The sequence below is a fragment of the Mesorhizobium humile genome, from assembly GCF_033977215.1.
Classification (GTDB): domain Bacteria; phylum Pseudomonadota; class Alphaproteobacteria; order Rhizobiales; family Rhizobiaceae; genus Mesorhizobium; species Mesorhizobium humile.
Genome location: NZ_JAVIIV010000002.1, coordinates 1 through 112,396, shown reverse-complemented (window position 1 = coordinate 112,396; position 112,396 = coordinate 1). Strand labels below are relative to the sequence as shown.

Here is a 112,396-nt window from a genome sequence, read left to right as displayed (position 1 = left end):
TGCTCGACCCGTCGGTGACGCCGGCCAAGCTCACCTCGTTCATCGACATCAACGACAAGGGCGAGCTCGGCCGCTTCGGCCTGCACAATGGCGCGCCGAACGACAAGAACAACCTCTCGGAGAAGTGGGAGGCGATGTCGCTGGTCTCCGTGCTCGATCCGAAGCTGCCCGACGACTATTTCCTGTTCGTCGCCAACGACAACGACTTCCTCACCCAGGGCGGCTTCCAGGTCGGCGCTTCGTACAAGGCCGAGGATGGCGCCGATGTCGACACCACCTTCCTCGTCTATCAGGTCACGCTGCCTGGACTGTCTGGGAACAGCCTCGCCGCGAACTAGTTCTGCTTCGGATCGTATGCCGAGCGGCATATGACCGAGCGCGGAAGGGATGCATCAGCATCAGGCCTGCGATAGCATCGCGGGCCTGATTCATTTTCGGTGCTGCCATGGATGACGAAAAGCCCACCCGCCGGCGGACCGCCGACCTGACCAGCGGCCCCATACCGCGCACGCTGCTTTTGTTCGCGCTGCCGGTGCTGGGCTCCAACGTGCTGCAGTCGCTCAACGGCTCGATTAACGCGGTCTGGGTTGGCCGTTTCCTCGGCGAGGCGGCGCTGACGGCGACCTCCAACGCCAATCTGGTGCTGTTCCTGATCCTCGGCACGGTGTTCGGCATCGGCATGGCGGCGACCATCCTGGTGGCGCAATCGGTCGGCGCCCGCGACCTGCCCGAGGCCAGGCGCATCGTCGGCACCAGCGCCACCTTCTTCTTCCTGGTTTCCGTGGTGTTCGCCGTCTGCGGCTGGGTCTGGGTCGACGCAATCCTCACCGGGCTCGGCACGCCGGCGGATGCCTTGCCGCTGGCGCGCGCCTACTTACGCATCATCTTCGTCGCCGTGCCGATGATGAACCTTTTGTCCTTCGTCATGACCGTGCTGCGCGGCGCCGGCGATTCGCGCACGCCGTTCGTCTTCATGGCGCTGGCGGTCGTGCTTGACGTCGTGCTCAACCCGCTGCTGATCCGCGGCATCGGCCCCTTCCCCGAGCTCGGCATCGCCGGCTCGGCAACGTCGACGCTTGTAGGACAGACGGTGAGCGTCATCGCCATCCTCATCGTGCTCTATGTGCGCAAACATCCGCTCAGGCTGGCGGGCAGCGATCTGGCCTTGCTTCGGCCGGACCCGGCGCTGCTGCGCATCGTCGTCTCCAAGGGCATTCCGATGGGCCTGCAGATGATCGTCATCTCGGCCGCGGCGCTGACCGTGATGGGCATCGTCAATTCCTATGGATCCCAGGTCGCCGCCGCTTACGGCATCGCAGCCCAACTCTGGACCTATATCCAGATGCCGGCCCTGGCGATCGGCGCCGCCGTCTCCTCGATGGCGGCACAGAATGTCGGCGCCGGGCGCTGGGACCGCATCGGCAAGGTCGCGGCATCCGGCGTCGGCTTCAACCTGGTGCTGACCGGCGCGCTGGTTGCGCTGCTTTTCGCCTTCGACCGCGCAGTCCTCAGCCTCTTCCTCAGCAATGACGGCGCGGCGATCGACATCGCCGCCCACATCAACAAGGTGGCATCCTGGTCGTTCATCCTGTTCGGCGTCACCATCGTGCTCTTCGCCACGGTGCGCGCCACCGGCGCCGTCATGCCGCCGCTGATCATCCTGATCATCTCGGTGTTGATCATCCGCACCGGCTTTGCCTATTCCATGCGCAGCGTCATCGGCCAGGAAGCGCTGTGGTGGAGCTTTCCGGCCGGCTCGATCGCCTCGCTCGTGCTCGCCGCTGCCTATTATCGCTTCGGGCGCTGGCGCACGATGCACATGATCGAGGACCGCCCGGCCGCCGGCGAGCCGCCCGACACCGGCCTCGGCGTGCCCCGCCAGCGTGCGCAACTCTTGCCGGAGACCGAATAGTTAAACCTACCGCGCGTATCTGGCGCCGAAGCCGAGCGCCACCAGCGAGAACACGATGATCATGCCGGCAAAGGCCAGGCTTGCCGCGGTGGCGCTCGCCATGCTGGACAGAATGCCGATGCCGATCACCGGCAGCGCGTTGCCGCAGAAGCAGCAGATGAAGAAGGCCGACACCACCTCGGCGCGACGGTCGGCGGGCGCGATCTGATTGACCACTTGCAAGCCCCCGCGATAGCCGAGAGCCGCCGCCACGCCACAGAGCGCCGTCCCGGCGATCATCGGCGCCATCGAAGCGTAGACCTGCGCCGCCACGACCAGCGCCACGGCGGGGATCATCAGCGCCAGCGCCGCGAGCATGGTGGCGCGGCTGGAGAGCCTGGCGGTGGCGAGGATGGTGACGGCCGCCACGATCGACAACTCGAAGAAAAGCCCGCCGGCTTCGGCATGACTGGTCACATGCAGCTGCTGCGCCAATATGCTCGGCGCCAGCGCCGCATAGAAGCCGACCAGCGCCATGGCACCGAACCCGGTCACCGCCGGCGCCACGAATTGCGCGCGGATATCGTCGGGCACCGAAAGCCGCGGCCGCAACGAGACGTCGGAGAATCGCCCGGGCTCGGAGACCGTCTCCTGCGTACGCCAGATCAGCAAGGTGACCAGCACGAGCAGGACGAGATAAACGGCGAATGTCAACCTGAGCGGCCAGGGCGCATATTGGGCGAGCAGCCCCGCCACGAGCGCGCCGACCCCGAGACCGACAAAGTTGGTGCTGGTGGCGATGACCGCGGCGCGTGACTTGTCCTTGCCTTCGATCAGTTCGGCCAACCAGGCAGTGCCGGCGCCTGCGCCGACACCGATGCCTAATCCGCTGAGGATGCGGGCGACGTCGAGCCAGGCGAGATTTTCAGCAAACAGGAAAGACAGCGCGCTGACCACCGCAACCGCCATCGCGGCGAGCGCGGCGGGGCGGCGGCCGACGGCATCCGACAGGCGGCCGAAAAACAGCAGCGCCGCCAGGTTGCCGACCACGTAGACGGCATAGACCAGCGTCAGCATGATCTGCGAGAAGCCGAAGGCCTGCTTGTAGATCACGTAAAGCGGCGTCAGCGCGGTGCTGCCGGCAAAGAGCGCGGCGATCATGGCGGCGACGGCGGCTTTCGCGGCGCCGCCGCCAAGCTCATTGTCACGCGTCATGGTTTGAGCGTAGCTGGTCATCGCGACCTCCGGAGGTTGCAAGCCCAACGCCCATATAATGGCGCTGTTCCACCCCGCGAACGCCCTCCTGACAATCCTGACAGTATGGTCTTGCGCAGAATCCTCCCGTAACGTCTGCCGGCCACTGAGGGGAGGAATCATGGGCAAGGGACGGGTCGAGGCATTCACCGATGGCGTCGTCGCCATCATCATCACCATCATGGTGCTGGAGCTGAAAGTGCCGCATGGCGAGGATTTTTCAGCACTTTTGCCGCTGTGGCCGGTCTTCTTCTGCTATGTGCTCTCCTTCATCAATGTCGGCATCTACTGGAACAATCTGCACAACATGTTCCATGCGGTGCAGCGCGTCGACGGGCGCGTCCTATGGGCCAATCTCAACCTTCTGTTCTGGCTGTCGCTGATGCCGGTGACCACGGCGTTCATGGGAGAGAACCACTTCGCGCCCGTGCCGGTCGCTGTCTACGGCATCGACCTGGTGCTTTGTGCCGTTGCCTATACCATTCTGGTCGTCAAGCTGCGCCATCTGCACGGCGCCGACACGACCTTTGCCAAGGCGGTGGGCCGCGACAACAAAGGCAAGATTTCCCTGGGACTCTACACCACCGCCGTCCTGCTCAGCTTCTTCAACCAGTGGATCAGCGTCGCGATCTACGTGCTTGTAGCGGCCATCTGGTTTGCGCCCGACAAGCGCTTCGAGAGGCTGATCGAAAAATAGAACCCTACTTCCGCATTGTTTTCAGCTTTTCCGCCGCCGAGGCGGCAAGGTCGGCATAGCGCTCCTCCAGCCGTTCGGCCGCCTTGATGATCGGAAAGTCATGGCCGAACTTCTCCAGCGCCAGTCGTAGCTTCTCGGCGAAATCCGCCTGCTTCTCCAGCGCCGCAAACAGCGTCTTCACCTGCGTCTCGCTGATGTCGGGATTGGCGAGCATCTTCGGCACCTCGCGGCCCATCTGGTCGCCGTTGACGGTCTGCTCCTTCAGGATTCCGATCCAATCGGTCAAATGCCGAGCTCCTTTTTCTGAACAGCATGCGCGGCAGGCGCAGCGATGGTCAACCCGTTGCGGCCATCGCCGTCAACCCATTGCGGTTATTGCCGTCAACCCGTTGCGGCCATCGCCGTCAACCCGTTGCGGTTATCGCCGTCAGTGTCGGGATTGGTTGGCCTTGCCTCGGCGGCGCCCGGCGTTAAGTTCGGCCCGACCCGAACAAGGATGGAAATCATGACCAGCGACACCCAGATCCAGACCGCCCTGCCCGCTTTCGCTTCCGGCAATGTCGCCGTCATCACCGGCAGCGCCAGCGGCATCGGCCTTGCCGCCGCAAAACGCTTCGCGGCGATGGGCATGAAGGTGGTGCTGGCCGATATCGGCGGCGTGCGCCTCGACCAGGCGAAGGAAGCTGTCGCGGCGATTGCCGGAGACGATGCCGTCCTGCCTATCCCGACAGACGTGTCCAAGGCCGACGAAGTCGACCAGCTGGCCGAACTCGCCAACGGCGCTTTCGGTGCGGTGTCGGTGCTGATGAACAATGCCGGCGTCGGCAACAATCCGGGCAAGCCCTGGGAGAACCGCGACGCCTGGAAGCGGTTGCTGGATATTAATTTCTGGGGCGTCGTGCATGGCGTCGAGGCCTTCGCGCCGCGCATGCTCGCGGCGGACAAGCCGGGCCTGATCATCAACACCGGGTCCAAGCAGGGCATCACCACGCCGCCCGGCAACCTCGCCTACAACGTATCCAAGGCCGGCGTGAAGACTTTTACCGAGGGGCTGGCGCACGCGCTGCGCAACGAGCCGGGAGCCAAGGTGTCGGCGCATCTGCTGATCCCCGGCTTCACCTATACCGGCCTCACCGAAGGCGCGACGGAAAAGCCAACCGGCGCATGGACCGGCGAACAGGTGATCGACTTCATGCTGGCATCGCTGAAGGACGGTGACTTCTATATCCTCTGCCCCGACAACGAGGTGGCGCGGCCGACGGATGAAAAGCGCATGGCCTGGGCGATCGGCGACATCATCGAGAACCGCCCTGCCTTGTCGCGCTGGCATCCCGATCACAAGGACGCGTTCGCGGCCTTCATGAACCGCTAAGCAATTCCAGGAAAAGTGCATAGCGTTTAGGCTCGGCGACTTCGCCGTAGCCTCCCGTCCAAAATTGCGCAAAAGCAAATACTTACATCGCCTCAGGCGGCCGCCTTCTTCCTGGAGCCGGTCTTGCCCGCCACGGCCTTCTTGGCCGCCATCTCGGCGATCTTGCGATCATGCCGCTTTGCGGCGCGCTCGCATTTGTCGCGGATTTCCTCGACCTCCGATTCAGTCAAGTGCTCGATGCCGATGAAATGATTGTGGGCGCGGCTGACCCTGATCAGCTCGTCCAGCTTGGCCTGGATCGCCGCGCCATCGCGATTCTGCGTGTTCTGGATCAGGAACACCATCAGGAAGGTGATGATGGTGGTGCCGGTATTGATGACCAGTTGCCAGGTGTCCGAGAACCCGAAGACCGGGCCGCTTGCCCCCCATGCGATCACGATCAGCACGCAGGCGGCAAAGGTCGGCGGCAGGCCCGCCATATGCGCGACCCGGTTGGCTATGCTGGTGAAGAGTCTTTCGATCATGCAATTCCCTCGGCAAGCCGCGCAAGCGCAGGATTCGCTATGAAACAAACTGCCGCCGCGTCCGGTTCCAAGGATTGAATTTTCGTGCATGCACGCGTCTCACAATCGGATACACGCAGAAAGCGCAGGCGTGTGAAGAAACACCTTATCCGTTGCTTGCCATAGTGCGGTTGCAGGCCGAAAGCCTGTTCCTTCCGCTTCACGGCGGTTTACCTCCAGCCCCTTCCGCTGCGCCACCCCCGCATGGCGGAAGGGGCAATTCCCCGAGAGCAAGGCAACATCTCGACAGCGCCGTCATGCATTTGGACGGCGTTCTGCCGGTGGTTCGCCTCAAAAGCTGTTTTCTTCCCAACGATCGAGGAAGGCCTCGATCGGCATGGCCTGCATGTCGGGGATTGCGCTTGCCAGTTTCTCGGGCGTCCAGTCCCACCAGGCGAGCGCCTCGATGCGCGCCGCGACGGTGGCGGAGAACCGCCGGCGTAGTGGCTTGGCCGGAACGCCGGCGACGATCATGTAAGGCGCAACGTCATGCGTCACCACGGCATTGGCGCCGATGACGGCGCCGTTGCCGATCGCGACGCCCGGCATGATGACCGCGCCGTGGCCGATCCAGACATCATGGCCGATGCTGACCGATTTTGCCTGCCGCCGTGCGCGGAATTCGGTGTCCACGCCCAGCCAGCGGAAATACTCGTTTGGCCGGTAGCTGACCTTGTGCTGCGTCAGCCGCTCGATCGGATGCTCGAGCGCGTTGATGCGGCTGTTGGCGGCAATCGAGCAGAACTTGCCGATCGTTGTGTAGATCGCCTCGCAATGGCGTTCGAAATAGGAAAAGTCGCCGACGCTCACTTCGCGCAGGATCACCCGCTCGCCGATGGAAGCATAGCGGCCGAGCTTGCAGCCTTTGAGCTCCGCGGTCGGATGGATGCGCGGCTCGGGGTCCTTGAGAACGAGGTTTTCAGGGCGGTCCATGAAGCGGCTTTACGCCGGCCGGGACAGTCCCGCAAGCGCGGCGGCCTGGCCTGTCGGGAAGCTATTGCGGCTTGCCCTTGGTCCACACCACGTTCTGGCCGTAAAGCGGCACGGTCGTGACCGACATCTTCGCCGAGCCGTTCTGCACCTGGCGCGAATGCGACAGATAGATCAACGTCTCGTTCTTCTTGTCGTAGATGCGGTTCACCACCTGCTTCTTCCAGATCAGGCTGAGGCCCTGCTTGAACACCTCCTCGCCGCCCTCGCCCATGTCGATGTCGCCGATGGTGATCGGCCCGGTCTGGCGGCAGGAGATCGAGGAATCGGAAGGATCCTCGAACCAGTTGCCCTTGTGCAGCCGGTCGATGATGCTGCGGTCGAAATAGGCGACATGGCAGGTGACGCCGTCGACCTTCGGGTCCTTGATGGCGTCGATCATGATGTCATTGCCGACCCAGTCGACACCGACCTTACCCACTTCGTCAGCCATGGCCGCGCCGGCGCTCAGGGCAAGACAGGCGGCGAACAAGCCGATCAGTTTTCGCAAGGAAGCCTCCTCGGTTCACGTTTGCCGGTGTCAGGTGGGACAGCACAATGACTTTTGCAAGCCGCCCGGCGTCGCTGAAGAGGCTATGCCTGCCGGAAGGCCAGCATCTGCCGCAACACATTCGACTTCAGCACAAAGTGCTGGACGAGTGCGCCGACGATGTGGAGCAGCACCACATAGAGCAGGATGTTCTTGCCAATGCCATGCACCAGGCCCGCGCCGGGCACCCGCAGGAACCATGCCGCCGCGCCGGAAAGCGGCACGATGAAGATGAGTGCGTAGAACGCCAGATGCGTCAGCCTGGCGAGCAATTGCAGCGCCGGATGTTCCATGCCCGACACCGGCGGGACGCCGCGTGTCGAGCGCAGCCACAGCCGCCAGGCGGCGAGCACCAGCACCGCGAGGCCGAGCACGACATGCATATAGGCCAGCGGCCAATCGCCGGCGGCGGCCTCCTGCCCGCGGCGCAGCGCGCGCCACACATGCTGCATGCCGTCATGGGCGACGAACTGGACCAGGATGAGCGCCGCGATGCTCCAATGCAGCCAGACCTGGGTCTTCGAATAGGACGATACTGGCGCGCCGGCCATCGGGGAGCTCCACCACGAAAGTCTCACGGAAGATAGTTGTGAGCCGAGACCGGTCAAATTAAGGATCGGTAATGGTCAGGCACGGGATCGGCCTGTCCGTCCGATTGCGGCAACGCGACATCTTTGCGTGCCCGGCGCCGACCCGCTAAGACTGTCGCCGAAACTTGGCTTCTAGCCAACGCAATGGGCATTCACTGATGATGCGTTCAATCCTGGTCGGCATTCTCGTCCTGATGGCGGCGGGCATCGGCTGGCTTACATTCGACTGGTACCGGGGCCATTATGGCGGCGAACCCTTCGGTGCGCCCTTCACCCTGGTCGACCAGAAAGGCGCGCCGATCACCGAGGCGGCCTTCAGGGGCCACCCGAGCGTCGTGTTCTTCGGCTTCACCCATTGCCCGGAAGTCTGCCCGACGACCCTGTTCGAGCTGGCCGGCTGGCTGAAGACGATGGGCGACAGCGGCAAGAACCTCAACGCCTATTTCGTCACCGTCGATCCGGAGCGCGACACGCCGGAGACGATGAACACCTATGTCAGCAACTTCTCCGACCGCATCACCGGCATCACCGGCGATCCGGACAAGGTGCATGCCATGGCCAAGGCCTTCGGCATCTACTGGAAGAAGGTCGATACCGGCGACGGCGACTACACGATGGACCATACGGCTTCGGTGCTGCTGCTCAATGCCAAGGGCGATTTCGCCGGCACCATCGCCTATGGCGAAAGCGCCGACACCGCCATCGCCAAGCTGAAACGGCTGGCTGGCGGTGGCCAAACATGATCCCGAACCGAAGGTCAGCGAACGCAAAAAGTGGGAACCGGTTTTCGGAAAAGATCATGTTCAAACAAGAGTCATTCTGATGGGCCAGACCAGGCTCCATCTCACCGCAGGCAAGATTGACGCCGACCGCATCTTCGCGGCCCTCGACGCCGCTTTCGAGGATGACGGCCTGCCGATCGCCGTGCTGGAGGTCGACGAGGAAAAAGACATCCACGAAGTGTCGCTCTATGCAGATGGCGACATCGATCCCGTCGAAGCGCGGGTCAGGGATATCCTCGCCGGTCTCGGCCTGCCGAAGCCCGTCGAGCGCGAGGTCCTTCCCGACGTCGACTGGGTGTCGCGCTCGCTGGAAGGCTTGAAGCCGGTGCGCGCCGGCCGCTTTTTCGTCCACGGCTCGCATGACCGGGCCAAACGCCACAGCGGCGACCTCGCCATCGAGATCGAGGCGGGCCTTGCCTTCGGCACCGGCCATCACGGCACCACCGCCGGCTGCCTCGAAGTGCTGGAGCAGGTGGTGCTGCGCGAGCGGCCGCGCAACGCGCTCGACCTCGGAACGGGAAGCGCGGTGCTTGCGATCGCGCTTGCCAAGCTCGCGCATATCCCGGTGCTGGCGACCGACATCGATCCGGTCGCCGTCCGCGTCGCCGCCGCCAACGCCCGCCTCAACCATGTCAAGGCGCTGGTCGAGACGGTGACCGCGCCGGGCTTCCATCACCCGATCTTCGCCAGGCGCGCGCCTTTCGACCTCATCGTCGCCAACATCCTGGCCCGGCCGCTGATGCGGCTGGCGCCCCAGATGGCCAACCATATCAGGCTCGGCGGTTCGCTGGTGCTCTCCGGTATCCTCGACCGGCAGCGCGACGCGGTGATCTCAGCCTATGTCGGCCAGAGTTTTCGTCACGTCCGCACCTTGCATCGCGAAGGCTGGGTGACCATTCATCTCAAGCGCTGAGGCGAACTTTATCCAGCCGATCTGGCCCTGCCGAAATCGATTCCGGTTTTCGAGATCATGCGCTACGGTCGCCGCAAGCCACTCGAGGGAGGTGCCAAAAATGTTCCAGACCTTTGATTCCGCTGGTGATCCGGCCGTCGGCAAACCGCGCGTGGCGCTGCTGCGGCAATGGCTGGCCGAGAACGGCCTGGATGGCTTCCTCGTCCCCCGCGCGGACGAGCATCAGGGCGAATATGTCGCCGACCGCTCGGCGCGGCTGAAATGGCTGACCGGCTTTTCCGGTTCGGCCGGCGTCGCCATCATCCTGCGCGACCGCGCCTTCATCTTCGTCGACGGACGCTATACGCTGCAGGTGCGCAATGAGGTCGACCTTTCGATCTTCACCGTCGAAAGCCTGATCGACAATCCTCCGGCCGCCTGGGTCAAGGACAATCTCGGCAAGGGCGCGAGGCTGGGCTTCGACCCCTGGCTGCACACGATCGGCGAGATCAAGGCGCTGAAGGCATCGGCCGAGCAATGCGGCGCGACTCTGGCGCCGCTCGACAGGAATCCCATCGACATCATCTGGAAGGACCAGCCGGAACCGCCGCGCGCGCCCGTCGAGATCCACCCGCAAAACCTTGCCGGCGAGCTTGCCAAGGACAAGCTTGCGCGGCTGGCGGGCGCGATCGAGAAGGACGGCGCCACTCATGCGGTGCTCACCGATCCCTCCTCGATTGCCTGGGCCTTTAACATCCGTGGCGGCGACGTTCCGCACACGCCGCTGGCGCTGGGCTTCGCCATCCTCGCCGCCGACGGCAAGCATCAGATCTTCATGGACCAGCGCAAATTCCCGCGCCAGGTCGCGGCCTATCTCACCCAGCTTGCCGATCTGCACGACCCAGGCGAATTCGAAGCCGCGGTCATCGAGCTCGCCAAGGATGGAGCGAAAATCGCGCTCGATCCGGTGCTGGCGGCGGACAAGCTGAGGATGCTGGTCGAGGACAATGGCGGCGCCGTCGTGCTGGCCGCCGATCCGGCGCGTATTCCCCGCGCGACCAAGAACCAGGCCGAGATCGCCGGCAGCCGCGCCGCGCATCGCCGCGACGGCGCCGCGGTCGCGAAACTGCTTTGCTGGCTGGATCGCCAGAAGCCTGGCTCGCTGGACGAAATCGCCGTCGTCACCAAGCTGGAGGAAGTGCGCCGCCAGACTGGCGAGGAAACGCAGATGCCGCTGCGCGACGTCTCCTTCGACACGATCTCCGGCGCCGGCCCGAATGGCGCCATCATGCATTACCGCGTCTCGCGCGCCACCAGCCGCAAGCTTGAGAGCGGCGAGCTGTTCCTGCTCGATTCCGGCGGTCAGTATCAGGACGGCACCACCGACATCACCCGCACCGTGCCTATCGGCCAGCCGAGCGAGGAGATGCGCGAGCGTTTTACTTTGGTGCTGAAAGGCATGATCGGCATCTCGACGCTGCGCTTCCCCGCCGGCACGCGCGGCTCCGAGATCGACGCCGTCGCCCGCATGGCGCTGTGGAAGCATGGCTGCGACTTCGCTCATGGCACCGGCCACGGTGTCGGCTCCTACCTTGCCGTGCATGAAGGGCCACAGCGCATCGCCCGCACCGGCACGGAAAAACTGCTTGCCGGCATGATGCTGTCCAACGAGCCCGGCTACTACAAGGAAGGCGCCTACGGCATCCGCATCGAGAACCTGATCCTGGTCACGCCCGCCGAGCAGATCGACGGCGGCGACATCGCCATGCACGGCTTCGAGACGCTGACGCTGGCGCCGATCGACAAGCGGCTGATCCGCAGCGACCTGCTGCACCGCGACGAGCTGCAATGGCTCGACCGCTATCACGCCTGGGTGCTGGCCGAGATCGGCCCGATGGTCGACGGCGAAACGCTGGCCTGGCTGGAAAAAGCCACCGCGCCGCTGCCCCACGACGCGAAGATTTGAGATGAGCTACTTTCTCCCCGTTCTACGGGGAGAAACGCCCGGCAGGGCAATGAGGGGCAGCGCCTACGATCCGAACGATCGCGCCGGCAGAGTTCCTACCCGACGAACTGGCGCGCCAGGATCAGCACCGCTGCGCCAGCCAAAAACATCGCCATCAGGCCGCCGCGCAGCGATACCAGCACAGTGGCGATCAGCGCTGCCCATTCCGCCGGTCCGGCATGCAAGAGCTCCGGCGCGACAAGTGTCGTCAGCACGGCGGCCGGCACGGCGTTCAAGCCCGCCTCGACGCGTGGATGGATGGTGTCGAAGCGCGAAATGACGAGGTGGCCGCCGACCCGGGTCAGATAGGTGGCGACGGCGCCGGCGAGGATGATCCAGAACGTCGTGCTCACGGCCGCTCACCTATTCCGCTGTGATGCGGCGGCAGGATCACCGCCAGCAGCACGCCGGCGATCGCGCCGATCGAGACATGCCAGGGCGAGCCGACGGTTCTGTAGGCGATGATCGAGGCGACGGCGCTGGCGGCAACGACAGGCGCCCAGAGCGGCCGCTTGCGGAAGCCGAGCACTAGGCCGAGGAAATAGATCGGCAGCAGGAAATCGATGCCCAGCGCATGGGTGTCCGGGATCATTTTGCCGAACACGGCGCCCAGGCCGCTTTCGATCGTCCAGAACACATAGACCGGCAGGCCGAGCCCCAGATACCAGACGAAACCGACCGGACGGCCGGACTCGGCCCTCGCCTCGGCGATGGCGAATTGCGGGTCGGTCAGGATGAAATAGCCGAGCGCCTGCTGCAAAACGGGCCAATGCGCGATGCGTCGGCCGATGCCGGCCGAATAAAGCACATGGCGGAAATTCACCGCGAAGATGGAGAACGATCAGCCATGGCGCGACGTGCTGGCCGAACAGCTCGATGCCGACCATCTGGCTGGCGCCGCCATAGATCGTGGCGCTCATCAGGAAAGCTTCGAGCACCGAGAAACCATTGTCGACGGCGATCGCGCCGAACAGGATCGCGAATGGCGCCGAGGCGACGACCACCGGCATCGACAATCGCACGCCGTCCCAGAAATCGCCGCCTGCCGTGCTCTCAGAGATTGCTTCCGCTGTCATCAAGCCGCTCCTAATGCATGTCGCCCAGAACTGGGCAGCGGTTCTGGGACAACGACATGCATCAAAACAAAGACTTAAAGCGCGTCGCCTGAATCCGTTCAACGCGACGCGCTTTAAGTGCGGCCTCATTTAGGGAGCGTCGCCTTCAATGTCACACCAATTCGCTTGACCCAGCGATCAGCGGAACTGATCGCCGGGTTGTGAAGCGCCGAAGCTTTGTCGGCTCAACTGACGAAATAGCGCTGCCACTCGAAGTCGGTGATGTGCGAGGCCTGCCAGGCGTCGAAGGCCGCCTGCTCGGCGCGGCGGCTCTCGGCGTAATTGTCGCGGAAGGCTTCGCCGAAAGCCTCGGCGCAGAAATCGGACGCGGCGAAAGCTTCGATGGATGCGTTCAGCGTGCGCGGCAGCTTCGGCTTGTCGAGATTGGCAAGGTTGGTCGTCACCGGCGGCTCGAGCGGCAGGTCCTTCTCGATGCCTTCGCAGCCCGCCGCTAGGATCGCGGCGATCGACAGATAGGGATTGACGTCGGCGCCGGGCGCTCGGTGCTCGAACCGGCAGGCGGCGTCGTTCGGCGTGGTGATGGCGCGGATCGGCGCCGTGCGGTTCTCGAACCCCCAGGCGACGTCTTCCGGCGACCACGCGCCGCGGTCGAAGCGGCGGTATGAATTGACCGTCGGCCGGAAGAAGATGTGCGTCTCCTGCATGCGGTTGAGCACGCCGGCGAGGAATTTTTCGGCAACCGGCGTCAGGCGGTTCGGTCCGGCCGCGAAGGCAGGCTTGCCGTCCCGCCACAGGCTGACATGGTGATGCGCACCACAGGCGCTTTCCTTGCCCGGCGGCTGGAAGCGCGTCATGAAGGTGGCGACCAGCCCGCGCTCGGCGCACAGCTCGCGCAGATGCAGCTTGGCCCGCATCGCCGCGTCCGCGGCGGCCAGCGCGCTCTTCGGCGTCAGCGCGTACTCATACATGCCGTAGCCATATTCGGTGACGAGCGAGGCGACGCCGATATCGATGCTCTTCATGCGCGTGATGAACTCGGCAGCGAAGTCCTGGTATTCGCCACTGCGCACCAGGTCGTAGTTGATCAGCGAATGCCCCCAGGGTTTGAGCTCGCGATAGCGGCCGGCGCGCATCAGATCATGGTCGGCGTGGAAAATACCGAACTCGTATTCGAGCGCGAATTTCGGCTCGTAGCCGAGCGCCCTGGCACGCTCCTCAACTCGGGCGAGGACGTTGCGCGGATCGTACGGGCAGACCGCGCCGTCGAGCATGTAGGAGCGCGTGATGGCGGAAGCGAATTTAGGCTTCCAGCCATGCTGCACCACAGTGTCGGGATCGATGATGCCCTTGATGTTGGGAAAGCCGTTCTCCTCATTGGCGCTCGGCGAGGCGAAGGCGACGTCGCCCATCGGCTGGCCGTCGCCATGCGTGACGCAATAGAGGATGGCGTTGATCGATTCGCCATGGGTGGAAAGCTTCAGCGGCGCGATCTTGGAGCGCACCACGCCCGACGTGTCGACCGTATGCACCTCGACGAACTCGACGCCGCGCGATGCAAGCTCGGCCTGCAGCGCTTCGAGCTTCGGCGCATACGCCGCCACCCTCTCCTCAAATTCCACGTTCAACCCTCCACCAGGAAATGACTGAGCTATTTGGCGTTGCGCCGCAACAGAAGCGACAGGAGCTCATCGAGCTCATGCCGGCCGCTGATGCCGCTAGGCCGGAACGCCATGCAAAGCACGATGACCACGCCGAGCGCCACGCCCGACAGGCCGAGCAGCTGCGGCAGTTGGATGCCGGCGATCGTCACGCCGGACTCGATGCTGCGGATGAATTCCAGCCCGATCGAAAGCACGATGACGCCGGTCACGGCTCCCGTCACCGTCGCCATGCCGCCGAGGATCAGCATCGCCAGTGTGTTGAAGATCATCTGGAAATAGAAAAGCTTGGGGCTGATCGTGCCGGCGAAATAGGCGTAGAGCACGCCGGCGAGGCCGCAGATCAGCGCCGACAGGACCCACGACATCAGCCGCAGCTTCTTGGCGTCTATCCCAAGCGCTGCCGCCGCCTGCGGACTCTGCGCGCTGGCGCGCAACTGCAAACCCCAGCGGCTGTCCTTGAACAGACGCGCCGCCACGATCGCCACCACCGCGAAGACCAGCATCCACGGCAGGCCGACCACTTTGGGAATACCGAAGAAAGCCTGGTTGCCCTTGAACAGATCGGTCCAGTTGAGGAACACCGAGTGGACGATGATCAGCAGCGCCAGGCTGACGATGGTCGCCGCGACTCCCGACAGCCGGCTGATCACCTTGCCGCTGACCAGCGCCACGACGCCGACGACGAAGAGTGCGATGAACGCCGACGAAACCGGATCGAGCTCCAGCGTCGCAAAGCCGAAGGGCGCGTTGGGGATCGACAGCTTCTTCATGGCGAGCGGCGTCGACAGGATGGCGACGCCATAGGCGCCGAGCCCGACAAAGGCGCTGTGGCCGAGATTGGCGATGTTGGAATTGCCCATGAACACTTGCAGCCCGACCACGACGATCAGGTTCACGAAGGCGCCGAGCGCCAGGAAGGTGTAGTAGGTCGGCGCGAAGTTCAGCACCAGGAGCCCGATCACCAGCACCGGCAGCGCCGTCACCAGCCCGCCGATCAGCGAGCGGACCAGCGCGTTGCCGGATCGCGTTGCGCCAGTCGGAGCCGCCATCTGGTCGACCGCTTGCGAGAGTTCGGAGCCTGCCACGTCAGATCTCCCCACTTCAGATTTCCTTGTCGCCGAGTTCGATGCGCTGACCGAGCAGGCCTTCCGGGCGGTAGACGAGCAAAGCGACGATGATCGCGTAAGTAAGCGCGTCCCTGAAGCCCGCATATTCCTGCGGCAGCGCGACGAGCAGGCCGACTTCGATGAAGCCGAGCAGCATGCCGCCGACAGCCGCGCCAGGCAGCGAGCCGAAGCCGCCGATGACGCAGGCGACGAAAGCCTTCAGCACCAGGCCGAAGCCAAGGTCCGGCGAGACGCTGCCGCGCCGCGCCAGGATGAAGACGGCGGCAATGCCCGCCAGCGCGCCTGAAATCGCGAAGGCCGTGGCAATGACGCGGTTCGCCTTGATCCCCATCAGCCGCACCGTTGCGAAGTCGCGCGAGGCGGCGCGGATGGCGAGGCCGAGCGTCGAGCGGTTGAGGAAGAGCACCAGCGCAAGGATGGTCAGGCCCGAGACGATCAGTTCCATCACCTGCAGCGAGGAGACGGCGAAGGGGCCGAAGAACCACATCTGGTTCAACCCGTTGAGGATCGAAACCGACTGCGGCTTGGGCGAGATCAGAAGCATGAAAAGGTTCTGCACCACGATCGACACGCCGAAGGCGGTGAGCAGCCCGGTCGTGGTCGGCGCGTAGCGCACCGGCCGGAAGGCGACGCGCTCGAACACGACCGCCGCCAGCGCCGCCATGACGACGGCAAGCAGCACCGCGACGAAGGGCGAAGTCAGCCCGAGTGCGGCTGCCAGGAACACGCTGTAGGCCGAGACGCCGATGATCTCGCCATGGGCGAAATTGACCAGCCCCATGATCGAGAAGACGACGGCGAGCCCGAGCGCCACCAGCGAATATTCCGCGCCGAAGGCGAGCGCGTTGAGAAGCTGCTGCAGAGCGTAGTCCATCGCCGCCTACCCGCCGAGATAGAGGTTGAACAGGCCGTGCTCGTCGGCGAGCTTGGCCGGCGGTCCGTCATAGCGCAGCGTTCCCGAGCTCACGACATAGACGCGGTCGGCGAAGCGCAGCGCCTGCTTGGCGTTCTGCTCGACCACCAGCAGCGTCAGCCCTTGCGCCTTGAGCTCGCCGATGAAATCGAAGATGCGCGCCACGATCTTCGGGGCCAGTCCAAGCGACGGCTCGTCGAGCAGCAACAGCTTCGGCCGCGACATCAATGAGCGGGCGATCGCCAGCATCTGCTGCTCGCCACCCGAAAGCGTGCCGGCCGCCTGGCCGTAGCGTTCGGACAGAACCGGAAACAGCGCCAGGAACCGCTCGATGTCCTGGCGCACACCGGCGGGGTCGCGCCTTGTCGCGGCCCCCAGCCGCAGGTTCTCGCCGACGCTCAGGTTGGAGAAGATGTGCCGGCCTTCAGGCGTCGAGGTCAGCCCGGCTCGGATGCGATCCTCGGTGCGGACATGCGAGATGTCCTTGCCGTCAAGGACTATGCGCCCCGAAGCGGGCGTTACCAGGCCGGTCAGCGCATTGATGGTCGAGCTCTTGCCGGCGCCGTTGGGCCCGAGCAGGGCGACAAGCTCGCCCTGCCCGACCTCGAGCGACAGCTCGCGCACCGCCGTGACGGCGCCATAGCGCACGACAAGCTTCTCGACCTTCAACACGTGCTCCGGCCCGCCCTAGTTCAGCGCCGGAACGAAGGTCGGCGGCGTGTCGGTAATCAGCACCCGCTTGCCGTCGGCAAAGCCCATCACCGGCACGGCCTTCACCGGATAGCCCTTCTTCTCGGCAAAGGAGATCGTCGGCGCCGTGGTGCCCGGATAGCCGCCCGGCGCGCGGATCGCCTCGCGCAAGGCTGCGGGGTCGACGGTGCCGGCTTTCTCGGCCGCTTCGTAGCTTATCTGCACCATGTCGGCGCCGAGCGCGTCGAAGATGCCGTTGATCTTGTAGCCGTCGGCCTTGCACTGGGCGAGGAACTTGTCGATCGGGCCGTCGACGCCGGTCGCGCCGTGCGTCGCGAACATCACCTTTTCCAGCGACTTCGGATCGCCGACCGTGCCTTCCAGCGACTTGTCGTCGAAGGCGTCGCAGCCGGCCACCCAGCCGTCATAGCCGTTGGCGCGCAGCTGGCGGATCAGGATGCCGACATCGGGCAGCACGGCGCAGATATGGATCGCATCCGGCTTCTGCGGCAACGCCTTGATCGAGGCGATCTGCGGCGACCAGTCGGTGGTGCCGTAGGAATAGTTGAACTTGCCGACCACCTTGCCGCCGAGATGCTCGAACACCTCGCCGAACCACTCAGGCAGCTTTTCCGAATAGGAACCGGCATCGGGCGACACCATCAGCGCCACGGTGCGCGCGCCCTTGCCGTAGAGCGCGTTGGCGGTGGCCGAGGCATTGATCGGATCGGGCACGGCGCCGGCGATGAAGTTGTCGAGACCTGCCTGCTGCATTTCGAGCTGCGTGTTCGGCGCCGAGAACACCGTGGCGCCGTAAGGCTGCGCGGTCTGTGCCATCGGGATCAGCGCGTCCGGGAACGGCACGCCGGTGATGATCTGCGCGCCGGCATCGAGGAATTTCTGGCCGAGCGAGACCGAAAGCTGCGGGTCAGAGCGGTTGTCCTCGATCATCAGCTCGACCTTGGGATCGTTCGCGCCCGCCGCCTTGTTCAGCCTGTCGGCCATGCAGCGCGCGCCCTCGGCTTCGCTGTAGGGCGCGTAGGCGCCGGTCATGGCGACGGCAAGCCCGATCTTCAGGTCAGCCGCACCCGCATGCCCTGCCTGCAGCAGGCCGGCGGTCAGCACCGCGGCTCCCAGTAAAATCTTTTCCATTCTACCCCTCCTTCCTCTCATTGCGGTTGTTCTTCCGGGCCCTCAAGCAGTCTCCGACTGCCCGACATAGACCTCGATGACGCGCGGATCACGCCACACTTCTTCCGTCTCGCCCGAAGCGATCACCTGCCCCTGGTCCATCACGCAAAGCCGGTCGCAGAGCCGGTTGATGAAGCGCAGGTCGTGATCGATGACGATGGTCGCGCAGCCGACGTCGCGGCGGATACCTTCGATCGCGATCGCCAGCGTCTCCGACTCGGCCTCGTTGAGGCCGGCCGCCGGTTCGTCGAGCAACAAGAGCGACGGCCCCAGCGCCAGCGCGCGGGCGATCTCGAGCCGGCGCTGGCTGCCATAGGGCAGCGTGCCGGCCGGGCTGTCGGCGAATCCCGCCAGCTCATATTGCTGCAACAGCTGGTCGACGCCGATCCGAGCGGCGGCGGCGGGGCGCACGGCGCGGCAGGTGATGTGCGCGACCTCGACGTTCTGGCGCACGGTCAAATCCTTGAACAGCCTGATGGTCTGGAAGGTGCGGCCGACCCCAGCCCGTGCGCAATGCTCCGGACCGCGCCCGGTGATCTCTTCGCCAGCCAGGCGAACGCTGCCGCTGTCCGGCTTGAGCACGCCCGAAATGGCGTTGACGAGCGTCGACTTGCCGGCGCCGTTCGGGCCGATAAGGCCGAGGATCTCGCCGGCCTCGCAAGTCAGCGAAGCGTTGCGCAGGGCCTGCACGCCGCCGAATGTCTTGCTGACTGCCTCAACCGACAGCATCGGTCATCTCTCCCATTGCCGGCCGCTGGCTGTTCTCCTGTCGGCCGTCGAAAGGGATGCTAGTCCCCCGACTTTTCCAGAACAAGTATTTTTTTCCATTTTAGAAAAATTCTTCAACGGAAGCCTTCGGACCGTCGGTCAGGCGCCTGTTCCCGGCGGCAGCCCGTCGCGCGGCACGGTGTTCGACATCAGCATGATGACGGGTTCGTCGCCGAGCGCGACATAGGCGTGCTGCATCTCGCCGTCGAACAGGATGCTGTCGCCGGGCTGCAGCACGGTCGGGTCGTAATGAAGCGTGTGCAGTTGCAGGCTGCCGCTCAGCACATGGATGAACTCTTCACCCGAATGGTTGCGCCAGCCGCCGTTTTCCTCGAAGGTCCTGGCGCGCAGCGTGACGCGCCAGAAAATATTGGTCTTGTCGCGGAAATCGCTGCACAAGACCTCGAATTCCATGGCGTTGCCTTCATGCAGGATGCCACTGCCGGCGCGCGTGATCGAGCGGCGCGCCTGCGGCCCGGGCTTCGGGCTGAACAGGAACGAGGCCACCGGCACGTGCAGCACGCCGGCGATCATCAGCGCGATGTCGACGGTCAGCCTGGCCTTGCCGTTCTCCAGCTTCGACAGCTGCGAAACGGAAAGGCCGGAGCGCTCGCTGAGATCGCGCAAGGTGATGTTCTGCTGCTTGCGCGCGTCGCGGATCTTGCTGCCCACATTGCCTTGCATCGTCCACGCCCTTGGCTGTCGTGTTTCCAATTCGACAAGCTCTAGCGTTCCGCTATTTGAGCGTCCAGCCTTTAGACGGCTACGGCTGATTGCGGCCATAGGGACATCGCGACGGTGGCAAAGGCATTTTCGAGAAGGCGGCTGATGCGTTCGAAAGTTTCCGGATCAGCAAGTAGATCGTTGCGCACCTCGAGGTAAAGGCAGGGCCGGGCCTGCTGCAGCCCATGCCGGTTCAGCGTGTAGCCGACGGCCTGGCGCCAGTCGTAGGGTTCGTTGTCGCCGATCCTGAAGCCTGCTTCCACGCCCTGTACGCCGAGGGTTTTCAGCACCGAGGTGACGAAGGGCGACTGTTCCCGCCACAGCACGCCGATATCGACATTGCGTTTCACGCCGCCCATCACCGGCGTGAAGGAATGCACCGAGATCAGCGCCCGCCGGCCAGCGGCGGCTTCGATGATCGCCCGTTCGACCGGCGCCCAGGCGACAAGCTTGCGCAGCCTCGCATCCACGGCATCGACCGCCACATTGTCCGGCACCGGGATGCCGCCGAGGTCCGGCCGCATGAAATCCCACTCATCCGCGGGGCGGTTGTAGTCGAGGAACAGCCGCGAATAGCGCGCGATCACGGCCGGCGCCCGCAGTGTTCGCGAAAGCCGCCGCGTCAGCGCATCGACGCCGATGTCGACCGCGAAATGCGTACCGAGATAGGGCTCCGCCAGGCCAAGGTCGCGCCAGGGCGCCGGTACGACATTGCCGGCATGCTCGGCGATCAAAAGATACGGGCTGGCCGCATCCGGCAGCAGCCGTTCCACGCCGGCCGCGGCAAGCGCCGAGACCGCCGCATCGCCAAGCTTTTCAAGGTCCCGCACGGTCGGATGCCGCTGGCGGTCAAGCGATGACGGAGCGGACATGATAGGCTTTCGCCGCCGTCGCCTCGATCAGGCCGGCGCGTCCGTTGGTGCGCCCGAGACCGGAATTCTTGATGCCGCCCCAGGGCAGATAGAGGTCGGCGTGGTCGCAGCGGTTGAGATAGACCGTGCCGGCCTCGACCTCGTCGAGCAAGGCCACGCCGCGCTCGACATCGCGCGTCCAGATCGAGGCGCTCAAGCCGTAGTCGCTGTCGTTCACCAATCGGATCGCTTCGTCGTCGCCGCTGACAGCCTGGACGCAGGCCACCGGACCGAACAGCTCGTCGCGCATGATCTGCATGCTGTGATCGACGCCGGTCAGCACCTCGGGCGCGACATAGGCTGCCCCAAGCTTTGCCGCCTTGAGCGCGCCGTCCTGCGGCATCAGGCGCTTCGCCCCTGCCCGCACCGCGCCTTCGGTAAGGCCGCGAATGGTGTCGGCCGCAACCGCGCGCACCACCGGACCGACCATAGGCTTTTCGCCGATCGGATGGCCGATGCTCCACTTCGCCGTCTCGGCGACCAGCGCCTCGACGAAACGATCATGGATCGAGCGATCGACATAGATGCGCTCGACCGAGCAGCAGGACTGGCCGGCATTGGAATAGCTGCCCTCGGCAATCAACGGCACCGCCGCTTCGAGATCCGCGTCGGAGCGCACATAGGTCGGATCCTTCCCGCCGAGCTCGAGATGCACCTGGGTGAAGGTACCTGCGGCGGCCGCATGCACGCGTCTGCCGCCATTGACCGAACCGATGAAATTGACGGCGTTGAAGACGCCGGAGGCAATCAGCCGCTCGGCATCCGGATGGTCGAGATGCAGGCTCTGGAAGACGCCCTCGGGACCGCCGGCGGCGCGAAAAGCTTCTTCGGCAAGCTCCGCGATCAACGGCGTCTGCGGCGAGTGCTTGAAGATCACCACATTGCCGGCCGCCAGCGGCGACGTGACCAGATAGCCGAGCATGGCGGTCGGATAATTCCAGGCGCAGATCGACAGATGCAGGCCGCCGGCCACCGGCCTGGCGTAGCGGCGGATGTTTTCATCCGACGGGAACGGCATGTCGGCCAGCGTCTCGGGCGCGGCACCTGCAAGCAATTCGCCGATCAGCGCCAGGCGCGGCGTCTCGTCGGCCTGCCATAGTGGCCTGCCGATCTGCCATGCCACCGCGTCGGCCAGCGGGGCTGCGCGCGCCTTCATCTCCTCGCCGAAGCGCAAAAGGATGGCCAGCCGCTCGGCCAGCGGCGTTCGCCGCCAGCCCGGCAACGCCGCGCGGGCCCGGGCGACGGCCGCCTCGATCGCCGCGCCGTCCACGTAGCTGCGTGTCGCATAGATCGAGCCGTCGACAGGAGAGGTAACCGCGAAGGTGCGCGCGCCGGAATGCAGGTTCATGGTCTTGGAATCCACCCAAAAGGAGAGCCGTCAATCACGGCACGATATCGAGATTTTCCATTTTGGCAAATTTTTTCGAATACGGCTTGATGGATTTTTTGCCCGCCCCTATTGTCCGGCCATCGCGTCCTGGCGCAAAACGCGTCTCTGGCGCCAACAAGAGAGGGACAGATGGTCGTCTTTGATTTCACCGGCAGGCATGCGGTCGTCACCGGAGCGGGCGGCGGCATGGGCGAAGCGATCGCGCTGGCGCTGCTCGATGCCGGCGCCTCCGTCACCGCCATCGACATCAAGCCGCGCCCGGCCTCGCTTGCCGCCTATGACGACAGGCTGACCTTTGCGCAGGGCGATTTGACCAACGCCGCTTTCGTCGAGCAAACCATCGGCGCCGCCGGCCGCGAGCGCGGCGGCATCGACTTTCTCGCCAATGTTGCCGGCGTTCTGTGGTTCGGCCGCGACAAGTCTGCGCTCGATATGGACCTCGATGTCTGGGACCAGGTCTTCAACATCAATTTGAAATCCTTCGTGCACACCGCACGCGCCGTCGTTCCTTACATGCGTTCCGGCGGCCGCGGCGGCGCCATGGTGCATTTCTCGACCATCCAGTGGTATCGCGGCGATCCGAAACCGCAGGATGCCTATCAGGCCTCGAAGGCAGGCGTCTGCGCGCTGTCCAAGTCGCTGGCCATGCAGCTTGCCGGCGACGGCATCCGCTCCAACGCCATCTGCCCCGGCATGGCGCTGACGCCGCTGCAGGCGCGCTGGGACACCGAGGAGAAGCGCGCCGCCGTGGCGAACTACACGCCGCTCGGCCGCATCGGCACGCCGCAGGATATGGCCAATGCCGCGCTCTTCCTGCTCTCGGATGCCGCAAGCTACATCACCGGCATCGAACTCGCCGTCGACGGCGGCCTGCTGATGCGGATGTAAGCCTCTGGCGGCAGCGGACGGCGGCGTTAACGCATGTCTCCCGAAAGTGGGAACCGGTTTCGGGATAAAGACATGCGTAAAATCAAAAAACCTAAAGCGCATGGTGCGAATCTGAAAGATCGCGATGCGCTTTAGGCCGCCACGACCGTGCCCTGGATCGCCCTGCCCCAGTCGAGCAGCGGCTTGGCACGCAGGGTGAAATCGACAAGGTCGTCGACCAGTGCCGGCGAATGGATCGTCGTTGGATCGATATCGTGCCGGACCACGAAATGGCGGTTGCGAACGGCCTGGGCGAGGTCCTCGTCGCCGACATCCTCGAAACCGCGCGGCGCGCGCTTCAGCCGGTCTTCCGCATCGAGCTCCAGGCCGGCCTTCTTGAGCGACGAGACCATGGTGCGAAACGCGGCGGGCTTCTCCACGATCGCCTTGCGCATCGCCTGCAGCAGTTCAGGCGCGGGCTGCCACCAGGCGACGCCGGCAAAGCAGCGCTCGAGCCCGATATGCACATAGAAGACGCCTTGCGACATCTTGCTGCCGTCCGGCGACAGAATGGCCGAGAGATGCCGGTTGTAGGGCCGCTTGTCCTTGGCAAAGCGCACGTCGCGGTTGATGCGGAACAGCGACCTCTTGCGGTCGCCTCGCAGCCCGAGCTTGGCCGTTTCGAAGCGCTCGCTCAGCGTCTCGACGAGATCGCAAAACGGCCCGTGCAGTTCGCTGTCGAAGAGGTCGCGGTTCTCCTGGAACCATTCGCGGCTCTGGTGGAAGTCGAGCGCCTTGAAGAAAGGAATGGCCTTCTGCCCAAAACCCTTGAACGCGCCCGCCATCAGCCAGCCCTGCCGATGCGCTGCAGCCAGGTATCCTCGTCGATCACCTCGATGCCGAGCTCGCTTGCAACTTTCAGCTTCGAGCCGGCGCCGGGGCCGGCCACCACCAGATCGGTCTTGGCCGAAACCGAGCCCGCGACCTTGGCGCCGAGCCGCTCGGCCATCGCCTTGGCTTCCGATCGGGTCATCTTTTCCAGCGAGCCGGTGAACACGACCGTCTTGCCGGAAACTTCGCTGCCGGCCGAGATCTCCATGACATAGGGCTTGGGGTGGACCTGCGCGAGCAAGGCATCCAGCACGTCGTCATTGCGCTCATTGCCGAAGAAGTCGCGCAGCGCGTTGATCACTGTGTCGCCGATGCCGTTGATCGACGGAAAGACGCTGTGCGGATCCTCCGCCTTCGCAGTCTCCTTGCCGATTCGAATCAGCTCCTCGATGGTCGAGAACTGGCGGGCAAGCACGGCCGCCGTCGTCTCGCCGATATGGCGGATGCCGAGCGCGAAGATGAAGCGGTCGAGCTCCGGCTCGCGCCGCGCGTCGATGGCCGCGAACAATTTGTCGAGACCTTCATAGTTGCGCTCCTCGACGCTGCGCACATTCTTGCGCGCCTTGCCCGAGGCTTCCTCGCGCAACCTCGCCTGCTCCTCGCGCCGCTCGGCCAGCGCCTTGGTGACGGCTGGCCTTCGATCCTTCAGCGTGAAGATGTCGGCAGCCGTCTTGACCAGCCCCGCATTGAAGAAGAGGTCGATGTTTTCCGCGCCGAGGCCCTCGATATCCAGCGCGCCGCGCGACACGAAATGGCGCAGCCTTTCCACGGCCTGGGCGGCGCAGATCAGCTCGCCGGTGCAGCGCCGCCGCGAATCTTCCTTGCCCGTCTTCTCGTTGATCTCGCGCGTCGCCGGCGAGCCGCAGACCGGGCAGGTATGCGGGAATTCGTAAGGCACGGCATTGACCGGCCGCTTGTCGATGACGACGCTGACGATCTGCGGGATGACGTCCCCTGCCCGCTGGATCACCACAGTGTCGCCAATGCGCACGTCGATGCCGTCGCGGATCGGCTGGCCGTTGCTGTCGAAGCCCTTGATGTAGTCTTCATTGTGCAGCGTGACGTTCTCGACCACCACGCCGCCGACCGTGACCGGGGCAAGCCGTGCCACCGGCGCCAGCGTGCCGGTACGGCCGACCTGGATGTCGATCTTCTCGACCGTCGTCATCGCCTGCTCGGCCGGGAATTTGTGGGCGACCGCCCAGCGCGGCTCGCCGGTGACGAAACCCCAGCGGCGCTGCAACTCGAGTTGGTCGACCTTGTAGACGACGCCGTCGATGTCGTAGCCGAGCGAGGAGCGCTGCTCCTCGATCCGATGATACTGCGCGATCAGGTCCTCGATCGACTTCGCCCGCACCATCAGCGGGCTGACCTTAAAACCCCACTCGCCGAATTTCTGCACCGCTTCGAACTGCGTCGGCGCGGGGTCTGCGGTCGTGTAGCCCCAAGCATAGGCGAAGAATTTGAGGTTGCGGCTGGCGGTGACCGACGGGTCCTTCTGGCGCAGCGAGCCTGCTGCCGTGTTGCGCGGATTGACATAGTCCTGGCCGCCGACCGCCGCCGAACGCTGCTTCAGCGCCTCGAACTCGGCATAGGTCATGTAGACCTCGCCACGGATTTCGATCGTCTCCGGCCAGCCCGACCCCTTCAGCTTTTTCGGAATGTCGGCAATCGTCTTCAGATTGGCCGTGATGTCCTCGCCGACCGCGCCGTCGCCGCGCGTCGCGCCCTGCACGAACACGCCGTTCTCGTAGCGCAGCGAAGCCGACAGCCCGTCGATCTTCGGCTCGGCGGTAAAGGCGATGTCGAGGTCCTTGTCGCGGTCGAAGAAACGCCGTCCGCGTTCGATGAAATCGGCGACGTCCTGGTCCGTATAGGCTTTGGCGAGGCTGAGCATCGGCACCGCGTGCCGTACCTTGGCAAAGCCTTCCGCGGGCGGCGCGCCGACCCGGCGCGACGGCGAATCCTCGCGCACGAGATCCGGGAAAAGCTCCTCTATGGCGAGGTTGCGCCGGCGCAGCGCATCGTACTCCGCATCGGTGATCGTCGGCGCGTCCTCGGCATGGTAGCGACGATCATGTTCGGCAATCTCCGCCGCGAGCCGCTCCAGCTCCTCCGCGGCCTCGCTTTCGCTCAGCGATTCGACTGGTTTCTCCGACATGCGGCGCGGTCCTCAAATTGTGGCGGGCCACTATAAATCAGGATTCGCAGGCAGGGAGTCGGCTTGCGCAAAAATCATTCCTGAACAGCAACATGCAGCCATCTGCTGACTCTGCTTTCAAAGCCGGAGAATCAAGCACCAAGGATGTGCTGAGATTCAGGTCAGGCCGAGTCGAGAAGGGTGGTGTCCGAGAACCGGAGCGGAGCGTACTTGAAGTACGTGAGCACCGGAAGCGGAGGAAACCGCCGTTCGCAGACCGGCCTCACCTGAATATCGACACATCCTAAGCTGCGGCCGTGTTCTCACGCAACAACCGCTCGGCCGCGGCGCGCGCCTCATCGGTAATGGTGGCGCCGGCCAGCATGCGCGCGATTTCTTCCTGGCGCGCGGCGCGGTCCATTTCGGCAATACCGGTGGCGACACGGTCCTTGCCACCGGATTTGGAGATCAGGAAATGCGTGGCGGCGCGCGCCGCGACCTGAGGCGCGTGGGTGACGGAGAGAACCTGCACCCTTTTCGACAGCCGCGCCAACCGCTGGCCGATGGCGTCGGCCACCGCGCCGCCGACGCCGGTGTCGATCTCGTCGAAGACCAAGGTCGGCGCCGAGCCGCGATCGGCGAGCGCCACCTTCAGCGCCAGCAGGAAGCGCGAGAGCTCGCCGCCCGACGCGACCTTCATCATCGGCCCCGGCCTTGTGCCCGGATTGGTCCGCACCCAGAATTCGACCTGGTCGATGCCTTCTTCCATGCGGCTTTCGGCATCGCTTCCCATCTCGACGATGAACTCGGCCCGTTCGAGCTTCAGCGCCGGCAGTTCCGCCATCACCGCCTTGCTCAGCCCCGACGCCGCCGCATGGCGCAGCGACGACAGCTGCGCCGCGGAAATGTCGTAGGCCTCGCGCCCGGCGGCGGCCTGCTTCTGCAGCGCATGCAGCCGCTCCTCGCCGGCATCGAGATCGGCAAGATCGGCCACCATCGTGTCGCGCAGTTGCGCCAGGTCGTCGACCGCGACATTGTGCTTGCGCGAGGCGGCGCGCAGCGCAAACAGACGCTCTTCGGCCTTCTCCAGACGCTGCGGATCATATTCGGTGGCGCGAAGCGCGGCTTCCACGCCGGACTGCGCCGCGTCGAGCGAGATCATCGCCTCGTCCAGCGACGTCACCACGTCGTCGAGCAGGCCGGGCGCTTCGCCCAACTTGCGCTGCAGCCGGCGCAACAGGCTGGCGAGCTGCGGCAAGGGCGAGGACGGCCCCGACAGAACATCCTGCGCGTCATGGATCTCGGCGGCGATCTTTTCGACGCGCATCATCTGCGCGCGCAATTCCGCAAGCTCCGTCTCCTCGCCCGGCTGCGGATCGAGTTTTGCGAGTTCGGCCACGGAAGCGCGCAGATAATCGGCCTCGCGCGCCGCCGCCTCGACCTTGGCGCGATGCCGGGAAAGCTCCTGCTCGCAGTTTCGCCAGTAGCGCCAGGCTTCGCCCGTGCCGCGCACGGCGCCCAGATGGCCACCGAAACTGTCCAGCAATTGGCGATGCGCGCCGGGATCGACCAGGGCGCGTTCATCATGCTGGCCGTGAATCTCGACCAGCGCGCGGCCGACATCGCGCATCAGGGTGACGCTGGAGGGCTGGTCGTTGACGAAGACACGGGTGCGGCCGTCGGCCGTCTGCACGCGGCGCAGGATGATGTCGCCATCGTCCTCGATGTCGTTTTCGGCGAGCAGCGCGCGCGCCGGATGGTTGCGCGGCACGTCAAACACCGCGATGACCTGGCCTTGCGCGGCGCCGTGGCGCACGAGCGAGGTGTCGCCGCGCGCGCCAAGCGCTAGCGACAAAGCGTCGAGCAGGATGGATTTGCCGGCGCCGGTTTCGCCGGTCAACACCGAAAGCCCAGGCAGGAAGTCGATGTCCAGCTTCTCGATCAGGACGATATCGCGGATCGACAGTCTGGACAGCATCGCAAGCTTCAGGCGCCGGTGATCAGCTTCCCGGCCTTGGATATCCACGATCCGGCATTTTCGCGCGGCGCAAGCCCGTTGCTCTGCAGGAGCTTGTAGGAATCCTTGTACCACGAGCTGTCCGGATAGTTGTTGCCGAGCACCGCCGCCGCCGTCTGCGCTTCCGAGGTCAGGCCCATCGCATAGTAAGACTCGGTCAGGCGCGCCAGCGCCTCTTCGACATGGCGGGTGTTGGAATAGTTTTCGACGACGGTGCGGAAGCGCTTCACGGCGGCGATGTATTCGCGACGCTCGAGATAGTAGCGGCCGACCTGCATCTCCTTGCCGGCGAGTTGGTCGTTGGCGAAGCGGATCTTGTCCTTGGCGTCGCCGACATATTCGGAATTCGGCCAGCGCGTCACCAGTTCCTGCATGGTCTGGATGGTCTGGCGCGCTTCCTTCTGGTCCTGGGTGACGTCCTTGATCTGCCGGTAGTAGCTCAAGCCGATGATGTACTGCGCGTAAGCGGCATCGTCGGTCGAGGGATAAAGCGTCAGATAGCGCTTCGCGCTGCCGATGGCCTCGTCGTATTTGCCGGCGCGGTAGTCGGCGAAAGCGCCCATCACCATCGATTTGCGGGCAAATTCGGAATAGGGATGCTGGCGGTCGACAGCGTCGAACTTCTTGCTCGCCTCATCGAGGCGGCCGGCATTCATGTTGGCCAGGCCCTGGTTGTAGAGAACGTCGGCCGGTTCGGTCTGGTCGACATAGGTCGCCAGGTTGACGTCCTTCTCGGAGGACATGCAGGCCGACAGCACGAGCGCGGGAGCAACCACCGACAGCGCCAGCAAAACACCCCGACGCGGCGTTACCGATTGACCAACTCGCGAAAAAAACATGTTTGGATTCCGCCCCTTCGGCGTCGTTTCGGTCCGGGCCGCAGCCATAAACCATTATCCCCTTGCCCGGCAACGCTATGTCCGGCCAATCGCACATTTTTGTGGCAGGCCGGCGCCGGGCGCGAGGTTGTGCAATTTCAGCGATTCGTGATGCAATCGTGCAACACAGCCCGCCCTACAAAGCCAGAAAACGGTTAAAAATCAGATCACCCAGGGTGCGTAGACCGGCCGGCTGACGGCGATCATCTCGGCGACGCGGCCGCGCTCGCGGCGCCTCGTCTCGACGATCTCGAAGGCCGTATGGTCGGAAAGCAGCCGGCGCAAGGCCGAGGCATTCATCCTGTGCCCGCCGCGGTAGGAACGGAAGCAGCCGATGAAGCGCGCGCCGGCCAGCGCCAGATCGCCCATCGCATCGAGCGTCTTGTGGCGCGCGAATTCATTGGGATAGCGCAGCCCGCCGACATTGATGACACGGTTGTCGTGGCCGATGACCAGTGAGTTCTCGAGCGACGAGCCGAGCGCGTAGCCGGCCGCCCAAAGCCTCTCGACATCCTTCATGAAGCCGAAGGTCCGCGCCCGCGCGATGTCGCGGCGGAAGATGTCGGGATTGATGTCGGAGGCGAATTGCTGACGGCCGATCGCCGGACTTTCGAAATCGATCTCGACCTCGAACCGCGTACCGTCATAGGGACGGAACTCCGCCCAGGACGCGCCGGCTTCCACGCGCACCGGCTTGACGACACGGATATAGCGACGCCTCACCGCCAGCGTCTCGATGCCGGCCTGCTCGAAGGTTTCGACGAAAGCCATGGCGCTGCCGTCGAGAATGGGGACTTCCGGACCGTCGATCTCGATGATGAGGTTGTCGATGCCAAGACCGAACACCGTGGCCATCAGATGCTCGACGGTGCCGATGTGCTCGCCGGCCGGATCGCCAAGCATGGTGCACAGATCGGTGGCGCCGACTTCCGCGACCAAGGCGCGGAACTCCCGCGCTTCGTCGCCATTCGAAAGATGGAAGACGATGCCGGTGTCGGCATCGGCCGGCAGGAAATGAACGGTGACGGTTTTGCCGCTATGGACGCCGATGCCAGCCAGCGTCGCACGCGATTTCACTGTCGTCTGATAGTCGTGCAAGAGTAACCCCATCGCCCAAAATGCCTGCGTCCGCTCCGTGGGCCCTGGGTATCTTGCAGCCAGTTGGATGGTCTGGCGCTCGCACAAAGGCGGCAAAATAAGCAAGAGCATGCGGCTCTGGTATGATCGGCAGGCAGGGCTACTCCCCGAATCCCGGCAAACCGACTTTAGTCCGTGGCGAAGATAATGGCCCGCTTTGGAGACTCCAAATCACGGTTTCTTACCCCATGTAACCGCGGGGCCGTGTCAGAAACAGCCAATAAGGCACTGTTTTTAATGCATTTTATAAAAGCAGCAGGCAGACGATCTCTCGTCTGCCTGTTAACAACCGTTATATATCGTTAACGATCGGCGGTCCGCCGTATCGACGATCGGCGATCCGCCATATCGGTCAGTTGGCCTGGCGGCGCAGGAAAGCCGGTATCTCCAGCTGGTCGTCTTCCTGGACCGTGCGGGCCTGCGGCGTCAGCCGGCCCTGGTCGTCGAGCTGGCCGCGGCGGGGCGCGTAGAGCTGCGGATCCTGGCTGGCGAGACGGCGCATCTCGGGCGCGGCCTGGCGCAGCTTCGGCTCGCGCGGCTGCGCCGGCTGGAGCCGGGCCGGCTCTTCCTCGCGGCGGGTAAGGCCGTTGGTCAGCCGCTTGATCAGCCCCATCGGACCGCTGTTCTCATGGTCCGCCGGACGGGTCTTGGCTTCGACTTCAGCCCTTACCACCGGCGGAAAGTCTTCCACGCGCGGCATGCGCTGCGGAGCCGCGGCCATCGGCTGCGGCATCTCGCGCTGCGGTGCGGGCTGCTGCATGACCTGCTGCGGCACCACTGGCTGTGGCTGCGGCTGGGCCGGCGGAGCCTGGAAAATCTTGCTCTGCGGCCGGAAGTCGTCGACCGGCATCGGGCGCGGCTGGGCCATGGCCGCAGCGTTTGCCTCGGCAAGCTGGATCGCCTCGGCGACCGGGTCGGCCGCGCGCGGCTCGTAGGCCTGCGGCTGAACCGGGGCGGGACGGATTTCGGCAATCGGAGCCGCGGCCGGACGGGCGGCAGGCTTCTGCGGCGCGCGGATCGAGATCGGCGCGGCCGCGATTTCGGCCGCCGACTTGTCGATGCCGGTGGCGACGACCGACACGCGGATCACGCCTTCCAGTTCCTCGTCGAAGGTGGCGCCCAGGATGATGTTGGCGTCCTGGTCGACCTCCTCGCGGATACGGGTCGCAGCCTCGTCCACCTCGAACAGGGTGAGGTCGCGGCCGCCGGTGATCGAGATCAGCAGGCCCTTGGCGCCCTTCATCGAGGTTTCGTCGAGCAGCGGGTTGGCGATAGCAGCTTCGGCGGCGGCCATCGCGCGGCCCTCGCCAGAGGCTTCGCCGGTGCCCATCATCGCCTTGCCCATCTCGCGCATCACCGAACGGACGTCGGCGAAGTCGAGATTGATCAGGCCTTCCTTGACCATCAGGTCGGTGATGCAGGCAACGCCCGAATAGAGCACCTGGTCGGCCATGGCGAAGGCATCGGCGAAGGTGGTCTTGTCATTGGCCAGCCGGAACAGGTTCTGGTTGGGGATGACGATGAGCGTATCGACGCATTTCTGCAGCTCCTCGATGCCCAGGTCGGCCGTCTTCATGCGGCGCTGGCCTTCGAAGTGGAACGGCTTGGTGACGACGCCGACCGTGAGGATGCCCTTCTCGCGCGCAGCGCGGGCAACGACCGGAGCTGCGCCCGTGCCGGTGCCGCCGCCCATGCCGGCGGTGACGAAGCACATATGGGTGTTGGAGAGGTGATCGATGATCTCGTCGATGCACTCTTCCGCCGCCGCGCGGCCGACTTCCGGCTGCGAACCGGCGCCGAGGCCTTCGGTGACATGCGCGCCGAGCTGGATCAACCGCTCGGCCTTCGACATGGTCAGCGCCTGCGCGTCGGTGTTGGCCACCACGAACTCAACGCCGCGCAGGCCGGCTGTGATCATGTTGTTCACGGCATTGCCGCCGCCGCCGCCGACACCGAACACGGTGATGCGGGGCTTAAGCTCGGTGATGTCCGGCTTCTGCAGATTGATAGTCATTGTCTCCGTCCTTTGCCTTTCCCGCCGCCTCGCCGCTGCGGCCGCCTATGGGGCTGTCCCCGTCAAATTAAAAACTGTCTCTCAACCACTGACTCATGCGATGCAGTTTTCCGCCCGTTCCGGTCATCCTGAAACCGGAAAGTCCTTTCGCCGAATGGCTCTCGAAGCTCGCCATCTGCGGATAGATCATCAGTCCGACCGGGGTCGAGAACGCCGGTCCCTTGGCCGCTTCCGGCAGGCCGGCGACGCCGAGCGGCCGGCCGATGCGCACATTGCGCCCGAGGATGCGGCGCGCCGCTTCCGGCAGGCCGGAAAGCTGACTGGCGCCGCCGGTGAGCACGACGCGCTTGCCCACGGCATTGCCGTAGCCGGACTTGTTCAGCCGGTCGCGCAGAAGCTCCAGTGTCTCGTCGATGCGGGCGCGGATGATGCGCGTCATCACCGAGCGCGGGATCTGCAGCGGCACATCGCCTTCCTCGCCGATCGGCTGGATCGAGACGAGATCGCGGTCGTCGGCGCTGCCGGGCAGCGCCGAACCATGCATCACCTTCAGCCGCTCCGCGGCATCGAGCGAGGTCGACAGGCCCTTGGCCATGTCGAGCGTCACATGGTTGCCGCCGATCGCGATGGCGTCGCCATGGACGAACTTGCCTTCCGAGAACACCGAGATAGTCGTCGTGCCGCCGCCCATGTCGATGCAGGCCGCGCCCATTTCGAGCTCGTCGTCGACCAGCGAGGCAAGCCCGCTGGCATAGGGCGTCGCGACCATGCGTTCGACCGACAGATGCGAGCGATTGATGCAAAGCTCGAGATTGCGCATCGGCGCCGCATCGCCGGTCAAGACATGCATGTCGACGCCAAGCGCATCGCCCACCATGCCGCGCGGGTCGCGCATGCCGCGCTCGCCATCGAGCGAGAAACCGACGGGCAGCGAATGGATCACCTCGCGCTCGGCCCTGAGCGCCTGCTTGGCGCCGGCGGCGAGCACGCGCTTGATGTCGATCTCCTCGACCTGATGGCCGCCGAGATTGATGGTCGCCGAGAAGGCTTCGCTCTTCAGCCGGCCGGCCGTCATGTTGACGATGAGGGAATCGACCGTCAGCCCGGCCATGCGCTCGGCCGCATCGACGGCAAGCCGGATGGCATGCTCGGCGCGATCGAGATCGACCACGACGCCGGACTTCACGCCTTGCGACTTCTGGTGGCCGATGCCGATCACCTGGATGCGGTGCGAGCGCCCGCGCAGCAGCTTGCCGTCCTCGTTCGGCTTGAGCTTCGCCACGACGCAGCAAACCTTGCTGGAGCCGACATCGAGCACCGTGAGCGTGCCCGACCGGCGCGAAGAAGCATCACCGCTGCCGCCAAGCCAGCTCATATCTTCGTCTCCGCCTTGCGCTTGGCCAGGTTCTTCGGCTTGTCGCTGAGCGCGGCTTCGCGCTGCGTCGCCGCTTCCGGCGACAGCTCCACGACCAGCCGGTCGGAGAGCCGCATGTCGACGGCGGCGATGTCGCGCGTCAGCAACCCGTTGCCATGATCGATCTTGACGAGTTCCGCGATCGCCTGGTCCTCGTCATCTTCTGGCAGCTTGACCGTGATGCCGTTTTCAAGCCGCAGATCCCAGCGCCGTTCGCCGACACGGATGTAACCTTTGACCCGCGCCGCAAGCTCGGGGTAGCGCTCGATCTTGGCGAGGAAAGCCGGCGCCATCACCGGGGCGCCCGCGCCGATGATCAGGGGAAGCAGCGCCTGCTTGCCGCCCGAGAATGGCGCGATCACCTCGCCAGACCGCTCGATGACCGAAACAGAAGTTCCCTGCTGCCAGAGCGCGAAGGGCTGGCGCTCCTCAATGCGCACTTCCAGCGTATGCGGGTAGATCTTGCGCACCGCCGCACCCTCGACCCAGGGCAGAGTGACAATACGCTCCCGCGCGGCCTCTGCATCGAAGCCGATCAGCGAGGTCCAGCCGTCGAGGCCGAGCCGGTCGAGCACGTCGATCTCGGATGTCTGGCGGTTGCCGACCACCTTGATCTGGTCGACGGCAAAGCCGGTGCGCGCCGTCACGCCCTGCACGATGCTGTCGGTGTAGCCGCCGAGAAAAGCGCCATAGGCGCTGCTGGATGCGATCAGCGCGGCGGAAAGGATCGCCGCCGAAAAGCGCGGCGCCTCATACTCGCCGCCGCACAGGCGCGCCAGCACGCGCATCGGCCGGCGAAGCTGACGCGGCAACACGAAACGGTCGAATGACAGCGACATGCCGAACGGCGCGGACCGAGCCGCGCCACCGCCATTACCCTGTCCCCACCTCAACGCAGACACGAAGCGTCCTCCACCATCCAACTCAACAAATCGCCGAACGAGTGCCCCGCTTGCGCGGCGATTTCAGGCACCAGAGACGTCGGCGTCATGCCCGGCTGAGTGTTGACCTCGAGCCAGACAACCTCGCCGTTTTCGGAGTGACGGTCGTCGTAACGGAAGTCCGATCGGGAAACGCCCCGGCAACCAATGGCAAGATGAGCCTTGAGGGCCAGTGTCTGTATTTTTTGGTAAATATTCGGTGAAATTTTAGCAGGGATTTCGTGTTTTGATCCGCCGGGAACGTATTTTGAATCGTAATCGTAGAAGGAATGCCCAGTCGGGATGATCTCGCAGACGCCGAGCGCCACATCGCCCATCACCGCGCAGGTCAATTCGCGCCCATGGATGTAGCGCTCGACCATGACGATCTCGCCATATTGCCATTCGGTCGAACCGATCACCTGCGGCGGATGCGACTGCCCCTCATGCACGATGACGACGCCGAAGCTCGAGCCCTCATTGACCGGCTTGACCACATAAGGCGGCTTCATCGGATGCTTGTTCTGGATAGCGAAGCGGTTGACCACCTTGGATTCCGCGACCGGAATGCCCGACGCCTTGGCAACCTTCTTGGCCTGCTCCTTGTTCATGGCCAACGCCGAAGCGAGCACGCCCGAATGGGTGTAGGGAATTCCGAGATATTCGAGAATTCCCTGGATGGTACCGTCCTCGCCGAACGGACCATGCAGCGCATTGAAGGCGACGTCGGGCTTGAGTTCGGCAAGCACAGACCCGACATCGCGCGAAACATCGACACGGGTGACCTGATAGCCTTCATTCTCGAGCGCATCCGCACACGCTTTCCCCGAAGACAGAGACACGGGCCGCTCCGAGGAGAATCCACCCAGAAGGACAGCCACATGCTTGTTCTTCATTCCCGTCATCCCCTCTCACGCCGGGCCTGCAACCGATATTCCCGCACCGCATTTCCAAGCATTGAGTCCGAGTCTTCCGGCAGGTTGCCCCCCAGACGGAAAACGCGGCTGAACGCGTCGAACGACTCAAATCAGGAAACGCTTTAGGGCAGAGAATCAGAGAGTTGATTCCCTGGCAAGTGCCTATGATTCCGAGAGATTCACTTTCCGCGAAAACAGCCGCAAAAAGTGTGTTGTTGAGTCTTTGTGGCAACGGTTGACGCCGCTGAGAGGCGCCGAAGTTCAAGTACTACTTGAACATCACAGGGAGCCAAGATGTGTTGAGATTCAGGTCAGGCCGAGCCGAGAGGGGTGGCTTTCGAGAACCGGCCTACGCCGGCCGTAGCCTTCGTAGAGCTGAGACAACCCATAAGGGCTTCGGCCGGCGAAGGCCGGAGCGGAGCGTACTAAAGTACGTGAGCACCGGAAGCGCAGTAAGCCGCCGTTCGCAGGCCAGCCTCACCTGAATATCGGCACATCTCAAAGGAGCTGGCCGAGGAACTCTTGCACCGCATGGCCGGGGCGGAAATTGCCCAGGCGCTTGATCTCCCAATGCAGCCGGATGCCGGAGTTCTCCAGCACCCGCGCCCGCACCGTCTCGCCGAGATATTCGAGGTCGTAGCCGGTGGCGGTGCCGGTGTTGATCATGAAGTTGCAATGCATCGGCGACATCTGCGCGCCGCCGATCATCAGCCCGCGACAGCCGGCCTTGTCGATCTCCTTCCAGGCCGAGGTGCCTTCCGGATTCTTGAAGGTCGAGCCGCCGGTTTTTTCGCGGATCGGCTGCACCGTCTCGCGATGGTTCTGCACGGCATCCATCGCCGCCTTGATCGCGGCCTTGTCCTCGGCAACGCCTTCGAAGGTGGCCGAGGTGAAGATCAGGCCGGCGGGCGCGGAGGAATGGCGATAGGCATAGCCCATATCGGCATTGCCGAGCGTATGGAGATTGCCCTTGCGGTCCAGCGCCCGCACCTCGACGACTCGCTCGCGCGTCTCGACGCCGTTGGCGCCGGCGTTCATGCGCAGCGCGCCGCCGATGGCGCCGGGAATGCCATGGTAAAAATGGAAGCCGCCGATGCCGGCTTCATAGGCCACCGCGGCGACACGCTTGTCCGGCGTTGCTGCACCTGCCTTGATCGTGGTCGGCCCGGTGGCCTCGGCCTCGCCGAAACCCTTGGCCGAAAGCCTGACGACGAAACCGGGAACGCCGCCGTCGCGCACCAGAAGATTGGAACCTACGCCGACCACCATGATCGGCACCTCTTCCGGCACCGCGCGCAGGAAGGCCGCCAGGTCTTCCTCATCGGCCGGCTGGAACAGCGCCTCCGCCAGGCCGCCGGCCCGGAACCAGGTGATCTTGTCCATCTCGGCATTGGGCATGATACGGCCACGCAGGCCGGAAAGCTTGCCGCCGAGCTTGTCGATGAGATCCTGGCCGCGCATCATGAGGGCGTTCCACCGAGTTCCTTAGGCAGCGCGTAAGCCCATTGGGTGATGTTGCCGGCGCCGAGGAAGACGACGAAATCGCCGGGCTTGGCAAGCTCGCGAATGGCCGGCGCGATCGCCGCCGCGCCATCGATATAACGCGCGTCGCGATGGCCGCCGGAGCGGATGCGCGACACCAGCGCGTCGGAGGTCGCGCCTTCGATGGGTTCCTCGCCGGCCGCATAGACCGGCGCCACCATGACGGTGTCGGCATCGTTGAAGCAGACGGAGAATTCGTCGAAGAGATCGTGCAGGCGGGTGAAGCGATGCGGCTGCGCGATGGCGATGACACGCCCCTTGGTCGCGCTGCGCGCGGCCTTCAGCACCGCCGCGATCTCGACCGGATGATGGCCGTAGTCGTCGAACACCTCGACGCCGTTCCACGAACCGGTATGGGTGAAGCGCCGCTTGACGCCGGCGAAGGACGACAGGCCCTTCTTGATCGCCTCGGCCGAAAGGCCAAGCTCATGCGCGACCGCGATCGCCGCCGTCGCGTTGGATACGTTATGCCGGCCGGGCATCGGCAGGCGCAGGCCCTCTATCGAGGTCGTGCCGCGCCCCTTGCGGTCGCGGATCACGACATCGAACTCCGAGATCGCACCCTGCATGCGATGGTTGGTGAAGCGCACGTCGGCCTGCGCGTTCTCGCCATAGGTGATGACGCGCCGGTCCTCGATGCGGCCGACCAGCGCCTGCACTTCCGGGTGGTCGGTGCACATCACGCCAAAGCCGTAGAACGGCACGTTCTCGACGAACTGGCGGAAGGCCTCGCGCACCTTGTCGAAGCTGCCATAATGGTCGAGATGCTCGGGATCGATGTTGGTGACGACGGCGATGTCGGCCGGCAGCTTCAGGAAGGTGCCGTCGCTCTCGTCGGCTTCGACCACCATCCACTCGCCATCACCCATGCGCGCATTGGTGCCGTAGGCGTTGATGATGCCGCCATTGATGACGGTCGGATCGAGCCCGCCGGCTTCGAGCAGCGTCGCCACCATCGATGTGGTCGTCGTCTTGCCATGTGTGCCGCCGATGGCGACCGCCTGGCGGAAGCGCATCAGTTCGGCCAGCATCTCGGCGCGGCGCACGATCGGCAGCAGCTTTTCGCGCGCGGCCTTCAGTTCCGGGTTGGACTTCTTGATCGCGGTCGAAACGACCACGACTTCGGCGTCGCCGAGATTCTCGGCCCTGTGGCCGACGAAGCATTCGATGCCCTTGTCGCGCAGCCGCTGCACATTGGCGCCGTCGGCCTGGTCCGACCCCTGCACCTTGTAGCCGAGATTGTGCAGCACCTCGGCGATGCCGCTCATGCCGATGCCGCCGATGCCGATGAAATGCACAAGGCCGATCGTCTGCGGCATCTTCATGCGCGCGTCCTCCTGTAGTCCGAAACCGTCTTGCCGGACGCAATAGCCTCTGTCAGATCGGCGAGCAACCGCGCCGCGTTCGGTTTGCCGGCCGAACGGGCGGCGGCGGCCATGGTCGCCAGCCGGCTCGGATCCTTGATCAGCCCGCCGACCAGCTCGGCGATCCTCTCCGCCGACAGCGTCGACTGCGGATGGAGCTCGGCCCCGCCGGCGGCGGCAAGCGCCGCGGCATTCGCCGCCTGGTCGTGGTCGAGCGCGTGCGGATAAGGCACCAGCAGCGCCGGCCGGCCGATGACGGCGATTTCCGAAACCGTCGAGGCGCCGGAGCGAGACATCACCAGATGCGCCGCTCCCATGCGCGCCGCCATGTCGGTGAAGAAGGGCGAAACCTGGACGTCGACGCCGAGTTCGGCATAGGCGGCCTTCACCCGCGCCACATCCTCGGCCCGCGCCTGCTGGGTGATCAGCAGCCGCTTGCGCAGGTCTCGCGGCAGCAGTGCGATCGCCGCCGGCACCGCATCGGAAAAGAACTGCGCGCCCTGGCTGCCGCCGAACACCAGGAAGCGGAACGGCTCGCCCTCGTTCGATACCACGTAAGGCGTTTTCGCTGCCTCGAGGACATGCGGCCTGACCGGATTGCCGGTGGTCACCGTCTTTGCGCCGTCAGCGCTGGCGCCCTCCGGCAGGAAGCCGCCGGCGATCGCGTCCACGCGGCTGGCAAGCGCCTTGTTGGCGCGGCCCATGACGGCGTTCTGCTCATGGATCAGCGTCGGCACTCTTCGCCGTGTCGCCGCGTAGAGCGGCGGCAGCGTCGGATAGCCGCCGAAACCGACGACCGCCTCCGGCTTGATTCTGGCGATGATCCTTCCCGCTTCGCGCACGCCCTGCCAGATTTTCCAGAAGGCCGAGATCACGGCCACCGGATTCTTCGATCCCAGCGTCGCCGAGGCGATCGCGTGGATGTCGGCGGCGGGAAACTGGCCGGAATAACGCTCGGCGCGACGGTCGGTGGCGAGATGCACCTTCCAGCCGCGTTCGATCAGCTCATGCGCCAGCGCCTCGGCCGGAAACAGATGTCCGCCCGTTCCGCCGGCTGCAAGCAGGATGACACCCTTCGCCATCCTGCCTCATTCCGCCGGGATTGCGCGCTGCGAAAGGACGAAGCCCATCTGCTTGCGCTTTTCCGGACGCTTGCGCGTCAATGCGAGCACCATGCCCATCGAGACGGCGATGGCGATCTGCGAGGAGCCGCCATAGGAGATGAAGGGCAGCGTCATGCCCTTGGCCGGCATCAGTTGCAGGTTCACGCACATGTTGATGGCCGATTGCAGGCCGAAGACGGTGACGAGGCCACCGACCGCATAGCGGGTGAAATCGTCGTGCTCCTTGAGCGCGATGTTCAATCCCCGCAGCACGATGAAGGCGAAGATCGACATGATGAAGAAGCACATGATCAGCCCGAACTCCTCGCCCGCGACCGAGAAGACGAAATCGGTATGGGCATCCGGAACGATGCGCTTGACGGTTCCCTCGCCCGGCCCGACGCCGAACCAACTGCCGTTGATCAACGCCTCGCGGCCCATGTCGACCTGGAAGGTATCGCCTTCGCCGGTCAGAAACTTGTCGATGCGCAGGGCAACGTGCGGGAACACCGAATAGGCCGCGAACAGACCGCTTGCCCCGATCACGCCGAGAGCCATGATCCACAGCCACGGCAGGCCGGCCATGAAGAACATGACGCCCCATGTGCCGGTCACCAGCATGGTCTGACCGAGGTCAGGCTGAGCGACCAGGAGAGAGACCACCAGCACAAGCAAAAGCAGCGCGAACAGGTTGCCGGGAATATCGGGCTGGCGCCTGTGCTCGGCAAACAGCCAGGCGCAGATGACGACGAATGCCGGCTTCAGGAATTCGGACGGCTGGATGGAGAGCCCGGCGAGCGACACCCAGCGGCGCGCGCCCTTCACCTCGACGCCGACGTAGAGCACCGCCACCATCAGCACCAGCATGATGCAGAGCATCACCAGCGACATGCGCCTTATCTGCCGCGCCTCCAGGAAGGAGACCGCAAGCATGACGATCAGCGCCGGGATGGTGAAGATGACCTGTCTGGTGGCGAAGTGGAAGCTGTCGAGGCCGATACGCTCGGCCACCGCGGGGCTCGCCGCGAAGGACAAGATGATGCCCAGCCCCATCAGCGACAGGAACGCGGCCAGGAACCATCGATCGATGGTCCACCACCAGGTTGCAACAGGACTTTTGTCGAGACGGCTTTGCATCAACGTGGCCCTCCGATGGGTTTCACACCATCAATAGCAGTCGCAGCTTGCCTGAAGGCTTCGCCGCGAACTTCGAAATTCTTGAACTGGTCGAAACTGGCGCAGGCCGGCGAAAGCAGCACCACGGCCTCACCGCCGGTGTCGCGTGCCGCGTCGTTTGCGGCATGTTCCACCGCCGCCGCCAGCGTTCCGGATATCTCGTAGGGCACCGCCTCGCCGAGCGTCGCAGAGAAGGCAGGCGCCGCCTCGCCGATCAGATAGGCCTTGGCGATGCGCGGGAAAAAGCCGCGCAGCGGCTCGATGCCGCCTTCCTTGGGCAGGCCGCCGGCGATCCAGTAGATACGGTTGGCAAAGCTCGACAGTGCGGGTGCGGCCGCATCGGCATTGGTCGCCTTGGAATCGTTGACGAACAGCACATGGTCCTTGCGGCCGACCTGCTCCATGCGATGCGCCAGCCCGGGGAAGCTCTCGAGCCCGGACTGGATCTCGCCGAGCTCGAGCCCGACTTTCAGGCAGGCGACGACGGCGGCCAGCGCGTTCTGTGCATTGTGCTGGCCGCGCAGCGAGCCGATACCTTCGAGGAAGGCGACGCGGCTGTAGCGGCCGTGCACGGCTTCCATCAGATTGGTGCCGTCGGCGAAATAGCCGTCGGTCAGCGGCAGGCGCTTGGAGATGCGGACGACCTGCCGGCCGGCCCGTTCCAGCCGGTCGGCGATCTGGGCGCCCCAGGAATCGTCGACGCCGACGATCGCGGTGTCGCTGCCGGCGACCAGCCGCTCCTTGATCGAGGCGTAATGCGCCATCGTGCCGTGCCGGTCGAGATGGTCTGGCGTCAGGTTGAGCAGGATGCCGGCGGTCGGATTGATCGAGGGCGCAAGGTCGATCTGGTAGGACGAGCACTCGACCACATAGTGCCGCGTCGGTTCGGGCGGATCGAGCGTCATGATGGCGCGGCCGATATTGCCACCCATCTGCGTGTCGCGGCCCGCCGCTTTCAGGATATGCGCCGTCAGCGCCGTCGTCGTGGACTTGCCATTGGTGCCGGTGATCGCGATGAAGGGTGCTGCCGGCGCGCGGCTGATGCGCTCGCGGCAGAACAGCTCGATATCGCCGATCACCTCGACGCCGGCGCCGCGCGCCAGCTCAACCGTCCAATGCGGCTTCGGATGCGTCAGCGGCACGCCCGGCGACAGCACGAAGGCGGCGAAGCGCTGCCAGTCGGCGGCGCGCAGGTCGCCAGTCGCAATGCCAGCGGCCGCTGCCTTGGCGACGCTGTCAGGATTGTCGTCCCACGCCAGCACCTCGGCGCCGCCCGCGATCAGCGCATGCGCGGTGGCGATCCCCGAGCCGCCAAGCCCGAAAAGCGAAACGCGTTTGCCTGAAAAGGAAAAGGCGGGGATCAAGCGCGCATCCTATCTGAGCTTGAGGGTGGATAGGCCGACCAGCGCCAGGATGACCGCAATGATCCAGAAGCGGATCACCACCTGGCTTTCGGTCCAGCCGAGCTTTTCGAAATGGTGATGGATCGGCGCCATCAGGAAGACGCGCTTGCCGGTCATCTTGAAATAGCCGACCTGGATGATGACCGACAGGATCTCGACCACGAACAGGCCGCCGACGATGACCAGCACAATCTCGTGCTTGGTGGCGACCGCGATGGTGCCGATCAGGCCGCCCATCGCCAGCGAGCCGGTGTCGCCCATGAAGATCGCGGCCGGCGGCGCGTTGAACCAGAGGAAGCCGAGACCCGCGCCGATCACCGCGCCGAGCACGACGGCAAGCTCGCCGGTGCCGGGAACGAAATGGATCTGCAGGTATTCGGCGAAGACCGCGTTACCGGAAAGGTAGGCGATGACGCCGAAGGACGCCGCCGCGATCATGATCGGCACGATCGCCAGGCCGTCGAGGCCGTCGGTCAGGTTCACCGCATTGCCGGCGCCGACGATGACGAAGCAGGAGAACGGCACGAAGAACCAGCCGAGATTGATCAGGAATTCCTTGGCGAAGGGAAAGGTCAGCGACGACGAGAACGGCGCCTGGCCGTTATGCATGATCACCCACGCGGCGATGCCCGCGATGACGAATTCGATCGCCAGACGCGCCTTGCCGGAGAAGCCAAGATGCGACTGCTTGGTGACCTTGAGATAGTCGTCGTAAAAGCCGATCGAGCCGAAGCCGACGGTGACCAGCAGAACCACCCAGACATAGATGCTGGAAAGGTTGGCCCATAAGAGCGACGAGCCGATGATGCCGGACAGGATCATCAGCCCGCCCATGGTCGGCGTTCCGGCCTTCTTGAAATGGGTCTGCGGGCCGTCGGCGCGGATCGGCTGGCCTTTGCCCTGACGAAGCCGCAGCGAATTGATGATCGTCGGCCCGAAGATGAAGACGATCAGCGCGGACGTGATCAGTGCGCCGCCGGTGCGAAAAGTGATGTAGCGGAAAACGTTGAAGAACGAGATCTTGTCCGCGAAATCGACGAGCAGTGTGAACATGGTCCTTCCGTCCCCCGGAGCCCGACCTAGGTCGGCTTAACGTTTGCGGCTTCCGCCGGAAATTTGCCGAGCAATGCCTCGACCAGCTTTGAAAACCCAATGCCTTTCGACGACTTGACCATCACCACGTCGCCGGGCCTGAGCGCGGAGATCACGATCGGCTTCAGCTCCTCGGCGCCTGCCCGATACTCCGTCTGGACCTCGGCCGGCAGAACCTTGGCCAACGCCTGCATTTCCGGCCCGCCGAGAAAGACGTTGTGCGTGCCCGTGCCGACGATCAGCTCGGCGAGTGCCGCGTGAAGCTTGGCCGAATGGCTGCCGAGCTCCAGCATGTCGCCGAGCACCGCGATGCGCCGGCCCTCGCCCGAGACCGGCGTGGCATTGAGCAGCGCCATCGCCGCCGCCATCGACGCCGGATTGGCGTTGTAGCTCTCGTCGATCAACGTGATCGGCCCGTTGGGATGATGCAGGACATGGCGCCGGCCCCGCCCGCGCTCGGCCGAAAGATCGGCGAGCGCAGCCGCGACCTTGCCGAGGTCGGCACCGACCAGTTGCGCGGCGCCGAGCACGGCCAGCACGTTCTGCACGATATGGCGGCCGGGTGCCCCGACACGGGCGGTCAGATCCTTCTTGCCAATCTTGACGGCGATGTCGGAATGGTCGGCATGAAGCTCGCAGCTGACAAGGCGGAAGGCCGAGCGGGGATTTTCGCCGAAGCCGAAGACATGCTCGACGCCTGCCTCTTTCGCCATTTTCCCGAGCAGCTTCCAGCGTGTATCGTCGCGGTTGAGCAGCGCGGCGCCGCCGGGCTCTATCCCCTCGAAAATCTCGGCCTTTGCCATGGCGATCTCGTCGAGGTTCTTGAAGAAACCGAGATGGGCAGCGGCGATGATCGTCACGATGGCGACATGCGGCCTGACCATCTTGACCAGCGGCCTGATCTCGCCCGGATGGTTCATGCCGACCTCGAAGACCGCGTAGTCGCAGTCCTGCGGCATGCGCGCCAGCGTCAGCGGCACGCCCCAGTGGTTGTTGAACGACTGCGCCGAGGCGTGCACCTTGCCGACCGCTGACAGCACATGGCGCAGCGCTTCCTTGGTGGTCGTCTTGCCGGCTGAGCCCGTGACCGCGATGATCCTGGCCTTCGAGCGCGCGCGGGCCGCCACACCCAGCTTCTCCAGGGCCGTGAGCACGTCCTGCACGACGATCATCGGCGCCGTCAGCCGGCCTAGCGAGGGCAGCTTGCCTTCGGCGACGACCAGCACGGCCGCTCCGGCCTTGACCGCGGCTGTCGCGAAATCATGGCCGTCCATCGCCTCGCCCTTGATGGCGAAGAAGGCGTTTCCCGGCTCCAGGCTGCGGCTGTCGATCGAAATGCCGGTGATGCCCTCCGGCAGCGAGCCGATCGGCCTGCCGCCCATGGCTTCGACCAGCGCTTCCGACGTCCACAGCAAGCTCATGCGGCGCGCTCCTTCAGCGCCTCGCGCACTTCCTCGTGGTCGGAGAAGTGGAAAGTTTCGGTGCCGACGGTCTGACCTTCCTCATGCCCCTTGCCGGCGACGATAAGCGTATCGCCGGCGCGAAGCATCGCCACCGCCTCGTGGATTGCCTTGCGGCGATCGCCGATCTCGATGGCGCCGGGCGCGGCGGCGAGTATCGCCGCGCGAATGGTTTCGGGCACTTCCGTGCGCGGGTTGTCGTCGGTGACGATGACGACATCGGCGAGCCGCGTCGCGATCTCGCCCATGATCGGCCTTTTACCCCGATCGCGATCGCCGCCGCAGCCGAAGACAACGACAACGCGGCCCGTGGTGAAAGGCCGGACCGAGGTCAGCACGTTCTCCAGCGCATCGGGCTTGTGCGCGTAGTCGACGTAAACGGGGGCGCCGGCGGCGGTGGTGCCGACGAGGTCGAGCCGGCCCGGCGCGCCCTGCAATTTTTCCAACGCCGCCAAGGCCTTGCTCGCGGGCGTTCCAGTCGAAATGGCAAGGCCGGCCGAGACGAGCGCGTTGGCGATCTGGAAATCGCCGGCCAAAGGCAGGTCGACCTCGTAGAGCACGCCGTCCGCCACGACCTCGGCGCGCTGGCGATGGCGCTCATGCTCGACTCGCTTCAGCGCCAGGAAATCGCCATGGCGGCCGACGGTCAGCACCTTCAAGCCCGCCGCCTTCGCGGCCTTGATCGTGGGCTCCGACCACGGGTCGTCGGCAAAGACGATCGCGGGCGCGCCCTTCGGCAGCAGCGTGTCGAACAGGCGCAGCTTGGCGCGATGATAATCCTCGACTGTCGGATGGTAATCCATGTGGTCGCGGCCGAGATTGGTGAAAGCACCGGCCGCGAGCTTCACGCCATCGAGGCGGCGCTGGTCGAGACCGTGGCTGGAGGCTTCCATCGAGGCGTGGGTGACGCCGGCATCCGCAAGCTCCTTGAGCAACCGGTGCAACGCCACCGGATCGGGCGTCGTCAGCGAGCCATATTCGTTGCGGCCGGGCGCCACGACGCCGGTCGTGCCGATCGAGGCGGCGGCAAAGCCCGCCCGCTCCCAGATCTGCCGGGTGAAAGCGGCGACGGATGTCTTACCGGCTGTGCCGGTGACGGCGACCATGGTCCCGGGCTGGCGTCCGAAGAAGCGCGCCGCGCTGAGCGCCAGCGCCTGGCGCGGATCATCGACCGCGAGAACCGGGATCGAAAGGCCGGAGACGGCGGCACCCTTGCCGGTGACGATCGCCGCGGCGCCGCGGGCCGCGGCATCGGCCGCATAGGTCGAGCCGTCGGCCTTGCTGCCGGCAAGCGCGAAGAAGACAACGCCGGTCTTGACCGAGCGGGAATCGGAGGAAAGTCCGGTCACCTCCAGATCGGGGGAAGCTGTTCCCTCGACAGGCAGGACGCCGGCTAGATCTTTTAGATGCATTGAGTCCCGTTCACCGCAACAAAATAGCGCGCAGTTGCCGGCGCGCCCCAAGAATCACTGATAGGAAACCAGCGTTGCACCATTTTCATGGCTGAAATCTGGCTTCACGCCAAGCATGGCCGCTGCGCGTCTGATGATGTTGCCGGCCATGACCCCCGCATTGTTGGCGGCGACATCCGTCATGCCGGGCTTTTCCGGATGCGGCGCGTCGGCGATCGTGAACACCAGAAATTGCGGATCGTCCATCGGGAAGGCGGCGACGAAGGTGTTGAAATTCAACTCCTTGGAGTAGCGGCCGTTGATGACCTTCTCGGCCGTTCCGGTCTTGCCGCCGACGCGGTAGCCGGGAGCCCTGGCATTCCTGGCCGAGCCCTTCTCGGCATTGAGCGTATAGAGATAACGCATGCCTTCGACCGTCTTGTCGCTGACCACTTTCTTGGCCACCGCCATGGCTTCCTGCTCACTGCGGACCAGGAATGTCGGTTGGATCAGATAGCCCTGCATCAGCGCCGCGCAGCCGACGGCGGCTTGCAGCGGCGTCGTCGACACGCCATGGCCGAAGGCGATGGTGAACGAATTGACCTGTTTCCAGACCTTGGGTTCGGTCGGGCGCGCGATTTCCGGCAGCTCGGTCTGCATCCTGTCCAGGATGCCAAGGCGATGCAGGAATTCGCGATGCCCCTCTATGCCGACCAGCTCGGCCTCCCTGGCCGACCCGATGTTGGACGAATAGAGAAACACTTCCGGCAGCGACAGCACGCGGTTCTTGCCATGGAAATCGTGGATCGCCTGATGGCCGACCCGGATCGGATGCGACGCGTCGAAGCGGCTGTTCATCGTCGCCTTGCCGGAATCGAGCGCCATGGCCGAGGTGAAGCTCTTGAAGGTCGAGCCCATCTCGTAGAGACCGGCGGACATACGGTTCAGCCGGTCCTTTTCCTGCGCGTTGTACGGATTGTTGGGATCGAAGTCCGGCACCGAGGCCATCGCCATCACTTCGCCCGTCTTGATGTTCAGCACGACGGCGCCGGCGCCCAGCGCGCGATAGCGCTCCAGGCCGGCGGCGATCTCGTCGCGCACCACATGCTGGACGCGCAGATCGATCGACAGCTTGACCGGCTTGAGATCCCTGGCCACCGCGAGCCCCGACGCCTGCAGGTCGCTCAGCCCCTGCTCGTCGATATATTTCTCCATGCCGGAGATGCCCTGGTTGTCGATGTTGGTGAGGCCGACGATGTAGGACGACGTCTCGCCGCTCGGATAGAAGCGGCGCTTTTCGGTGCGAAAGCCGAGGCCGGGGACGCCCAGCGCCATGATGTCGGCCTGCTGCTTCGGCGTCAGCTGGCGCTGCAGCCAGACGAAACCGGCGCCGCTCTTGAGCTTGCGATAGGTCTGCTCGTAATCGATCTCCGGCAACACGGTCGACAATCTCTCGATCGCTTCGTCGGCGTCGACGATGCGGCGCGGCTCGGCAAACAGCGACGCCGTCTTGATGTCGGTCGCCAGCACCTCGCCGTTGCGGTCGACGATATCCGGACGCGACGCCGTGACCCGGCTTTCCGGGCCGCCCGAGAGATCCGGGTTCTGCATGCCGAGATACACGAGCCTGCCGGCAATCGTCGAATAGATAGTGAAGAACACCGCCATCGTCATGACGATGCGGGTCTTTGCCTTGCCGCCTGTCGCCTTGCGGGCGGCATCGACGACAATCGAGCCGTCCTCGGCCTGCTTCTTGCGGCGCTTCAGCAGGTCACCGATCCTTGGAAACCTGCCGATCATTGAACGGTGCTCCCGGTGACCACTGGATCCTTGCCGTCCGAAGGCTCCTTCCCCGAATTGTCGGCCATGCCGCCAAGCCGCTGCGAGGACAGGTCCTCGATGGTCAGGGGTTTCACGGGAATGTCGTCAAGGCTGCCGATCTGGTGCGCGTTGACCGGCTCGAGTCCGAGCTGGCTCTTATAGACATCGGTAAGCTTCTGCAGCCGCGACGGCTGCGTGAGCAGGCTCCAGTCTGCCTTGAGGAGATCGATCGTCTCTTCCTCGTAGTGGATCTGCGCCTGGATCTTCTGCACCGCAGCCAGTTGCTCTTCGGCCTCCCGCTTCGTCTTGTAGGTCAGGGCCGCGGCCGAGACCATGACGGCGATCAGGACTATGTCGCTGGTACGAAACACGTGCTCACCTCTCCCCCGGCCGTTCGACGGCGGGAAGCTTTGGAAGGCCGAAAATCGAAAAATCACCGGCCCGCGCCGGGGCCTCGGTGCGGATCGCGGCGCGCAGCCTGGCCGAGCGCGCCCGCGGATTGGCTGCCGTCTCGGCGTCTCCCGGCGTCACACCGCCGCCGGCCTTGCGGAAGGTCGCGATGCGCTGGGGCGCGTCGGGCATGTGGCGCGAGCCGCTGGCGGCTTCGGAACGGTCGGCGATGAAGCGCTTGACGATGCGGTCTTCCAGCGAATGGAACGTCACCACGGCAAGCCGTCCGCCGGGTTTCAGCACGCGCTCGGCGGCCAGCAGCGCCCTTGCCAGCTCGCCAAGCTCGTCATTGACGAAGATGCGCAGCGCCTGGAAGACGCGCGTGGCCGGATGGATCTTGTCCTTCGGCCCTCGCCCGATATGCGTTTCGATGGCGTCGGCGAGATCGAGCGTGCGCTCGAAAGGCTTCTTCTCGCGCCGGCTCTCGATCATGCGCGCGATGCGGCCGGCATGACGCTCCTCGCCGAGAAAGCCGAAGATGCGGGCAAGGTCGCCCGCCTTGAAGGTGTTGACGACGTCGACGGCGGAGAGACCCGCCTGCGCCATGCGCATGTCGAGCGGCCCGTCGGCGCGAAAGGAAAAGCCGCGCTCGGCCTGGTCGAGCTGCATGGAGGAAACGCCGATGTCGAGCACGACGCCATCGGCGCTCTCGACATGCTCGTCCAGCGTCGAGAATGGCGCCTGGACAAGCCTCAGCCGCCCGCCGGCCTGTTGCTCGAGCGCCCTGCCCGCCGCGATTGCGTCCGGGTCGCGGTCGATGGCAACGACAGAGGCGCCGCGATCGAGGATGGCGCTGGTGTAGCCGCCGGCGCCGAATGTCGCGTCGACGATCGTCTCGCCGGCCTTCGGCGCAAGCGCGTCGAGCACCTCGGCAAGGAGGACCGGAATGTGACGGGCCGGTCCGCCAACGGCGTGAGGATCATCGCCGTGGCCCGCCATCATTCCGATCGCTCCCCGGGCTTCGTCCCCTGCCGAAGCTGCAAAAGCCTGGCCCGCGCCTGCGCCCCATAGGCGGCAAGCCGTCCCGGCTCCCAGATCTGAAAAAAATTGCCGCGGCCGACAAAGGCCACTTCGTTCGAGATCCCCGTATGCTCGCGGATGAAATCGGTCATGGTGATGCGGCCGTCCTGGTCGAGCTTCAGAAATGTCCCGTCGCCATGGCAGAAGAACGACATGTCGTCCGCCGTCTGCAGGAACGGGTCTTCCAGCGCGATCCGCTGCTCGTAGCGGTCGAGCAGGTCGAGCCCGCCCACATCCATGGCCGGCAGATCCAGGCAGCGCAGCGCGTAAAGTTCCGAATAGCCGCGTTTCTGGACCACTGAGCGGAAATGCGCCGGAACGGAAACCCGCCCCTTCGCATCGATCCTGCTCACCGTGTTTGACAGAAACCGGTCCAATAAACGCTACAGCCGCTGTTGCCGCTGCACCCCTCATGTTGTTCTCCGCGCCCCCGCCGCATTCGCGGCAAATCGCTTCATTCACCGGGGCGAAAACCGGCAAACGCGCAGCCGCCGCGGCTGCCCGATTGGCGTACGCTTCACCCTGACGCGGAACGAAAGCTTGATTTAAATGGGATATCATGGGGCACTATGGGCGTCAACGGGAGCAGGCATCACAAACACACGCGTCACAACCAGAAAGCGCAGGCTGAATGCACGTCTCGTCTTTATCGTCTATTAAGCCTAACGAACCGTTTAGAGCCCTCTGGCCCAAAAAGACGCGGCTTGCTGCGCACAGCCGGCGCGCATAGCGTCGGTTGAAGTTTTCTGCCTGACCAAGGATCGAGTTCATGTCCGACACTGCGAAGTCACGCGCCGCGACGCTTACCCATCTGCGCAGCGCCGATTTCGCCAAGGGCGATCCCATCCCGTTGCCGCTGACCATGGCCTCGATCTTCCACGCGCCGGGCGACGCGACGGGCTTCGATCAATATGGCCGCTTCAGCAACCCGACCTGGCATGCCGTCGAGCATGCGCTCGGCCATCTGGAAGATGCGCAATGCGTTATCTTTCCGTCGGGAATGGCCGCGATTTCCGCGGCTTTCTTCGCCCTCCTCAAATCGGGCGACCGCATCCTCTTGCCGTCGGACGGCTATCACACGACGCGCGCGCTCGCCGAACGTTTCCTGAAGCCGCTCGGCGTCGCCTATGACGTGCGGCCGACGGCAAGCATGCTCGATGGCGGTTTCGCCGGCTACCGGGCGGTCTTCGTCGAGAGTCCGTCGAATCCGCGGCTGGACATCTGCGACATAATCGCGGTCGCCAAGGCCGTCCATGCGCAAGCGGGTATCCTGATCGTCGACAACACGACGATGACGCCCTTCGGCCAGCGCCCGCTCGACCTTGGCGCGGACATCGTGGTCTCGGCCGACACCAAGGCGATCAATGGCCATTCCGACGTTCTCTTCGGCCATGTCGCCAGCCGCGATCCCGATGTTGTCGCCAGGGTTAGGGATTGGCGCGAGACGGCCGGCGGCATTCCCGGACCGTTCGAGGCCTGGCTCGTGCATCGCGGCCTCGAAACGCTGGAAGTGCGCTTCGACCGCATGTGCTCGTCGGCCGAAACGATCGCGCGGCGGCTGAAGGATCACCGCGCCGTTAGCGGCCTGCGCTTTCCAGGCCTCGAGGGCGATGCGTCGCACAATCTGGCGCGTGCCCAGATGGAGCGCTTCGGCTTCCTGATTTCGTTCGAACTGGCCTCCGAAGAAAAGGCCGAGGATTTCATCAACAATTGCGCGCTCATTGAAGCGGCAACATCCTTCGGCGGCGTTCATACGTCGGCCGAGCGGCGCTCCAAACGCGGCGATGCCGTGCCGCCGGGCTTCGTTCGCCTGGCCATCGGCTGCGAACCGGTTGAGGACCTCTGGCAGGCAATCGAGGCATCGCTGGCTAAGATAGCCAGCTGAGCGGACTTGTCACGGGTTCATATCATCCGCATCGATCTTGCGCCGACCATGTAATACGCGGACGATTTCGATGGCATCGCGACCTACCCGGTACAAGGTAAGGTATTCGCCAACGACCAGATGGCGAATACCGGGCGCTATATCGTCGCGCGGAGCACCTGAAAAGGGATGCAGGGTGAGCAAGTCCCACCTCCTCTCCATGGAGTCTACGAACCGGACCGCGGCATTGGGACTATGGCTGGCGATGTAGTCGCCGATATCTTCGAGATCGACTGCCGCTTGAGGAAGCAGCTGATATCTCACTCTTCGAAGCCTTTAGCTTCGGCCATCTTGAGATATTTGGTACGCGCCCGTTCGATGATCGACGGACCGTCCAGCGCAGGCCCGCTGTCGATCCCCTCCTGAACCAGCACCCGCAACTCCTCGACGGTATAGCCGAGCAGGTCGCGGCGATCTTTCCATTGCCTGAGCGCATCGCGGATCACTTCGCTGGCGGAAGCATATTCACCGGCAGCCACGACATCGTCGACTGCGGCTGCCAACTCCGGCGAAAGCGTGATGCTGCGTTTATCAACCTGACCCATGATGCGCTCCTGCTCTCTCCAAAGGTACGATTTAATCGTACCGGCTTCAAGAAACAGGTCATCGTGTTCAGTGCGATTACGCCCAGACGTTGAATCAAAAGGCACGCCTTTCGGCGTAACCTCCTGATCCCGTTCAGCTACCGCTACGAGAGAAATGCCAGCTGGCCTGTAAGCCGGGTTCTGTATGGCCCTCGCCTCGCGGCGAGAACGTGGCGGCCATTCATCTTGGGCGCATGTTGCCACGCGCCTCACGCAACCTACCCGGACGGTGGGCCGGAAACAGCCCTCGAAGGTTTCCCTTCGCACCGCCCCTATTCGGTTTTGCTCCCGGTGGGGTTTGCCCTGCCGCTCCTGTTGCCAGTCGCGCGGTGGGCTCTTACCCCACCCTTTCACCCTTGCCCCGGCAATGCCGTGGCGGTTTGCTTTCTGTGGCACTTTCCCTGGGGTCGCCCCCGCCGGCCGTTAGCCGGCACCGTGTCTCCATGGAGCCCGGACTTTCCTCACCCGCAACCTTTCGGTTCTCGCGGGTGCGGCCGCCCGGCCAGCTGGCAAGCGCGTATAAAGGGATTCCCGCCTGAAAACGCAAACGAAAAAGCGCCCGGATGCACAGCGGTTTGGGACAACGACGTGCATGAAACAGACACGCGTCGCCCAAATCCGCTTCGGCGGACAGGCTTAGACCGGCGAACCCAGCGCCGCCATCTGCACCTTCACCTTGCTGCAATAGGCGGCCGAGACCGGATTCATCCGCGTGGCGCCGTGACCGGCATTGTATTTCAGGATCGTGCCGCAGGTGGTGCCACCGCCGAGACCCTGCGCCATCGCAAGATACTTCATGCCGAATTTGATGTTGGTGTCGGGATCGAACAACCCCTTGGCCGAACCTGTATAACCCATCATGCGCGCCGTGGCCGGCTTGATCTGCATGAGGCCGATCTCGCCCGCGCCGCCGACCATGTTCGGCCTGTAGTTGCTTTCGATCTTGATGACGGCTTTGGCCAGCGACACCGGCACGCCGTAGCTTGCGGCATAGCGGGCGATGATCGCCGAATATTGGCCGCCGCCGGCCGCGGCGGGCGCCGCCAGGGCGATCTTGCCGGTGTCGATAGAAGCAGTCGTGGTGAGATCGATCGCCTTTCTGCCGCGTTTGGCGCGCTTGACCGTCGATTTCGCCGCCCTGGTCGCGGCGGCTTTCTGCACCTTTGCCGGGGCTCTCTTGATCTTTGGCGTTTTGCTGCCAGCCTTGGTCGTAGTGGGGGCGGCAGCAAAGCCATTGTCTGCCCGAAGGCTTAAAGGGGCGCCGTTTGCCGGATTGAAGGCAAAACTTATCACTCCGGCAGCAACAGCTGCCGCTACAACGGTCAATTTTTGCATGTAGTCCTGTTCTGTTAGAACCGCGCGAAGAAATTCGTGCAGCTGTGCCAATTCAACATCGGATCATCCGGGGGGATAGATGCCCGACGACTTGCGGGAGAGGCATTTGGAGGCGGAATTGGCGGCAATGAAGGCGGCGCAATTCACTTTCAGTGACAGGTTGTAATTTAAGGACCTTGTCGCGACTATTTGAGGGGCGCTGCCTTTACGGAAGCGACGAGCCTTTCCAGCGTGCGGAATGTCGAATTGTCCGCTGCACCATCCACCAGCCGCCGCCGGAAATGCCGCTGGAAGGCCGCCACCACGATTTCCGTCTGCTTGTCGTAGACACCCGATATCTCGACGCCATAGCCATAGAGCGCCAGCATCGACTGCAGCGTCTCGACATCGGCGCCGGTGTCGCCGGCCTTCAACGCGGCGCCCGGCCTTCGCGGCGCGGCCGGTACCAGGTGGCCGACACCGGCCACGAACAGCGCCTTCCACGGAAATTTTTCGCCAGGGTCGACCTTACGGCCCGGCGCCACGTCCGAATGCGCGAGCACCCTTGCCGCGGGGATGGAATGACGGCCCACGATACCCGCGCACAAATCGATCACGGCACTGATCTGCCGCTTCGGGAAGGCCTTGTAGCCCAGTGAATGCCCGGGGTTGACGATCTCGATGCCGACCGAACAGGAGTTGATGTCGGTGCGCCCGAGCCAGGAACTCTTGCCTGCATGCCAGGCGCGGTCGCTCTCGCGCACCATCTGGACGATGCGGCCGTCCTCATGAACGAGATAATGCGAGGACACCTCGCTCGCCGGATCACACAGCCACGCCTCGGCACCGGCCCCGCTTGCCATGCCGGTATAATGCAGGACGATCATGTCGGGTCGTAGCGTCTCGCGGCGCGGACCGAAATTCGGCGAAACCCGGACCTCGGCGCCTGGCTGGTCGGGCAGGAAACCGCTCATACGCGCCTGAGGCCTCGCTCGATCATCTCATAGGCGGCGTTGATCGCCGCGACCCTGGTCGTGGCGATCTTGATGAATTCCTGCGGCAAGCCGCGCGCGATCAGCCTGTCGGGGTGATTGTCGGAGATCAGCTTGCGGTAGCGTTTCCTGACCTCCTCGAACGGCTTGCCGCGCTCGATGCCCAGAACGACATAGGGATCGGCGGCGCCGAGATTGACGTGCCGCGACAGGATCGCTTCGTAATGCGCCTCGTCGATCCGAAAAATCTCGGCAATGCGATGCAGGAATTGGCCTTCATGCTCATGAATCAGGCCATCCGCCTTGGCGATATGGAACAGACCGTCGAGGATATCTTCCAGCATCATGCAGTTGGCATGGCCGGACCCGCAGAGCTGCGCCATGCGCTGGGCATAGATCTCGAAGCCGGCGACGTCCTGCTTGGCGATGTCGTAAAGCCGCGCCACGTTGCGCGTCTCGCTCGGCGGCACTTCGAAGATTTCCTGGAAGGCGCGCACCTCATCCTGCGTGACGATGCCGTCGGCCTTGGCCATCTTGGCCGAGAGCGCGATCATGGCCACGGAGAAGGCGACGCGCCGGCGCAGGTCCGGATCGCCCGAAAACACGGTGCGCACGGCTTCGACGACATCCGCGACGCCCGAGGACGCGGACGACGAAACACGGGCGATGAAGTCGCCAAGGCGGTCCCAAATCGACATGCCGGCTTCATAGAGCGAACCGGGCGGTTCTATCAAGCCGGGACGATGCCGCAGGCCACCCGCTGCGCGGGATCGAGGGCGAAAAAAGAAGGCCGGCAAAAGCCGGCCTTCCTCGATATGGTCTGCCAGGGCTCTTACTGCGCGGGCGCGGCAGGAGCCGGATTTGTTGCCGGAGCCGGTTCAGCGGGCTTCGAAGCGTCAGGCGAAGCTGGCTTCATGGGCTGCTCGTTGGCCGGCGGATTTGTACTTTGCGTGGTGGTTTTGTCAGTACCGGTGCCACTGTCGCTGCAAGCCGCGACCCCCAACAGGGCGAGCGCCGAAACAGACGCCAGAATGAGCTTCTTCATGGTATCTCTCCTTCAGCAGACGCTCACATTTCGGTGAGCGGTCGCAGGGGAAATGCATCAGCAGGCCCGCCGGTTTCGTAACGTTGCATTTCGACGTGTAATATCAACTTGCGATTGCTGGCGCTGAAATCCCGAACTAACAGAACATACGCTCGAAGACATGGTGGATAAACAGAATGCCGGCAGCCGCGGGAACAAAGAAATGGGATTTTTGGATCGACCGCGGCGGCACCTTCACCGACGTCATCGGCCGTGATCCGCAAGGCCAGTTGCATCCCCGAAAACTGCTGTCCGAAAATCCCGAGGCTTACGCGGATGCCGCCATCCAAGGCATCCGCGACCTGTTGGGTTTGAAAGCCGGCGCCGCCATTTCCGCCAATGCGATCGGCGACGTCAAAATGGGCACGACCGTTGCCACCAATGCGCTGCTCGAGCGCAAGGGCGACCGCGTGCTGCTGCTTATCACCAAGGGCTTTCGCGACGCCTTGCGCATCGCCTACCAGGCGAGGCCGGACATCTTCGCCAAGGAGATCATCCTGCCGGAGCAGCTTTACGAGCGCGTGATCGAGATCGACGAGCGCGTCCGCGCCGACGGCTGCGTCGAACGCCTGCTCGACATCGCGGCCTGCCGTTCGGCGATCGAACAGGCCAAGGCCGACGGCATCGACGCCGTCGCCATCGTCTTCATGCACGCCTGGAAATACCCGGATCACGAAAAGGCCGTTGCGAAAGTCTGCCGCAAGATCGGCTTCAGCCAGATCTCGGTCTCTCACGAGGTCTCGCCGCTGATCAAGCTGGTCGGCCGCGGCGACACCACCGTGGTCGACGCCTATCTTTCGCCGATCCTGTCTCGCTATGTGCAGCGGGTGGCCGGCGAACTGGGCGCTGGACCGCGCCTGATGTTCATGATGTCGTCCGGCGGCCTCACCGCCGCCGACCTGTTCCAGGGCAAGGACGCGCTGCTGTCCGGCCCTGCGGGCGGGGTCGTCGGCATGGTCGAGACGGCGAAGCTCGCCGGCTTCGAAAAGGTCATCGGCTTCGACATGGGCGGCACCTCGACCGACGTCGCCCATTACGACGGCGAATATGAGCGCGCCTTCGACACCGAGGTCGCAGGCGTCCGCATCCGCGCGCCGATGATGCGCATCCACACCGTCGCTGCCGGAGGCGGCTCGATCCTGCACTATGAAGCGGGCCGCTTCCGCGTCGGCCCCGATTCCGCCGGCGCCAATCCCGGCCCCGCCGCCTATCGGCGCGGCGGCCCGCTTGCCGTGACCGATGCCAATGTCATGCTCGGCAAATTGCAGCCCGATTTCTTCCCGGCGATCTTCGGCGCGGGCCAGGACAAGCCGCTCGATGTCGGCACGGTTGGCGAAAAATTCGCCGCACTTGCCGCCGAAATCGGCGACGGCAGGACGCCTGAGGCGGTCGCCGAAGGTTTCGTCACCATCGCCGTCGAGAACATGGCCAATGCCATCAAGAAGATCTCGGTGCAGCGCGGCTACGACGTCACGGAATATCTCTTGAACTGCTTTGGCGGCGCCGGCGGCCAGCATGCCTGCCTGGTCGCCGATGCGCTCGGCATGGAAGCCGTGCTCATCCACCCCTTCTCGGGGCTGCTTTCGGCTTATGGCATAGGCCTCTCGTCGGTCTTCGCCTCGCGCCAGCAGGCGCTGCTGGAGCCGCTCGCGGACGCATCCAGGCCGGCGATCGAAAATCTCATAGCCGCCCTGCGTGGGGTTGTGACCGCCGAACTTGTGTCTCAGGGCATCGCCGAGAGCGGGATTACCGCCAGGCCGATCCTCCAGATCCGCTACGACGGCACCGACACGGCTCTGCCGGTGAATTTCGAGCATGGCTCGATCCTGCGGGCGAAGGACGATTTCGAGGCCGCGCACAAGGCGCAGTTCGGGTTCGTCTATGAAAACAAGCCGATGATTATCGAAGCTGTAGGGGTGGAGGGCAGCGATGCCGGCGGCGCGGGCCGCGAGGAAACCGAAGCGGAGATGCAAGATCTTGCCGTTGTTGCTTCCGAGAAGCGGAAAATATTCGCCGAAGGCGAATGGCGCGAGGCCGGTGTCTTCCGCCGCGAAGCCCTCAGGCGGGGCAACAAGGTTGCCGGCCCAGCCCTTATCATCGAGCCCAACCAGACCATTGTTGTTGAACCGGGCTGGCAGGCCGAGATCACCGCAAAGGACCATGTTCTCCTGCGCCGAACGAGCAAGAAACGACGGCAGGCAGCACTCGGCACCGAAGCCGATCCGGTGATGCTTGAGGTCTTCAACAACCTCTTCATGTCGATCGCCGAGCAGATGGGTGTGACGCTGCAGAACACCGCCTATTCGGTCAACATCAAGGAACGGCTCGACTTCTCCTGCGCCGTATTCGATCGCCATGGCGCGCTGGTCGCCAATGCGCCGCATATGCCGGTGCATCTGGGCTCCATGGACCGATCGGTCGAAACCGTCATCCGCCTGAATTCGGGCGACATCCACCCCGGCGACGTCTTCGCGCTCAACGCGCCCTATAATGGCGGAACGCATCTGCCCGACATCACCGTGGTGACGCCGGTGTTCGACGATGCGCGCAACGAGATCCTGTTCTGGGCGGCCTCGCGTGGCCACCACGCCGATGTCGGCGGCACCGCGCCCGGCTCGATGACGCCTTTGGCCACAACGGTCGACGAGGAAGGCGTGCTGTTCGACAATTTCCGCATCGTCGATCGCGGCCGCTTCCGCGAGAAGGAGCTGGAGACGCTGCTGACCGACCACCCCTACCCGGCGCGCAATCCAACCCAGAACATCGCCGACCTGAAGGCACAGATCGCCGCCAACGAAAAGGGCGTGGCCGAATTGCGCAAGATGGTCACGCATTTCGGGCTCGAGGTCGTCGAAGCCTATATGGGCCATGTCCAGGACAACGCCGCCGAGAGCGTGCGCCGCGTGATCGAGCGGCTTCCCGACAGCGCGGCATATGAATACCCCACCGACACCGGCCAGATAATCAAGGTGAAGATCACCGTCGACCGGCAAAAACGCGAGGCGACCGTCGATTTCACCGGCACGTCGCCCGTCATGAAGAACAATTTCAACGCGCCGGAGCCCGTCGCCCGGGCCGCCGTGCTCTATGCCTTCCGCGTCATGGTCGAGGACATGATCCCGATGAACGCCGGGTGCCTGAGACCGATCAACATCGTCATCCCCGACGGCTCGATGCTGAAGCCCGCCTACCCTGCCGCGGTCGTCGCCGGCAATGTCGAGACCTCGCAGCACGTCACCAATGCGCTGTTCGGCGCGATGGGTGCGATCGCCAACGCGCAAGGCACGATGAACAACCTCACCTTCGGCAACAAGAAATACCAGTATTACGAGACGATCTGCTCCGGCTCGCCGGCCGGCCGGATGAATTCGGGCCGTGGCTTTGCCGGCACCTCCGGCGTTCACACCCACATGACCAATTCGCGCCTCACCGACCCCGAAGTGCTGGAACTGCGCTTCCCGGTCGTATTGGAGGATTTCCACATCCGCGAGGGTTCCGGCGGCAAGGGTAAGTGGAATGCCGGCGACGGCACCAGGCGCACCATCCGCTTCCTCGAAAAGATGGAATGCGCGATCCTCTCCTCTCACCGCAATCGCCCACCCCAAGGCCTCGACGGTGGCGGCGATGGCGAGCCGGGCTCGACCAGGGTCCGGCGCAATGACGGCTCGCTCGACGTTCTGAAGGCCTGCGACCAGACCACGCTCGATGCAGGCGAAGCCGTCATCGTCACCACGCCGACGCCGGGAGCGTTCGGAAAAGTGTGAGATTTGCGTCAACAGGCTGTCACCTGCCTGTCATGACGCTGCGCTACCCGCTTGCGCCAATGCAAACGGGGAATCACCTTTCCATGTCGGATGTTTCCGGAGAACTCGTTTATCGCCGAGGCAAGGAAGTCGGAAAGGCCGTCTACCAGAACCGCGTATTGTCGAAGGACGGCATTTCCGAGCGGTTGTTCGCTTTCCTCTTCTCCGGCCTCGTCTATCCGCAGATCTGGGAAGATCCGGATGTCGACATGGAGGCCATGCAGCTTGGCGCTGGCCACCGCATCGTCACAATCGCATCGGGCGGCTGCAACATCCTGGCCTACCTGACCCGCTCGCCGGCCACGATCGACGCCGTCGATCTCAATGCCGCGCACATCGCGCTGAACCGCATGAAGCTGGAAGCGGTGCGCCACCTGCCGTCGCAGGGCGATCTGTTCCGCTTCTTCGGCGCCACCGGCACCAGCCACAATTCCAATGCCTATGACCGCTTCATCGCGCCGCATCTCGATGCGGTCAGCCGCCATTACTGGGAGCGCCGCAACTGGCGCGGCCGCCGCCGCATCTCGGTCTTCGACCGCAACTTCTACCAGACCGGCCTGCTCGGCCTCTTCATCGCCATGGGCCATCGCGTCGGCAAGCTGTTCGGCGTCGACCCGGCCGGCATCATGAAGGCGCAGAACATCGGCGAGCAGCGTCGCTTCTTCAACGAGGAACTGGCGCCGGTCTTCGACAAGAAGCTGCTGCGTTGGGCGACCTCGCGGAAAGCCTCGCTGTTCGGCCTCGGCATCCCGCCTGCGCAGTATGATTCGCTGATCACCTCCGGCGACGGCTCGATGGCGAGCGTGCTCAAGGCGCGGCTGGAAAAGCTCGCCTGCGATTTCCCGCTCAAGAACAACTATTTTGCCTGGCAGGCCTTTGCCCGCCGCTATCCGCAACCCGGCGAGGCGGCGCTGCCTGCCTATCTGGAACAGAGCAACTACAAGACGATCCGCGACAACATCGATCGCGTCGCCATCCACCACGCCAACCTGATCAAGTTCCTGGCCGCCAAGGACGCCGGCACCGTCGACCGCTTCGTCCTGCTCGACGCGCAGGACTGGATGACCGACGACCTGCTCAACGCACTGTGGACCGAGATCACCCGCACAGCCTCAGTCGGCGCGCGCGTCATCTTCCGCACCGCAGCCGAACCCAGCCTCCTGCCCGGCCGTCTCTCCAACTCGCTGCTCGACCAGTGGACGTACGAGGCCGACGCCTCGCGCGAATTCTCGGCGAAGGACCGCTCGGCCATCTATGGCGGCTTCCACCTCTATGTGAAGCGCGCCGCATGAGCACGACGGAGCTGCCGGCCAGCCATGCCGAACTGATGGACGGCGTCTACCGCTGGCAGCGCCACATCTACGACCTGACCCGCAAATACTATCTGCTCGGCCGCGACCGGCTGATCGACGGGCTGGACGTCCCGCAAGACGGCACCGTGCTGGAGCTTGGCTGCGGCACCGGCCGCAACATCGCGCTCGCCGCCCGCCGCTATCCGGACGCCCGCTTCTTCGGTTTGGATATCTCCGCCGAGATGCTGGAGACGGCGAAGGCGGCCATCGCTCGCGAAGGCCTCGCCGACAAGGTCAGCCTGGCGCGCGGCGACGCCACCGATTTCGACGCCAAGGCTCTCTTCGGCATCGAGCGTTTCGACCGGGTCTTCGTCTCCTATTCGCTGTCGATGATCCCCGGCTGGGAAAAGACCGTATCGGCTGCCCTCGCCGCGCTCGCCCCCGGCGGCTCTCTGCACGTCGTCGATTTCGGCCAGCAGGAAGGCCTGCCGCGCTGGTTCCGTGGCCTGCTGCGCGGCTGGCTGCGGAAATTCCACGTCACGCCGCGTGAATCGCTGCGCGACGTGCTTGAATCGGAATCGCAGAGCGCCGGCGCAACCTTCCGTTTCAGAACGCTTTATCGCGGCTATGCCTGGCTGGCGGTGATCAAGATCGCCGTTTGAAGCCATCGGCACGGAAGCAAACCGCAATCAACAAATCGCGCAATTGCGGCATGACCCAAGGAGTGGTACATTATCTCCACCCTGGAAGCATGCGATGATCGTCAGATTTAGAGATGAATGGCTGCGGGCTTTCTTTGTGGACGATATCCACTATCGCAATCCGATCTCGAAAGCCGTTTGTTTCGCAAACTCCAGATGATTGACGACGCTGCGACCGATCAGGATTTGCGTGTGCCACCCAGTAATCACTTCGAGAAGTTGCGCGGCAATCTCGAAGGCCTCCATTCGATCCGCGTCAACAAGCAATGGCGGCTGATCTTCCGCTGGGACGGTGACCGCGGTGAGGCGTCGGACATCTACCTGGACGACCACAGCTATAAGTGAGGTGAGACATGTTGATGACCGCACGCAAGCCCGCAACGGTAGGCGAAATCCTCACGGAAGAATTCATGCAGCCGCTCGGCCTGACGCAAGCCGCTTTGGCCGAGGCAATGGGCGTCCAGCGCAAGCATGTGAACGAATTGTGCAACGACCGCCGCAACGTGACGGCGGCGACCGCGCTCATTCTGGCGCGGGTATTTGGCAACAGCCCGGATTTCTGGCTGAATGTCCAACGCCGCAACGATCTTTGGCAGGTCATGAACTCGCCTGACGAGCGGGCGCGCGTCGATCGCGCCAAACCTTTGCCGACCGCCGCATAGGCAGGCTTACGCAACTGCCGGTTAGTGCAGCGCCTTGACCAGCGCACCCACCATCGCTTGTGGACGATAGCCGAGCTTGGCCGGGGTCAACCCAAGCCGCACCACCACCAACTGCTCCGACGGGATGATCGCCACCGTCTGGCCGTCATGGCCTTCCATCCAGTAGATGTCCTTGGGCAGGCCGGCGGCAGCGCCCGCCCCCGGCCTTTCCTCGTCTCCTGGTCCCTCGATCCAGAGCTGGCCTTTGCCGTACACCTTCGAGGCCGGCGCCGGCTCGCGCATCCAGTCGACGAAACCGGCGGGCAGGATCTGGTTTCCGTTCCAGACGCCGCCTTGCAGCAAGAACAGGCCGAAGCGCGCCCAGTCATGCGCGGTGGCGTAGAGATAGGACGAGCCGACAAAGGTGCCCTGCTCGTCGGTCTCAAGCACCGCGCTCCTCATGCCGAGCGGCTCGAACAGCGCCGTCCGCGGCCATGCCAGCGCCTTCGTCTTGTCGCCGATCGCGTCCTGCCACAGGCGTGACAGCATCACCGCCGTGCCGCTCGAATAGGAAAAAACCTTGCCGACCTCGCCACTTAGCGGCTTGGCCTCGGCGAAACCCGCCATGTCGGGCTCCAGATAGAGCATGCGCGTCACGTCGGCGACGTCGCCATAATCCTCGTTGAACTCCAGCCCGCTCGACATCGCCATCATGTCGGCAAGGCTGATAGCGGCGCGGCCGTCTGCCTTCCACGGCTTGAACAGGCCTTTGTTGTCGACCCCCATCTTGCCGTCCTTGACCAGAGTGCCGACGATCGCCGCATTCACCGTCTTGGTCATCGACCAGCCGAGCAGCGGCGTCTTGGCCGAAAAGCCCTCGCCATAGCGTTCCGCGACGACGCGGCCGTTCTTCACCACCACGACGGCGCGCATGCCAATGCCGGCCATGGCGGCATCGTCGACGATCTTCGCGACCTCGGGGTTCTGCGAAGCGTCCACACGCTCGCCATCGGGCCACAGCGCGTCGGGCTGCGTCGCCGCCGGCTGCGCCGCGCGCAGCGACGTCTGCCTTGCCTTGCCGGTATCGCCGTCTGGAACAGAGGCGCAGCCGACGCCGTTGCGCTCGACCGCGACGCTCTTGCCGAGAACCCAGAGCAGGCCAGCCGAGACCAGTCCTCTTTCCTTGTCGACGGAGACCTTCATCAGCCTGAGCAGCGGATGGCCGGGCGCCTGCACGTCGACGGCCAGGACCTCTTTGGCGTCGCGGCCGGCGATGAAGACATTCGAGCAGACGATCTTGGCCGAATAACCGGAGCCGACGCGGATCAGCTCCGGCGGAGCGAAATAAAGCCAGGCGAAGAGTGCTGCCACCGCCAGGATCACAAGGCCAAGCAGCCATTTGATGAACTTCACGACAGCCCGCATCTTTACCGCCCTTTTGGATTCGCCGGCTCGATTTATGTCATCGATTTGCCGCCTTTGCTTCCGCAAAATCACCGGTGTCGTCGAGCGCCGTCAATGGATTATCAACCATGTTCGGCGATCAACTGAGTCGATCGGACGATCCTGTGGGGCGATCGTTCGAGGGGGGCCGGCGCAAGCATGGCCATCTGGAAGGACCCATCAGCGGCCGGCTGGATCCGGCCCCGGGGAACGCCATGCGCCGTCTTGCGGCCATCCTGATGCTGACGCTGCTCTGCGCCTGCTCGACCGTGGACGATCTGTCGCCGCTGTCGCCGTCCGCGCCGGCGGTTGCCGTGCGCGCGCCCAAGTTCGACGATTCCAAGCCGCATGAATGGGACAGCGGCGCGCCGTGGACCTACGCCATCCACGGCACGGACGTCTCCAAATACCAGACCTCGGTCGATTGGCCGGCGGCCAGGGCCAGCGGCATCTCCTTCGCCTTCATCAAGGCGACCGAAGGCGGCGATCGCTTCGACGAGTATTTCAACGAGCACTGGGCGCGCACCAGGGCCGCCGGAGTTCCGCGCGCCGCCTATCATTTCTTCTATTTCTGCACGCCTGCCGAAGCCCAGGCGCGCTGGTTCATCACTAATGTCCCGAGGGACCCGTCGGCGATGCCGCCGGTGCTCGACATGGAATGGAACCCGAAATCGCCGACCTGCAGGCTGCGCCCCGATCCGGCCACCGTGCGCAGCGAAATGACCGTTTTCCTCCAGATGGTCGAGCGCTACTACGGCAAGAAGCCGATCATCTACACCTCGATCGACTTCTTCGACGACAACCAGCTGGCGACGTTCCGCGGCTATCCCTACTGGCTGCGCTCGGTCGCCGGCCACCCGCGCGAGAAATACGGCAGCCACCCCTTCACCTTCTGGCAGTACACCGGCACCGGCATCGTGCCCGGCATGACCGGCAAGTCCGACATCAATGTCTTCAACGGCTCGGAAGCCGCCTGGAAGAAGTGGCTGCGGCAGAACACCCGTTGACATCCGATCCCCCGCCTGCTTTTCGACACGGCGGGCGGCGAAACATGCAACCGCTGGTAATCTGGAGCGGCGCGCTCGTGCGAGTGCCTGGCGCGGCTCCTGAACTTTGAAATCCTCGCATGCGCCTTTCCGATCCTTTCGGGGTCACGATGGGGCCATGCGCCGGTCTCGAAAGGAAAGCGATGCGATTGCGCGTTGAAATCCTCGCGGCGCTTTTTGTCGGCGTGCTTGCGCTGCCCGCCGCGGCGCAGGAATGCGGCGGCGATTTCGAGGCCTGGAAGCAGGGCGTGGCAGCCGAAGCCAAGGCGGCCGGCGTCGGCGCCGTCGGCCTCGACGCGCTGGAGGACGCCACCATCGACGAGCGGGCGCTGGCGCGCGACCGCGCCCAAGGCGTATTCACCCAGACTTTCACCGAATTCTCCGACCGCATGATTTCGGCGTACCGCCTGAAGCAGGGCACGGCCAATCTGAAGAAATATGCCGACGTCTTTGACCGCGCCGACAAGGAGTTCGGCGTACAGCCGGCCATCATCGCCGCCTTCTGGGGGCTGGAGACCGACTTCGGCGCCGTGCAGGGCGATTTCCATACGCTGAATGCACTGGTGACGCTCTCGCATGATTGCCGCAGGCCTCAGTTGTTCCGGCAGCAATTGGTGCCGTTGCTCACCCTCATCGACCGCGGTGTGCTGCCGGCCGACGTCAAGGGCGCCTGGGCCGGCGAGATCGGCCAGACGCAGATCCTGCCGACCGACTATCTGGCCGAAGGCGTCGACGGCGATGGCGACGGCAAGGTCGATCTGAGGAACAGCGTGCCGGACGTCATCATGACGACCGCCAACAAGATCATGTCGCGCGGCTGGAAGCGCGACCAGCCCTGGGTCCAGGAAGTGCGCGTCCCCGACGAGATGCCATGGGACCAGACCGGCCGCACCAACAAGCTGCCGTTGTCGCAGTGGGCGCAATGGGGGGTCACCGAACCCAATGGCAACCCGCTCATCGACAATGGCCTGAAAGCCGGCCTGGCGCTGCCGATGGGCCGCAAGGGCCCGGCCTTCCTGACCTACGACAATTTCGACGTCTATCTCGAGTGGAACCAGTCCTTCACCTATGCGCTGACCGCGGCCGTGCTTGCCACCCGCCTCGCCGGCGCGCCGCAATTCGATCCGCGTACGCCCGAGCAAGGCCTGAGCGGCGACCAGATGAAGGCGCTGCAGACCAAGCTCGAGGCCAAGGGTTACGACGTCGGCACCGTCGACGGCATCCTGGGCACCAACACGCGCGAGGCAGTCCGCAAGGAGCAGATGCGGCTTGGCCTGCCGGTCGATGGCTGGCCGACGCCTGAATTGCTCGCCAAGCTGTAGTGGATAGTCGGTAGTGAGTAGTCAGTAGTCAGTAGTGAAGAGGTGTAAGCCTACTCCCTACTCCCTACTCCCTACTCCCTACTCCCTACTCCCTCTTCTTCAGCACGAAATCGATGAACGCCCGCAGCGCCGGCGGCACATGCCTTCGGCTTGGATGGTAGAGGTAGAAGCCGGGAAAGCGGGGCGACCACGCTTCCAGGAACCGGACCAGTCGGCCCTGCTCGATCCACGGCTGGACCTGATAGTCGATCATGTAGGCCACCCCCGCCCCGTCTAGCGCGGCATTGAGCAACAGCTCCGTATCATTGACGATAAGACTTCCCTTGACGGCGATTTCCAGTGAACGCTTGCCGCGGGAGAACTCCCACCGGTAGATATCGCCACCGCCTGGCCACTGGAAATTGATGCAGCGGTGCTGGTGAAGGTCCTGTGGCTGGCGCGGGATCGCCCGATCCTTGAGATAGGCCGGAGCAGCCACTGCTGCCATCTGCAACTCATCGCTGAGCTTGACGGCGACCATGTCCTGTTCCAGCCGCTCGCCAAGCCGGATGCCGGCATCGAACCGCCCTTCGACAATGTCGGTCAGCACATCGTCGATGATGACCGTCAAGGCGATATCAGGATAGGCGCGTTGGAAATCGCCGAGTATCGGCGCTACGAACCGCATTGCGGCGACGCGCGAGACATTGATGCGCAGCGCGCCTGCCGGCCGGTCTCGCCCAGCCTGGAGTTCAGCGACGGCGCCTTCCAGCTCACCGAACACGACCGCAAGACGGGAAAACAGCGTTTCGCCGGCCGCCGTCGGCGAAACGCTGCGTGTCGTGCGGTTGAGCAGCCGCACGCCGACACGCGCCTCCAACTGTCGGATCGTCTGGCTGAGCGCCGGCGGCGACACCCGCAGCCGTGCTGCAGCGCGAACGAAGCTACCCTCCTCCACGATCGCCGAAAATGCCTTGAACTCCGTAAATTCGGACCCGCGCATTATGTATCTCTGAATTAACAGGCCGCTCGGATAATAGGCTATTATCTGATCAATAGCATGCCGCTATTTCTCAATCATCCGCCCGTCACATAAATCGACGCGGCCTGAATGGTTGAGGAAACGATCATGTCTCAGTCGCTGCAAGGCAAAACCGCAATCGTCACCGGCAGTTCGCGCGGTATTGGCCGCGCCATTGCCGAAGGACTCGCAGAAAAGGGTGCTGCCGTCGCCGTCAACTATGTCGGCAACAAGAATGCAGCGGACGAAGTTGTGGCAGCCATCACCGGCAAGGGTGGCAAGGCAGTTGCCATTCAAGCCGATATTTCCGTCCCTGCCGATGTCCGCCGCCTGTTCGACGAGACCGAAAGCCAGTTCGGCGCGATCGACATCGTCGTGGCCAATGTTGGCGTTGCCGTCATCAAGCCACTCGCCGAGGCGACGGAAGATGATTTCGACCTCGTCTTCGGCACCAACGCCAAGGGAACCTTCTTCACGCTTCAGGAAGCGGCCAAACGTGTCCGTGACGGCGGCCGCATCATCGCCGTCTCCACCGGCGGCACCAGGATGTTCTTCACCCAGACGGCGCTATACCTGGGCAGCAAAGGCGCCGTGGAACAGTTCGTCCGCGTGCTTTCGCGCGAGCTCGGGCCGCGAGGCGTCACCGTCAATGCCCTGTCGCCAGGTTTCACCGATACCGATCTGCTGCCGGAGCGGGATCGCGCCGTCGCGGCCGGCATGTCGCCCTTCGGACGGATCGGCGTGCCGCGCGACGTTGCGGACGTCGCAGTCTTCCTGGCCAGCGACGAAGCTCGCTGGCTGACGGGTGAGAATATCCAGGCCGGCGGTGGAGTGGCGTAAGGTAGGCAGTAGGCAGTAGGCAGTAGGCAGTAGAAAAATATCAAAGGGATATTCGCGGGGATAAGACGATCGACGATCCTACTGCCTACTGCCTAATTCCTACCTCCTAATCCGCCATCGTCTCTAGGCTCGCGAACCCTTGCGGCGCGTCACCCTCGTCGAACGGCGTCGTCACCTCGACGAAAGTGTCGGGGTAGAAGCCGTTGAAGCGCGTCCTCAGCGACAGCGAGTAAGCGCCGATATGGCCGATCTCGATCCAGTCGCCAGTGTCGACCGTTTCCGGCAGCCAGAACGGCCTGGACAGGATGTCGACGGAATCGCAGGTCGCGCCGCAGACCTTGAACGGCACGACGGTGTTCTCGTCGCCGTTGCGGGTACGGATCGCGGGATCGGGAATGAAGCGCGCCGGCAGGGTGATCTTGCCCGTCCATGAATCCGACAGCGACGCCCAGATGCCGTCGTTGATGTAGAGCCGCTTGCCCTTGCGCAGCAGGACGCGAACAATCAGGGAAAGACAGCGCGCCACGATCACGCGCCCGGGCTCGGCCACTAGGGGCATCTGGTCGAACTGATACTCTTTCAGGTCGCCGGCAAGCCGCGACATCAACTGGCCAAGCGACGGCATCTCGATGTGCTTGCGGTTGGGATCATGGCCGTATTCGGCCGGGAAGCCGCCGCCGACATCGAGCCCGGCAATATCGAAGGTCAGGCGGTTGCGCACCCAGTCGGCCGAGGCGAGCGCGCGTTCATAGGTGTCGGGATCCTCGATCTGGCTGCCGACATGGAAGCAGAGGCCTACCTTGTAGCCGGTGCGGTTCAACCGCTCTGCGAGATCGACGGCATTGGCGGGCCCGGCGCCGAATTTCTTCGACAATTCGTAAGCCGCGTGGCCCTTGGTCTGGATGCGCACGAAGACGGTTATCGCGCCCGGGTCGATATCGAGCGCCCGCACGACGCGCGTCAGCTTGGTGATCTCGTCCTCATGGTCGAGCGAGATCACCCGGATGCCGTATTTCTCCAGCGCCAGCTTGATGTCCGACTGCGCCTTGACCGGGTGCATGTAGAGCATCTCGGCATCCGCCGAGACAGCGCGCACGGCCGCGAACTCGCCGGGCGACGCGACGTCGAAGGTGCTGACGCCAGCTTCCACCAGTGTCTTCAGCACGATCTGCTCGCCATTGGTTTTCACCGCATAAGCGGTCTTGCCCGGAAACATGCCCATGAACTGCAAGGCATCGGCCTTCAGCACCTGCGGCCGGAAACAATAGACCGGATCGTCCGGACGAAGCGCCAGTGCCGCCTCACGGGCATTTTCGAATCGTTGCATGGACGAATCCTCAGGTCTGGAGCGTGCACAATTAATCCTAGCTAGCCGCCAAAGAAAACAGTTCTGTGTCTGGCCATCCCGCGCGGCCGGCCGCATTTTCTTGCCAACGCTAAACCACCAGTCAGCTTTCGGGTGGCCCTTGCCGCCGAACCCGATATCGGTTGTTGAGATGTCTGCTGGGCTGAGGTTGCGATCGGCTCCGGGGAGGAACAGGACATGTCCATTACGGCCGCCGCCGCGCCGACGCGCGGACCGATGACGCTCAGAGATTGGGCGCAGCTTCTCCTGCTCGGTGCGATCTGGGGCGGCTCGTTCTTCTTTGCCCGCATTGCCGTTTCCGAGATCCATCCGCTGGCACTGGTGCTGTTTCGCGTCGCGATCGCCGCGATAGCTCTCCAGCTCTATCTGGCGGTCCGCGGTCCATCCTTCCGTCTCGCCTTGCCGCATGCCGGCCTCTTCTTCCTGCTGGCGCTCACCAACAATGTCGTGCCGTTCTCGCTGATCTTCGCTGGCCAGACACAGCTTGGCGCCGGCGTCGCCTCGGTGCTCAACGCGACGACGCCGTTCTGGACGCTGATCCTGGCCAATGCGCTCACCACGGACGAGAAGCTGTCCTGGAACAAGCTGGCCGGCATCGCCCTTGGCGTCGCCGGCACGGCGGTGATGATCGGCCCTGGCCTGCTTGCCGGGCTTGGCGGACCGGTGTGGGCGAAGTTCGCTCTGATCGGCGCTTCGCTCTCCTATGCCGTCGCCCTGATGATCGCGCGTCGCTTCAAGGGCGTGCCTTCGCCGGTCGTCGCTACCGGGCAGCTGACCGCATCGACCATCATCATGATCCCGGTCGTGCTGATTGCATATGGCCCTGCGGGGCTTTTCTCGGTTTCGCCACCCGTCTGGGCCGCGGTGCTGGGCCTGGCGCTGCTTTCCACCGCCTTTGCCTACATCCTCTATTTCAACCTCGTCGTCTCGGCCGGCGCCACCAATGCCTCGCTGGTCACCCTGGTCGTGCCGGTCAGCGCGGTGCTGCTCGGCTTCCTGTTCCTCGGCGAGCGGCTGGCGATGTTCGAGATCGGGGGCATGACGCTGATCGGACTCGGCCTAGTCACCATCGACGGGCGGCTGTTCGGCAAATGGTAGCGGTGTCATGCCACACCGTCGCCACAATTTATTCACAACCGCGGAGCCGGTTTTTGCCGAAGAGTTTCAACGGCTAACGTCGAATTGCAGGTCGCAAATTCCACATTCATGTCGCATTGCAGCACGTTTTCCGCTTGCCTGTGGCACAAATGACCCTAGACTCCTGCCATAGCTCTGAAGAGGAGGCTATGACATGGGACTGACGAGGCCGATCAACGCTTTGATGATTTGTGCCGCATTCGCATTCATCGGTGCCCTTATCATAGGCGTTCTTCCCTGACCCGCCAAAGCCGGGAAGACCAGCACCGAGAATAGTCCAACAGTTCGAAAAGGCCGGGTTCTACCCGGCCTTTTCCGTTGCAGCCTGCCTTAATGCATGTCGCCCAGAAGTGCGCAGCGGTTCTGGGACAACGACATGCATCAACAAAGGACCTAAAGCGCGTCGCCCGAATCCGTTTCAGCGCGACGCGCTTTATGCGGCGGCCGAACCGGCCGCCTCCGCCTCATGCGAGCGGATGCCAATCATGTGGCAGACGGCAAAGACGAGGTCGGCACGGTTCATCGTATAGAAATGGAAGTCGCCAACGCCGCGCTCGACAAGGTCGAGCACCTGCTCGGCCGCGACCGCCGAGGCCACCAGGGCATGCGTCTGCGGATCGTTCTCCAGCCCCTCGAAACGCTCGGCCAGCCAGGCCGGCACCAGCGCCCCGCAGCGCGACGAGAAATTGGCGACCTGGGTGAAATTATGCACCGGCAGGATGCCCGGCACGATCGGGATGTAGATGCCGGCGCGGCGCGCCCGCTCGACATAGCGCTCGTAGAGATCGTTGTCGAAGAAGAACTGGGTGATCGCCCGCGTCGCGCCATTGTCGACCTTGCGCTTCAGCATGTCGATGTCGGTGGCGAAGTCCGGGCTTTCCGGGTGCTTTTCCGGATAGGCCGAGACCGAGATATCGAAATCGCCGACGCCTTTCAGCGCCCCGACCAGTTCGGCGCCATTGGCATAGCCATCGGGATGCGGGCGGTAGCTCGTGCCCACCCCGGCCGCCGGATCGCCACGCAGCGCGACGAAGCGTTTGACGCCCATATCGGCGAATTCGCGGATGACCGTGTCGACCTGGTCGCGCGCGGCATCGACGCAGGTCATATGCGCCGCCGGCGTCAGCGTCGTCTCGTTCAAGATGCGCTTGACCGTGCGCGCCGTACGCTCGCGGGTCGAACCACCGGCGCCGTAGGTCACCGAGACGAATTTCGGCTTGAGCGGCTCCAGCCTTGTGACCGTGTCCCAGAGCCTCGCTTCCATCTCATCGTTTTTCGGTGGGAAGAATTCGAACGAAACCCGGACCTTGTCGCCGATGTCGGGGCGGCGGGAAAAGCGGAACTGGTTCATCAGGCTGTTTCCTTCACAGGCAAGGAATCGTTGGACGGATCGGCGATCAAAAGGCGACGGTCGCGGCCGAGCCAGAGCTTGACGGTGAGCCTTGCCTCGTTGCCGCCGCGCGGCTCGAATTCCTGGCTCTCCTCGAGGTCGAGGCCGGCCTCCGCGAACCACTCGGAAATCTGCCGATCAGAGAAGCCCAGCCGCATATGGGCGTGCTGGTCGCGCAGGAATTCGAGCGCGTGCGGCGCGAAGTCGACGACGATCAGCCGGCCCGATGGCCTGAGCAGCCTCGCCGCTTCGGCGATGGCGCGCGCCGGATCGTCGAGATAGTGCAGCACCTGGTGGATGGTGACGAGGTCGAAGGCGTTGCGCTCGACCGGCGGGGAGAAGATGTCGCCCTGGCGCACCTGCGCGTTGGCGACGCCTGCCTTGTCGAGATTGGCGCGCGCAACCGTCAGCATCTCGCGCGACATGTCGATGCCGACGCCGCGACGGTAGAGCGGCGAAAAGATTTCCAGCAGCCGACCGGTGCCGGTGCCGAGGTCGAGCATCGACTGGAACGGCCGCTTGCCGACGAGCTTGATGAGCGCGGCTTCCACCGCGCGGTCCGGCACATGCAGCGAGCGGATATGATCCCAGCTCGCGGCGTTCTCGGAGAAATATTCGGCGGCTCGGTCCTGCCTTTTGCGCTTCACCGCCGCCAACCGCTCGAGATCGCGCACCGCCTGCGGATCGGCCTCGCTTATGGCCGAGACCAGACGCTGCACGAAATCGCGCGAATTATCCGTATCGGTCAGCCTGAAGAAGGCCCAGGACCCTTCCTGGTAGCGGCCGATCAGCCCGGCATCGAGCAAAAGCTTCAGATGACGCGAGACGCGCGGCTGCGACTGTCCAAGGATCTCCGTAAGGTCCGAAACGGTAAGATCGCCGCGCGAAAGCAGCACCAGGATGCGCAGCCGGCTGGATTCGGCCGCCGCCTTCAATGTATCTACCATTGTGTCGAGCGAGACATGCATGAGCGGGTTCTCGTTGAAAGATATAAAGATATGTTTATGTCGATTTTGAAACCCTGGCAAGCGCTATGTCGCTTCCGGACAAGAAAATGGCGCAGCCGTGATCCGCGACGGGCTGGCGGTTTTTCCGCAGGATGAGCAGGATGTTTGAAACGCGCCAAGGTGAAACGCTTCTTGCAGCCGATCCGGCGGAACTGCGGCCGGACGGCCATGTCGTCTTCATCGGCCGCATCGTCTCGCCCTGGACGGTCCGCGAGGAGTGCCCAAAGAACATGCGCGCCGCCCGCGAAACCGGGCGGGCCGCGACAGTCCTGGTCGACGAGCCCTATCGCCCGGGGCTGCAAAACCTGGAACGCGCCAGCCACATCGTCATCCTGTCTTGGCTCCATCATGCGCCGCGGAATCTGATTGTGCAGAAACCGCGCCATGCGGCTGAACCGAAAGGCGTTTTCTCGCTGCGTTCCCCTGCCCGGCCGAACCCTGTCGGCCTGCATGTGGCAAAGCTTGTCGCCCTCGACATCGAGGCCGGCCGGATCGGGATCGACGCCATCGATGTGCTCGACGGCACGCCGGTCATCGACATCAAGCCCTACTATGCCTCGACCGACGCTTTCCCCGAAGCGACCATCGCCGGGCGCGGCGAGAAATGAGCGCCCCCACCGGCCGCCGCCGCGCCATCGCCAAGGCGCTGACCGCGCTGTTGCCGCTCGCTCCTTACGCCGACATGGAAAAGATCCGCGCCGACGCCGGTTCGGTGCATATGAAGACCCTGCCGCCGACGATCGCGGTGTGGCTGGCCACCATCGCTCATATCCGCCACGCCCACACCGACTACGAAAAGCTTCTAGCCGAAGGCTATGACCGGGATTCGGCGCGCTTCTTCGTCATCGAGCAGACCAATATGGTGCTGACCCGCTGGCGGGCGACGCGCCTGCTCGAGGAAGACGACGAAGACGAGTGAGGTCGGCCCGATCACCGAACGTCTGATAGGCTTTCTGCTGGGAGGCATGACGATCCGGCCTGGTCGAGCGTGGTGTGCTATCCCTGACCCGCGCCAAATAAATCCAGTGGCGCCCCTGCTTCGGCAGTGTGGCTTCAGGCCTGATAAATCCACTGCTCCGGCACCCGCACCGAGATCTCTTCGCCGGCCCTGATGATGCCAGGCTTTTCGACCCAGGCCACAAGGCCACGCAGCCGCTTCGCCATCTTTGGAAAGAGCAGCGCGGTCGCCTCGTGGTCCGCCGCGCGGACATGCTCGGCGATCGACTGGCCAGCGATGCGGCACGGCTTGTTCTGCCCGTCGACCTTGAGCGTCACGCCATCCTTGAAGAACATCAGCGAACCGGCCGGCAGCATCGAAAGCTGCGGCACGCCTTCGATCACAAGATTGGCGCCGATCCACTCCGGCTTGATCTCATCGAGCCCCATGCGCTGGGCGACGACGGCAAGCTCGTCCGCCGCGACGAGCGACAATTGCCGCTCGTTGCGCATCTCGGTGCCGCGCGGATACCAGGGCTCGCGTCCGCCGGAGCGCCGCGTTGTTCCGCCATGGAAGTCGCCCGCGATACCGTCGAAGCCGAGCCGCAGTTGCTCGACCGCCCTCGTCTCGAAATGATCGTACGGAGCGGCAAAGAGCGCCGCTGCCTTCGCCGTCAGCTTGCGGCCCGGCACGATGTCGGCGGCAGATTCAGTCGCGGGCGACAGTTCCAGCATCGGTGTCAATCCGTTGTGTCGGCAGCCTTTTGCACCTCGATCGCCCATGCGGCAAGAGCGGTCTCGGCCATGGCGCGTAAGTCGTCGGTCGAAGCGCCGTCACGTGCCTGGATCGACATTCCGTGCATGACGCCGGTCAGATATTTGGCCAACCGCTCCACCGGCAGGCCGGCCGGCAGTTCGCCGGCCTCTCGCCCCTTGGCCAACCGGGCCGCAATCGCCGCCTCGCTGGCCTTGCGATAGGTCTTGAGCTCATCCGCGATGCCTTGCGCTTGCGGCGACGTCGCCAACGCACCGCTTATGAACAGGCAGCCGCCGGGCTTGCCGGGCCTTGTATAGGACTGCGCCGCCCCGAGCAGCAGCAGCCGCACTGCCTCTTTAGCCGACACCGGTGCGCTGAGCGCGTCCAAGGCAAACCCGATCTCGCTGTCGTGGTAGCGCGCCAAGGCGCGGCGGAACAGCGTCTCCTTGTCGGTGAAGGCATTGTAGATCTGCGGCGGCGTCAGGCCCATCGCCTCGCGCAGCATGGCAAGCGAGGTCGCCTCATAGCCATGCTCCCAGAATAGGAGCATGGCCGCGTCGAGCGCGGCCTCCGGGTCAAACGCGCGCGGCCTGCCACCACGAGGTTTTTCAAAACTTTCCATAACGATCGATACGAAACATATTGACTCGCTTCTTTCAGGTAACGTAACAATCAATACGTAACCTGACAAGCGGAACCACCCGCAGCAGAAGGAGAGCAATATGCCGATCACCGTAACCGCACCCGAGGGCGTGCTGACCGCAGCGGGCGAGCGCGAAATCCTGCCTCGCCTCAGCGCCGCTCTCATCGAAGCCTCCGGCGCCACGGGGAATTCATTCTTCACCGCTATCGTCGGTGGAACGGTTCATGTCCTGCCGCTCGAGCACATCTACGCCGGTGGCGCCAACCGGCCTGTCGTGATGGTGGAATTGAAGCTGCCGAACATAGGCCTGGCGACCAACGAGGCGCGCGAGGCCTTCATCACCGCCGCCTCCAGGATCGTCGCCGATCTCTGCGTGCCAGGCCACAAACCCGAAAACACCTGGATCAACATCCTCAACGCGCCGGACGGCGGTTGGGGCATCGGCGGCCGGCAATATTCGGGGGAGGCGCTTGTCGCGGCGGCGATGGCCTCGGCGCAATCGTAAGCTGATCGTTAAGACTGCCGGGCGGGCACCGCGGGCTCGTCGAGCAACGAGGCGCAGCCCTTGGCCGGGGCCGCGTCTGTTGCGATCACGAGGTTCTTACTGGTCCTTCGCTGCATCGCGTCGCTTGATAGTGGAGCGACGTTGAGGCTCGGACATGCAGGTTGGACACGCAATCGCCGCCCTCTGGCTCTTCTGGGTGGTATCCTGGATCCTCGCCGCCTCCTGGGCCGATCCGGCGCAGAAGCGCGCGGACTTCAGGGCGGAGGCCCGATACCGGGTGTTCTGGCCGGCCGGCACCGTCCTGCTGTTCGTGCCGGCGCACGGCTATGTCGGCCGGCTGCGGCTCTGGATGCCGACGCTTACCGAAGCCTGGATCTGCGTCGCCCTGATCGCTGTCGGCATCGCCTTCGCCTGGTGGGCGCGCCTGCATCTTGGCCGGCTATGGTCGGCCAACGTCACCGCCAAGGCCGATCATCGCGTGGTCGATACCGGCCCCTATGGCCTGGTCCGCCACCCGATCTACACTGGCCTGCTGCTCTCGATCCTTGCCACCATGGTGGTCAAGGGCACGGTCTGGGGCATTGCTGGCGCCGCCCTGCTGCTCGTCGGCGTCGTGGTCAAGGCGAGGCTGGAAGAGAGCTTCCTGCGCGGCGAGCTCGGCCCGGCCTATGACGATTACGCCAGGCGCGTGCCGATGTTGGTGCCCTTCGCGCCGGCCTGATCGCCGGTTACAGCATTCTCAGCAGCGCGCCGCCGATCGAATAGCCGGCGCCGAAGGCGCAGATGAGGCCGAAATCGCCGGCCTTCATGTCGGCATGGTTCTCCGACAGCGCCACGATCGCGCCGGCGCCGGCCGTGTTGCCGAGCCGCTCCAGCACCATCGGCGCGCGGTCATGGTCGACGTCGTGGCCGAAGGACAATTTCAGGATCATCGCATTCATGCGCGCATTGGCCTGATGCAGCCAGAAGCGGCGGATGCCTTCCGGCGTCAGCCCGTGCTCGGCCAGGAATTCGACGATGAATTTTTGGCCGGCGACGGTGACTTCCTTGAACACCTTGTTGCCGACCTGCTTGATGAGATTGCCTTCCAGGTTGATCATGTAGGGATCGTCCTGGGCCGTGCGCGTGTGATAGCCGAGATTGGTGCGGATGTTGTTTGACATCTGCGTCCAGGTGCGGGTGTCGAGCACCTCGAAGCGCCCCGGCCGCTTTTCGCCCTGTGCCAGTCCCTCGACGATCATGGCGACCGAAGCGTCGCCGAAGATGAAATGCGTCTGCCGGTCACGGAAGTTGAGATGGCCGGTGATGATCTCAGGCGTCGACACCAGGATGCGCTTGTGCGCCCCCGACCTCACCAGGTTCACGGCGACATGCAGCGCGGCCGCGGCGGAAGAGCAGCCGAGCCCCATGTCGAAGCCGGCGCCCTTGGTTCCCAGCGCCTCCTGCATCTCGATGGCGATGGCCGGATAGGGCCGCTGATGGTGCGAGGCCGAGCAGATCACCAGATCGATGTCCGACCCATCGACCCCGGCATGGGCAAGCGCCTTCCTGGCCGAGGCGATGCCGAACTCCGCCTCCAATGACAGCGCGTCGTCCGGCCGTGCCGGAATGCGCGGCGACATGCGGGTCGGATCGAGGATACCCTCGCGCTCGACGACATGGCGGCTCCTCACGCCCGAGGCGTGCACGATGAAGTCGCTGTCCGATTTCTGCAAAAGCGGTTCGCCGGTGTCGGCGCGCCGCGCATTCTCGGTGTCGACCCAGCTGTTGAAGCTTGCGACCAGCTCTTCATTGGTGATGACGGGTTCAGGGATTTCGGCGCCGATGCCGCTGATGATGACGCGATGCATGTCCAATCCGTCTAGAGTAATTCCAGGAAAAGTGGGAACCGGTTTTCCGTCCGGAATTGCGTTGAAACAAATGGCACGGGCCTTGCGGCTTTGAGATGGGCGCGGAACCGGCCCGGCGCAACCCTTGTCGCATTTGCCCGGTTTATGCCAGCCTAAACTCGTGACCCCACAAATCCGTGAGGGCGTTCACCAGGCACAGACTTTGGTGTTGGTCTGCGGATTGTTCCAGCAGGCGCCGTCGTCGCGGCTGCGCACGAACTGCCCCGGCAGCGATCGGTTGCGGCTGCCGAACCTGGCGTAGCCGAAGGCAAAGCCCGGCTGGTCGATTTCAAGCGTGATGGTGGGATAGCCCGGCGCCGAGATGCGGAAGCTGCCCTCGCCGTCCAGGGCTTTGTAATTGCACGAATAATAGCCGTCATCGGTGGTGAAGCAGCGCGCCGGCTTGGCCTCGGCCGCCATCGAAAAACAAGGTACCGCAGCCACACACAGACTGCTTATGAGCGCTATCTTGCCCAGTGTCATCGCTTATCCCCCTCCACCGCAGATGGTCGGCCATCGCCCAGGTGGACGAAATGCGCATGACGGCACAAGGGGGTCAAGCGCTGGAAGCGCCCAAGGTTAAGCCCGCTTGGCGACGATGAATATCCGTGGGAAGCGCAGCAGCACTTTGCCGTTCGCCGTCTTCGGATAGGCCTTGGCGATCTTGGCGGTGTAGTTGTCGAGGAACAGTTTCTTCTCATCCGCGTCGAGCGGATCGAGGAAAGGCTTCAACCCGGTCGCCTTCACCCATTCGACGATCGCCTCGGCATCGGCCAGCGGGTGGTTGTAGATGGTGTGCCAGATATCGAGCCGGTCGGCGAGCGGCGACAGAAGATCGTAGTAGAACGACACTGGCGGCAGCGGCCCGCGCGCGGCGCCCTTGAGCTTGGCGGCAAACGGCACTTCCTCAGCAGTCTCGCGCATCAGCTGATGCGAGGCTTCGCCGAGATTGTCCGGCATCTGGACGGCCAGGGCGCCGCCCGGCGCCAGTAGCCCCATCAGCCGCTGGAACACCGCCGGATGCTCCGGCAGCCACTGGAAGACGGCATTGGCGAAGATGACGTCGACGGGATGCTCGGGTTGCCATCCGGCGGCATCCGCCAGCTCGAAATTGACATTCGGCAGCCGCGCCCGCGCCTTCTCGATCATGTCGGGCGAAGTGTCGAAGCCGCTGACTTGAGCATCAGGCCAGCGTTCTACCAGAAGCTCGGTCGAGTTGCCCGGACCGCAGCCGATATCGACGACGCGGCGCGGGAAATCGACTGGCACCTGCGCCACGAGATCGCGCGCGGGCCGCGTGCGCTCGTCCTCGAACTTCAGATATTGGGCGGCGGACCAGTCAGCCATCTGAGAACCTCGCTCTGTTCGCCGCCCCTTCGGACCGATGCTACCGCGTCAGCCGCTTGTGCGTCATGCGGTGCGGGGTCGCCGCTTCGGCGCCGAGGCGCCGCAGCTTGTCCTTCTCATATTCCTCGAAATTGCCTTCGAACCATTCGACATGCGCATCGCCCTCGAAGGCGAGCATATGCGTGGCCATGCGGTCGAGGAACATGCGGTCGTGGCTGATGATCACGGCGCAGCCGGCATAGGCTTCAAGCGCATCTTCCAGCGCGCCCAGCGTCTCGGTGTCGAGGTCGTTGGTCGGTTCGTCGAGCAGCAGCACATTGCCGCCGCCCTTGAGCATCTTGGCCAGATGCACGCGGTTGCGCTGACCGCCCGAAAGGTTACCGACCTTCTGCTGCTGGTCGCCGCCGCGGAAGTTGAAGGACGAGCAGTAGGCGCGGCTGTTGACCTCGTGCTTGCCGAGCTTGATGACTTCGGCGCCGCCGGAGATCTCTTCCCACACAGTCTTGTTCGGATCGAGCGCGTCGCGGCTCTGGTCGACATAGCCGAGCTTGACCGTCTCGCCGATGCGGATCGAACCCGCATCCGGCTTTTCCTGGCCGGTGAAGGTCTTGAACAGCGTCGTCTTGCCGGCGCCGTTCGGGCCGATGACGCCGACGATACCGCCCGGCGGCAGCCTGAACGACAGGTTCTCAATCAGGAGCTCGTCGCCAAAGCCCTTGTTGAGGCCTTCGACCTCGATGACGACATTGCCGAGGCGCTCGCTAGAGGGGATGACGATCTGCGTGTCGGTCGGCTTGCGGTTCTGCGACTGCTCGACCAGTTCCTCATAGGCCTTGATGCGCGCCTTGGACTTGGTCTGGCGCGCCTTGGGCGATGACTGGATCCATTCGCGCTCGCGCCAGATGGACTTCTGGCGGGCGTCGTCCTCGCGGCCTTCCTGGATCAGGCGCTTGGCCTTGGCGTCGAGGTATTTGGTGTAGTTGCCCTCGTAGGGAATGCCACGGCCGCGATCGAGCTCGAGGATCCAGCCGGTGACGTTGTCGAGGAAGTAGCGGTCGTGGGTGATGATCAGCACCGAGCCCGGATAGTCGCGCAGGTGCTTTTCCAGCCACTGCGTGGTCTCGGCGTCGAGATGGTTGGTCGGTTCGTCGAGCAGCAGCAGGTCGGGCTGGCGCAGCAGAAGCTGGCAAAGCGCGACGCGGCGGCGCTCGCCGCCCGACAGGTTGGTCACCTCGGAGTCGCCTGGCGGGCACTGTAGCGCATCCATCGCCATCTCGACCTGTTGCTCGAGATCCCACAGGTTGAGCCGATCCATCTCGTCCTGGAGTTTGCCGGACTCATCCGCGGTCTCGTCGGAATAGTTCATCATCAGTTCGTTGTAGCGCTCGATGATAGCCGTCTTCCTGGCGACGCCTTCCATGACGTTTTCCATCACGGTCTTGCTTGGGTCGAGCTGCGGCTCCTGGGGGAGATAGCCGACGGTGGCGCCTTCTGCCAGCCAGGCTTCGCCCTGGAACTCCTTATCGAGCCCGGCCATGATGCGCAGGATCGTCGACTTGCCCGAGCCGTTGGGACCGAGGATGCCGATCTTGGCGTCCGGATAGAAGGACAGGTGAACGTTATCGAGCACCTTCTTGGTGCCATAGGCCTTCGACAGGCCGGACATGTGATAGATGAACTGGCGAGCCACGCGCGCTTTCCTTGGAAACTGAAGTGTCAAGGTGGATGGGGGTTGCGCGCTATGTAGGCGATGAAGCGCCGAACGGCAATCGCTTTCGGCGTGCGACGGCCAATCCGCGCGCATTCGCCGGTTTGCGCCCCTCAAGTCGGTCCACAGCTTTTCGTCGCAGCCTAACCCCAGACGGTTTGACCAAAACCGCCGCCTACTGGAAACCGATCGCGTCGACCGTGCCCTTCGGGCAACCGGCCTTGGCTGTCGGCGCCGATGCCATCAGGAGGTCGGCAAGCTTGCTGTCCGGGCCGATCGGGCCGGACAGGCCGAGCGTCAATTCGCCGATCAGGCGCCGGCCGCTCGACGGGTCGACCAGGCAGGACACGCGCACCCGATCTCCCGCGCCGGCGCCGAAAGCCTCGTTGAAGGCGCCGCGGATCTGATCCGAGGTCAATTGCTTGCCGATGTTCTTGTTGAAGAGGTCGCGCACCGCGGACGCGTTCACCGCCCGCATCAGGTTGAGCGCGTCGGAGAAATACTCCTGCTGGCTCTTGCCGTAGCAGGTGCCGTGCTTGATCCATTCGTGGCGCTCGAGCTTGGAAGCCGTGCCCGGCATCACCTGGTCGAGTTCGGCGCGCGTGTTGGCGTCGAGATCGACCGGCGGCAGGTCTCCCCAATGCGACGGATTGTCATTGCCCTTGTCGCTCGCCGACACCTGGCAATAGAAATTGCCGTTCGGCTGTGGCCACAGCCCGTGCAGCGTGAAGTGCGAAGCGTCGAACTCGCTTGGGTTCTGAGCCTTGCATTCGGGTTTGCTTGCCTTGGTCTCGCAGAAAGCCGGCTGCCAGCTCAGCGCAAAGACATATTCGGGTTTTCCGGAGGCAGGCGATGACGGCTTGGTCTGGCCGGAGGGCGCCGGGGTCGTCTGCGCGCTGCCGCCCGTGACATGGCCGCAGTTGATCTTCACCCAGCGCCGTTCGGGATCGGCGCCCGGCACCTGGATGAGATAATGGGTGGGCTCGTCCTTGTTGCCGGCAAGCAGCTCGTAGCTCTTCCCGGCTTCGGTCGAGATGTTGCCGGGGTTCTTGCCGCTCTTGATGGCCTGCGTCGCCGGGCAGGCGCTGTCGGAAACGAAAGTGCCGCTCATCTTCACGTCGGCATGCGCCACGCCGGCACTGGCCAAAGCCAGCGCCATCGAACCCCACAATGCCCAAACCCGCATCCCGCTCTCCCGGCGATTATTGAACCGTATTGGATTCGTCACACTAGAACAGCCGGCGTGTCAGAATTGCGATCTTTTTTCACCGCGCGAAAAAACAATCCCCAGCTCACCGCGTCCATCGGCGTGTCCGCAAGCACGCTTAGCACCTCCGCGCGATGACGGAATGCCGGCGTAACATATCGGCAAACGCGCGCTCGCGCACTTGACGCCGGCAAAAGCCTCGCCCAACAGTCGCCAAGGGAGCGAGACATGCCATTCGACAGAAAGACGAGCCTGGCGTCACCGACGAAGGCCGAGCTCAACCTTTATATAAAACAGGCCGCCGGAAATCCGCGCGCCGTGGTCCAGATCAACCATGGCCTGGCCGAGCATGCGGCGCGCTATGCCCGCTTTGCCGATTTCCTGAGCGAGCGTGGATTCCACGTCTATGTCCATGACCATCGCGGCCATGGCGCGACAAAGGCAGCCGACGCCCCGCTCGGCAAATTCGCCGATAGCGGCGGCATCGCCAAGGTGATCGCCGATGTCGACGCCGTTCACGACCTGATCGCCTCGGAGCATCCGGGACTGCCGGTGATCGTGTTCGGCCATTCCATGGGCGCCTCGGTCGCGCTCAACTTCGTGCTGCGCCACTCCGAGCGTGTCCATGCCGCCGCGATCTGGAACGGCAATTTCTCGCAAGGCCTGCTCGGCCAGCTGGCGCTGCTGATCCTCGGCTGGGAGCGGATGCGGCTGGGTTCCGACGTGCCGTCGCGCCTTCTGCCCAAGCTCACCTTCCAGGCCTGGGGCAAGGCGGTGCCCAATCACCGAACCTTGTTCGACTGGCTGTCGCGCGACCCGATCGAGGTCGACAAATATGTCGCCGATCCGCTCTGCGGCTGGGATGCTTCGGTCTCGATGTGGCGCGATGTGGTCGACATGGCGCTTCACGGCGGCAAGGACCAGAGCTTTGCCGGCGTCCGGCGCGACCTCTTCGTTAACCTTGTCGGCGGCGAGAAGGACCCTGCGTCGGATTACGGCAAGGCGGTCCATCAGCTGGCAAAGCGCATGCAGGCAATGGGCTTTTCGAATCTGGTTTCAAAGGTTTATCCCGAAACCCGCCATGAAAGCCTGAACGAGATCAACCGCGACACCGTCATGAATGATTTCGCCGCTTGGGCGGACGGCGTGCTGAAATCCTGATCCGGCGTGGCCTATCGTATGGGTCGTGACAGGGCCGGTGCGGGTTGCTAGAGCCTGCGTTTCGTTGGAACACGGTGATCCATGGCCGAACCCCCGCTGAAAGGCATCCGCGTTATCGAACTTGCCCGCATCCTGGCCGGTCCGTGGGCCGGGCAGCTGCTTGCCGATCTCGGCGCCGATGTCATCAAGGTCGAGAGCCCCGACGGCGGCGACGACACCCGCAAATGGGGCCCGCCCTTCGTCATGAGCCATGACGGCGAGAACCTCTCGGCCGCCTACTATCATTCCTGCAACCGCGGCAAGCGTTCGATCGCCATCGATTTCTCCAGGCCCGAGGGTGCCGACACGCTGCGCAAGTTGGTCGCCACCGCCGACGTGCTGATCGAGAACTTCAAGCTCGGCGGACTGAAGAAATACGGCCTCGACTACGAAGGCCTGAAGGCGATCAATCCGCGCCTCGTCTATTGCTCGATCACCGGTTTCGGCCAGGACGGCCCTTACGCGCCGCGCGCCGGCTACGATTTCATCATCCAGGCCATGGCCGGCATGATGTCGATCACTGGCGAGCCCGGCCGCGAACCACAGAAAGCGGGCGTCGCCATCTCCGATCTGTTCACCGGCCTCTATTCGGTGATCGCCATCCAGGCAGCACTTCGCCATGCCGAGAACACCGGCGAGGGCCAGCATATCGACATGGCGTTGTACGACAGCCAGATCTCGGCGCTCGGCAACCAGAACCTCAACTATCTGGTTTCCGGCAAGTCGCCGGTGCAGATGGGCAATGCGCATATGAACATCGCCCCTTACGAGGTCCTGCCGGTCAGGGACGGCCACATCATCCTCGCGGTCGGCAATGACGGGCAGTTCGGCAAGTTCTGCGCCGCGGTCGGCCTTGCCGATCTGCCCGCCAATCCGGATTTCGCCACCAACCCTGCCCGCGTCGCCAACCGCGTGACGCTGCGCGAGACGATCGTCGCGACGCTGGCGACGTTCGACCGCGACCCGCTGCTCGCCAAGCTGGAAGCCGCCGGCGTGCCGGCAAGCCCGATCAACACGATCGGCCAGATGTTCGCCGACCCGCAGACCGTCGCGCGCGGCATGCGCCTCGACCTCGACGACGGCCACGGCAATCGCCTGCCTTCGGTGCGCGCGCCGATGGTGATGTCGGGCACGCCGCTCGTCTATGAGCGACCCTCGCCGCGCCTCGGCGAGCACACGGACGAAATCCTTGCCGAACTGGAGAGAGCAAAATGAAGACCGGTGGACAACTGATCGTCGAGGCGCTCGAAGCGAACGGCACCGACCGCATCTTCTGCGTTCCAGGCGAATCCTATCTCGCGGTGCTCGACGCCCTGCATGATTCCGCGATCCGCACCATCGTCTGCCGCCAGGAAGGCGGCGCCGCAATGATGGCCGACTGCCAGGGACGGCTGACCGGCAAGCCCGGCATCTGCTTCGTCACCCGCGGCCCCGGCGCCACCAATGCCTCGGCCGGCATCCACATCGCCATGCAGGATTCGGTGCCGCTGATCCTGTTCATCGGCCAGGTCGCCAGCCACGCCAAGGAGCGCGAGGCGTTCCAGGAGGTCGACTACAAGCGCTTCTTCGGCGACATCGCCAAATGGGTGGTCGAGATCGACGATGCCGCGCGCATCCCCGAATTCGTCACGCGCGCCTTCGCCGTCGCGACGTCGGGCCGTCCTGGCCCGGTGGTCATCTCGCTGCCGGAGGACATGCTGACCAGCGAGGTCGAGGCTCCGGAAGCGCTCCCGCACACGCCGGTCGAAACCCGCCCCGGCGAAGCCGAGCTCGATGCGCTGGAGATGTTGCTGAGCAACGCCAAGCGTCCTTTCGTCATTCTCGGCGGCACGCGCTGGAACGAGGAAGCGGTAGCGCATATGCGCGCGATCGCCGAGACCTGGTCGCTGCCGGTCGGCTGCTCCTTCCGCCGCCAGATGCTGTTCGACCATCTGCATCCGAATTACGCCGGCGATGTCGGCATCGGCATCAATCCGAAGCTGGCGGAGCGGATCAAGCAGGCCGACGTCGTGCTTTTAATCGGCGGCCGCCTGGGCGAGATGCCGTCTTCCGACTACACGCTGCTGAAAAGCCCTTACCCCGACCAGGCGCTGGTGCATGTCCATGCCGATGCCGGCGAGCTCGGCCGCGTTTACCGGCCCACGATAGCCATCAACGCCTCGCCCGCCGCTTTCGTCGAGGCCTTCGCCAAGCGCAAGCCTGCCGTCAGGCCTTCCTGGGCGGCCGAGGCGGAAAAGGCGCACGCCGCCTATCTCGAATGGTCGAGGCCGCCCCAGACCGGCCCCGGCGCCGTCCAGATGGGCCCGATCATAGACTATCTCGGAAAGGTCCTGCCGGAAGACGCCATCCTCACCAACGGCGCCGGCAATTACGCCACCTGGGTGCATCGCTTCTACCGCAACCGCCGCTTCGGCACGCAAGCGGCGCCCACGTCCGGCTCGATGGGCTACGGCACGCCAGCCGCGGTTGCCGCCAAATCGCTGTTCCCGGATCGCACCGTGGTTGCCTTCGCCGGCGACGGTTGCTTCCTGATGAACGGCCAGGAGTTCGCGACGGCTGTCCAGTATGACCTGCCGATCATCGTGATCGTCATCAACAACGGCATCTACGGCACGATCCGCATGCATCAGGAGCGGGAATATCCGAGTCGCGTCGTCGCCACAGATCTCAAGAACCCGGACTTCGCCGCACTTGCCCGCGCCTATGGCGGCCATGGCGAAACAGTGGAAAAAACCGCCGACTTCGCGCCGGCCTTCGAACGCGCGCGCGCCAGCGGCAAGCCGGCGATCGTCGAGATCAGGCTCGATCCTGAAGCGATCACGCCGACCCGCACACTGACGCAGATCCGCGACAGGAGCTAAGGCGAAAGGCAGCCTGCTGCCTTTCTGCCGGCTGCGCTATGTTTGGAGGTGGAAGGGGCGGTGAACCGCCCCTTTTGCGTCTTTACATCGCCTTCTCGATCTGGCCGCGGATCTCGCCGTCCTTGTTCTTGGCGGTGTGGACGTTGACATAGTATTTGCCGGCCTCGAGGTCGGCCGCTTGCGCGTCGGTCAGCGTCGCCGATCCCTTGATCGGGCTTTTCAGGTTCTTGAACGGAATGACGGGGTCCGCGTTTGCGCCCATATCAGCCGGACCATGGATGTGGGCGCCAACTGCCGGCCCGCTGAGGCCGGAATATTTGACGTTCCAGCTGAGTTTCTTCTTGGTTGTGTCGAAAGTGAGTGTCGCGGTGCCCTTGCCCTTGGTCGTCACGGGTGGGCTCTGCTGGCTGCCGTCGAGCGTCGCCTTGAACTTCATAGTCTCGGCCATGGCTGGCGATGCGAGAAGGAAGGCGGTCGAAACGGCTAAGGCCGAAAGCATCGGCACGGACAGGATGCGCATGAAGAACCTCCGTTGATGGCAGCATCCTGCACGGCTCCCCAGCGCGCGGATGCGTCACTGAAACGGCTGGGCGGCGCTTTGTATCCCTGCGCGCACAATTATTTTACCTCAACCAACGAAAAAGGGGCGGTCGCCCGCCCCTTTCCAACTCCTGCGTTGAGCGCAGATCTTACTTGATCGCCTTGTCGGTGATCGCGGTCGTGTAGGCGCCACTCGCTTCCTTGCTGATGATCTTCTGGTCGAGCAGCGCCTTGGCGGTGCGCTCGTAAGCGGCCGGGATCAGCTTGCCGTCGGCATTGTCGATCAGCTTGGCCACTTCCTTCATCATGAACTTCTGGTGGTTCTCATCCTGGCCGCCGGCGTCGACGACGATCCCGGCCGCCTCGTCGGTATTCTCGGTGGCGTATTTCCAGCCCTTCATCGAGGCGCGCACGAAGCGCACCATCTTGTCCTCGAAGGCCGGATCCTTGAGCTTGTCCTCAAGCGTGTAGAGCCCGTCCTCCAGCAGGTCGTTGCCCATCGCCGAGTAGTTGAACACGACCAGGTCTTCCGGCTTGTAGCCGGCGTCCAGCACCTGGCCGTATTCGTTGTAGGTCATGACCGAGATGCAGTCGGCCTGCTTCTGGATCAGCGGCTGCACATCGAAGCTCTGCTTGAGCACGGTGACGCCGTCCGGGCCGCCATCGGTCTTGAGACCGATCTTGTTCATCCAGGCGTAGAACGGATATTCGTTGCCGAAGAACCAGACGCCGAGCGTATGGCCCTTGAAGTCGGCTTCCGTCTTGATCGGGCCGGCCTTGGGGCAGACCAGTTCCATGCCCGCCTTCTTGAACGGTTGGGCGATGTTGACGAGCCCCACGCCCTTGTCGCGCGCGGCCAGAGCGCCGCCCATCCAGTCGACGATGACGTCGGCGCCGCCGCCGGCAATCACCTGCTCGGGCGCGATATCAGGGCCGCCCGGCTTGATATCGACGTCAAGCCCTTCGGCGTCATAGAAGCCCTTGGCCTTGGCGACATAATAGCCGGCGAACTGGGCCTGCGTGACCCATTTCAGTTGCAATGTCACCTTGTCGGCGGCCATCGCCTGGAAGGCGGCCAGCGACATGGCGCCGGCCAAAGCAGAAATCAGCAGTCTTTTCATGTTTTTACCCTCTGAAGTTAGCACCCAAACCCACCGCCCCTATCCACCTCGGACAGAGGGATGCCAAAACGTGACGGCTCTCTCGATGAGAGCGACCACGCCATAAAAGACCGAACCCGCAAGTGCTGCAACTGCGATTTCGGCCCACACCATGTCGATGTTCATCCGCCCGACTTCCGTCGAAATGCGGAATCCCATGCCGACCACTGGCGTACCGAAGAACTCGGCGACGATGGCGCCGATCAGTGCCAGCGTCGAGTTGATCTTCAGCGCATTGAAGATGAACGGCATTGCCGCCGGAAGCCTGAGCTTCAGCAAGGTCGGCCAATAGCCCGATGCATAGGTGCGCATCAGGTCGCGTTCCATATGCCCGGATGCGGCGAGCCCGGCGACCGTGTTCACCAGCATTGGGAAGAAGGTCATGATGATGACGACCGCTGCCTTGGACGGCCAGTCGAAACCGAACCACATGACCATGATGGGTGCCACGCCGATGATCGGCAGCGCCGAGACCATGTTGCCGATCGGCAGCAGCCCGCGCCGCAGGAACGGCACGCGGTCGGCAAGGATGGCGACGATGAAGCCGGCGAGATTGCCGACGATGTAACCGATCAGCACCGCCTTAAAGATCGTCTGCCGCACATCCGCACCCAGGATCGGCAGCGAATTGGCGAAGCGCGCACCGATGGCGCTCGGCGGCGGTAAAAGGATAAAGGGGATGCCGGCGCCGCGTGTGATCGCTTCCCAGATGATCAGGATCCAGGCGCCGAAGATCGCCGGGATGACCAGCCGCAGCGCAGTCTTCGCCCAGCCCTGCGTGGGGCGTAGCGAAGAGAGCAAGGCGACACAGCGCCAGGCAAGCAGCCAGGCCGCGGCGAGCACCAGGAAATACGGCGCCAGCGCCGTGCCTTCGAAACCGGCTATGCCCTTGATCAGCAGCCAGGCGGCAACATGAGCGCCGGCGAACAGCACGGCGGCTTCAACGATCGGGGTGAGCTTCACCATCGAAACCAGCGCTGCGATCAGCAGCAACCCGATGATCAGCCCCTTCGCGCTCATATAGGGATAGGCCAGCGTCGTGGCCGGCTCCGCCAGCGCGGCGGCTTCGGGCTTTGTCATTGCGCCGAGCGCGAAGGCGATGAGGCACAGCGCAATCGCCAGCACCGATTGCCAGGATGGTTTCAACCAGCTCATGCCGGCCTCCCGCCCATGGCGCGATCGACGAGGCGTCCGGCGATACCCACCACCATCACCAGCAGCGCCGCGACGATCGAGCCCGCGACCAGCGCCGACCAGATATCGATGGTCTGGCTGTAATAGGCGCCCGCGAGCAATTTCGCGCCGATGCCTGCGACCGCGCCTGTCGGCAGCTCGCCGACGATGGCGCCGACAAGGCTTGCCGCCACCGCCACCTTCATCGAGGTGAACAGGAACGGCACCGAGGCCGGCACGCGCAGTTTCCAGAAGGTCTGCGAGGCGCTAGCATTGTAGGTGTGCATGAGGTCGAGATGCATGAGCTCCGGCGAGCGCAGGCCCTTCACCATGCCGACGGCGACGGGGAAGAACGACAGATAGGTCGAGATCAGCGCCTTGGGGATCAGTCCGGTGATGCCGATCGCCGCCAGCACCACGATGATCATCGGCGCCACCGCCAGGATCGGAATGGTCTGCGAGGCGATGATCCACGGCATCAGGCTGCGGTCGAGCGTCGCCACATGCACGATGCCCACCGCAATGACGATGCCGAGCGCCGTGCCAAAGGCAAAGCCGAGCAGCGTCGACGACAGCGTCACCCAGGCGTTGTAGACCAGGCTGCGGTTCGACGTGACGGATCGCAGGAAGGTGTTTTCGAAGAAATTCACCGCCACCTGGTGCGGCGCCGGCAGCGTCGGCTTCGGCTGCGACAGCGTCTTGCCGATGAACTCGACGGTGCCGGGGCTTTCGTTGGCCCTGGCGTCGAGGTCACGCTGGAACGGCGCGTTGAGGATGACGGCAAAGACGTACCAGAGCACCACCACGCCGGCGAGGATGGTGGTGACGGGGATGATTTTGGAGCGGAAGCTATCCATCTAGCGCTGCCCTTCTCCTCTCCCCACTGGGGAGAGGGTGGCCGGAGCGAAGCGAAGGCCGGGTGAGGGTGAGTGTATCCGCCCCTCGAGCACCGCTAGAAGCGTATCCAGCACCGCGCGGCGCTCGGCCAGAACCTCCTGATTCCAGAATCGAAGCACAGAGTGGCCGTGACCGTTCAACCAGGCGGTCCTCGCCGCGTCGGTTGATGAGTCCGCATGCTGGCTACCGTCTATTTCGACAGTCAACGCTTTCTCACGACACACAAAATCCGCGAAGAAAGGACCCAGCGGCACTTGCCTCACGAACTTGTAGCCGTTGAGGTGCCGCCCTCTCAGTTCGCCCCAAAGCCTGTATTCCGCTTCGGTCTCATCAATCCGGAGTTCACGGGCTCGGGCCGTTGCGCCGACCTTTCTTTTGGTCGGGTCCGTAGACGTCCCCTCACCCGACCTCCGCTTCGCTCCGGCCACCCTCTCCCCGGTGAGGAGAGGAGGAAGCTCGTCCCCCTCAATCATCATAGCTGTGCCCAGCCCTCAACCCATCGCGCACGCGCGCGGCGATCGCCAGGAATTCCGGCGTCTCGCGGATGTCGAGCGGGCGCTTCCTCGGCAGCGTCGATTCGATGATGTCGGTCACGCGGCCGGGCCGCGGCGACATCACCACGATGCGCGTCGAAAGATACACCGCCTCGGGGATCGAATGGGTGACGAAGCAGATCGTCTTGTTGGTCCTGTCCCAGAGCTCGAGGAGTTGCTCGTTCAAATGGTCGCGCACGATCTCATCCAGCGCGCCGAACGGCTCGTCCATCAAAAGCAGGTCGGCATCGAAGGCTAAAGCGCGCGCGATCGAGGCGCGCTGCTGCATGCCGCCAGAGAGCTGCCAGGGATATTTCTTCTCGAAGCCCGACAGGTTGACGAGCGCCAGCGTGCGCTTGATGCGCTCGGCCTGCTCGGCCTGGCTCAAGCCCATAACCTCCAGCGGCAGCCCCACGTTGCGCTCGATCGTGCGCCACGGGAACAAGGCGGCGGCCTGGAAGACGTAGCCGTAGGAGCGCTTCTCGCGCGCCTGCTCGGGCGTCAGCCCGTTGACGGAGATCGTTCCCGATGTCGCCCTTTCCAGGTCGGCGATGACGCGCAGCAAGGTGGTCTTGCCGCAGCCGGACGGGCCGATGAAGGAGACGAATTCGCCCTTGCCGATGGTCAGATCGACATTGGAGAGCGCCTGCACCGGACCGTCATTGGTCTGGAAGGTGAGGCCGAGCTTGCTTGCCGAAACGACGGCTGGCGGCTGTCCGGTCATTGGCTGCAGCCTGCCTTTCGCAGCCGCTGCCGCGATGTCCGCAATCCTGTTGATTTTATGATAGCGTTGCTTTCCACTCGTCCTGTCCCACCCGATCGACGCCGCCCGGAGCCTTGCCGATGTCGCCCAAACCCACCTGTCATCTCGTTCGCCCCGAAAGCACCTATCAGGGCAAGCAGGGGCTGAGTTATTTCGCCGGCATCGCCGCCGAAACCGTTGGCTCGTCCGGCATCTGCATGCATCTTCTCACCATGCCGCCCGGCGCCCGCGCCAAGGCGCATATGCATGAAAGCCACGAGACGGCCATCTACGTGCTCTCGGGCGAAGTCCACACCTGGTACGGCGACCGGCTCGAGCATCATATCGTCGTCAAGGCCGGCGACCTCTTCTACATTCCGGCGGGCGTTCCGCATCTGCCCGCCAATCTCAGCGGCGCGCCGTCCTCGGCCGTCATCGCCCGCACCGATCCCAACGAACAGGAAAGCGTCGTCCTGCTGCCGGAACTGGATGCTTTGGTTGCGTAGCGCATTTTGCAGCCAAGCGGCATCGCTTGGCGTCGCATAAATGCGGCCGGAACGAATACGTCTCCCAGGAACCGACGGGATCGCCGTCATTTGCATCGCGCGACTTCGCCCATCACATTGCCGTCCTCGTCGGCCACCACCAGCTTCTTCGCATTCTTCGCGCTGCGCTTGATGGTGAACTTGGTCGGCGCCTGTCCCTCTTCGCCTTCGGCCTCGCATTTTGCCGTCACCACCAGCGATCCGTCGGCCTGGGCTTGGCTGTCGCTGAAGGTGCAGGCGCTGGCCGCCGTGATCAGTTCCTTGTCGGTCAAAAGCAGCATCTTGTCGGCGGCCACTTGCTGGCCGTTCCGGTTGATGCAACCATATTTGTCGCCATAAGGCTTGCTGAGGTCTATGCCCGCGGCGAGAGCCTGGCCGGCGGCCAGCGTCGTGGCCGCCGCGATCGCAAGATGAAGAGCCCGCATGGTCAGACCCCGGTCGCCGGAATGCCGGTCCGCTCCACCTTGCGCGGCGCGGAAATCTCCTTCCAGGTCGACAGCGCCCGATTGACCGCGGCGTTCGGCTCACGCGCGACGAACTCGCCATGTCCGACCTTGGCCTTCACGTCCGCTTCCTCGATCGACAATTCGCCGCGCGAGAAGACGAAGCGCGGCAGGCCGGTCACTTCGAAACCCTCGAAGACGTTGTAGTCGATCACTGACTGCTGCTTCTTGGCCGTGATCGTCTTCTTGCGCTTCGGATCCCAGACGATGATGTCGGCGTCGGCGCCTTCGACTATGGCGCCCTTCTTCGGATACATGTTGAGGATCTTGGCGATGTTGGTCGAGGTCACCGCGACGAACTCGTTCATCGTCAGCCGTCCGGTGTTGACGCCTGTCGTCCACAGCATCGGCAAGCGGTCCTCGAGCCCGCCGGTGCCGTTCGGGATCTTGGTGAAATCGCCGATGCCGTTGCGCTTCTGCTTTGTGGTGAAGGCGCAGTGGTCGGTCGCCACCACTTGCAGCGATCCAGCCTGCAGGCCGGCCCACAGCGAATCCTGGTGCAGCTTGTTGCGGAAGGGCGGGCTCATCACCCGGCGCGCCGCGTGATCCCAGTCCTTGTTGAAATATTCGGTCTCGTCGAGCGTCAGATGCTGGATCAGCGGCTCGCCGTAAACGCGCATGCCCTTCTGGCGCGCGCGGCGGATCGCTTCATGGCTCTGCTCGCAAGAGACATGCACGACATAGAGCGGCACGCCAGCCATGTCGGCGATCATGATGGCGCGATTTGTCGCCTCGCCCTCCACTTCCGGCGGACGCGAATAAGCGTGGCCCTCGGGGCCGTTATTGCCGGCGGCCAGAAGCTTTTGCGAGAGTGCCGCGACGACGTCGCCGTTCTCGGCATGGACGAGCGGCAGCGCGCCGAGATCGGCGCAGCGCTGGAACGACGAATACATCTCGTCGTCGTCGACCATCAGCGCGCCCTTATAGGCCATGAAGTGCTTGAACGAGGTGATGCCGCGGTCGACGACTTGAGCCATCTCGTCGAACACCTGCTTGCCCCACCAGGTGATCGCCATGTGGAAGGAATAGTCGCAGGCCGCCTTCGAGGTCTTGTTGTCCCACATCTGCAGCGCTTCGAGCAGCGACTGCTGAGGCGCCGGCAGGCAGAAATCGACCACCATCGTGGTGCCGCCGGAGAGTGCCGCCCGCGTGCCGGATTCGAAATCGTCGGCCGAATAGGTGCCCATGAAAGGCATTTCGAGATGGGTGTGCGGATCGATGCCGCCGGGCATCACGTAGCAGCCCGTCGCGTCGAACTCATGGTCGCCGTGCAGGTTCGAGCCGATGGCAACGATCTTGCCGTGCTGCATCAGCACATCGGCCTTCCACGTACGATCGGCGGTGACGATCGTGCCGTTCCGGATGACTTTGGTCATATCTGTTCCCCTGTTCTTTCGCGCTTCTTTGCGAGCGGCGTTGCGAGGTGAAATGCTCTAGTCGGTCATTTGACGATTCCAGCAGTCTCCACCACCGCGTGGAACAGCACGTCAGCGCCCGCCGACGCCCATTCCTTGCTGATCTCCTCGGCCTCGTTGTGGCTAAGCCCGTCGACGCAGGGGCACATCACCATGGCGGTCGGCGCGACGCGGTTGATCCAGCAGGCGTCGTGCCCGGCGCCCGACACGATGTTGCGATGCGAATAACCGAGACGCTCGGCGGCGTCACGGATCGCCTTGACGCAGTTCTTGTCGAAGGTGACCGGATCGAAATGCCCGACCTGCTCGATCTCGTATTTGATGTCGAGCGCATCGCAGATCGTGTCGATGCCTTCGCGGATGCGGCCATCCATGGCGTCGAGCACTTCCTTTTCCGGTGAGCGGATGTCGATGGTGAACACGGTGCGGCCGGCGATGATGTTGCGCGAGTTCGGATAGGCCTGCATGTGGCCGACCGCGCCGACGGCGTCGGGCTGGTAGTCCATGGCGATCTCGTGCACCAGTTCGATCACGCGGGCCATGCCGAGCCCGGCATTGCGGCGTTTCGGCATCGGCGTCGAGCCGGTATGCGCCTCCTTGCCGGTCAGCGTCACCTGCAGCCATTTCAGGCCCTGACCATGGGTGACGACGCCGATATCGATGCCCTCGTCCTCGAGGATCGGTCCCTGCTCGATATGCAATTCGAAGAAGGCGTGGATCTTCCGGTCGCCGACCTTCTCGGTGCCCTTCCAGCCGATGCGCTCGAGCTCCTCGCCGAACTTTTTGCCGTCCTTGTCGACATGCTGGTAGACATCGGCCTGGTCGAGCACGCCGGCGAACACGCCGGACGCCATCATGGCCGGCGCGAAGCGCGCGCCTTCCTCGTTGGTCCAGTTGGTGACGACGATCGGGTGCCTGGTCTTGATGCCGAGATCGTTGAGCGAGCGCACGACTTCGAGCCCGCCCAGCACACCGAGCACGCCATCATACTTGCCGCCGGTCGGCTGTGTGTCGAGATGGCTGCCGACATAGACGGGCGGCAGGCTGGGATCGGTGCCTTCGCGGCGGGCAAACATCGTGCCCATCTCGTCGACGCCCATTTCGAGCCCCGCGGCATCGCACCAGCGCTTGAACAGATGACGGCCTTCGCCGTCCTCGTCGGTCACGGTCTGGCGATTGTTGCCGCCGGCAATGCCGGGGCCGATCTTCGCCATCTCCATGATGGAATCCCACAAGCGGTCTGAATTGATTCGCAGGTTTTCGCCCGGTGCGGCCATTTGCGGTTCCCATTTACACCAGAGGTCTTGTCGCCTCTTGAGTGGTTTGCATCCTGACCGTATGGTCAGCTTTCAGACTACACAAGCTGACCAAGCGGTCAACGAGAATCTTGGAGAACACATGAGCGAAACCACCCGTCCCATGCGTCGACAGGATATAAGGCGGGAGAATGAAAAAGCCATTCTGCTCGCCGCCGAGAAGGTGTTCGCGGAGGCCGGCTTCGGCGGCGCCACGATGCAGCTGATCGCCGATCTGGCGGGGCTGCCGAAGGCAAATCTTCACTATTATTTCGCCACCAAGGAAGAGCTCTACCGTTCCGTCGTCCAGAACATTTTCGAGATCTGGCTGCAGGCGGCCAATTGCTTCGACGCGGCGCGCGGCCCGGTGGACGGCATCAGCGCCTATATCGACGCCAAGATGGAAATATCGCGCCGCCACCCGGACGGTTCGAAGGTCTGGGCCTCCGAAGTGATGCACGGCGCGCCGGTGCTTCAGGACTATATGGAATCAACGCTGCGCGAATGGACCGACGGCCGCGTCGGAATTATCAGCCGTTGGATCGAAGAGGGCAAGATGGACCCGGTGGACCCGCGCCATCTGCTCTACATGCTCTGGGCCACGACCCAGCACTACGCCGATTTCGGCCACCAGATCGAGACGCTGAACGGCGGCAAGTCGCTCTCTGACCGGCAATGGCGCGAAGCCAAGGAAAACATCAAGCGAGTGATCCTGACCGGCATTGGCGCGCAGCCGGCCTGAATCACGCCGCTCTTAAAGTCGGCGCGTCGGCGCCGACCTCGCCTGGCCGCTTGGCGGACACCCTCCCCTCGACGGGAAGGAGTGTCCGCAACGGCTTGTCAGTCGATCGACCTCAGAACATCGCGAACATGGTCGATCAGCTCGTTGATCTGGCCCTTGGTGATGATCAGCGGCGGCGACAGCGCGATGATGTCGCCTGTGGTGCGGATCAGCGCGCCGCGCTCGAACGCCTTGACGAAGGCCGAGAACGCTCGCTTGGTCGGGCTGCCGGCGATCGGCGCCAGCTCGATCGCGCCGATCAGGCCGATGTTGCGGATGTCGATGACATGCGGCTCGCCCTTGAGCGAATGCAGCGCGTCTTCCCAGTAAGGCGCCAGCTCCTCGCCGCGCGTCAAAAGGCCCTCTTCCTTGTAGGTGTCCAGAGTGCCGAGCGCCGCGGCGCAGGCGATCGGATTGCCGGAATAGGTGTAGCCGTGGAAGAACTCGATCATGTGCTCGGGGCCGGTCATGAAGGCGTCGTGGATCTCCTTCTTGACGAACACCGCGCCCATCGGGATGACGCCGTTCGACACGCCCTTGGCCGTCGTCATGATGTCCGGCGTGACGCCGAAATAGTCCGCAGCGAACGGCGCACCGAGGCGGCCGAAGCCGGTGATCACTTCATCGAAAATCAACAATATGCCGTGCTTCGTGCAGATTTCCCGAAGCTTCTGCAGATAGCCCTTCGGCGGCAGGATGACGCCGGTGGAGCCGGCGACCGGCTCGACAATGACGGCGGCGATGGTCGAGGCGTCATGCAGCGTGACGAGGCGCTCCAGCTCGTTCGCCAGCTCCGCCCCATGTTCCGGCACGCCCTTCGAGAAGGCGTTCTTCTCGGGCAGGTGCGTGTGCGGCAGATGGTCGACGCCGCCGAGCAGCGTGCCGAACATCTTGCGGTTGGTGACGATGCCGCCGACCGAGATGCCGCCGAAATTGACGCCGTGATAGCCGCGCTCGCGGCCGATCAGCCGGGTGCGCGAGCCCTCGCCCTTCACGCGGTGATAGGCGATCGCCATCTTCAGCGCGGTCTCGACCGATTCCGAACCGGAATTGGTGAAGAAGACATGGTCCATGCCCTTCGGCGCGATGTCGACCAGCCGGTTCGCCAGCTCGAACACGATCGGGTGACCCATCTGGAAGGCCGGCGCGTAGTCGAGTTCGGCGGCCTGATGCTGGATCGCCTCGGTGATCTTGGGGCGGCAGTGGCCGGCGTTCACGCACCACAGGCCCGCGGTGCCGTCCAGCACCTTGCGGCCGTCGCTGGTCGTGTAATGCATGTCCTTGGCGGACACGAACATGCGCGGCGCCTGCTTGAACTGGCGGTTTGCCGTGAACGGCATCCAGAATGCGCTGAGATCGTTCGGCGTGACTTTCAGCCGGTTGGACATGACCAAGACTTCCCCTTGTAACCTGTTTCGGTGCGGCCAACGCTTGGTCTTTGCTGCGTTTTCGTGCTACGCAAAATTTTGACCGGTTGGACAAACGTTAGCACCGCCTGTCGGCGGTCCAAGGATTACTAGCGGAAATGCGGCATCGAAAGCGCGCTCCACAGCCCAAGGAAAAACTGGTCCAGACAATTGGTCCAGAGAGCCCGCGCGAAGACGGCCGGCAAGGATGACGGCGGCGATGGAAGGCTCAGCTCCCCGCCGCACCCGCATCCAGCAGGAAAAGCGCGAGCTCATCCTGGAAGCCGCGCTCGAAGTCTTCTCCGCCAACGGTTTTCGCGGCTCGACCATCGACCAGATCGCCGAAGCCGCCGGCATGTCGAAGCCGAACCTTCTCTATTACTTCCGCCGCAAGGAAGACATTCACGAGACGTTGATGCAGCGCCTGCTCGACACCTGGCTGGCGCCCTTGCGCGAGCTGGACGACATCGGCGATCCGCTGACGGAGCTCAGGAGCTACATCCGCCGGAAGCTCGAAATGGCGCGCGACTTCCCGCGCGAAAGCCGGCTCTTCGCCAACGAGATCCTGCAGGGCGCGCCGCGCATCAAGCCGATGCTGGAGGGCGAGCTGAAAACCCTGGTCGACGAGAAGGCCACCGTCATCAAGGGTTGGATGCGCGCCGGCAAGATCGCCCGCACCGATCCCTGGCACCTGATCTTCTCGATCTGGGCGACGACGCAGCATTATGCCGATTTCGACGTCCAGGTGCGCGCCGTGCTCGGCGCCGACCGCGGCGGCGAGGGCCGCTTCGAGGACGCGGCGCGCTTCCTGGAGCAGCTGTTCCTGGATGGGCTGAAGCCTAAGGGCTGAGGCGCGACATCAAACCAGTACAAGCTTTGTCGGTCGTCGAGCTGTCTCAGGCTGCGGAGATTGGCTGAAGCGCACATTGATTTCGTCATTCTAGGGCGGAGCAAGGAGCGAAGCGACGCGCGCAGACCCTAGAATCCATGCCGTGACGCTCGCCAAAGAGCACAGCGATTCAGAATGATCGTCGCGCCCAGCCAGAGCCAGTTCTGCACCGCAGCAGCGCTTTGAAGTCGCGGCATGGATCCTCGGGTCTGCGCCGCGTCGCTACGCTCCTTGCTCCGCCCGTGGATGACGAAGCTGAGGGGCTGCAGCCATCAACGTTACGCGCTGCGGCGCTCCACCGGAATTGTATCCAGCAGCTTCCGCAACTTCGCCACCGAGTTCTGCTCCGCCAGCGGCGTGTAGACGATCAGCCTCATATCCGAACCGTCATCGATCGACAGGCTCATATGTTCGAACGTCATCGCGCCGGCGATCGGATGCCGCAGATGCTTGAGCCCGGAAAGCCGGTGCACCACATCGCGCTGCGGCCACCACTCGCGGAACTCGGGGCTCGAGCGCATCATCAGCGCGATCAGCCGCTCGAAGTCCGGATCGCCGGTGTATTTCGCGCTCTCGGCGCGGAACGCGGCAAGGGTTGCACGGGCTACTTGCTCCCAGTCGACCAGCAGATGCCGCCGATGCGGATCGGCGAAGACGCCGTGGATGATGTTGCGGGCATCGCCCTCCAACTGGCCGTAGTCGCCGAAAATGGCGACCGCCGCGTCATTCCAGGCCAGCACATCCCAGCGCGGGCCGACGACATAGGCGGGTTGCAGCACAAGGCTCTGCAGCATGTGCAGCAAGGGTCCCTCGACCTTTCCCGCAACGATGCGCCGCCGCTCTGGTTGCTGGCGGCCGGCGAGCGTGAACAGATGCCGCTGCTCGGCGCCGTCGAGCCGCAGTGCCTGGCAGAGCGCCGACAGCACCTCGACCGAAGGCCGCACGTCCCTGCCCTGCTCCAGCCAGGTGTACCAGGTCGTGCCGACGCCGGCGATCATCGCCACTTCCTCGCGCCGCAGTCCCGGCGTCCGCCGCCGCGCGCCACAGGCGATGCCGGCTGCATCGGGCGAGAGCCTTTCGCGGCGGGAGCGCAGGAAGGCGCCAAGCTCGCGACGGCGATGATCTTCAGGGGAATGGGCAATGGCATCCATGCGTCTATTATAGCAGTACCGATACCAGGATAAAGTTTGAACTGTTTGGGACGCCCGTGCTGTCCCATCTTTCCGTTTAGAGCAGCGCAAGGAGGCTCTGAGCATGGAACTCAAGGACAAGACAATTCTCGTCACCGGCTCTACCGACGGCGTCGGCCGTGTGGTCGCGGAAAGGCTCGGCGCCGCCGGCGCTCGCGTGCTGGTGCATGGCCGCGACGCAGGCCGCGCCGAGGCGACGGTCGCCGCCATAGAGGCAAAGGGTGGCAAGGCGGAGTTTCTCGCCGCCGACCTCGCTTCGCTCACCGAAGTGCACCGCCTCGCCGAAGCGGTACGCGCCAGGACCGACCGGCTCGACGTCCTGATCAACAATGCCGGCGTCGGCACCGCCGGCCAGGGCGCCAGGCGGCAGGTCAGCGCCGACGGCCATGAGCTGCGCTTCGCGGTCAACTATCTCGCCGGCTTCCTGCTGACGTCGGAACTCTTGCCGCTTCTCAAGGCAAGCGCGCCGGCGCGCATCGTCAACGTCGCTTCGGCCGGCCAGCAGGCGATCGATTTCGACGATGTCATGCTGACGCATGGCTATAGCGGCGTGCGCGCCTACTGCCAGAGCAAGCTGGCGCAGATCCTGTTCACCGTCGATCTGGCCGACCAGCTCGACGGCACCGGCGTCACCGTCAATGCGCTCCACCCGGCAAGCTACATGGACACCACCATGGTCCGGCAGGCGGGCGTCACGCCGTGGAGCTCGGTCGAGACCGGCGCCGACGCCATCCTGAACCTCGCAGTATCGCCGGCGCTCGAAGGACGCAGTGGCCTTTATTTCGACGGTCAGCGGGAATCGCGCGCCGATGCGCAGGCCTATGACGAAAAGGCCCGCCGCCAATTGCGGGCACTGAGCCTCGAACTGATCGAGGGTCCATCCTCCAAACCTAAGGAACAGCACTCATGAGCGAGACCATCGAACATTGCGTCATCATCGGCGGCTCATCCGGCATCGGCTTTGCCACGGCCAAGCGGCTGGTCGGTCCCGGCATGAAGGTTACGATCACCGGCCGCAACGAGGAGAAGCTCAAAGGTGCGTGGAAGGCCCTTGGCGGGACCGTCGGCAAGGCCGCGTTCGACGCCGCGAAGCCGGACGAGGTCCGGCATTTCTTCGATGGTCTCGGGCCGTTCGATCACCTTATCCTCGCCGCGAGCGGCGGCAAGGGGCTGGGACCGTTCGCGACGCTCGACCTTGCCGATATCGGCAGCGGAGTCGACGAGAAGATCCGGCCGCAATTGTCCTGCCTGCAGGCGGCCCTGCCGACCTTGAACAAGGCCGGATCGGTCACCTTCATCTCGGCCGTCTCGGCGCAGATTGCAGCGCCCGGCGTCGCCGGCATCGGCGCCATCAACGGCATGCTCTTGACCGTCGCGCCGATCCTGGCGGTCGAGCTGAAGCCGCTGCGCGTCAACGTCGTCGCCCCCGGCGTCATCGACACGCCCTGGTGGGACTTTTTGCCGGACGATCAGCGGCAGGCGGTGTTTGCCGAATATGCCGGCAAGACCCCAGTCGGCCGCATCGGCCGCGCCGAGGACGTCGCCGGGGCGATTGCCTTCCTGGTCTCCAACGGCTTCATGACCGGCCAGGTGCTGACCTGCGACGGCGGATTGCGGTTCGCGGCCTAGCCCGGGACCGTCAAAGCGAATGCGCGATCAGCGCCAGGAAGCCACCGACCAAAGCAACATTGCTGACGGCGCCATTTATACGGGTAGCGCGATCCGCGCCTTGATGGTCCCAGAAATTGTGAAACATCGGCGTCGCGACGATGAGGAAAAGGATCAGGGCCGCCGCCACTGGCGCGGTCCACGGGCCGGCGATCACCAGCGCGCCGGCAACGACCTGCAAGACGATGCCCAGCCAGAGAGCCAGCATCGCTCGCGGCACGCCGCGCGCGGTCATCAGCGAAGCGACCAGCTTTCTGTTCTGGATGTTGCGCAGTCCGGCAAAGACGAAAGCGCCGCCAAGCAGCAAGCGCGCCACGACAAGAATCTCGTTCTGAAAATTCTCGAACATGTCGTTGTTCTTTCGCTGAAAAAAGGCGTGGGCCGCTCAGCGGGCCCACGCCGCGGCAGCAAGATCAGGCAGCCTTTGCCTTTTCGACCGGATGGACGGAGCGGAACGGTATGGCGAGGCGATTCCACATATTGATCATGCCAACCAGCACGGTCAGCTTCACAAGTTCCTCGTCGGAGAAATGCTGCAGCGTTGCGGCATAGAGATCGTCCGGAACACCGTTGTCGGAAATGTTGGTCACCGCCTCGGTCCAGGCAAATGCCGCCCTCTCGCGCTCGGAGAACAGCGGCGATTCCTTCCAGGCGGCGACCAGATAGAGACGCTGCTCGGTCTCGCCGTCGCGCCTTGCCTCACGGCTGTGCATGTCGACGCAGTAGGAGCAGCCATTGATCTGAGAAGCCCGGAGCTTGACCAAATGGATCAGGCTGGCCTCCAGCCCGCTCTCCTCGACAGCCGTGTTGAGCTCGGTCACTGCCTTCATGAGAGCCGGCGCCTTGGCATAAAATTGAAGTCTCTGTTTCATCGTCTTTGCCTTTCCACATTGTCTGGCGGGTTAAGTCTGTTTGGAGGAAGCGGATTTCTGCGGCCGCTGGTGACGCTCGACGAAAGCGCAGCTCGCGGCATAGGATCGCCGGTCGCCTTCGGCGGCGTACTCGGCCACGATGTCGGACAGCTTCACTTCCGCGAGCGCCGCCCGATAGGCGCGCTCCGCCTTGAGCATCGCGGCATTGATGCCGCAGGGCTTCACATAGGCCGAGGCGTCGATCTTGACCGGGCCGCGTTGGCGTATCTCGCCGCAGCGAAACGCCGGCTCGCGCCCCTCTATGGCCAGCACGACATCGAGCAGTGTGATCTGTTCCGCCGCCCGCGCCAGTCGATAGCCGCCCGCGGGTCCAGGCAGCGATTCCAGGATGCGCGCCGCCGTCAGCTGGTTGAGATGCTTGAGCAGATAGCTCGGCGACAGCCCGAACGCCTCGGCCAGCGCCGCGCCCGGCATCGTGCTGTTGCCGTCGACGCTGGCCAGTGTCGCCGCACAGTGGATGGCCGCTTCAACACCATCGCCCAGCTTCATGATGCCGATCTCTATTCATGGATATCTTTTATCATGGATAAGTTTTATCTGCAATAGAGAAAACGAAGATCGCCTGCTTCGCAACACTCAGGAATGTGAGGGAAGAGATCAGATCGTTTCTGGCACCGCGCTTAGCAGGACTTGGGTTCCTCGCACCCCGCAAAGCGGGGGAGAGGTGGCCCGGCGAAGCCGGGACGGAGAGGGGGACGACTTTTGCGAAGTCAAAACCGGCGCAGGACCAGACGCAAGATAGATCACGACCCTGGGGGCAAGTTCCCAGCCGCCAAGGCCCCTCTCCGTCCCGGCTTCGCCGGGCCACCTCTCCCCACTGCGTGGGGCGAGGAACCCAAGCCTATTCGGCAGCCACCTTGGCCATCGGATTGTTGGGGTGCGTCGTCCAGTTGGCGTAGATCGGCGACACCGGCTTGCCGGTGCGCTGGTCCAACGCGCCGGCCGCCAGCGGCTCCATGGTGATGCAGCCTTCGACCGGGCAGACATTGACGCAGAGATTGCAGCCGACGCATTCGGCCTCGATCACCTCGAAATGCCTGGCGCCATTCACCATGCTGGTGATCGCCTGGTGCGAGGTGTCCTCGCAGGCGATGTGGCAGCGGCCGCATTTGATGCAGGCGTCCTGGTCGATATGCGCCTTGGCGACATAGTTGAGGTTGAGGTACTGCCAGTCGGTGACGTTGGGCGTGGCGCGGCCGATGATGTCGGAGAGCGAGGCATGCCCCTTCTCGTCCATCCAGTTCTCCAGCCCGGCGATCATCTCCTGCACGATCTTGAAGCCGTAGGTCATGGCCGCCGTGCAGACCTGCACGTTGCCGGCGCCGAGCGCCATGAATTCGGCCGCGTCGCGCCAGGTGGTGATGCCGCCGATACCGGAGATCGGCAGGCCGTGCGTTTCGGCGTCGCGCGCGATCTCGGCCACCATGTTCATGGCGATCGGCTTCACCGCCGGGCCGCAATAGCCGCCATGCGAACCCTTTCCGTCGATGGTCGGCATAGGCGCGAAACTATCGAGATCGACGCCGGTGATCGAGTTGATCGTGTTGATCAGCGACACCGCATCCGTTCCCCCCGCAAGCGCCGCCCGCGCCGGCTTGCGCACGTCCGTGATGTTGGGCGTCAGCTTGGTGATGACCGGCATGCGGGTGTTCTGCTTGCACCAGCGCACCACCATTTCGATATATTCCGGCACCTGGCCGACCGCGGCACCCATGCCGCGCTCCGACATGCCGTGCGGGCAGCCGAAATTGAGCTCGATGCCGTCGGCCTCAGTCTCCTCGACCACCGGCAGGATCGCCTTCCAGGCGTCCTCGACGCAGGGCACCATCAGCGAAACGACGATGGCGCGGTCGGGCCAGTCCTTCTTGACCTGCTTGATCTCGCGCAGATTGGTCTGCAGGTCGCGGTCGGTGATCAGCTCGATGTTGTTCAGGCCGAGCAGCCGGCGATCGGCGCCCCAGATCGCGCCGTAGCGCGGTCCGTTGACGTTGACGACCGGCGGACCTTCTTCGCCCAGCGTCTTCCACACAACGCCGCCCCAGCCGGCCTTGAAGGCGCGCTCGACATTATAGGCCTTGTCGGTCGGCGGCGCCGAGGCCAGCCAGAACGGATTGGGCGATTTGATGCCGACGAAATTGTTGCGGATGTCTGCCATGCTCATGCCCTCCCGTTAGAGGTCAGTGCCCGGTGGATGCTCTCGGCCGCGTCGCGCCCTTGCGCCACCGCCGAAACGGTCAAATCGTCGCCGCCGAAGATACAGTCGCCGCCGGCCCAGACTTTTGCCAGCGACGTGCGGCCTTCGGCATCGACCTTGATGCGGCCGCCTTCGAGGTTGATCTGCTCGCCGCTGCCATTGAGATGCGCCGGCACGAAGCTCTGGCCAATCGCCTTGAACACCTGGTCGGCATTGAGCCGCAGCGTTTCGCCAGTACCGGCGAGCTTGTCGCCGTTCATCGCGGTGTATTCAAGCTCGATCGCCGAGACCTTGCCGTTTTCGGCAATGACGCGCTTCGGCTGCAGCCAATGGCGGATAGTGACGCCGTTGGCGGCGGCCAGGTCCTGCTCGAAGCCGGAGGCGTTCATGTGCTCCTGGCCGCGCCGGTAACAGACCGTCACCTCCTCCGCGCCGAGCAGCTTCGACTGCACCGCGGCGTCGATCGCTGTCATGCCGCCGCCGATGACGACGACGCGCCGACCGACCGGCAGGCCGGAAAGATCGCTCGCTTGCCGAAGCTCCGCGATGAACTCGACGGCATTGGCGACACCGTCGGCATCCTCGCCTTCGGCGCGCAACGCATTGACGCCGCCGAGACCGAGGCCGAGGAAAACCGCATCGTAGTTGCGCATCAGGTCGGCGAGTTGGAAGTCGCGGCCGAGCGCCTTGCCGTTCTGGATGTCGATGCCGCCGATCGCGGTGACATACTCGACCTCGGCCTGGGCGAAATCGTCGACGCTCTTATAGGCGGCAATGCCATATTCGTTGAGGCCGCCGGCCTTCGGCCGCGCCTCGAGGATCGTCACGTCATGACCGTGACGGGCAAGGCGATGCGCCGCCGCCAGCCCTGCCGGCCCGGCGCCGACCACGGCGACCGTCTTCCCGGTCGGCTCGGCGCGCTTGTAGAACTGCTTCTCCTCGCTCATGGCGACGTCGGTGGCGTAGCGCTGCAGCCGGCCGATCTGGACCGGCTTGCCCTCCGCCACCTCGCGCACGCAGACCTCTTCGCACAGTGTCTCGGTCGGGCAGACGCGGGCGCACATGCCGCCGAGGATATTCTGGTCGAAGATCGTCTTGGCCGAGCCCAGCGGATTGCCGGTGGCGATCTGCCGGATGAACAACGGGATGTCGATCGACGTCGGACATGCATTCATGCACGGCGCGTCGTAGCAGAAATAGCAGCGATCGGATTCGACCAGCGCCTCATGGTGGTCGAGCGGCGGATGCAGGTCGGAAAAATTGTCGGCATATTGCTCCGAAGACAGCCGGCCGCCGGCAATGCCTTCGATGAAATGACCAGTCGCCATTCCAACTCCCCTTTGTTGTCGTTTTGGGGAAGGCTAGCACGTTTTATTTTTTTATCAATTGGTCAATTTTCGGCCAAGTCGCTGTAATGGCTGGATAAAATATGATAAATACACTCATGTTATAGCGGCGGCGATTTCCATGGCCGACGGCTCGCCGCCTGTGATCCTGTGGCCGTGGATCGAGCGCACCTCGTCCGCCACAAGTTCCTGCAGCCGCCACAGATTGCGGTCATGAATGCCGAAGGTCTCGAGGTGGCTGACGGTGTTGTAGAGGTATTCGGCGCCCGAACCGACATGACCGCAGGCGCGTGCCAGCACCCAGGCAACCTTTTCCAGCGGCTGCCCGAGCGACGTCCCCCTGCCGGTCACGCCAACCCAGAAGCCCAGCGCTCGCAGCCGGCCTTGTGCCGTGCGCACCGGAACCCACCGGACCGAGCTGACGCTCTCGTGGTCGTCGATCTCACGCCGCAGCAGCCTTTCGATCTGGGCTGGCTTCTCGCCATCCGGCAAACGATAGATGACGCCGTCGCAGCGCCCGCCCCGTTCCAGCGCCATCATCAGGCCGGGCTGCTCGCGGCTGCCGCGCCAGCGGACCATGTCGAGGCAGAACGACCGGTGCCAGCCATGCGCCGAGGCGCGCCGTTGCTCGACCGACTCGAAGGCCGGTTTCCAGATCAGCGAACCATAGGCGAATACCCAGAGCGGTCCGTCGTCGGCTTCTCCGGCGAGACGCGTGGCGAGCGCGCTGAAATCGTCGTCGCTGAGCTGCGCCCACCCACCGCTCGGACCGGGATCGATCTCTTCGCGATGGCAAAGAGCGACAAGCTCGGGCGTCAGTGACATGTGGCGCATCGGAAAACGCGAACCCCTCTTTTGGCGCAGCAAAGTCGAAAAGCGCCGGCTGCGCAAGATCGGCGGCTACGGGCGGCCGCGCAGAAACGTGAATTCAAACGACGCGCCTTGAGTATTGATCGTCCTCCAAACCGTTGCGAACCTACGCAGCAACGCCTTGCCGTTCTCGAATTCCGGCCCAGATGTCGGATTTCTGTCGCGAGCATCGTCCTAAGGTGTGTCGAGGTTCAGGTCAGGCCGCGCCGAAAAAGGCGGTTTTCGAGAACGCCGGCGGTAGCCTTCATAGGGCGGAAACACTTATGAGGGCTTCGGCCGGCGAAGGCCGGAGCGGAGCGTACTTGAGTACGTGAGCACCGGAAGCGCAGAAAACCGGCATTTGCAGGCCGGCATCACCTAAACTCAACATACCCTAGGATGGATCGAACAACGATCGCTGCCTGAACCGGTGAGGAGACCGACCATGCCGAAATCCCCGCAACCTTTCTTCTGGTACGAATTGATGACCACCGACCTCGACGCCGCCGAGGCTTTCTACACCGCTGTCGTCGGCTGGAAGGCCGAACCTTTCGACAAGGCGCCCGGCATGCCGCGCTACATCGTCGTGAACTCCGCCGTGCGCGGCGTCGGTGGGCTGATGACGATGCCGGAAGAGCCCGCCAAGATGGGCATGCCGCCGGCCTGGGTGGGCTACATCTACACCAAGGATGTCGACGCCTCGACGCAAGCGCTCAAGGACGCGGGTGGTGCGGTGCACCGCGCCCCGGACGACATTCCGGGCGTCGGCCGCTTCGCGGTCGTCGCCGACCCGCAAGGCGCGGCCTTCATGTTCTTGCAACCCAACCAGCCGGAGCAGCCGCCAGTGCCGGCGACGACGCTTGGCCATGTCGGCTGGCACGAGCTCTACACCTCGGACTGGAAAGCCGCCTTCGATTTCTATTCCAGTCAGTTCGGCTGGGAGAGCGCCGGCGAGTTCGACATGGGCGAGATGGGCATCTACAAAACCTTCGGCGCCGGCCCCGAATCCGGCGGCGGCATCATGAACAAGCCGCCGCAGATCCCGGTTCCCGTCTGGCAGTTCTACTTCAACGTCGACGCCATCGACGCCGCCGCCAAGCGCGTCATCGACAATGGCGGCAAGGTCATCATGGGTCCGATGGATGTGCCGAGCGGCCAGTGGATCATCCAGTGCCAGGACCCGCAAGGCGCGCATTTCGCATTGCTCGCCCCCGTACGATAACGCGCCCTGCTTGCTGGCTGGCGCCGGATCACTCCGGCGTCAGCACCGCCACCTTCAGATCGGCCTTTTTCGCGCCGCTGAGCTGGATGATCGCCGCGCCGCCCGCGAGCTTGAAGCGCACGCTCTTGCGGATACCCGGGCAGCTCTTCACGCCGCTGAACGCCGCCGATTTCACGCTCTTGCCGTCCTGCACGACATCGATCCAGGCCTCGTCGGACAGGCTGACCTGAAGCTCGCCTTCCGGTGGCACGGTCACATTCGCCGTCGCGCCGAACGTACCGGCTGCCGGTGCGCGCTCCGGCGGCACTTCAAAGCTGACCGTGTCGGCGGCCTCGAGCGAGAAATCCACTGCTTGCCCGACCGTCAGGGTCGCGCCGGACTGGGCGGCCGTCGCCTCCGGAAACAGGGCCTGCTCGCGCTCGACCGGCCATTTGAAGGCATCGCAGCCAGTACCGGCGGCCATGGCGAAGCTGGTGCCAGCAAGGATTGCGAAGAGGCTGATGACGACTTTTCTCATGGTCAAGGGACTCGCTTGGTTTGATGCGTCATGCAGCAATACAACCATAAGGATATATTTGCAACCATAGAGAGAAGAAATATGGGGATTGAAACCCTTTCCACTCACCGATTGTTGATAGCAGGCCAAGGGAAGTGAGTGGTCCGTCGCCGGGCGATAATTTAAGGCCCCGAGCGGGGGTAAAATTGGAGTTTTAAATGAAGCTTTTCGAAAGCCTTGCTCAGTACCGGCCACAGGCGCTGGGCATATTGCGCATCATGACCGCCTTGCAGTTCATCGAACATGGCTCGCAGAAGCTGTTCAACTTCCCGGCCGCTGCCGAGCCGCATGCGCTCACCGGACTGACGACAGGTGCCGGCATTCTCGAATTCGCCGGCGGCATCCTTCTGGCGCTTGGCCTCTTCACTCGTCCGGTCGCCTTCCTTCTCGCCGGCGAAATGGCGATCGCCTATTTCATGGCGCATTTCCCGCGCGACTTCTTCCCGGCCAACAACGGCGGCGACGCAGCCATCCTATTCTGCTTTGTCTTCCTCTATCTGTTCTTTGCCGGTCCGGGCGCCTTCGCGGTGGACAATCGCGAGAGCGCCAAGGCTTGATGGCAGGGATGTGCGCCACCGTCAGGCGCGCATCCGCTCGAAATTGGCATCGAACAGCGGCGCCGCCTGAACACGCGCCGCACGGCGCTTGCCGAGGATCTCGATCTCGAAGCCATCCGGCTTGTCGGCGATTTCCTTCGGCACATAGCCCAACGCAACCGACTTCTTCGCATTGTGGGCGTAGCCGCCGGACGTAACCCAGCCGCGCACGACGCCGTCGTGCCAAATCGCTTCGTCGCCAATGACATCGGCATCGGTGGCGTCGACGATGAAGGCGAGCAGCCGGAGCTTGCCGCCTTGCTTGCGCTCGGCGAGCGCTGCTTGCTTGCCGATGAAATCCGCGTCTTTGCCATAGGCGACGAAGCGGTCGAGCCCGGCCTCGACCGGCCCGTAGATCGGCCGGTACTCGCGCGCCCATGAGCCGTGGTTTTTCTCCAGCCTCAGCGCATTGAGCGCGCGCGAGCCGAACAGAGAGATGCCGAATTCCTCACCGGCCGTGATCAGCGCCTGATAGGCAGCGCGTTGATATTCCGGCGTCACCCAGATCTCGTAGCCGAGGTCGCCGGTGTAGCTGACGCGCCCGACCAGGCACGGCGCCATGCCGATATCCATCCTGGCCATCGCCATGAAGGGGAACGCTGCGTTGGAGACATCGGCGCGGGTGACTTTGGCGAGCACATCCCTCGCCTTCGGCCCGGCAATCGCGAGGCCGGTGAGCTTCTGCCCCAGCGCCTCGATCTTCACCGAACCGTCCTTCGGCAGATGCGCCTCGAACCAGCGCATGTGGTACTGCTCGGCGATGCCCGAGCCAGCGATGAACCATTCGTGGTCGTCGATATTGGCCAGCGTGAAATCGCCGATCAGCTTGCCGTCATCCTTCAGCATCGGCGCCAGCGTCATGCGGCCGCGCTTTGGCAGCCTGCAGGCAAGCATGCGGTCGAGCCACGCGACCGCGCCCTCGCCTGTCACCTTGTATTTGGCGAAGTTCGAAATCTCCGACAGGCCAACGCCGTCGCGCACCGTCGCGACTTCCTTTGCGACATGCTCGAAGTCGGTCGAGCGCCGCCACGAAAACTCGTCCTTGACGCCGTCCGGCGCATACCAGAGCGGCACTTCGAGCCCATAGGACACGCCCCATTGCGCGCCCTTGGCGGCAAGCGTGTCGTAGACCGGCGTCGTCTTGAGCGGCCGCCCGGCCGGCAGCTCCTCGTTCGGAAAGCGGATCGAGAAGCGGCGCGAATAATTCTCGCGCACCTTGGCGTTGGTATAGGCCATCGTCGCCCAGTCGCCATAGCGCGACACGTCCATCGCCCAGATGTCGGCGCCCGGATCGCCCTCGATCATCCAGTTGGAGAGCGCCAACCCGACGCCGCCGCCCTGGCTGAAGCCGGCCATGACGCCGCAGGCGACCCAGAAGCCCGGCAGGCCGCGCACCGGACCGACCAGCGGATTGCCGTCCGGCGCGAAGGTGAAGGGGCCATTGATGATCTGCTTGATGCCGGTCTTCTGGAAGGCGGGGAAGTGGCGGAAGCCGACTTCGAGCGACGGCGCGATGCGGTCGATGTCCGGCTCCAAGAGCTCGTGGCCGAAATTCCACGGCGTCTGAAACTCCGACCAGACCTTGTTGGCCTTCTCATAGGTGCCCATCAACATGCCGCCACGCTCCTGGCGCAGATAAAGCTCGCCGTCGAAGTCGACGGCATGGATGATCTCGGTGCCGGTCTTCTTGTTCCAGTCGGCGACCTCCGGCATGTCCTCGGTGATCAGGTACATGTGCTCCATGGCCAGAACCGGCAGTTCGAGCCCGACCATGCGGCCGACCTCGCGCGCCCATAGCCCGCCGGCATTGACGACATGCTCGGTCACCACCTCGCCCTTGTTGGTGATGACGCGCCACAATCCGTCGGGCCGGCGCACGATGTCCTCGACCTTGGTGAAGCGTTCGACCTCGGCGCCGAGCTTGCGCGCCGCCTTGGCATAGGCATGCGTTACGCCCGACGGGTCGAGATGGCCGTCCTCCTTGTTGCGCACGGCGCCGACGAACTGGCTGGGATCGATGAGCGGCATCAATTCCGCGGCTTCCTTTGCGGAAATGACTTCGAGGTCGATGCCGAGATAACGGCCCTTGGAGACGACCCCGCGCAGCCAGTCGAGCCGCGCCTCGGTCGCCGCCAAAAGCACGCCGCCGGTAAGATGCACGCCGGTGGCCTGTCCCGAAAGCTCCTCGATCTCCTTGTAGAGCGAGATCGTGTATTTCTGCAGCTTGGCGACGTTGGGATCGCCATTGATGGTGTGCATGCCGCCGGCCGCATGCCAGGTCGAGCCCGATGTCAGTTCGTCGCGCTCCAAAAGCACGACATCGGTCCAGCCGTGGCGGGCAAGATGGAACAGCACCGAGCATCCGACGACACCGCCACCGATGACCACGACCTTTGCATGCGACTTCATGGTTCTTCTCGTTAATTCAGTGAGTTGAGAGGTTGAAATGAATCAGGATGGGAAGCTGTTCCCTCACGGCTCACCCTGCCCGATCGCTTCCTTGCGCCGCGCCATATAGGCTTCGAGCTCCTCGCGCACGCCAGGATCCATGGCCGGTTGGACATACTCCTCCAGCGCTTTCTTCCAAAGCCGCGTCGCGCGCGCCGTCGTGTCTAGCGCGCCGGCCTCCTGCCAGGCCTCGTAATTCTGCCAGTTGGACAGCATCGGCTGGTAGAAGGCGGTGGCGTAGCGCTCCAGCGTGTGCGGCTCGCCGAAGAAGTGGCCGCCGGTCGGCACCGCGCCCAGCGCCTCCACGGCCAGCTCCGCCTCGTCGACCACGATCGGCCGCAGGAATTCCATCATATGCTGGATCATCTCGACATCGATGATGAGCTTTTCGAACGACGCCGTCAGCCCGCCCTCTTGCCAGCCGGCGGCATGATAGACCAGATTGCCGTGGCCGAGCACCGCGCCCCACAGCGCCATCAGCGTCTCGTAGGCGCCTTGCGCATCCGCCGCGTTCGAGGCCGAGCCCGGCGTGGTGCGATAGGGCAATTTGTAGCGTCGCGCCAACTGGCCCGAGGCGATGTTTGCCTTGGTGTTTTCCGGCGTGCCGAAGGCCGGCGCGCCCGACTTCATGTCGACATTGGAGGTGAAGGCGCCATACATCACCGGCGCGCCGGGGCGCACCAGCTGCGTGAGCACCACGCCGAACAGCGCTTCGGCATTCTGCTGCGCCAGCGCGCCGGCCAGCGTAACCGGGCTCATCGCGCCCATCAGCGTGAACGGCGTCACCGCCACCGACTGGCCGTATTCGGCCATGGTCATCAGCCCTTCCGCCATCATCTCGTCGAAGCGGCGCGGCGAGTTGACCGAAATGACGGTGGTGACGCCGGGATCGTCGCGCATCTGATCCAGCGTCAGCCCGCGCGCGATCGCCATCATCTCGATGCCGTCGAGTGCCCTGCCCCGGCCGATCGCCGAAACATGGAAGCATTTGTCGGTCAGCGTCAGGTTGGCGAAATAGGTGTCCATATGCCTTGTGTTCGCCGGCAGCTCGATCGGCGCGCAGACCTGGTTGCCCAGCATGTGGATGCAGTTGAAATGCTGCGCCAACCGCACGAGGTCGCAGTAGTCGGCAAGGTTGCCGGCGCGGCGACCGCGTTCCATGTCATGCACATTGGGCGGTCCGGCAACGAGCGTGAAGTTGATGGTGCTGCCGCCGAGATGGATGGCGTGGTCCGGGTTTCGGGAGGTCAGCGTGTAGGTCGAGCGCGTCGATTTCAGCGCCTCCTCGACCATGCCGCGATCGATGCGCACATTCATCGAGCCGTGGTCGACCTTGGCGCCGGCGCGCTCGAACAGCGACAGCGCCCGCGCGCTCATCACTTCGATGCCGAAATTTTCCAGGATGTGCATCGACGCCTGGTGGATCGCCTCGATCTGGTCGGCCGACAGCAGCGCCATGGGCGGGTAGGGATTCTCCACCCGCCGCGGCGGCAGTTGTGGAATGGCCGCGGGGCCACGGTTGCTGGTGCGCTCGGCGCCGCGCTTGCGTCTTGGTTCGCTCATGCGCGCATCAGAGCGCCGGCATGACATGCGAGCTGTCAGGAATTCGTCATTTGCCGGCGTGATTTTAGCCAAGGCGGCATTCTTCAAAACAGAATAAGAAAATAGCGACACAGGTAGTCGTAATATCGACACTCGGCTTTTTCGTGCCTCGGCGTCCACGTTAAGGAACCGCGCAAGACTCCTTTTATGATTTCGGCCTATTCGTCTCCCAATGCGTAGGTCGAGTTTTAGTAAAATTGTCGCTGTCTCAGTGCTGCTGGCGCTTTCGGCCTGCGCGACGGCGCCCAGTCACATCAACAATGTCTGCGCCGTCTTCGACCAGAATGACGGCTGGTTCGACAACTGGCAGTCCGCCGCCGAACGGACCGAGCAGAAATACGGCGTTCCCGTTCCCGTGCTGATGGCGACGGTGCGCAAGGAATCCGGTTTCAAGAGCAATGCCCGCCCGCCGCGCACCAAGCTGCTCGGCTTCATCCCGTGGACGCATGTCTCGAGCGCCACCGGCTACTCGCAGGCGCTCGACGGCACCTGGTCGCAATATCAAAGCGAGACCGGCAACTGGACCGCGCGCCGCACGCGCTTCGCCGACGCTGTCGACTTCGTCGGCTGGTACCACTCAAAAACCGCCGACACGTTTGGCGTCGCCCGCAACGACACCTACAATCTCTATCTGGCCTACTTTCTCGGCTGGACCGCCTATGGCCGCGGCAACCGCGGCGACGCCGGTGTTCAAGGCTATGCTCGTGCCACCGACCAGATGGCCCGCGATTACCAGGCGCAGCTACGGCAATGCGGAAACTAGTTTTCCAACACTGTGATTTTGAACGATTGCAGGCTTGTCGGGCAAGGCTATCAACGTCCGTTGGGGTAGTCAGCGCAAACCCTGGCGATGAGCTGAAGGCTCCTGAACCTCGTCATGTATGGACGGCCCCTCTTGGGCAAGAGGCAAAATAGCGGCGACGGCTTAAGTCTGGAGCGGTCA

General features: G+C 64.1%; 107 protein-coding genes, 1 other RNA gene and 3 pseudogenes (1 of these 111 cut by a window edge). 34 read left to right on the top strand and 77 right to left on the bottom strand.

Annotated features, from left to right (window positions below; all coding sequences use genetic code 11):
• Both RFM52_RS03445 and RFM52_RS03440 read left to right on the top strand, forming a co-directional pair.
• Positions 1-338, top strand: partial view of an esterase-like activity of phytase family protein gene (locus RFM52_RS03445; protein ID WP_320295145.1) — the end only. 1,144 nt of this gene lie to the left of the window's left edge; the window shows 338 of its 1,482 coding nt (coding positions 1,145-1,482); its start codon lies beyond the left edge, outside the window; it ends in the stop codon at positions 336-338.
• Positions 339-445: 107 nt separating this feature from the next.
• Positions 446-1,912, top strand: coding sequence for an MATE family efflux transporter (locus tag RFM52_RS03440; protein ID WP_320295144.1), 1,467 nt, complete (start codon positions 446-448; stop codon positions 1,910-1,912).
• Between the two features lie 6 nt (positions 1,913-1,918).
• On the opposite strand, the gene RFM52_RS03435 is transcribed toward RFM52_RS03440, so the two are convergent.
• The gene (locus RFM52_RS03435; protein ID WP_320295551.1) at positions 1,919-3,268 is read right to left on the bottom strand and encodes an MFS transporter; all 1,350 of its coding nucleotides are present in this window, start codon (positions 3,266-3,268) and stop codon (positions 1,919-1,921) included.
• Between RFM52_RS03435 and RFM52_RS03430 the strand changes: the two genes are divergently transcribed.
• Positions 3,267-3,842 (top strand): TMEM175 family protein, encoded by a 576-nt coding sequence (locus RFM52_RS03430; RefSeq protein ID WP_320295143.1) that lies wholly within the window; start codon positions 3,267-3,269, stop codon positions 3,840-3,842. The genes RFM52_RS03435 and RFM52_RS03430 overlap by 2 nt on opposite strands.
• Positions 3,843-3,846: 4 nt before the next feature.
• Here the strand turns inward: RFM52_RS03430 and RFM52_RS03425 are convergent, their stop codons facing one another.
• Positions 3,847-4,128 carry a hypothetical protein gene (locus tag RFM52_RS03425; protein ID WP_320295142.1) on the bottom strand — a complete coding sequence of 94 codons (282 nt, stop codon included), beginning with the start codon at positions 4,126-4,128 and terminating at the stop codon, positions 3,847-3,849.
• 219 nt (positions 4,129-4,347) lie between these two features.
• Here RFM52_RS03425 and RFM52_RS03420 point away from each other — a divergent pair, with 219 nt between their 5' ends.
• Complete coding sequence (locus RFM52_RS03420; protein WP_320295141.1) at positions 4,348-5,214, top strand: SDR family NAD(P)-dependent oxidoreductase; 867 nt, start codon at positions 4,348-4,350, stop codon at positions 5,212-5,214.
• A gap of 92 nt (positions 5,215-5,306) precedes the next feature.
• Here the strand turns inward: RFM52_RS03420 and RFM52_RS03415 are convergent, their stop codons facing one another.
• From RFM52_RS03415 to RFM52_RS03400, 4 genes are all read right to left on the bottom strand, one after another.
• Complete coding sequence (locus RFM52_RS03415) at positions 5,307-5,738, bottom strand: low affinity iron permease family protein (protein WP_320295140.1); 432 nt, start codon at positions 5,736-5,738, stop codon at positions 5,307-5,309.
• Positions 5,739-6,068: 330 nt separating this feature from the next.
• Positions 6,069-6,710, bottom strand: a complete 642-nt coding sequence (locus RFM52_RS03410; protein WP_320295139.1) for a DapH/DapD/GlmU-related protein — start codon at positions 6,708-6,710, stop codon at positions 6,069-6,071.
• Positions 6,711-6,771: 61 nt separating this feature from the next.
• Complete coding sequence (locus RFM52_RS03405; RefSeq protein WP_112100036.1) at positions 6,772-7,200, bottom strand: CreA family protein; 429 nt, start codon at positions 7,198-7,200, stop codon at positions 6,772-6,774.
• A 140-nt stretch (positions 7,201-7,340) separates the two neighbouring features.
• Positions 7,341-7,847 (bottom strand): cytochrome b, encoded by a 507-nt coding sequence (locus RFM52_RS03400; RefSeq protein WP_320295138.1) that lies wholly within the window; start codon positions 7,845-7,847, stop codon positions 7,341-7,343.
• Between the two features lie 197 nt (positions 7,848-8,044).
• Here RFM52_RS03400 and RFM52_RS03395 point away from each other — a divergent pair, with 197 nt between their 5' ends.
• The 3 genes from RFM52_RS03395 (at position 8,045) to RFM52_RS03385 (ending at position 11,526) form a co-directional block, all read left to right on the top strand.
• Positions 8,045-8,629, top strand: a complete 585-nt coding sequence (locus RFM52_RS03395; RefSeq protein ID WP_320295137.1) for an SCO family protein — start codon at positions 8,045-8,047, stop codon at positions 8,627-8,629.
• A gap of 79 nt (positions 8,630-8,708) precedes the next feature.
• Entirely contained in the window at positions 8,709-9,581 is an 873-nt protein-coding gene (locus tag RFM52_RS03390) for a 50S ribosomal protein L11 methyltransferase (protein ID WP_320295136.1), read from the top strand.
• A 100-nt stretch (positions 9,582-9,681) separates the two neighbouring features.
• On the top strand, positions 9,682-11,526 hold the full coding sequence (locus RFM52_RS03385) for an aminopeptidase P family protein (protein WP_320295135.1): 1,845 nt from the start codon (positions 9,682-9,684) through the stop codon (positions 11,524-11,526).
• Between the two features lie 95 nt (positions 11,527-11,621).
• Here RFM52_RS03385 and RFM52_RS03380 read toward each other — a convergent pair whose 3' ends face one another.
• Together RFM52_RS03380 and RFM52_RS03375 are read right to left on the bottom strand one after the other, a co-directional pair.
• Entirely contained in the window at positions 11,622-11,918 is a 297-nt protein-coding gene (locus tag RFM52_RS03380; protein ID WP_320295134.1) for an AzlD family protein, read from the bottom strand.
• Positions 11,915-12,575 (bottom strand): annotated as a pseudogene (locus tag RFM52_RS03375) (AzlC family ABC transporter permease). The gene RFM52_RS03380 and the pseudogene RFM52_RS03375 overlap by 4 nt, the downstream one beginning before the upstream one ends.
• Between RFM52_RS03375 and RFM52_RS03370 the strand changes: the two are divergent.
• Entirely contained in the window at positions 12,514-12,774 is a 261-nt protein-coding gene (locus tag RFM52_RS03370; protein ID WP_320295573.1) for a hypothetical protein, read from the top strand. The pseudogene RFM52_RS03375 and the gene RFM52_RS03370 sit on opposite strands and share 62 nt — an antisense overlap.
• A gap of 91 nt (positions 12,775-12,865) precedes the next feature.
• Here RFM52_RS03370 and RFM52_RS03365 read toward each other — a convergent pair whose 3' ends face one another.
• The 9 genes and pseudogenes from RFM52_RS03365 to RFM52_RS03325 form a co-directional block, all read right to left on the bottom strand.
• Positions 12,866-14,260 (bottom strand): glutamine synthetase family protein, encoded by a 1,395-nt coding sequence (locus RFM52_RS03365; protein WP_320295133.1) that lies wholly within the window; start codon positions 14,258-14,260, stop codon positions 12,866-12,868.
• 29 nt (positions 14,261-14,289) lie between these two features.
• Positions 14,290-15,387: a branched-chain amino acid ABC transporter permease gene (locus tag RFM52_RS03360; RefSeq protein ID WP_320295132.1), complete on the bottom strand. Its 1,098-nt coding sequence runs from the start codon at positions 15,385-15,387 to the stop codon at positions 14,290-14,292.
• Between the two features lie 16 nt (positions 15,388-15,403).
• Entirely contained in the window at positions 15,404-16,303 is a 900-nt protein-coding gene (locus tag RFM52_RS03355) for a branched-chain amino acid ABC transporter permease (RefSeq protein ID WP_320295131.1), read from the bottom strand.
• Between the two features lie 6 nt (positions 16,304-16,309).
• Positions 16,310-17,014 (bottom strand): ABC transporter ATP-binding protein, encoded by a 705-nt coding sequence (locus tag RFM52_RS03350; protein ID WP_320295130.1) that lies wholly within the window; start codon positions 17,012-17,014, stop codon positions 16,310-16,312.
• A gap of 15 nt (positions 17,015-17,029) precedes the next feature.
• Positions 17,030-18,184 (bottom strand): ABC transporter substrate-binding protein, encoded by a 1,155-nt coding sequence (locus RFM52_RS03345; RefSeq protein ID WP_320295129.1) that lies wholly within the window; start codon positions 18,182-18,184, stop codon positions 17,030-17,032.
• Positions 18,185-18,226: 42 nt separating this feature from the next.
• Positions 18,227-18,892 (bottom strand): annotated as a pseudogene (locus RFM52_RS03340) (ABC transporter ATP-binding protein); the annotation flags it as partial.
• Positions 18,893-19,090: 198 nt separating this feature from the next.
• Complete coding sequence (locus RFM52_RS03335) at positions 19,091-19,675, bottom strand: helix-turn-helix domain-containing protein (RefSeq protein ID WP_320295127.1); 585 nt, start codon at positions 19,673-19,675, stop codon at positions 19,091-19,093.
• Between the two features lie 71 nt (positions 19,676-19,746).
• On the bottom strand, positions 19,747-20,586 hold the full coding sequence (locus tag RFM52_RS03330) for an N-formylglutamate amidohydrolase (RefSeq protein ID WP_320295126.1): 840 nt from the start codon (positions 20,584-20,586) through the stop codon (positions 19,747-19,749).
• Positions 20,564-21,973 (bottom strand): aldehyde dehydrogenase family protein, encoded by a 1,410-nt coding sequence (locus RFM52_RS03325; RefSeq protein WP_320295125.1) that lies wholly within the window; start codon positions 21,971-21,973, stop codon positions 20,564-20,566. The genes RFM52_RS03330 and RFM52_RS03325 overlap by 23 nt, the downstream gene beginning before the upstream one ends.
• 171 nt (positions 21,974-22,144) lie before the next feature.
• Here RFM52_RS03325 and RFM52_RS03320 point away from each other — a divergent pair, with 171 nt between their 5' ends.
• The gene (locus RFM52_RS03320; RefSeq protein ID WP_320295124.1) at positions 22,145-22,903 is read left to right on the top strand and encodes an SDR family NAD(P)-dependent oxidoreductase; all 759 of its coding nucleotides are present in this window, start codon (positions 22,145-22,147) and stop codon (positions 22,901-22,903) included.
• A gap of 131 nt (positions 22,904-23,034) precedes the next feature.
• Here the strand turns inward: RFM52_RS03320 and RFM52_RS03315 are convergent, their stop codons facing one another.
• The 21 genes from RFM52_RS03315 to mraZ all read right to left on the bottom strand — a co-directional run bounded on the left by RFM52_RS03315 (position 23,035) and on the right by mraZ (position 49,409).
• Positions 23,035-23,727: a DUF2461 domain-containing protein gene (locus tag RFM52_RS03315; protein ID WP_320295123.1), complete on the bottom strand. Its 693-nt coding sequence runs from the start codon at positions 23,725-23,727 to the stop codon at positions 23,035-23,037.
• The gene (gene ligA, locus RFM52_RS03310) at positions 23,727-25,934 is read right to left on the bottom strand and encodes an NAD-dependent DNA ligase LigA (RefSeq protein ID WP_320295122.1); all 2,208 of its coding nucleotides are present in this window, start codon (positions 25,932-25,934) and stop codon (positions 23,727-23,729) included. The genes RFM52_RS03315 and ligA overlap by 1 nt, the downstream gene beginning before the upstream one ends.
• A 283-nt stretch (positions 25,935-26,217) precedes the next feature.
• Positions 26,218-27,891 carry a DNA repair protein RecN gene (gene recN, locus RFM52_RS03305; RefSeq protein WP_320295121.1) on the bottom strand — a complete coding sequence of 558 codons (1,674 nt, stop codon included), beginning with the start codon at positions 27,889-27,891 and terminating at the stop codon, positions 26,218-26,220.
• A gap of 8 nt (positions 27,892-27,899) precedes the next feature.
• Positions 27,900-28,769 (bottom strand): outer membrane protein assembly factor BamD, encoded by an 870-nt coding sequence (locus RFM52_RS03300; RefSeq protein ID WP_320295120.1) that lies wholly within the window; start codon positions 28,767-28,769, stop codon positions 27,900-27,902.
• Between the two features lie 201 nt (positions 28,770-28,970).
• The gene (lpxC, locus tag RFM52_RS03295; protein WP_320295119.1) at positions 28,971-29,918 is read right to left on the bottom strand and encodes a UDP-3-O-acyl-N-acetylglucosamine deacetylase; all 948 of its coding nucleotides are present in this window, start codon (positions 29,916-29,918) and stop codon (positions 28,971-28,973) included.
• Positions 29,919-30,297: 379 nt separating this feature from the next.
• Positions 30,298-31,959, bottom strand: a complete 1,662-nt coding sequence (ftsZ, locus tag RFM52_RS03290; protein WP_320295118.1) for a cell division protein FtsZ — start codon at positions 31,957-31,959, stop codon at positions 30,298-30,300.
• Between the two features lie 67 nt (positions 31,960-32,026).
• On the bottom strand, positions 32,027-33,334 hold the full coding sequence (gene ftsA / locus RFM52_RS03285; protein ID WP_320295117.1) for a cell division protein FtsA: 1,308 nt from the start codon (positions 33,332-33,334) through the stop codon (positions 32,027-32,029).
• On the bottom strand, positions 33,331-34,275 hold the full coding sequence (locus RFM52_RS03280) for a cell division protein FtsQ/DivIB (RefSeq protein WP_320295116.1): 945 nt from the start codon (positions 34,273-34,275) through the stop codon (positions 33,331-33,333). Before RFM52_RS03280 ends, ftsA begins: the two co-directional genes overlap by 4 nt.
• On the bottom strand, positions 34,263-35,189 hold the full coding sequence (locus tag RFM52_RS03275; RefSeq protein WP_320295115.1) for a D-alanine--D-alanine ligase: 927 nt from the start codon (positions 35,187-35,189) through the stop codon (positions 34,263-34,265). Before RFM52_RS03275 ends, RFM52_RS03280 begins: the two co-directional genes overlap by 13 nt.
• 519 nt (positions 35,190-35,708) lie before the next feature.
• Positions 35,709-36,674 carry a UDP-N-acetylmuramate dehydrogenase gene (murB, locus tag RFM52_RS03270; RefSeq protein WP_320295114.1) on the bottom strand — a complete coding sequence of 322 codons (966 nt, stop codon included), beginning with the start codon at positions 36,672-36,674 and terminating at the stop codon, positions 35,709-35,711.
• Positions 36,671-38,077: a UDP-N-acetylmuramate--L-alanine ligase gene (gene murC, locus RFM52_RS03265; RefSeq protein WP_320295113.1), complete on the bottom strand. Its 1,407-nt coding sequence runs from the start codon at positions 38,075-38,077 to the stop codon at positions 36,671-36,673. The genes murB and murC overlap by 4 nt, the downstream gene beginning before the upstream one ends.
• On the bottom strand, positions 38,074-39,198 hold the full coding sequence (gene murG / locus RFM52_RS03260) for an undecaprenyldiphospho-muramoylpentapeptide beta-N-acetylglucosaminyltransferase (protein WP_320295112.1): 1,125 nt from the start codon (positions 39,196-39,198) through the stop codon (positions 38,074-38,076). The genes murC and murG overlap by 4 nt, the downstream gene beginning before the upstream one ends.
• A gap of 6 nt (positions 39,199-39,204) precedes the next feature.
• Entirely contained in the window at positions 39,205-40,356 is a 1,152-nt protein-coding gene (ftsW, locus tag RFM52_RS03255; RefSeq protein WP_320295111.1) for a putative lipid II flippase FtsW, read from the bottom strand.
• A complete protein-coding gene (gene murD / locus RFM52_RS03250; protein ID WP_320295110.1) occupies positions 40,356-41,759 on the bottom strand; it encodes a UDP-N-acetylmuramoyl-L-alanine--D-glutamate ligase in 1,404 nt (467 codons plus the stop codon). Before murD ends, ftsW begins: the two co-directional genes overlap by 1 nt.
• A 9-nt stretch (positions 41,760-41,768) precedes the next feature.
• Complete coding sequence (gene mraY / locus RFM52_RS03245) at positions 41,769-42,851, bottom strand: phospho-N-acetylmuramoyl-pentapeptide-transferase (RefSeq protein WP_320295109.1); 1,083 nt, start codon at positions 42,849-42,851, stop codon at positions 41,769-41,771.
• A 26-nt stretch (positions 42,852-42,877) separates the two neighbouring features.
• On the bottom strand, positions 42,878-44,311 hold the full coding sequence (locus tag RFM52_RS03240; protein ID WP_320295108.1) for a UDP-N-acetylmuramoylalanyl-D-glutamyl-2,6-diaminopimelate--D-alanyl-D-alanine ligase: 1,434 nt from the start codon (positions 44,309-44,311) through the stop codon (positions 42,878-42,880).
• A complete protein-coding gene (locus RFM52_RS03235) occupies positions 44,308-45,762 on the bottom strand; it encodes a UDP-N-acetylmuramoyl-L-alanyl-D-glutamate--2,6-diaminopimelate ligase (protein WP_320295107.1) in 1,455 nt (484 codons plus the stop codon). Before RFM52_RS03235 ends, RFM52_RS03240 begins: the two co-directional genes overlap by 4 nt.
• Before the next feature lie 54 nt (positions 45,763-45,816).
• Complete coding sequence (locus RFM52_RS03230) at positions 45,817-47,541, bottom strand: peptidoglycan D,D-transpeptidase FtsI family protein (RefSeq protein WP_320295106.1); 1,725 nt, start codon at positions 47,539-47,541, stop codon at positions 45,817-45,819.
• Complete coding sequence (gene ftsL, locus RFM52_RS03225) at positions 47,538-47,933, bottom strand: cell division protein FtsL (protein WP_320295105.1); 396 nt, start codon at positions 47,931-47,933, stop codon at positions 47,538-47,540. The genes RFM52_RS03230 and ftsL overlap by 4 nt, the downstream gene beginning before the upstream one ends.
• A gap of 4 nt (positions 47,934-47,937) precedes the next feature.
• The gene (gene rsmH, locus RFM52_RS03220; protein WP_320295104.1) at positions 47,938-48,954 is read right to left on the bottom strand and encodes a 16S rRNA (cytosine(1402)-N(4))-methyltransferase RsmH; all 1,017 of its coding nucleotides are present in this window, start codon (positions 48,952-48,954) and stop codon (positions 47,938-47,940) included.
• On the bottom strand, positions 48,951-49,409 hold the full coding sequence (gene mraZ, locus RFM52_RS03215) for a division/cell wall cluster transcriptional repressor MraZ (RefSeq protein ID WP_320295103.1): 459 nt from the start codon (positions 49,407-49,409) through the stop codon (positions 48,951-48,953). Before mraZ ends, rsmH begins: the two co-directional genes overlap by 4 nt.
• 392 nt (positions 49,410-49,801) lie before the next feature.
• Between mraZ and RFM52_RS03210 the strand changes: the two genes are divergently transcribed.
• A complete protein-coding gene (locus RFM52_RS03210) occupies positions 49,802-50,917 on the top strand; it encodes a cystathionine gamma-lyase (protein ID WP_320295102.1) in 1,116 nt (371 codons plus the stop codon).
• Between the two features lie 9 nt (positions 50,918-50,926).
• Here RFM52_RS03210 and RFM52_RS03205 read toward each other — a convergent pair whose 3' ends face one another.
• The 7 genes from RFM52_RS03205 to RFM52_RS03175 form a co-directional block, all read right to left on the bottom strand.
• Complete coding sequence (locus RFM52_RS03205) at positions 50,927-51,220, bottom strand: type II toxin-antitoxin system RelE/ParE family toxin (protein ID WP_320295101.1); 294 nt, start codon at positions 51,218-51,220, stop codon at positions 50,927-50,929.
• Complete coding sequence (locus RFM52_RS03200; protein WP_320295100.1) at positions 51,217-51,501, bottom strand: type II toxin-antitoxin system ParD family antitoxin; 285 nt, start codon at positions 51,499-51,501, stop codon at positions 51,217-51,219. Before RFM52_RS03200 ends, RFM52_RS03205 begins: the two co-directional genes overlap by 4 nt.
• Positions 51,502-51,654: 153 nt before the next feature.
• An RNA gene (gene rnpB / locus RFM52_RS03195) (RNase P RNA component class A) lies at positions 51,655-52,050 on the bottom strand.
• A gap of 126 nt (positions 52,051-52,176) precedes the next feature.
• Entirely contained in the window at positions 52,177-52,875 is a 699-nt protein-coding gene (locus RFM52_RS03190) for a lytic transglycosylase domain-containing protein (RefSeq protein WP_320295099.1), read from the bottom strand.
• 185 nt (positions 52,876-53,060) lie between these two features.
• The gene (locus RFM52_RS03185) at positions 53,061-53,828 is read right to left on the bottom strand and encodes a peptidoglycan recognition protein family protein (protein ID WP_320295098.1); all 768 of its coding nucleotides are present in this window, start codon (positions 53,826-53,828) and stop codon (positions 53,061-53,063) included.
• Positions 53,825-54,544: a DnaJ family molecular chaperone gene (locus RFM52_RS03180; RefSeq protein ID WP_320295097.1), complete on the bottom strand. Its 720-nt coding sequence runs from the start codon at positions 54,542-54,544 to the stop codon at positions 53,825-53,827. The genes RFM52_RS03185 and RFM52_RS03180 overlap by 4 nt, the downstream gene beginning before the upstream one ends.
• 134 nt (positions 54,545-54,678) lie before the next feature.
• Positions 54,679-54,891, bottom strand: coding sequence for a hypothetical protein (locus RFM52_RS03175; RefSeq protein ID WP_320295096.1), 213 nt, complete (start codon positions 54,889-54,891; stop codon positions 54,679-54,681).
• Positions 54,892-55,067: 176 nt separating this feature from the next.
• Between RFM52_RS03175 and RFM52_RS03170 the strand changes: the two genes are divergently transcribed.
• The 5 genes and pseudogenes from RFM52_RS03170 to RFM52_RS03150 all read left to right on the top strand — a co-directional run bounded on the left by RFM52_RS03170 (position 55,068) and on the right by RFM52_RS03150 (position 61,388).
• Complete coding sequence (locus tag RFM52_RS03170; RefSeq protein WP_320295095.1) at positions 55,068-58,694, top strand: hydantoinase B/oxoprolinase family protein; 3,627 nt, start codon at positions 55,068-55,070, stop codon at positions 58,692-58,694.
• A gap of 32 nt (positions 58,695-58,726) precedes the next feature.
• Positions 58,727-60,025, top strand: a complete 1,299-nt coding sequence (locus RFM52_RS03165; protein WP_320295094.1) for a BtaA family protein — start codon at positions 58,727-58,729, stop codon at positions 60,023-60,025.
• A complete protein-coding gene (locus RFM52_RS03160) occupies positions 60,022-60,687 on the top strand; it encodes a class I SAM-dependent methyltransferase (protein WP_320295093.1) in 666 nt (221 codons plus the stop codon). The genes RFM52_RS03165 and RFM52_RS03160 overlap by 4 nt, the downstream gene beginning before the upstream one ends.
• Before the next feature lie 94 nt (positions 60,688-60,781).
• Positions 60,782-61,071 (top strand): annotated as a pseudogene (locus tag RFM52_RS03155) (type II toxin-antitoxin system RelE/ParE family toxin).
• Positions 61,072-61,079: 8 nt separating this feature from the next.
• The gene (locus RFM52_RS03150; RefSeq protein ID WP_112099856.1) at positions 61,080-61,388 is read left to right on the top strand and encodes a HigA family addiction module antitoxin; all 309 of its coding nucleotides are present in this window, start codon (positions 61,080-61,082) and stop codon (positions 61,386-61,388) included.
• Between the two features lie 21 nt (positions 61,389-61,409).
• Here the strand turns inward: RFM52_RS03150 and RFM52_RS03145 are convergent, their stop codons facing one another.
• Complete coding sequence (locus RFM52_RS03145) at positions 61,410-62,792, bottom strand: serine hydrolase domain-containing protein (protein WP_320295092.1); 1,383 nt, start codon at positions 62,790-62,792, stop codon at positions 61,410-61,412.
• Positions 62,793-63,025: 233 nt separating this feature from the next.
• Here RFM52_RS03145 and RFM52_RS03140 point away from each other — a divergent pair, with 233 nt between their 5' ends.
• Both RFM52_RS03140 and RFM52_RS03135 read left to right on the top strand, forming a co-directional pair.
• On the top strand, positions 63,026-63,817 hold the full coding sequence (locus RFM52_RS03140) for a glycoside hydrolase family 25 protein (RefSeq protein WP_320295091.1): 792 nt from the start codon (positions 63,026-63,028) through the stop codon (positions 63,815-63,817).
• Between the two features lie 182 nt (positions 63,818-63,999).
• Positions 64,000-65,178: a lytic murein transglycosylase gene (locus tag RFM52_RS03135; RefSeq protein ID WP_320295090.1), complete on the top strand. Its 1,179-nt coding sequence runs from the start codon at positions 64,000-64,002 to the stop codon at positions 65,176-65,178.
• An 85-nt stretch (positions 65,179-65,263) separates the two neighbouring features.
• Here the strand turns inward: RFM52_RS03135 and RFM52_RS03130 are convergent, their stop codons facing one another.
• Positions 65,264-66,160 carry a LysR family transcriptional regulator gene (locus RFM52_RS03130; protein ID WP_320295089.1) on the bottom strand — a complete coding sequence of 299 codons (897 nt, stop codon included), beginning with the start codon at positions 66,158-66,160 and terminating at the stop codon, positions 65,264-65,266.
• A gap of 126 nt (positions 66,161-66,286) precedes the next feature.
• On the opposite strand from RFM52_RS03130, the gene RFM52_RS03125 reads away from it, so the two are divergent.
• A complete protein-coding gene (locus tag RFM52_RS03125) occupies positions 66,287-67,018 on the top strand; it encodes an SDR family oxidoreductase (protein WP_320295088.1) in 732 nt (243 codons plus the stop codon).
• A 106-nt stretch (positions 67,019-67,124) separates the two neighbouring features.
• Here RFM52_RS03125 and RFM52_RS03120 read toward each other — a convergent pair whose 3' ends face one another.
• Positions 67,125-68,345, bottom strand: coding sequence for an alanine racemase (locus RFM52_RS03120; RefSeq protein ID WP_320295087.1), 1,221 nt, complete (start codon positions 68,343-68,345; stop codon positions 67,125-67,127).
• A gap of 216 nt (positions 68,346-68,561) precedes the next feature.
• Here RFM52_RS03120 and RFM52_RS03115 point away from each other — a divergent pair, with 216 nt between their 5' ends.
• Positions 68,562-69,482 (top strand): DMT family transporter, encoded by a 921-nt coding sequence (locus RFM52_RS03115; RefSeq protein ID WP_320295086.1) that lies wholly within the window; start codon positions 68,562-68,564, stop codon positions 69,480-69,482.
• Positions 69,483-69,954: 472 nt separating this feature from the next.
• On the opposite strand, the gene metF is transcribed toward RFM52_RS03115, so the two are convergent.
• The gene (metF, locus tag RFM52_RS03110) at positions 69,955-70,872 is read right to left on the bottom strand and encodes a methylenetetrahydrofolate reductase [NAD(P)H] (RefSeq protein ID WP_320295085.1); all 918 of its coding nucleotides are present in this window, start codon (positions 70,870-70,872) and stop codon (positions 69,955-69,957) included.
• Positions 70,872-71,879 carry an ArsR/SmtB family transcription factor gene (locus RFM52_RS03105; RefSeq protein ID WP_320295084.1) on the bottom strand — a complete coding sequence of 336 codons (1,008 nt, stop codon included), beginning with the start codon at positions 71,877-71,879 and terminating at the stop codon, positions 70,872-70,874. Before RFM52_RS03105 ends, metF begins: the two co-directional genes overlap by 1 nt.
• 140 nt (positions 71,880-72,019) lie before the next feature.
• On the opposite strand from RFM52_RS03105, the gene tsaA reads away from it, so the two are divergent.
• Together tsaA and RFM52_RS03095 are read left to right on the top strand one after the other, a co-directional pair.
• On the top strand, positions 72,020-72,526 hold the full coding sequence (gene tsaA, locus RFM52_RS03100; protein WP_320295083.1) for a tRNA (N6-threonylcarbamoyladenosine(37)-N6)-methyltransferase TrmO: 507 nt from the start codon (positions 72,020-72,022) through the stop codon (positions 72,524-72,526).
• The gene (locus tag RFM52_RS03095; RefSeq protein ID WP_320295082.1) at positions 72,523-72,837 is read left to right on the top strand and encodes a DUF2293 domain-containing protein; all 315 of its coding nucleotides are present in this window, start codon (positions 72,523-72,525) and stop codon (positions 72,835-72,837) included. The genes tsaA and RFM52_RS03095 overlap by 4 nt, the downstream gene beginning before the upstream one ends.
• Positions 72,838-72,971: 134 nt before the next feature.
• Here RFM52_RS03095 and RFM52_RS03090 read toward each other — a convergent pair whose 3' ends face one another.
• On the bottom strand, positions 72,972-73,589 hold the full coding sequence (locus RFM52_RS03090) for an MOSC domain-containing protein (protein WP_320295081.1): 618 nt from the start codon (positions 73,587-73,589) through the stop codon (positions 72,972-72,974).
• A gap of 5 nt (positions 73,590-73,594) precedes the next feature.
• Positions 73,595-74,344 (bottom strand): TetR/AcrR family transcriptional regulator, encoded by a 750-nt coding sequence (locus RFM52_RS03085; protein ID WP_320327832.1) that lies wholly within the window; start codon positions 74,342-74,344, stop codon positions 73,595-73,597.
• Here RFM52_RS03085 and RFM52_RS03080 point away from each other — a divergent pair.
• Entirely contained in the window at positions 74,334-74,759 is a 426-nt protein-coding gene (locus tag RFM52_RS03080) for a tautomerase family protein (RefSeq protein ID WP_320295080.1), read from the top strand. The two genes, RFM52_RS03085 and RFM52_RS03080, sit on opposite strands and share 11 nt — an antisense overlap.
• Positions 74,760-74,913: 154 nt before the next feature.
• A complete protein-coding gene (locus RFM52_RS03075; RefSeq protein ID WP_320295079.1) occupies positions 74,914-75,480 on the top strand; it encodes a methyltransferase family protein in 567 nt (188 codons plus the stop codon).
• A gap of 7 nt (positions 75,481-75,487) precedes the next feature.
• Here RFM52_RS03075 and RFM52_RS03070 read toward each other — a convergent pair whose 3' ends face one another.
• The 5 genes from RFM52_RS03070 to RFM52_RS03050 form a co-directional block, all read right to left on the bottom strand.
• Positions 75,488-76,609: a beta-ketoacyl-ACP synthase III gene (locus tag RFM52_RS03070; protein WP_320295078.1), complete on the bottom strand. Its 1,122-nt coding sequence runs from the start codon at positions 76,607-76,609 to the stop codon at positions 75,488-75,490.
• A 186-nt stretch (positions 76,610-76,795) separates the two neighbouring features.
• Positions 76,796-77,092 carry a hypothetical protein gene (locus RFM52_RS03065; protein WP_320295077.1) on the bottom strand — a complete coding sequence of 99 codons (297 nt, stop codon included), beginning with the start codon at positions 77,090-77,092 and terminating at the stop codon, positions 76,796-76,798.
• Positions 77,093-77,227: 135 nt separating this feature from the next.
• Positions 77,228-77,995, bottom strand: a complete 768-nt coding sequence (gene tam, locus RFM52_RS03060; protein WP_320295076.1) for a trans-aconitate 2-methyltransferase — start codon at positions 77,993-77,995, stop codon at positions 77,228-77,230.
• A 40-nt stretch (positions 77,996-78,035) separates the two neighbouring features.
• A complete protein-coding gene (gene ettA / locus RFM52_RS03055; protein WP_320295075.1) occupies positions 78,036-79,685 on the bottom strand; it encodes an energy-dependent translational throttle protein EttA in 1,650 nt (549 codons plus the stop codon).
• Between the two features lie 193 nt (positions 79,686-79,878).
• Positions 79,879-80,889, bottom strand: coding sequence for a ribonuclease T2 family protein (locus tag RFM52_RS03050; RefSeq protein ID WP_320295074.1), 1,011 nt, complete (start codon positions 80,887-80,889; stop codon positions 79,879-79,881).
• 249 nt (positions 80,890-81,138) lie between these two features.
• On the opposite strand from RFM52_RS03050, the gene RFM52_RS03045 reads away from it, so the two are divergent.
• The 3 genes from RFM52_RS03045 (at position 81,139) to RFM52_RS03035 (ending at position 84,971) form a co-directional block, all read left to right on the top strand.
• The gene (locus RFM52_RS03045; RefSeq protein WP_320295073.1) at positions 81,139-82,071 is read left to right on the top strand and encodes an alpha/beta hydrolase; all 933 of its coding nucleotides are present in this window, start codon (positions 81,139-81,141) and stop codon (positions 82,069-82,071) included.
• Positions 82,072-82,152: 81 nt separating this feature from the next.
• On the top strand, positions 82,153-83,325 hold the full coding sequence (locus RFM52_RS03040; protein ID WP_320295072.1) for a CaiB/BaiF CoA transferase family protein: 1,173 nt from the start codon (positions 82,153-82,155) through the stop codon (positions 83,323-83,325).
• Complete coding sequence (locus RFM52_RS03035; protein ID WP_320295071.1) at positions 83,322-84,971, top strand: thiamine pyrophosphate-binding protein; 1,650 nt, start codon at positions 83,322-83,324, stop codon at positions 84,969-84,971. Before RFM52_RS03040 ends, RFM52_RS03035 begins: the two co-directional genes overlap by 4 nt.
• 82 nt (positions 84,972-85,053) lie before the next feature.
• On the opposite strand, the gene RFM52_RS03030 is transcribed toward RFM52_RS03035, so the two are convergent.
• The 6 genes from RFM52_RS03030 to RFM52_RS03005 all read right to left on the bottom strand — a co-directional run bounded on the left by RFM52_RS03030 (position 85,054) and on the right by RFM52_RS03005 (position 89,998).
• Positions 85,054-85,491, bottom strand: coding sequence for a CHRD domain-containing protein (locus RFM52_RS03030; protein ID WP_320295070.1), 438 nt, complete (start codon positions 85,489-85,491; stop codon positions 85,054-85,056).
• Positions 85,492-85,660: 169 nt separating this feature from the next.
• Positions 85,661-86,632, bottom strand: coding sequence for an ABC transporter substrate-binding protein (locus RFM52_RS03025; RefSeq protein ID WP_320295069.1), 972 nt, complete (start codon positions 86,630-86,632; stop codon positions 85,661-85,663).
• Positions 86,633-86,671: 39 nt separating this feature from the next.
• Positions 86,672-87,826: an ABC transporter permease gene (locus RFM52_RS03020; RefSeq protein ID WP_320295068.1), complete on the bottom strand. Its 1,155-nt coding sequence runs from the start codon at positions 87,824-87,826 to the stop codon at positions 86,672-86,674.
• Positions 87,823-88,701, bottom strand: coding sequence for an ABC transporter permease (locus RFM52_RS03015; protein WP_320295067.1), 879 nt, complete (start codon positions 88,699-88,701; stop codon positions 87,823-87,825). The genes RFM52_RS03020 and RFM52_RS03015 overlap by 4 nt, the downstream gene beginning before the upstream one ends.
• The gene (locus RFM52_RS03010; protein WP_320295549.1) at positions 88,702-89,214 is read right to left on the bottom strand and encodes an endonuclease domain-containing protein; all 513 of its coding nucleotides are present in this window, start codon (positions 89,212-89,214) and stop codon (positions 88,702-88,704) included.
• Positions 89,207-89,998 carry an ABC transporter ATP-binding protein gene (locus RFM52_RS03005; protein ID WP_320295066.1) on the bottom strand — a complete coding sequence of 264 codons (792 nt, stop codon included), beginning with the start codon at positions 89,996-89,998 and terminating at the stop codon, positions 89,207-89,209. Before RFM52_RS03005 ends, RFM52_RS03010 begins: the two co-directional genes overlap by 8 nt.
• A 119-nt stretch (positions 89,999-90,117) precedes the next feature.
• Here RFM52_RS03005 and RFM52_RS03000 point away from each other — a divergent pair, with 119 nt between their 5' ends.
• Complete coding sequence (locus RFM52_RS03000) at positions 90,118-90,522, top strand: cupin domain-containing protein (RefSeq protein ID WP_430699243.1); 405 nt, start codon at positions 90,118-90,120, stop codon at positions 90,520-90,522.
• An 86-nt stretch (positions 90,523-90,608) separates the two neighbouring features.
• On the opposite strand, the gene RFM52_RS02995 is transcribed toward RFM52_RS03000, so the two are convergent.
• The 3 genes from RFM52_RS02995 to RFM52_RS02985 form a co-directional block, all read right to left on the bottom strand.
• A complete protein-coding gene (locus RFM52_RS02995; protein WP_320295064.1) occupies positions 90,609-90,986 on the bottom strand; it encodes a hypothetical protein in 378 nt (125 codons plus the stop codon).
• A gap of 2 nt (positions 90,987-90,988) precedes the next feature.
• Complete coding sequence (hydA, locus tag RFM52_RS02990; RefSeq protein ID WP_320295063.1) at positions 90,989-92,440, bottom strand: dihydropyrimidinase; 1,452 nt, start codon at positions 92,438-92,440, stop codon at positions 90,989-90,991.
• Positions 92,441-92,505: 65 nt separating this feature from the next.
• Positions 92,506-93,756, bottom strand: a complete 1,251-nt coding sequence (locus RFM52_RS02985; RefSeq protein ID WP_320295062.1) for a Zn-dependent hydrolase — start codon at positions 93,754-93,756, stop codon at positions 92,506-92,508.
• A 37-nt stretch (positions 93,757-93,793) separates the two neighbouring features.
• On the opposite strand from RFM52_RS02985, the gene RFM52_RS02980 reads away from it, so the two are divergent.
• Positions 93,794-94,516 carry a TetR/AcrR family transcriptional regulator gene (locus RFM52_RS02980; RefSeq protein ID WP_320327831.1) on the top strand — a complete coding sequence of 241 codons (723 nt, stop codon included), beginning with the start codon at positions 93,794-93,796 and terminating at the stop codon, positions 94,514-94,516.
• Between the two features lie 98 nt (positions 94,517-94,614).
• On the opposite strand, the gene aptA is transcribed toward RFM52_RS02980, so the two are convergent.
• Positions 94,615-95,943 carry an omega-aminotransferase AptA gene (gene aptA / locus RFM52_RS02975; protein WP_320295060.1) on the bottom strand — a complete coding sequence of 443 codons (1,329 nt, stop codon included), beginning with the start codon at positions 95,941-95,943 and terminating at the stop codon, positions 94,615-94,617.
• Between the two features lie 238 nt (positions 95,944-96,181).
• Here aptA and RFM52_RS02970 point away from each other — a divergent pair, with 238 nt between their 5' ends.
• Entirely contained in the window at positions 96,182-96,811 is a 630-nt protein-coding gene (locus tag RFM52_RS02970; protein WP_320295059.1) for a TetR family transcriptional regulator C-terminal domain-containing protein, read from the top strand.
• Between the two features lie 317 nt (positions 96,812-97,128).
• Here the strand turns inward: RFM52_RS02970 and RFM52_RS02965 are convergent, their stop codons facing one another.
• Positions 97,129-98,001, bottom strand: a complete 873-nt coding sequence (locus tag RFM52_RS02965) for a helix-turn-helix transcriptional regulator (protein WP_320295058.1) — start codon at positions 97,999-98,001, stop codon at positions 97,129-97,131.
• A gap of 103 nt (positions 98,002-98,104) precedes the next feature.
• Between RFM52_RS02965 and RFM52_RS02960 the strand changes: the two genes are divergently transcribed.
• Both RFM52_RS02960 and RFM52_RS02955 read left to right on the top strand, forming a co-directional pair.
• Entirely contained in the window at positions 98,105-98,950 is an 846-nt protein-coding gene (locus tag RFM52_RS02960; protein WP_320295057.1) for an SDR family NAD(P)-dependent oxidoreductase, read from the top strand.
• The gene (locus RFM52_RS02955; RefSeq protein ID WP_320295056.1) at positions 98,947-99,669 is read left to right on the top strand and encodes an SDR family oxidoreductase; all 723 of its coding nucleotides are present in this window, start codon (positions 98,947-98,949) and stop codon (positions 99,667-99,669) included. The genes RFM52_RS02960 and RFM52_RS02955 overlap by 4 nt, the downstream gene beginning before the upstream one ends.
• A gap of 10 nt (positions 99,670-99,679) precedes the next feature.
• Here RFM52_RS02955 and RFM52_RS02950 read toward each other — a convergent pair whose 3' ends face one another.
• The 6 genes from RFM52_RS02950 to RFM52_RS02925 all read right to left on the bottom strand — a co-directional run bounded on the left by RFM52_RS02950 (position 99,680) and on the right by RFM52_RS02925 (position 105,014).
• Positions 99,680-100,057: a DoxX family protein gene (locus RFM52_RS02950; RefSeq protein ID WP_320295055.1), complete on the bottom strand. Its 378-nt coding sequence runs from the start codon at positions 100,055-100,057 to the stop codon at positions 99,680-99,682.
• Between the two features lie 64 nt (positions 100,058-100,121).
• Entirely contained in the window at positions 100,122-100,580 is a 459-nt protein-coding gene (locus RFM52_RS02945) for a carboxymuconolactone decarboxylase family protein (protein ID WP_320295054.1), read from the bottom strand.
• Positions 100,581-100,610: 30 nt separating this feature from the next.
• Entirely contained in the window at positions 100,611-101,129 is a 519-nt protein-coding gene (locus tag RFM52_RS02940; RefSeq protein ID WP_320295053.1) for an RrF2 family transcriptional regulator, read from the bottom strand.
• 352 nt (positions 101,130-101,481) lie between these two features.
• Positions 101,482-102,795, bottom strand: coding sequence for an NAD-dependent dihydropyrimidine dehydrogenase subunit PreA (gene preA, locus RFM52_RS02935; RefSeq protein ID WP_320295052.1), 1,314 nt, complete (start codon positions 102,793-102,795; stop codon positions 101,482-101,484).
• 2 nt (positions 102,796-102,797) lie between these two features.
• Entirely contained in the window at positions 102,798-104,162 is a 1,365-nt protein-coding gene (locus RFM52_RS02930) for an NAD(P)-dependent oxidoreductase (protein WP_320295051.1), read from the bottom strand.
• Between the two features lie 114 nt (positions 104,163-104,276).
• Complete coding sequence (locus RFM52_RS02925; RefSeq protein ID WP_320295050.1) at positions 104,277-105,014, bottom strand: gamma-glutamylcyclotransferase; 738 nt, start codon at positions 105,012-105,014, stop codon at positions 104,277-104,279.
• Positions 105,015-105,474: 460 nt separating this feature from the next.
• Here RFM52_RS02925 and RFM52_RS02920 point away from each other — a divergent pair, with 460 nt between their 5' ends.
• Positions 105,475-106,251 (top strand): VOC family protein, encoded by a 777-nt coding sequence (locus RFM52_RS02920; protein ID WP_320295049.1) that lies wholly within the window; start codon positions 105,475-105,477, stop codon positions 106,249-106,251.
• Positions 106,252-106,279: 28 nt separating this feature from the next.
• On the opposite strand, the gene RFM52_RS02915 is transcribed toward RFM52_RS02920, so the two are convergent.
• The gene (locus RFM52_RS02915; RefSeq protein WP_320295048.1) at positions 106,280-106,897 is read right to left on the bottom strand and encodes a hypothetical protein; all 618 of its coding nucleotides are present in this window, start codon (positions 106,895-106,897) and stop codon (positions 106,280-106,282) included.
• A gap of 68 nt (positions 106,898-106,965) precedes the next feature.
• On the opposite strand from RFM52_RS02915, the gene RFM52_RS02910 reads away from it, so the two are divergent.
• Positions 106,966-107,364, top strand: a complete 399-nt coding sequence (locus RFM52_RS02910; protein ID WP_320295047.1) for a DoxX family protein — start codon at positions 106,966-106,968, stop codon at positions 107,362-107,364.
• A gap of 21 nt (positions 107,365-107,385) precedes the next feature.
• Here the strand turns inward: RFM52_RS02910 and RFM52_RS02905 are convergent, their stop codons facing one another.
• Positions 107,386-109,812, bottom strand: a complete 2,427-nt coding sequence (locus RFM52_RS02905; protein ID WP_320295046.1) for a GcvT family protein — start codon at positions 109,810-109,812, stop codon at positions 107,386-107,388.
• A 63-nt stretch (positions 109,813-109,875) separates the two neighbouring features.
• Positions 109,876-111,414, bottom strand: coding sequence for a trimethylamine methyltransferase family protein (locus RFM52_RS02900; RefSeq protein WP_320295045.1), 1,539 nt, complete (start codon positions 111,412-111,414; stop codon positions 109,876-109,878).
• A gap of 211 nt (positions 111,415-111,625) precedes the next feature.
• Between RFM52_RS02900 and RFM52_RS02895 the strand changes: the two genes are divergently transcribed.
• Positions 111,626-112,216 carry a transglycosylase SLT domain-containing protein gene (locus RFM52_RS02895; RefSeq protein ID WP_320295044.1) on the top strand — a complete coding sequence of 197 codons (591 nt, stop codon included), beginning with the start codon at positions 111,626-111,628 and terminating at the stop codon, positions 112,214-112,216.
• Positions 112,217-112,396: the final 180 nt, after the last annotated feature.

Excerpts from the sequence above, each read along its gene's own strand:
- RFM52_RS03395 (WP_320295137.1), top strand. The coding sequence starts at position 8,045 with ATGATGCGTTCAATCCTGGTCGGCATTCTCGTCCTGATGGCGGCGGGC.
- RFM52_RS03040 (WP_320295072.1), top strand. The coding sequence starts at position 82,153 with ATGGCCGAACCCCCGCTGAAAGGCATCCGCGTTATCGAACTTGCCCGC.
- RFM52_RS03130 (WP_320295089.1), bottom strand. The coding sequence starts at position 66,160 with ATGCGCGGGTCCGAATTTACGGAGTTCAAGGCATTTTCGGCGATCGTG.
- RFM52_RS02930 (WP_320295051.1), bottom strand. The coding sequence starts at position 104,162 with ATGGCGACTGGTCATTTCATCGAAGGCATTGCCGGCGGCCGGCTGTCT.
- RFM52_RS03160 (WP_320295093.1), top strand. The coding sequence starts at position 60,022 with ATGAGCACGACGGAGCTGCCGGCCAGCCATGCCGAACTGATGGACGGC.
- RFM52_RS03145 (WP_320295092.1), bottom strand. The coding sequence starts at position 62,792 with ATGCGGGCTGTCGTGAAGTTCATCAAATGGCTGCTTGGCCTTGTGATC.
- RFM52_RS03400 (WP_320295138.1), bottom strand. The coding sequence starts at position 7,847 with ATGGCCGGCGCGCCAGTATCGTCCTATTCGAAGACCCAGGTCTGGCTG.
- tsaA (WP_320295083.1), top strand. The coding sequence starts at position 72,020 with ATGTTTGAAACGCGCCAAGGTGAAACGCTTCTTGCAGCCGATCCGGCG.
- RFM52_RS03020 (WP_320295068.1), bottom strand. The coding sequence starts at position 87,826 with ATGAGCTGGTTGAAACCATCCTGGCAATCGGTGCTGGCGATTGCGCTG.
- RFM52_RS03210 (WP_320295102.1), top strand. The coding sequence starts at position 49,802 with ATGTCCGACACTGCGAAGTCACGCGCCGCGACGCTTACCCATCTGCGC.
- RFM52_RS02985 (WP_320295062.1), bottom strand. The coding sequence starts at position 93,756 with ATGGCCGCACCGGGCGAAAACCTGCGAATCAATTCAGACCGCTTGTGG.
- RFM52_RS03430 (WP_320295143.1), top strand. The coding sequence starts at position 3,267 with ATGGGCAAGGGACGGGTCGAGGCATTCACCGATGGCGTCGTCGCCATC.
- ftsZ (WP_320295118.1), bottom strand. The coding sequence starts at position 31,959 with ATGACTATCAATCTGCAGAAGCCGGACATCACCGAGCTTAAGCCCCGC.
- lpxC (WP_320295119.1), bottom strand. The coding sequence starts at position 29,918 with ATGGGGTTACTCTTGCACGACTATCAGACGACAGTGAAATCGCGTGCG.
- RFM52_RS02905 (WP_320295046.1), bottom strand. The coding sequence starts at position 109,812 with ATGAAGTCGCATGCAAAGGTCGTGGTCATCGGTGGCGGTGTCGTCGGA.
- hydA (WP_320295063.1), bottom strand. The coding sequence starts at position 92,440 with ATGACCAAAGTCATCCGGAACGGCACGATCGTCACCGCCGATCGTACG.
- RFM52_RS03140 (WP_320295091.1), top strand. The coding sequence starts at position 63,026 with ATGCGCCGTCTTGCGGCCATCCTGATGCTGACGCTGCTCTGCGCCTGC.
- metF (WP_320295085.1), bottom strand. The coding sequence starts at position 70,872 with ATGAACCAGTTCCGCTTTTCCCGCCGCCCCGACATCGGCGACAAGGTC.
- RFM52_RS03230 (WP_320295106.1), bottom strand. The coding sequence starts at position 47,541 with ATGATCGGCAGGTTTCCAAGGATCGGTGACCTGCTGAAGCGCCGCAAG.
- RFM52_RS02910 (WP_320295047.1), top strand. The coding sequence starts at position 106,966 with ATGAAGCTTTTCGAAAGCCTTGCTCAGTACCGGCCACAGGCGCTGGGC.
- murG (WP_320295112.1), bottom strand. The coding sequence starts at position 39,198 with ATGGCGAAGGGTGTCATCCTGCTTGCAGCCGGCGGAACGGGCGGACAT.
- RFM52_RS03180 (WP_320295097.1), bottom strand. The coding sequence starts at position 54,544 with ATGTCGATTTGGGACCGCCTTGGCGACTTCATCGCCCGTGTTTCGTCG.
- RFM52_RS02900 (WP_320295045.1), bottom strand. The coding sequence starts at position 111,414 with ATGAGCGAACCAAGACGCAAGCGCGGCGCCGAGCGCACCAGCAACCGT.
- RFM52_RS03095 (WP_320295082.1), top strand. The coding sequence starts at position 72,523 with ATGAGCGCCCCCACCGGCCGCCGCCGCGCCATCGCCAAGGCGCTGACC.
- RFM52_RS02925 (WP_320295050.1), bottom strand. The coding sequence starts at position 105,014 with ATGCGCCACATGTCACTGACGCCCGAGCTTGTCGCTCTTTGCCATCGC.
- preA (WP_320295052.1), bottom strand. The coding sequence starts at position 102,795 with ATGGCAGACATCCGCAACAATTTCGTCGGCATCAAATCGCCCAATCCG.
- RFM52_RS03165 (WP_320295094.1), top strand. The coding sequence starts at position 58,727 with ATGACGCTGCGCTACCCGCTTGCGCCAATGCAAACGGGGAATCACCTT.
- RFM52_RS02945 (WP_320295054.1), bottom strand. The coding sequence starts at position 100,580 with ATGAAACAGAGACTTCAATTTTATGCCAAGGCGCCGGCTCTCATGAAG.
- RFM52_RS03030 (WP_320295070.1), bottom strand. The coding sequence starts at position 85,491 with ATGCGCATCCTGTCCGTGCCGATGCTTTCGGCCTTAGCCGTTTCGACC.
- aptA (WP_320295060.1), bottom strand. The coding sequence starts at position 95,943 with ATGTCCAACCGGCTGAAAGTCACGCCGAACGATCTCAGCGCATTCTGG.
- RFM52_RS02995 (WP_320295064.1), bottom strand. The coding sequence starts at position 90,986 with ATGCGGGCTCTTCATCTTGCGATCGCGGCGGCCACGACGCTGGCCGCC.
- RFM52_RS02955 (WP_320295056.1), top strand. The coding sequence starts at position 98,947 with ATGAGCGAGACCATCGAACATTGCGTCATCATCGGCGGCTCATCCGGC.
- RFM52_RS03275 (WP_320295115.1), bottom strand. The coding sequence starts at position 35,189 with ATGAAGAACAAGCATGTGGCTGTCCTTCTGGGTGGATTCTCCTCGGAG.
- RFM52_RS03175 (WP_320295096.1), bottom strand. The coding sequence starts at position 54,891 with ATGAAGAAGCTCATTCTGGCGTCTGTTTCGGCGCTCGCCCTGTTGGGG.
- RFM52_RS03355 (WP_320295131.1), bottom strand. The coding sequence starts at position 16,303 with ATGGACTACGCTCTGCAGCAGCTTCTCAACGCGCTCGCCTTCGGCGCG.
- RFM52_RS03390 (WP_320295136.1), top strand. The coding sequence starts at position 8,709 with ATGGGCCAGACCAGGCTCCATCTCACCGCAGGCAAGATTGACGCCGAC.
- RFM52_RS03070 (WP_320295078.1), bottom strand. The coding sequence starts at position 76,609 with ATGCATCGCGTCATCATCAGCGGCATCGGCGCCGAAATCCCTGAACCC.
- RFM52_RS02895 (WP_320295044.1), top strand. The coding sequence starts at position 111,626 with ATGCGTAGGTCGAGTTTTAGTAAAATTGTCGCTGTCTCAGTGCTGCTG.
- RFM52_RS03185 (WP_320295098.1), bottom strand. The coding sequence starts at position 53,828 with ATGAGCGGTTTCCTGCCCGACCAGCCAGGCGCCGAGGTCCGGGTTTCG.
- RFM52_RS03090 (WP_320295081.1), bottom strand. The coding sequence starts at position 73,589 with ATGCTGGAACTGTCGCCCGCGACTGAATCTGCCGCCGACATCGTGCCG.
- RFM52_RS03010 (WP_320295549.1), bottom strand. The coding sequence starts at position 89,214 with ATGATTGAGGGGGACGAGCTTCCTCCTCTCCTCACCGGGGAGAGGGTG.
- RFM52_RS03440 (WP_320295144.1), top strand. The coding sequence starts at position 446 with ATGGATGACGAAAAGCCCACCCGCCGGCGGACCGCCGACCTGACCAGC.
- RFM52_RS02920 (WP_320295049.1), top strand. The coding sequence starts at position 105,475 with ATGCCGAAATCCCCGCAACCTTTCTTCTGGTACGAATTGATGACCACC.
- RFM52_RS03035 (WP_320295071.1), top strand. The coding sequence starts at position 83,322 with ATGAAGACCGGTGGACAACTGATCGTCGAGGCGCTCGAAGCGAACGGC.
- RFM52_RS03435 (WP_320295551.1), bottom strand. The coding sequence starts at position 3,268 with ATGATTCCTCCCCTCAGTGGCCGGCAGACGTTACGGGAGGATTCTGCG.
- RFM52_RS03080 (WP_320295080.1), top strand. The coding sequence starts at position 74,334 with ATGCCGATCACCGTAACCGCACCCGAGGGCGTGCTGACCGCAGCGGGC.
- ftsW (WP_320295111.1), bottom strand. The coding sequence starts at position 40,356 with ATGCAAAGCCGTCTCGACAAAAGTCCTGTTGCAACCTGGTGGTGGACC.
- RFM52_RS03170 (WP_320295095.1), top strand. The coding sequence starts at position 55,068 with ATGCCGGCAGCCGCGGGAACAAAGAAATGGGATTTTTGGATCGACCGC.
- RFM52_RS03115 (WP_320295086.1), top strand. The coding sequence starts at position 68,562 with ATGTCCATTACGGCCGCCGCCGCGCCGACGCGCGGACCGATGACGCTC.
- RFM52_RS03335 (WP_320295127.1), bottom strand. The coding sequence starts at position 19,675 with ATGCAAGGCAATGTGGGCAGCAAGATCCGCGACGCGCGCAAGCAGCAG.
- RFM52_RS03120 (WP_320295087.1), bottom strand. The coding sequence starts at position 68,345 with ATGCAACGATTCGAAAATGCCCGTGAGGCGGCACTGGCGCTTCGTCCG.
- murB (WP_320295114.1), bottom strand. The coding sequence starts at position 36,674 with ATGATGCGCGGCCAGGATCTCATCGACAAGCTCGGCGGCAAGCTTTCC.
- RFM52_RS03150 (WP_112099856.1), top strand. The coding sequence starts at position 61,080 with ATGTTGATGACCGCACGCAAGCCCGCAACGGTAGGCGAAATCCTCACG.
- murC (WP_320295113.1), bottom strand. The coding sequence starts at position 38,077 with ATGAAGATGCCGCAGACGATCGGCCTTGTGCATTTCATCGGCATCGGC.
- RFM52_RS03345 (WP_320295129.1), bottom strand. The coding sequence starts at position 18,184 with ATGGAAAAGATTTTACTGGGAGCCGCGGTGCTGACCGCCGGCCTGCTG.
- RFM52_RS03420 (WP_320295141.1), top strand. The coding sequence starts at position 4,348 with ATGACCAGCGACACCCAGATCCAGACCGCCCTGCCCGCTTTCGCTTCC.
- RFM52_RS03045 (WP_320295073.1), top strand. The coding sequence starts at position 81,139 with ATGCCATTCGACAGAAAGACGAGCCTGGCGTCACCGACGAAGGCCGAG.
- RFM52_RS03075 (WP_320295079.1), top strand. The coding sequence starts at position 74,914 with ATGCAGGTTGGACACGCAATCGCCGCCCTCTGGCTCTTCTGGGTGGTA.
- recN (WP_320295121.1), bottom strand. The coding sequence starts at position 27,891 with ATGCTGTCCAGACTGTCGATCCGCGATATCGTCCTGATCGAGAAGCTG.
- RFM52_RS02950 (WP_320295055.1), bottom strand. The coding sequence starts at position 100,057 with ATGTTCGAGAATTTTCAGAACGAGATTCTTGTCGTGGCGCGCTTGCTG.
- RFM52_RS03105 (WP_320295084.1), bottom strand. The coding sequence starts at position 71,879 with ATGCATGTCTCGCTCGACACAATGGTAGATACATTGAAGGCGGCGGCC.
- RFM52_RS03135 (WP_320295090.1), top strand. The coding sequence starts at position 64,000 with ATGCGATTGCGCGTTGAAATCCTCGCGGCGCTTTTTGTCGGCGTGCTT.
- RFM52_RS02965 (WP_320295058.1), bottom strand. The coding sequence starts at position 98,001 with ATGGATGCCATTGCCCATTCCCCTGAAGATCATCGCCGTCGCGAGCTT.
- RFM52_RS03240 (WP_320295108.1), bottom strand. The coding sequence starts at position 44,311 with ATGAGCTTGCTGTGGACGTCGGAAGCGCTGGTCGAAGCCATGGGCGGC.
- RFM52_RS03235 (WP_320295107.1), bottom strand. The coding sequence starts at position 45,762 with ATGCATCTAAAAGATCTAGCCGGCGTCCTGCCTGTCGAGGGAACAGCT.
- RFM52_RS03200 (WP_320295100.1), bottom strand. The coding sequence starts at position 51,501 with ATGGGTCAGGTTGATAAACGCAGCATCACGCTTTCGCCGGAGTTGGCA.
- RFM52_RS03315 (WP_320295123.1), bottom strand. The coding sequence starts at position 23,727 with ATGGCGGGCGCGTTCAAGGGTTTTGGGCAGAAGGCCATTCCTTTCTTC.
- RFM52_RS03385 (WP_320295135.1), top strand. The coding sequence starts at position 9,682 with ATGTTCCAGACCTTTGATTCCGCTGGTGATCCGGCCGTCGGCAAACCG.
- RFM52_RS03405 (WP_112100036.1), bottom strand. The coding sequence starts at position 7,200 with ATGGCTGACGAAGTGGGTAAGGTCGGTGTCGACTGGGTCGGCAATGAC.
- RFM52_RS03125 (WP_320295088.1), top strand. The coding sequence starts at position 66,287 with ATGTCTCAGTCGCTGCAAGGCAAAACCGCAATCGTCACCGGCAGTTCG.
- tam (WP_320295076.1), bottom strand. The coding sequence starts at position 77,995 with ATGGCTGACTGGTCCGCCGCCCAATATCTGAAGTTCGAGGACGAGCGC.
- RFM52_RS03410 (WP_320295139.1), bottom strand. The coding sequence starts at position 6,710 with ATGGACCGCCCTGAAAACCTCGTTCTCAAGGACCCCGAGCCGCGCATC.
- RFM52_RS03005 (WP_320295066.1), bottom strand. The coding sequence starts at position 89,998 with ATGACCGGACAGCCGCCAGCCGTCGTTTCGGCAAGCAAGCTCGGCCTC.
- RFM52_RS03000 (WP_430699243.1), top strand. The coding sequence starts at position 90,118 with ATGTCGCCCAAACCCACCTGTCATCTCGTTCGCCCCGAAAGCACCTAT.
- RFM52_RS03025 (WP_320295069.1), bottom strand. The coding sequence starts at position 86,632 with ATGAAAAGACTGCTGATTTCTGCTTTGGCCGGCGCCATGTCGCTGGCC.
- mraY (WP_320295109.1), bottom strand. The coding sequence starts at position 42,851 with ATGTTCACACTGCTCGTCGATTTCGCGGACAAGATCTCGTTCTTCAAC.
- RFM52_RS03300 (WP_320295120.1), bottom strand. The coding sequence starts at position 28,769 with ATGTTTTTTTCGCGAGTTGGTCAATCGGTAACGCCGCGTCGGGGTGTT.
- RFM52_RS02940 (WP_320295053.1), bottom strand. The coding sequence starts at position 101,129 with ATGAAGCTGGGCGATGGTGTTGAAGCGGCCATCCACTGTGCGGCGACA.
- RFM52_RS02960 (WP_320295057.1), top strand. The coding sequence starts at position 98,105 with ATGGAACTCAAGGACAAGACAATTCTCGTCACCGGCTCTACCGACGGC.
- rsmH (WP_320295104.1), bottom strand. The coding sequence starts at position 48,954 with ATGATGGCGGGCCACGGCGATGATCCTCACGCCGTTGGCGGACCGGCC.
- ftsA (WP_320295117.1), bottom strand. The coding sequence starts at position 33,334 with ATGAGCTGGCTTGGCGGCAGCGGTGATGCTTCTTCGCGCCGGTCGGGC.
- RFM52_RS03190 (WP_320295099.1), bottom strand. The coding sequence starts at position 52,875 with ATGCAAAAATTGACCGTTGTAGCGGCAGCTGTTGCTGCCGGAGTGATA.
- RFM52_RS03015 (WP_320295067.1), bottom strand. The coding sequence starts at position 88,701 with ATGGATAGCTTCCGCTCCAAAATCATCCCCGTCACCACCATCCTCGCC.
- RFM52_RS03325 (WP_320295125.1), bottom strand. The coding sequence starts at position 21,973 with ATGAACCTGCATTCCGGCGCGCGCACCTTCGCGGTTACCTCTCCTGTC.
- RFM52_RS02970 (WP_320295059.1), top strand. The coding sequence starts at position 96,182 with ATGGAAGGCTCAGCTCCCCGCCGCACCCGCATCCAGCAGGAAAAGCGC.
- ligA (WP_320295122.1), bottom strand. The coding sequence starts at position 25,934 with ATGTCGGAGAAACCAGTCGAATCGCTGAGCGAAAGCGAGGCCGCGGAG.
- RFM52_RS03415 (WP_320295140.1), bottom strand. The coding sequence starts at position 5,738 with ATGATCGAAAGACTCTTCACCAGCATAGCCAACCGGGTCGCGCATATG.
- RFM52_RS03050 (WP_320295074.1), bottom strand. The coding sequence starts at position 80,889 with ATGCGGGTTTGGGCATTGTGGGGTTCGATGGCGCTGGCTTTGGCCAGT.
- RFM52_RS03320 (WP_320295124.1), top strand. The coding sequence starts at position 22,145 with ATGGTCGTCTTTGATTTCACCGGCAGGCATGCGGTCGTCACCGGAGCG.
- RFM52_RS03330 (WP_320295126.1), bottom strand. The coding sequence starts at position 20,586 with ATGTCCGCTCCGTCATCGCTTGACCGCCAGCGGCATCCGACCGTGCGG.